Origin of the sequence: Bacillus cereus group sp. BfR-BA-01430, from assembly GCF_022663115.1 — a bacterium.
In the GTDB taxonomy this organism is placed as follows: Bacteria; Bacillota; Bacilli; order Bacillales; family Bacillaceae_G; genus Bacillus_A; species Bacillus_A cereus_BD.
Window position 1 is genome coordinate 1 of the sequence record NZ_JAKUEW010000010.1, and the last position, 115,343, is coordinate 115,343.

Here is a 115,343-nt window from a genome sequence, read left to right on the forward strand (position 1 = left end):
CGCCAGCGTTCATCCTGAGCCAGGATCAAACTCTCCAATAAAGTTTGTCTAGCATCATAAATAAAAATTGACGTTTCACGTTGTTTGTTTCGTTCAGTTTTCAAAGAACTCATCAGCCGCCGAAGCGACTCTCTTATGTTAACAGCTTCATTTTTCGATGTCAACATGTTTTTAAATTTCTTTCTGCGCTTTCTGCTGTTTCGCATCAGCGACGTTTATTAATATACCAGACTGTTTTTTAAATAGCAAGTCCTTTTATAAAAAAATATAAATATTATTTTATCCATAAACCAATACATTTTTTCTTATTCATTAAAACCATCTCTGCTAATGAAATAAAGTAAAACTTTACTTAGCGAGTTTTCCCTTCATTCCAACTGATTACAAGACTTCATCAATCAGGCCGTTACAGATTTCCTTACTTCCAACTCTCTAAATCTTACTGCTCTAAAATGACGGGATAAAAATGAATCAGTTAAATTCCCTATTTCTTATCCTTCTTTTTTCTGTAGCATTCATGCATACACAATACATACCCTTTCCCCCTCTTACAGTTCCAATCATATAACATCATTTGTCCAAATAAAACATTCTTCAATGTCACAAGCTAACCGCTTCTTCTCAAACTAAAAGATACTCTTACACGAAAGAAAAACTTTAGAATATTTTTACATTTTTTTAATGAAAAATATCCAAATTTTGTTATATGATAAGAAAGTGTCATGTTAAAACAAATGAACGAAAGACGGAGGAATTTAATTATGGATAGGTTAACAAAATTTTCGTTAAAAAATCGAGCCGCCATCATCATCATGATTTTTCTCGTTTCTGTACTCGGCATTTATTCCGGCTCAAAATTACCGATGGAGTTTCTGCCTAGCGCCGACAATCCTGCAGTCACTGTCACTACAATGTCTAAAGGATTAGATGCGGAAACAATGACAAAAGAAGTAACCGAACCACTCGAAAAACAATTTCGAAACTTAGAACATGTTGATACAATTACATCTTCTACTCATGAGGGGTTATCACGCATCGACATTGCATACACGTCTAAAGCAGACATGAAAGATGCGACGCGTGCTGTCGAAAAGATTACAAACAACGTAAATTTCCCAAAAGAAATTACAAAACCTGTCGTCAGCCAACTAAATACTTCTATGATTCCGCTTGCACAAATTACTATTCAAAAACAAAATGGTTTTACACAAGCTGACGAAAAGCAGGTTGAAAAAGAAATTATCCCGCAATTCGAAAATATCGATGGCGTTGCTAACGTCATGTATTACGGTAAATCAACATCCGAACTATCTATTATATTAGACATAAATGAAATGAAAAATAAAAATGTAACATCTCAACAAGTATTAACTGCTTTACAAGGAAAAGAAACTTCTACTCCAGTTGGTCAAGTAACTGTCAACAACGAAGACCACAGCCTTCGCGTCATTGGAAATGTAAAAAATGTAGATGACGTGAAAAACATATCACTTACACCTCAATTGAAATTACAAGATATAGCTCAAATAGAATTAAAACAACATTATGATGCTATTTCACATGTAAATGGCGAGGATGGAACCGCCCTCGTTATTATGAAAGAACCAGGTAAAAATGCCGTTGAAATCGGCAAAGAAATTGATAAAAAACTTAAAAACATTAGTAAAGAATATAAAGATACTTACACAATTAAATTACTATCCTCTACTCACGAACAAATCGAAAATGCTGTTACGAGTATGGGGAAAGAGGTCATTTTAGGAGCGATCGCTGCGACATTCATTATTTTAATCTTCTTGCGTAGCGTGCGAACAACGCTTATCGCTGTTGTTAGTATCCCGTTATCTATTTTGTTAACACTATTTTTACTCGATCAATCTCATGTTACGTTAAACATTTTAACTCTTGGAGGATTAGCAGTCGCTGTTGGACGTCTCGTCGACGATAGTATCGTTGTTATTGAGAATATTTTCCGCCGCTTACAAAAAGAGCATTTTTCAAAAGACATTATTGTAGATGCGACAAAAGAGGTTGCTATTGCAATTACTGCTTCAACATTAACTACAGTGGCTGTCTTTTTACCTATCGGCCTTGTATCAGGCGCAATCGGCAAATTGATGCTTCCTATGGTATTAGCAGTTGTATATTCTATTCTTTCGTCTCTCGTTGTTGCACTTACAGTTGTTCCACTTATGGCGTTTTTATTACTTAGAAAAACAAGACAGCGCACATCGAGACCTTCAAGAAAGTATACGGCTACTTTAAAATGGGCACTTTCACATAAATTTATTATTTTATTCTCGTCTTTCTTATTATTTGTAGCTTCCATTGCTGCTTATATCATACTGCCAAAAGCAAATATAAAATCAGAAGACGATACGATGCTCTCAATTAACATGACATTTCCAACGAGTTATGATGAGGAATCTAAAAAACAAAAAGCTTTTGACTTCGAAAAAAAATTACTTTCTAATCGCGATGTACAAGATACTTTTTTACGAATAGGGTCAAGTGCTGAAGATGCACAGTGGGGGCAAACTACTAAAAATAATCTTGCATCTATATTTATAACCTTTAAAAAAGGAACAGATATTGACCAATATATTAAACAACTAAAAAAAGAACAGACAGATTTCAAACCAGCTGAATTCGATTATACAAAAACAAGTTATTCTAATTTTGGCGGTGGAAATAACTTGCAATTCAACGTAACTGCAAACAATGAAACAAGTTTAAAGCAAGCTGCTGATATCGTTGAAACAAAATTAAAAAGTTTAAATGGACTTTCTAAAGTGAAAACAAACTTAGAAGAATCAAAGAAAGAATGGCAAATTAAAATCGATCAAAACAAAGTAGAACAAGTTGGATTAACACCAGAAATAGTTGGAGAACAAGTTTCACTCCTTATGAAAAAATCACCGATCGGACAGCTCACGATCGATGATGAAAAAACAACTATTACGTTAGAACATAAAAATGAAAAGATAAATAATAAAGAAGATATCCTTAATACAAACATCTTATCACCGATAACAGGAGCAATTCCTTTAAAAGATATTGCAACAATATCAGAAAAACAATTACAAACTGAAATTTTCCATAAAGACGGAAAAGAAACAATCCAAATTAATGCCGTTGCTGCTAACGATGATTTAAGTAAAGTAAGCGCTGAAGTAAATGCAGCAATCGCTAAATTAGATTTACCAACCGGTGCAAAAGTTGCCGTTGCTGGAGCAACTGAATCCATGCAAGAAAACTTTACAGATTTATTTCAAATCATGGGCATTGCCATCGGAGTTGTCTATTTAATTATGGTTATTACATTTGGGCAAGCACGCGCTCCATTTGCAATCCTTTTCTCTTTACCACTCGCTGCTATTGGCGGTATTTTAGGATTAATCATTTCCGGAACGCCGGTTGATCTCAATTCACTTATCGGTGCATTAATGTTAATCGGGATCGTCGTCACAAATGCTATCGTATTAATCGAACGTGTTCAACAAAATAAAGAGCATGGCATGACAACTCGTGACGCTTTACTAGAAGCAGGTTCTACAAGATTACGTCCAATTATTATGACAGCCATTACAACAATCGTCGCAATGTTACCTTTATTATTTGGCCAATCGCAAGCAGGAAGTATGGTCTCTAAAAGTTTAGCCGTTGTTGTAATTGGGGGGTTAGCTGTTTCCACTGTACTTACACTCGTTGTTGTACCTGTTATGTATGAGCTATTAGATAAATTCGGTAAAAAGCGTCGCTCACGCAGAAAATCAAATACGACTATCGATACTCCAAACGCCTAACAAAAAAACGTTATCTCACAAACTAGAGATAACGTTTTTTCTTTCGTAAACATACACATATTAAGCAGCTTTTACTTTCGATGTTTTACGAGACTTTTTCGTTCCCGTAAAATGTTTATGAAGTACAGTTGCAGTAAAACGAGCAATAATATTAAACAGTAATACCATAACAATGAGTACTGCTGCTGATTTTGTTGCAATCAGCTTCGCGTCTGGGATAATCCCTTCAGAATTTAATTTCCAAATATGAACTGCCAATGTTTCAGCTGGTCGAAATGGATTTAGCGGATGTGCAGGACTAGAAAAATCAACTGCAGAATTTAAAATTGGTGATGTTAATCCCGCTGTATAAATTAATGCCGCTGCTTCACCAAATATACGACCTGCCGCTAAAATAATCCCTGTAATAATTTGCGGTAATGACGATGGAAGAATAATTCGCACAATCGTTTGCCACTTTGTTGCACCAAGTCCAAGACTTGCTTCTTTTACATTTGCAGGGACTTCTGTAATTGCATTTTCACAAACTCGCGTTAATCCTGGTAAGTTTAGAATGGTTAAAGCAAGTGCACCACCTATTACTGTATAGCCCCAACCTGTCATTGTAACAAGCACTAATAAACCAAATAAGCCAACAACAATAGAAGGCAATGATGCCATCGTTTCAATGCATAGACGAACAAAACTTAAAAAGCGTCCTTGCTTTGCATATTCTGCAAGATAAATCCCAGCTCCCAATCCAAGTGGAATAGAGATAACAAGCGTAATAATAAGCATATAGAAAGAGTTGAATAATTGTGGACCAATCCCTCCCCCAGCCCTCGTATTACTCGGTTCTCCAAACAAGAAACCTGGATCCCAAAATCCCCAGCCCTTTTGTAAAATCTCATATACTAAGAAAACCAATAAAACTACCACAAATGCTGCAACTGTATATAAAATACCCGTCCAAATATTATTTACCTTTCTTGCATTCATCGTTATCGTTCACCTCTTTGGCCAATTGCTCGAATAACTAAAATAAATAGGAATGAAATAGCAAGCAATATCATCGCTAAGGTCCATAAAGCATTATTCCAAGCCGTTCCGTTTAACGTATTTGTCATGTCCATTGTGAGAATACCAGTCAACGTTGCCGTTGGGCTATATATTCCTTCTGGCAACTTCACCGTATTCCCAATTACCATTTGAACTGCCAGCGCTTCACCAAAAGCACGTGCTAATCCTAAAACAATCCCTGTTAAAATACCTTTCTTAGCAGCAGGAACAATGACACGGCTAATCGCTTGCCATTTTGTCGATCCTAAACCATACGAGGCTTCTAAATAATCAAATGGAACCGCACGTATTGCATCAGAAGCAATACTAGCAATAGTAGGTAAAATCATGATACTAAGTACAACAATACCTGCAATTAAACTAAAGCCAACACCACCAAAAGAATCTCTTAACAATGGAATTAAAATCGTAACCCCTAATAAACCGTATACAACGGACGGGATACCAACTAATAATTCCAAAACTGGTTTCAACACTTTGTTCCCAAACTTAGGCGATATTAAATTCATAAATATTGCAAGAGCAATCGCGATTGGTGTACTAATCATAACCGCACCAATTGAAACAAGCGTGGAACCGACAATAAAAATAACTGCACCAAAAGAACCTGGCTCAACATTCGGATTCCATTTTGTTGAAGTTAACATTTCAGAAAAGGAAATACCACTTTGTGTAAAAGATTGAATTCCCTTTCCACAAATAAATGCAATAATCGATAATGTAATAAGAACAATAAATAGACCACAAAACGTAACGAGTGTTCTTCCAATGTACTCGCTTTTCACATAATTAATCTGCTTTTTTCCCTTCATCACAAGACATAACCCCACTTCATAGTTTGAAATGAACAAGACTGGCCTCGCAGCCAGCCTCCTTGTATGTGTTACTTATCTAGCTTAGACATCGGGATGTATCCCATATCTTCAACTTGTTTTTCAAAATCTTTACCTTTTACATAATCAATGTAAGCCTTTGTTGCTTCTTTCGCTTCTCCTTTAGTCACCATGTATTCATAAGACCAGAATGGATATTTACCAGCAGAAATCTCTTCAACCTTTGGTTCTGCACCATCAATTTTTACAGTTTGTAATGCCCCTTTTTTATCGCCTACCATGTAGGACATCGCAAGGTAACTAATAGAACCTGGCGTAGAGTTAATTGCTTGTTCTACCGCACCGTTAGAATCTTGCGTTGTTCCTGTCCCGTCATTAATCTTTACATCTTTCATAATCGTTTTCTCAAATGTAGCACGTGTACCAGAAGATGCCGGACGATTGATTACATTGATTTTCTCATCTTTACCGCCTAGCTCTTTCCAGTTTGTAACCTTTCCACTAAAGATATCTTGTACTTGTTGTACAGTTAAGTTATCAACTTTCACATCTTTATTAACAACAAGTGCAAATGCGATACCTGCAACTTTATTATCAACTAATTCTTTTGCTTTTTCTGGATCTTTTATTTTATCTGCCGCCGGGACATCAGAGTTACCAATTTGTACCGCACCAGAGGCTACTTGGTTAATCCCCGTTCCACTACCGCCACCTTGAACTTGAACAGAAACTTTAGGATTCTTTTCCATAAACTTTTTACCCGCTTCTTCTGCAAGCGGTTGAAGAGCTGTAGATCCAGCTGCTGCAATCGTACCAGATATCTCTTCTTGTTTTGCATCATTGCTACCTTTAGCAGTCTCATTCGTATTTGTGCTTTCTGACTTTCCGCAACCAACTAATGCACCTGCAACAACTAATGCTGCTAATGAAAATGTAATTCCCTTTTTCATGACCATATCTTGTACCCCCATTTGAATTATCACTTTTCTTATTCATCGACTTCTTTCGAACACAAATTCATTGTAGGACAATATTATTGTGTTAGTGTTAAGCAATTTTTAATTTTAAGTAAATAGAGATAAAGGTATTAAAAACTTATATTTCTCAACTATTCCCATCAAGAAAAGCCAAAAGAATCCACAAAAAATTACATTCATTGTAAATTTAACTTTAATAATGTAAATATGAAGTAAATAAAACTCTCCTTTTAACCAACTTTATTAAAATTAAATTTACAAACTATTCTTGTCTGAACATATTTGTTTGAACTATGCATATATCCAACATAAATTCTAGTCATATTTTTTATCACAAAAAATAAATTGGAACAATTCTAAAAATTTTTGAATATTTTTAAAGTATTAATTGACAGCATTACCGAATGTAGTCTAGTATATTAATAACAAAAAGTTTACCTTAAGAAACTTTTTAAACTATAACTAAAAATATAGAGAAGAGGGAACTTTTATGGTGTCGGCTAATACCAAACCCCTTTCTTCATTTAGAACAGGGGAGTTTGTACAAATCGAGAGAATACAATTAGAAGGAACTATGAAGAGACGTTTATTAGATTTAGGATTTATTCCCGGGGCTACCATTAAAGTATTGCAAAAAAGTCCACTCGGAGATCCCGTTGCATATCAAGTGAGCAACACAACAATTGCATTGCGTAGCGAAGAAAGCTCCCTTATTTTTGGAATATTAATAGGAGATGATTCAAAATGAACAACCATCGCATTGCGTTAGCAGGAAACCCGAATACTGGGAAAAGTACATTATTCAACACATTAACAGGATTAAAACAACATACCGGAAACTGGACGGGAAAAACTGTATTAAAGGCAGAAGGAGAATATGAGCATAACGGAAAGGTATATACGGTAATCGATTTACCTGGAACATATTCACTTTATTCAAACTCTGCAGATGAGGAAGTAGCACGAGATTATATTATTTTTGAAAAACCAGAGGTAACTGTAGTTGTTGTAGATGCAACTGCAATGGAAAGAAATTTAAATTTAGCATTACAAGTGATGGAAATGACAAACGATGTAATCGTCTGCATTAACTTAATAGATGAAGCAGAAAAAAAAGGAATCGTCATTGATGAACAGAAATTAGCAAAGTCACTTGGCGTTCCTGTAGTCAAAATCTCAGCTCGCAACCGTACTGGAATTGGACATTTACTAAATGTAATTTCTAAAGTGGCTAGTAAAAAAACAATCCCTACACCAGTTCAAATTACTTATAATGAGCATATTGAAAAGATGATTCAAGAATTAGAGCCGCAAATTTACAAAGTATTCGGTGATACATACCCAGCTCGTTGGGTTGCACTGCGAATACTAGATGGGGATAAAAATTTCTTAACTACACTTCAAAAACATCATAAAGAACCGCTTGTAAGGGAGGTCGTAATCAATGGAATCTCACTCAGCCAGTAAGGCTCTTCCATTAGATTATATTATTCAGCATGCACAAACGCTTACTAAAGAAGATATACGCGATGACATTGTTGGTGATATTTATCGTACATCAAAAAGTATTTGTAAAGATGCAGTACAATACACAAATACCGATAGATTGTATCGTTCAGAAAAACTAGATAAGATTTTCACTTCTCCAATCTGGGGATTTCCAATTATGCTTGGTATTTTATCTATTATTTTTTACCTTACCATTGCAGGAGCGAATGTACCGTCAGATATGATTGCTGAATTTTTCGGTTGGGCAGAGGGACATTTAACTGCTTTGTTCCAAGCAATGCATGCACCTGAATGGTTACATGGTATTTTAATACTTGGCTTATTCCGGGGTACAGGGGCTGTTATTAGCGTTATGTTACCACCTATGGCTATCTTCTTCCCAATGTTTGCTTTATTAGAAAACTATGGGTACTTACCTCGTGTAGCATTTAACATGGATCGTTTATTTAAACGTACTGGTGCACACGGAAAGCAATCTTTAACGATGGCAATGGGCTTCGGTTGTAATGCTGCCGCTATTATGTCAACACGCATTATCGAATCACCACGTGAGCGTATGTTAGCAATTTTAACAAACAACTTCGTTCCATGTAATGGACGATGGCCTACTTTAATTTTAATGGCATCATTATTTATGGCTGCCGGTTATACAAGTAGCATGCAAACACTTGTTACAGCAGGCGTTGTAGTCGGCATGGTAGTCATCGGAATTATCGTTACTTTAACAGTTTCTTGGGCTCTATCAAAAACTGCATTAAAAGGTGTTCCAACTCATTATACATTGGAATTACCACCGTATCGTAAACCAAAAATTTGGAATACAATTGTACGTGCAACACTTGATAAATCAATTTATGTTTTAAAACGTGCCGTAGTTGTAGCTGCACCTGCCGCTATCTTAACTTGGGTTTTAGCAAATATTTATATCGGCGACACAAGCCTACTTATGTATTTCGTTAATTTCTTAGACCCATTCGCTAAATTGCTCGGGCTTGATGGATTTATTCTCGCTGCATTTATTCTCGGCTTACCAGCTAATGAGATTGTTATTCCAATTTTATTAATGTCTTATTTATCAACTGGTGCCTTAACAGAAATAGAAGATTTTAATCAAATTAAAAACTTATTCTTAGAGCACGGCTGGACTTGGTTAACTGCGTTAAACACAATGTTGTTTTCTCTTCTGCATTTCCCATGTGGAACAACATTGGTTAACATATATAAAGAAACAAAAAGTCCAAAATGGACATTCTTATCGTTTGCAATCCCTACCGTAATCGCCATTGTTGTTACATTCCTCTCTACGCAATTGGTACATTGGCTAGGGCTTGTATAAAACCTTCCATCAGTAGTGAGACTTCTCTTCTCTACTGATGGTTCATTTTCACGCCTTATACTTCTATATAAATGATTATAATCCCTTACTTCCGTTGCTAGATTTTAAATTTTACGATCCCAAAAACAAAAGGAAATCTAATCTACTGGTTTCCTATTTTCCTCTTCATTTACATCTTCCCATGGTTGCACAGTGTATTTTTTTATTTTCTTATTTAAAAAATACACTGTGTATGGAATAATAGCCATCAAAATCATACTAATAATTGCTAAAGTAGAAAGCATTTTCATATTACTGACCACCTTTTGGTACTAATGAACCGGAATGCTCTACTACCGGATGAACACGAACTGCTATATCAGTCTTCATAAAGTAGTTCTCCCCATAATCCCAATTCTTCTCTACTTTTTTCCACTTTTTATAATTATGCCGTTTATAATAATCCCCTAATCCAAGTACATCCGTTTTATACTCTTTTTGTACTTTTTTTATTGTTCTCCCCACTATACGTTCCATCTCTTTTGTAATGTATGAATTTATTCGCTTCTCACTCCATGCTTTTGCATCCTCTCCTAAATATACTTCTCCAAGCACACCTTTAGGATACATATCAATTATAAACTTTGGATGACGAGGATCTGTAAAGGAAGCACGGATTTTCCGTCTTATTTTATGAATTTCATACGTAAATACCTTTTCTTTTTTTCGAATGGTTAAAAATCCACCCACTTTCTTTCCTATTATATAATTTAATCCTTGTGTATCTTTTCCACTTAAAAGACCGACCAGTTTATTATTCTCCCCCTTAAAAATAGCAGCTCCTTCCATCTTTACACCTTGCTTTGTTAACTCTAAAACTGGAAGTACAAAGCTTCTTTTAGAAGTTAACATTTCTTGAACCTCTCCGATACGAACTGCCTCTAACATAAATGAATTCACATCTGCATGATCCGCTAGTAAATCAATATATTTTGCCGGAAAATTTTCTGGTTTCGCATTTTGTTCAAAAATTTTTCCAGCTTGATTTTTCGAAACAAAAATTTTAATATTCCGCCTCATTTCATGGGCACGAAAAAAGATATCTAATGTTTGTTCTAAAAAGTTTTGTCGCTTTAATAAATCTTTAGAAAAAATAACAACTTTAATATGAGGAAAAAACAAAGAACGACTTATTTTCTTGGATGCTTCCCGAATTTGTGTAAAAAGACTATCCGCAGTTACATTGATATTCATATACTGAGCCCCATCTGCACCTTGTTTCCCCTGTTGTGCTAACGCACTTGGTAAAACTAATTGATACGTTCCTTTCATACGAGGTGGTTTCTTCTCTTCACTTTCTTCTTTCACAACATCAAATGCTGCCCCTACAACAAATCCTCTCTCTTCAATTTCTTTTCGCTCTGAGCACCCACTCATACAGATCACTAACATAACGCAACACATGTATTTATGAAGACGGCTCACTCTTTCCGCCCCCCTTTATTTTATAAATGCTAAAAACAAGTATAGGAACAATGATAATACATGCCATATCAATCCAAGCTAAATATGTACTATATTGCGTTAACTTCGTCACATTTTCAGGAAGCATATTCAAAAGATATATAATCGGCGCACTTATAAAAATAAATGTTTTCTTTTTAATAGCAGGAAACATCGAACAAAACCCTATTACTGCGATATCATAATACATGGCTGTTGTATTAAAAATGGTAATAATCCACGTCGTAAAAAAAATGGCATCGAATCGTTCTAAAAATCCCCCACCAATTTCAATCTCCTTTCCTAACTCAATGACAGGATACGCAAGACTTTTCGTGGTAGAATAGGAAAACACCATAATACAAGTAAGATAAATAAGAATATATAATAAATTGGTAATCATCACTCCTTTTGCAGCAGCAAGAGGCGCTTTATCTTTTTGTTTCACAATTGAAGAATAAAATAAGACAATTTCAAATCCAATGAATGTAAAGATCGATTCCTTCATACCAACAATATATTGGTTCCATTTTGTTTGAAAAAGCGGCAATACATTATCCGGCTCCATTAAATTAATATTTAATAACGACAGAGAAAATATAGCGCATACAACGATTGGTAAAAATAGCATATTTAAACGAAGTAACGCTACTCTAGAACCACTTACTCCATAAACAACAACAAGTAAGTAAAAAAATGATAAAAGTTCAATCGGTGTTTTACTAAATAAATACGTTTGTGAAATAACGGAAATGGCTCTTGCTTGATATGCAGTAATACTAGCAAATGTTAGCACCATAACACTTGTAACAAGGTAAGCTATCGGCTTTGATAAGTATATGCTAGTATATTGAAAAAACGTTTGTTCCGTAAATGTATTTGCTATTTTCGCAATACACCAGGCAAAAAATGCACAAATCACTCCGCCAATAAGTAATATAATCCAACCATCTGAAAACAGTGTCTGCTCTGCAATTACGCGGGGCATCGAAAGTGCCCCTGTCCCTATAATGACCGAAGATACAGCAAATGTTAGTTCTCGAGATCCGATCTCCTCATCTCCGTACTCGAACGGTTTCAATTTATTTTCTCTCCTTTGAGCGTATTTGATCTTTTGTTTGCAAATAGTCTGGTCTCGTCTGTAACATCGCTTTTGGTAATCTTGCTACTTCTGCTTTCCAATCTTTATAAAAAGTAGGTGCTAATGGTGTAGAATACGGAATTCCAACACTTTTTAAATTCGTAATATGAATTGCTAATGCAATTAACGCTAAAATAATCCCGTATAGTCCAAATATAGTCGCAGCTAAAATAAACGCAAATAACAAAAAGCGAAATGTAATTGTGATACTGTAAACAGGCAATGAAAAAGTAGCAATCGCCGTAATCGCGGTTACAATAACCATAAAGGGATTTACAATTCCAGCGTTTACTGCCGCTTCTCCAATAACAAGTCCTCCTACAATTCCAACAGTTTGTCCAATTTGTTTAGGCAACCGAAGCCCAGCTTCTCTAATTAATTCCATTGTTAATGTCATAATAATCGTTTCAATATAAGCGGGAAACGGGACACCTTCCCTTGCTCCAGCAATTGAATACGCCAAATTAGATGGAATGAGACCTTGATGATAAGAAACAAGCGCAATATATACTGCTGGAAATAATACAGCCATAAGTCCAGCTAGCATTCGCAATCCTCTTAATAAAGTTGCCATAATCCAGCGTTCATAATAATCTTCAGGTGATTGAAAAATATCCACAATAACCATAGGTGCAAGAATTGCAAACGGTGAACCATCTACTAAAATAATTGCTTTTCCTTTTGCTAAAGCAGCAATCGCCCGATCTGGTCTCTCTGTATTTAAAAATTGCGGAAAAGGAGACAAGGTGTTCTCTTCTAGTAATTGTTCGATTTTTCCAGAATCTAAAATCATATCTGTTTTAATGGACTGTAAACGCCGATTCAACTCTTTTACAATATAAGGATTGATAATATCTTCAATATAAATTAATGTAACTTCTTTTTGAGAACGTTGCCCCATAATATAAGATTGAAATCGAAGCTTCGGATCACGCAACTCGCGTCTAATTAACATTTTATTAGTAGCAATATCTTCAACAAACCCTACTTTAGGACCTCGAATAACATCCTCTGTAATCGGCGGTTCTAAACCTCGCTTTTCCCATGCTCGACAATTAATGACTAACGCATGCGGAATTCCATCAATTAAAACAACCGTATCCCCCACCAAAACAGAATTCACAAGATCCGGAAATGTTTTAACTGTATTTATTTCACCTATAGAAATAAATCGATCGACTAAAGTTTGCATGATTGGACCTTTAGGCGGAATCTCTTCATGTTGTAATGGATGAATCACAAATCGATAAATTAAATCTTTATCCGTAATCCCACAAAGAAACACCACAGCGCACCGAGTAGATGAACCAGAAAGCGCAAACTCTCGTACCGTTAAATCATTAGGTGACTGCAGTGTTTCTCGAATAGAATTTGTAATTGCTGATAAGCTTGCTTCTAAATTCATCATCTTTCCTCCTAAGCGTTACAGTTATATTTCTCCGTATAGGGTAAATATATACAATAAAAAAATGCTATCTCCCTAAGGAAAGATAACATTTTTTTATCCCGCTATTTTAGAGGTGTAATAGCCCGATTGGTGGCGGCTCATAATTTGTAGAAAATGATTTAAGTTTCACTTTATCGATCTAACATAGTAGAAGTATGCTGTACTTCAATTTTTCTAGTCATGATACTCACTGCTAACATAACAATGATGTTGATTCCTAATGCAACAATCCCTACATTTAAATCTTTCATATATTGCGGAAAAATTGGAAATATAGTAGAGAGAGTCGATCCAGATAATGTAATATAAGCCACCATGAATAATCCAACTATCATTCCAGAGATAGCACCTTGTTTTGTTACAAATTGACGCGGAAATAAACTGCATACAAGCGCCGGAAAAAGTTGCGTCACAATGCTGTATCCCATTAAAAGCAGAGCTCCAATTGTTTCTCCTCCTTTGAAGGTAAAGAAAACAGATACAATCGTCACAATAGGCACAAATAGCTTGGCTACTCGTGCCACTTGCTGATCTGATACGGATGGCGCGAGCACTTGATAAATATTTTTTGCTAACAAAGTAGATGCAGCCATAAGAAGCATAGATCCCGGAACTAATGCAGTTAGTACTCCAGCACTTCCAATGATCCCAATAAACCACGGATCAAATGTTTGAATAGCAAGGCGGAATAAAGACAAGTCTGCATCTGCCCCCTGTAATCTAGGTACTTGTAAGATAGCCGCAAATCCTGCAAAAAATACAAAGAGTAATACGAAAGAGTATAATGGCATAATAGTGGCGTTTTTTCGAAATACCTTTTCACTCTTTGCTGAAAAAGCGGCAGCAAATGTATGGGGCCACATATAAAACCCTAGCGCTGTTAATATAATAGTAGAAACAAACCATGAGACACTCATTCCTTGTTCAGGTAAAGATAAAAATCCTGGTTTTGCAGCTTCTACCGCTTCAAACATCGGCTGAAACCCTCCGTAATAATGATAGGGTAAATAAATACCTAAAACCATAACGATAAATAGGATCATCATATCTTTTAATGCAGCTGTCCAAGCGGAACCATGTATACCAGAAATCATCACATATATTGTAATTGTTATTCCGCCAATCCAAACAGCAAGAACTGGTGATACTTTTCCATAAGAAGCTTCAGAAACAATAATCCCCAACCCTTTTAACTGCAGTACAAGATATGGAATAATTGAAATGACACCGATGATCGATACAATAATCCCTAACGCTTTACTATTATATTTTTTGGTAAAGAAATCTGGTTGCGAAATCAATCTATGCTCTTTGGCATACTTCCAAACTGGAGGTAAGAGAAAGTAAGATAAAATATATGCTAATGCACTGTATCCTAAAATATAAAATGTAGGTGCACCTTTGCTATATGCCCATCCACTTCCTCCCAGAAAAGTAAACGTCGTATATATTTCTCCTGCCATAAGAAGAAAGACAAAGACTGTTCCAAATCCCCTTCCCCCAACCGACCATTGTTCCAAATTCATGTCTTTTCCACTTCTTGCACGAACTCCTAAAAATAATGCCAAACATAGAAATACAACAATGATAATAAGTGCTATCATTTCATCTCCTCCTTGTTAGCAGGATCTAGCCAATATACAATCCACATACAAAAGGAGGTAATGAACACAGATAATAAAATCCAAAATAATAAAAATGGCATACCTAGTACATATGGAGTAACTGAATTTGTAAATATCGGTCCAATAATTAAACAAAGAACTGGAATCATTGCCAGCATACGAATTTTCTTCATTTTATTCTCCTTTGCGCATCAAATTCAAAACAGTTCTAACAAAAACCTCAACTCCAATTGGTAATGCATCCTCATCAATTGTAAAGCGCGGATGATGATGTGGATATACAATTCCTTTTTCTTTATTCCCTGCACCAATAAAGAAAAACGTACCTGGGGCCTTTTGCAGAAAAGCTGAAAAATCTTCACCTGCCATCGTCGGCTTCAAACGTACAACTCGCTCTCTTCCATAAAGCTGTAGCGCTGCTTCTTCAACATACGCTGTTACTTTCTCATCATTCACAACAGGGCGATATCCATATTCATATGAGAATGTATAATTTGCCTTATACATTTCTGTCACATGCTTAACAATTCTTTCAATCTTTTGGGCTGTCTCTTCTCGTAGCTCATGTCTTAAACTTCTAACAGTTCCCTCAATCTCTGCTTGCTTCGGAAGAACATTGTGTGTTGTACCCGCATGAAATTGCGTAACAGATATAACGAGAGAATCTAACGGGTCTGTAAGACGTGATACAATCTGTTGAATTTGTGCTACAACTTGTGTACCAATCGCAATGCTATCAACTGTTTCATGCGGAATTCCAGCATGCCCTCCTTTTCCTTCAATTGAAATTTTAAATACATCAGGGGCTGCCATCGCAGGACCATAAGTGATACCAACTTTCCCAACTTCTAGCGATGCCCACAAATGTGCACCAATAATATAATCAACGCTTTCCATTACACCAGCTGCTACCATCTCCTCAGCGCCACCTGGGAAATTTTCTTCAGCATGTTGGAATAAAAAACGAATTTCCCCTCGAATTTGTTCACGTTTTTCAACAAGGGTATATACTGTACCAAGTAAGATAGCGATATGACCATCATGCCCACAAGCATGCATAACGCCAGGGTTCTTGGAGATAAATTCAAATTCATTTTCTTCTTGAATAGGCAGAGCATCCATATCAGCACGAATCGCAATCGTTTTGCCAGGTTTCTTCCCAATTAACTTTGCCATGACGCTATACTTTGTCGGTCTAGATACTTCTAAATGTGGATTTTTTTGAAGCAATTCAAATACAAATTGTGATGTTTTCTCTTCTTGGAAAGACAATTCCGGATATTTATGAAAATATCTTCTCCATTCAATCAATTGATTTTTTAATAGAAGCTGTTCATTTACAATATCCATTTCACTCTCCCTTTCTTCACCAAGTTAAATGTTATTATAGCTCCAATCGCAAGTTAAATAAATAATATTCAGAATAATTAACTAATTGTTCACATTCTCAACTCTATCCACATCTTGCTATCCAAAAATAGCAAGATAAAAATAAGCAGTCATCTTTTTTAGATGACTGCTTATTTTTATAAAATAGTAATTGCTTGTTTCCCCATTTGTTCCCATGCTTTTTCAAATTGAGCGCGCGGCACTCCTTTACGCGGATTGTTTGCAAGCGGATCATTTACATATACAAAATGTTGGTCATATCCAACAACTACTACACTATGTTCATAATACGTGATCTTTATTTTTCCTGCACTTGTATTCCATGTTTCAAAAAGTCCATCATCTAACGGTTGAAATCTTGTATTCGCAATGACCCATACAGGTGAACCTGAACTAATTGCCTTATATACATCTCCTATATCTCTTCCAGTTAAATTAATTACTTTTTCAGGAACATATTTTTCTGCGAGTTTAAAAATCGGTTGGTGATATACACCATATCCCGGCTCAGATTTTGTATAAATATTTCCTACAAAGCCTTCATACGGGTTACCATGCAAACCGTTTTCTTCAAACGGGACGCGATAAATTTCACTCGCAAGCTTCATTTTATCCACTTCAACTCCTTTATATTGAAGTAGCATTGCTAAACTTGTTACTTCACACCCTCTTGGTAATTCAGGAAGTTGCTGTATAAATGGAACATTTTCAATTATAGCGTTTTCTTTCATTTCAGTTAAATAATTCAATCGTAATTCTTGAGCTTTTTGCACAATCTTATCTTTTCCAAATAGACCTACAACAACCACGATTATACCTAATATGAATAAATATTTCAGTTTTTTCATTATCAATCAAGCCCCATTACCACATTAATTATTTTCACATCACTCTCACCATTGTACCTTTCTTCTTACTAGTTTACTAGAAAGAAAATGTAAATCATTATTCGATTTTATCTTTCAAAAATTCTAATTCTTTGCAATAAAAAGAAAAAATAAATATACATTTTCAGAATATTTTGTTAGAATTAGAAATGCTCCTGCGGTAAATAGTGATTTTATATCCGCATAGGACAGAAGGTAATTAGTCATTGTTTCTCATCCCCCATCAATGATTAATCTAGCAATTAAATCCTAATAGGTAAACAAAACAAACAATGCAAATACGGGGTGAAAAAGTATGAATCAAACAACTACAAACCAAAGCGGTTTAAAGCGGACAATGAAGAGCAGACATTTATTTATGATTGCTCTAGGTGGTGTTATTGGTACTGGACTATTTATGGGGTCTGGACAAATTGTGCACAATGCTGGACCTGGTGGAGCAATTCTTGCCTTCTTAGTTGGGGGCTTCGTTATGTATTTAACAATGCTCTGTCTTGGTGAACTATCTGTTGCGATGCCAGAAGCCGGTTCCTTTCAAAGTTATGCTAGCAAATTTATTTCACCAGGATTTGGATTTGTTGTCGGTTGGATGTATTGGCTAAACTGGGCTGTCACAGTTGGTGTAGAACTTACAACTGTTAGTATTTTAATGAAACGGTGGTTTCCGGACGTTTCTTCATGGATTTGGTGCATTACATTTGCTGCATTACTATTTATTGTAAACGCTTTATCAGCGAAGGCATATGCAGAAGCAGAATTTTGGTTTGCTAGCGTCAAAGTTGCTACAATCGTCATCTTCATTGTACTTGGAGGTGCTGTGATATTTGGATTTCTAGATTTCAATGGGAAGCCCGCACCAATGCTACATAATTTTACTGAAAACGGCGGTTTGTTCCCCAATGGTGTCTTAGCTGTTTTATTTACAATGATTACTGTTAACTTCTCATTCCAAGGAACAGAGTTAATCGGTATCGCTTCTGGTGAAAGTGAACAACCTGAAAAAACAATTCCAAAAGCGATAAAAAACACCATTTGGCGTACTTTATTTTTCTTTGTATTGGCCATTGCTGTTGTAGTAGGCTTACTTCCATGGCAAGAAGCTAATCTCGTTGAAAGTCCATTCGTACTTGTTTTTGACACAGTCGGAATTCCATATGCAGCTGACATAATGAATTTTGTTATTATCACTGCTGTCTTATCTGTAGCAAATTCAGGACTATATGCAAATTCACGTATGCTCTGGGCAATGGCACAGCAAGGTATGGCAAACCCAGTATTTACAAAATTAACGAAAAAAGGGGTACCTCTTAATGCTTTAATTTTCAGTCTTATTTTTGCAAGTCTTTCTTTATTAACGAGCGTATTTGCCGCAGATACAGTCTTCTTAGTTCTCACATCAATTGCCGCAATGGCAGCGGTCGTCGTTTGGATGTCAATTGCCGCTTCACAATTTTTCTTTCGAAGAGAATTTCTAAAGAACGGTGGAAATATAAACGATTTAAAATACCGTACACCTCTTTATCCACTCGTTCCAATTGTTGCTTTCTCGTTAAATTTTATTACATTTATTAGCTTAGCTTTTATACCAGATCAACGCATTGCTCTTTACTGCGGAATCCCGTTTATGATCATTTGTTACATTTTATATCAAATAAAATATAAAAAATTTGTCACATTTCATCAGCAACCAAATATTACACAGGAAATAAACTAAATATATAAAACATTCAACTATCTTTCTTTATGATAAGATAGTTTTTTTCTATTTACTGGATATCTTGGTATAACTTTATTTATCTTAAAATTTCTACAATCACCTTTTTGTTAAAAAAATAGTTTACAATGTTATCAAGTTACAAATGATATTCACCTTAAAAAGTGTGTATTTGTGTCTATTTTTTAACAATATGATGAAAACTATTGCCTTCTATAAATTAATAGGTTTATATTGTTTTATTGGCATAGTTTCAATCCAAGGAGAAAGGAGATTTTCAATCGTGCAACTAAAGAAAGCGTTTTGGAAGTTGGCTTCACTTCTTCCGCTATCATTACTCTTGTTCCTCGGTGGCTGCGATAAGAAACTCGCAGTATTAAACCCGCAAGGACCTGTTGCAAAAGCACAGTATGATTTAATTGTTTGGTCATTCGTGCTTATGTTGTTAATTATTGCAATTGTATTCATCTTGTTTACAGTCATCTTGATTCGTTATCGTGAAAAACCAGAAAATATGGACTATGAGCCACCTGATCAACACGGTAACACAATGTTAGAAATTATTTGGACGCTTTTCCCAGTTATTATCGTTATTGCTTTAGCAATTCCAACGGTAAAAGCTACTTATGCATCGGAAAAAGCACCAGAGCAATCTAAACATATGAAACCAGTTGAAATTTATGTTACATCAGCAAACTGGAAATGGTTATTCAGTTATCCAGAGGAAAAAATTGAAACCGTTAACTACTTAAACATTCCAGCTGGTGTACCAATTCAATTCAAATTAACATCCGTTGGTCCAATGAACGCCTTCTGGATTCCAGAACTTGGTGGTATGAAATACACAATGGATGGCATGATTATGGATTTATATTTACAAGCAGATAAACCAGGTTCTTACACTGGTCGTAGTGCAAACTTCTCAGGTGAAGGATTCACTCACATGGAGTTTGAACTTGAATCAAAAACAAAAGAAAAGTATGACAAATGGGTTAAAGAAGTACAACAAACTGCTCCTAAATTAACAGAAGAAAAATATAACGAAATTGTTAAACCTGGTGTAGTAGGTCGTATGACTTTCTCTAGTCATCACTTAGACTATGTAGATCCAAAATCACTTGAGTATTGTGATTACAACTACTACAAAAATAAAAAGTAATAGCTACTATTCCAACAGATTGGAGTGAACACAGTGAAGCTTGATGAATTTTTTGTCACAGGTGATCCGATTATTTACGGAGCTGACGCATCTATTGTTCTTGTGACATTAGCAATCCTTTTCGTACTGACAAAGTACAAAAAATGGAGATGGCTTTGGGACGAATGGTTAACAACTGTTGACCATAAGAAAATTGGTATAATGTATATTATCTCAGCAATTTTAATGTTATTCCGCGGTGGTATGGATGGTCTAATGATCCGTGCACAATTAACATTCCCTGATACAACATATTTAAACGCTGAACACTATAACGGTATCTTTACAACGCATGGTACAGTTATGATTATCTTTATGGCAATGCCATTCGTTATGGGATTAATGAACGTTGTTGTACCATTACAAATTGGTGCTCGTGACGTTGCATTTCCATTCTTGAATGCATTAAGTTTTTGGTTATTCTTTATCGGTGCTATGTTATTCAACATCGCCTTTGTTATCGGAGGTTCTCCAGATGCTGGATGGACAATGTACTTCCCAATGGCGGGTACAGAATTCTCTCCTGGCGTAGGAAATAACTACTACGCAATTGCATTACAGATTTCAGGTCTCGGTACGCTGATGACAGCAGTTAACTTCCTTGTTACAATCTTAAAAATGCGTGCACCTGGCATGAAGTTAATGCAAATGCCAATGTTCACATGGTCTATTTTAGTTACAACTGTTATTATTCTATTTGCTTTCCCAGTATTAACAGTTGCTCTTGCATTAATGACATTTGACCGTCTATTCGATGCTCACTTCTTTACGATGGCGAGCGGCGGTATGCCAATGCTTTGGGCTAACCTTTTCTGGGTATGGGGTCACCCTGAAGTATATATCGTTATTTTACCAGCATTTGGTATTTTCTCTGAGATTGTAAGTACATTCGCTCGTAAACGTTTATTCGGTTACAGTGCAATGGTATATTCAATGGTTGCAATTGCAATCTTAAGTGGTCTTGTATGGCTTCACCACTTCTTTACAATGGGTGCTGGTCCAGCAGTTAACTCATTCTTCTCGATTTCGACTATGGCGATTTCGATTCCAACCGGTGTTAAAATCTTTAACTGGTTGTTTACACTGTATAAAGGTCGTATTCGTTTTACAGTTCCAATGCTTTGGTCATTGGCATTTATTCCAAACTTCGTAATCGGTGGAGTTACAGGGGTTATGCTTGCGATGGCAGCAGCTGACTATCAATACCATAACAGCTACTTCCTAATCGCTCACTTCCATTACGTATTAATTGCAGGTACAGTATTTGCAATGCTTGCCGGATTTACATTCTGGTATCCAAAAATGACTGGTCACATGCTAAATGAGCGCATTGGTAAATGGACATTCTGGATCTTTATGATCGGATTTAATATCTGTTTCTTCCCAATGTACTTCCTAGGTTTAGATGGTATGACTCGTCGTATGTACACGTACTCAGCTGATCTTGGCTGGGGATGGCTAAACCAAATCGCATCTGTCGGTGCAGTAATGATGGGTATTGGCTTCATCCTATTAGCTTACAACGTAATTTACAGCATTCGCCATGGCGAACGCGATGTAACTGGAGACCCTTGGGATGGTCGTACGCTTGAGTGGGCAACACAATCTCCAGTACAACCTTACAACTTTGCAAAATTACCAGAAATTAAGCATAGCGATGTATTTTGGGAAATGAAGAAAAATGGTGAGTCTATTACACCGAAGGCTGAAGAATTGAAACCAATTCACATGCCAAGCAATTCAGGTGTTCCAATCATTATGTCTTCTTTTATCGGTCTTGCAGGTTTTGCTTTAGTATTTAGCTGGTTCTGGTTAGCAATTGTCGGTGGTATTGGTATGGTGGCTTGTATGATCTGGCGCTCATTCGATTATGACGAAGGATATTACATTAGCGTAGATGAAATTAAAAAGACAGAACATGTTGCATGAGAGGTGAAACGAAATGGCGGCTTTAGATAAAAGCTTACCTTTAGAATATCAATTGGAACAAAGTAGATTGAACATTCTAGGGTTCTGGATTTTCCTAGGGGCTGAGATCGTGCTGTTCGCAACACTTTTCGCCTCTTATCTAGTACTTGCTGGTCGTACGGCAGATGGCCCTACACCGGCTCAGCTGTTTGAACTAAAAACCCTTTTAATTCAAACACTCTTACTTTTAACAAGTAGTTTTACTTGTGGTATCGCAATTCATGAGATGCGTAGGCACAACAAAAATGCAATGTTAGGATGGTTTATCTTTACATTACTTTTAGGTGCAGGCTTCCTTTTCTTTGAAATTGAAGAGTTTATGACTTACGCTGCAGAAGGCGCAACAATCCAAACAAGTGGATTCCTATCTGGATTCTTCGTCCTTCTTGGAACGCATGGTGCTCACGTAACAGCTGGTATCATCTGGGCAATCTGTGTTATTATCCAAATTTTAAAACGAGGATTAACACCAATTACAGCTCGTAAAGTATTTATTATCAGCTTATACTGGCATTTCCTTGATGTTGTTTGGATCTTCATTTACACACTAGTTTACTTGAACGGGATGGTGGCGTAATAATGGGACAAAACAATCAAGCTCATAGCGGGTTTCCGTGGTCACACGTTTTCGGATTTATTTTATCACTTGCATTAACGTTCCTTGCTTTATACGTAGCGTTATATACTAGTTTGCCACTTTCAACAGTCTTAACAAGCATCATTGCAATGGCAGTGGCACAAGCAGCATTACAATTAGTTATGTTTATGCACATGAAAGAAGGAGAAGGTATCGCACAAACAATCGCAATGTTATTCAGCTTTTTCATCGCTGTAGTAACGGTTGCTGGTACAGTTTGGATTTTCTTCTCTATGTAATTTTCAAAAGTCTGCTGGACAATATCCTAGCAGACTTTTTTATTCCGCTATTTCCCCTCACTAATCCGGCTGTTAATTAGCAAAGAACGCATCCCTCTTAGTTAAAGTTTCACTCCCCCTTTTCATCCATATTACGGAAATTACAACATAATCATCTAAAGTATACTTATTATGACAAATGTTAAGAAAACTCTTTCTTTATGAAATCGAGTTCATACGCATTGCTTTTCTTCTTATAATATGGCTAAATAAGTACTATATTATTTGAAGGGAGAGAACGCAATGGAACAACATTCTTCAGTCCTATCACTCATGATTGTCGTCGCAATCGCGTTTTTCATTCCCCTTTTGCTGCAACGCTTTAAATTAAAAGCAATTCCTGTTGTCGTTGCAGAAATTATTGCAGGGATTTTTGTAGGAAAAAGTGGATTTAACGTTATCGAGCCAGATATGTGGCTAGAGGTCTTATCAACACTAGGATTTATTTTCTTAATGTTTTTAAGCGGTTTAGAAATTGACTTTTCAATTTTTAAACAAAAAGAAAAAAAGAATAAAACAAACGAACCAAATACGTTCCAAGTAGCAAGTACTATCTTCTTGTTCATCTTCATTTTGTCCTATGGCTTATCGCTCATGTTCGTATGGCTTGGATTTGTAGATAGCGCACTCTTTATGACGTTAATTATTTCAACGATTTCCTTAGGTGTCGTTGTGCCAACTTTAAAAGAAAACAATTTAGGTAAAACAGCAATTGGCCAAATTATTTTATTAGTCGCTGTTATCGCTGACTTAGTCACAATGATTTTGCTTGCTGTATTCGTTGGATTAAACTCTGAAAGCGGCCAAAGTATGTGGCTCCTTCTCGTTTTATTTGGAGCGGGCATTGTCATTTATTTCGTTGCAATACGCTTTAAAAATATTCCATACTTAGAAAGCTTAAAGGCGGGTAGTGTACAAATTGACACACGTGCTGTTTTTGCACTCATCTTAATATTAGTTGGATTATCTGAATCTGTCGGTGCAGAAAATATTTTAGGAGCGTTTTTAGCTGGGGTTCTCGTATCCTTACTATCGCCAAATGAAGAAATGGTCGAAAAACTGGATTCTATCGGATATGGATTCTTCATCCCTATTTTCTTCGTTATGGTTGGTGTTAATCTAGAAGTATGGTCTATTTTTAAAGAACCTTCTAGTATGTTAATGATTCCAATTTTAATTGTTGGTCTCTTTATTTCAAAAATGTTACCATCGCTTCTCTTGCGAAAATGGTATCCACGCAACATTGTATTAGGAAGTGCGATTTTATTAACATCTACGCTGTCATTAGTTATCGCAGCAGCGCAAATTGGTGAAAAATTGAAGATTATTAGTCCAAGCCTGTCTGCTGCGCTTATTTTAAGTGCAGTCATTACATGTATTTTTGCACCTGTATTATTTAAAAAGATGTTCCCAAAAGTGGAAACGCCAAAACCTAAAGTTTCTATTATTGGTGCAAGTCGAATTACATTGCCACTATCGCTTGATTTGAAGCGTGAAGGCTATGATGTAACCCTTTATATGATGCGTCAAAATAAACTAAACACAGAGGAATCTCAGTCACATGACTTCCCAATTGTAAAGTTAGATACAATCTCTATAGAATCATTAGAAGAAAAGAAAGCATTTGATGCTGATCGCGTTGTTGTTGCAACAAGTGATGACGAACAAAACTTATTGCTGGCAGAACATGCAAAAGAATTAGGCGTTGAACATGTCATTGCAAGTGTAGAAGACCCGCTCCTCCAAGAAAAAGCGACACAAGAACATATTGCCGTATTCTCAACGATTAACTCGACACGAATTTTACTACGAGCACTTATTGATAAACCAAGTCTCGTTCATTTAATTACAACATCAAATGAAACAGTTCGTGAAGTTGAATTACGCAGTAATAAATATAACGGTTTACCACTTCGTCGTTTACCATTCTTAGGAGATGTGCTGATTATTCAAATTTATCGTGGAAAGAAAGCATTAATACCACATGGTGATACGAAACTACAGCATGGTGATACACTACTTGTTACTGGTTCTAAAGAGCATATTGATACACTAAAAAGTATACTCGAATAGGCAAAAGTCCCCTTCTCTCTTTTAAGGGGACTTTTTTATTCCAAGTTCTTTTTACTCTTCTTACACAATTTTTATTTTTTCTTACAGTTCTTATTTTTTAATGGTAAAATATTACTACCAACAATAATACGGAGATGAATTACACGATGTCTATTTCAACTTTAGCTCTTTTATTATTAGCAGAAGTACTTGTTGCCATTATTCTCATTGGCATTAGTATTGAGATTTGTAGTTACGGATGGAAAAAATCAACTGGAATAAAATATACTTGTCTCACATGTTCACTTCTTCTTGGTGCAAGCAGTATAATAGGGCTTTGTATTGCCCCAGCCTATTTCTTTTTACAACTTATTGAAAAAGGACTATAAGAAAGGAGAATCCTATGATAATTGTGAAACATATTGATGCATCCGAGACTTATGAATTACGGCAAAAAATTTTACGTCCAAAGCAAACGATAGAAGATTGTAAATATCCTTCTGATTACGAATCATCCTCCTTTCATCTAGGCGCATTTCTACACGATAAATTGATTAGCATTGCCTCTTTTTCTAAAGAATCCTCTCCCTATCTATCTGGAAGACTTCATTATCGTTTAAGAGGCATGGCTACACTCACCAACTTCCGAAAGCAACATGCTGGTAGCTCATTAATCCAACAAGCCAAAGTGATCTTACAAGAGCGCCAAGCACATATGCTTTGGTGTAATGCACGAATCACAGTTACAAATTACTATAAACATTTAGGATTCTATGAATATGGTGAAATCTTTCATATCCATCCGATTGGCCCTCATATACTTATGTATACAATTTTATAAGCTGAAACTTGAATCAGTATCATCGACTACTGATTTAAAGCTCTATTCCTCTCCTTTCTATAAACAGCGAAATACATGGACGTATAAGTTGCTTTCTTATGATGTCTATTGATGACAACCATTCACCACCGTAACTTACATGTTAGAGAATAAATCAATATATAGTACAGATATAATTAACCATTCTTGTAGCACAACAGAATAAAATGTTTTATAATTTAAAATAGTCAAACATATAAAATGTATTTTTCATCCTACAAGGAGGCTTCTTATGCAACACTCAAACAAATCGAGTCATTTAAATCGCGGTTTAAAACAGCGGCACATTACTTTAATGTCACTCGGATCTGCGATTGGAGTTGGATTATTTTTAGGATCGGCTTCTGCTATTAAACTAGCTGGCCCTTCTATTTTACTAGCCTATATGATTGCTGGGCTCGTAATCTTTTTCATTATGCGTGCCCTTGGAGAAATGGCAATTGAACAACCTGTCGCTGGTTCTTTTAGTAAATATGCATATGATTATTTAGGACCACTTGCTGGCTATATAACGGGTTGGAATTACTGGTTTTTATGGGTCGTTACATGTATGGCCGAAATTACAGCAGCCGGAATATATATGCAGTATTGGTTCCCAGATATCCCGCGCTGGATTTGGGCGCTACTTGCTCTCTTATTAATGAGCGCTTTCAACTTTCTATCTGTAAAAGTATTTGGAGAACTTGAATTTTGGTTTGCTTTAATCAAAATTGTCACAATAATCTGTATGATTGTTGTCGGGGTTGGTATTATTCTATTTGGCTTTGGAAATGATGGGATTGCTACTGGTATTTCAAATCTTTGGTCACATGGCGGATGGTTTCCAAATGGTTTCTCTGGCTTACTCCTTTCCTTACAAATGGTTTTATTCGCTTATTTAGGGGTAGAACTAATTGGTGTTACAGCAGGTGAAGCACAGAATCCGAAGAAAACACTTGCTAAAGCAATTGATAATGTATTTTGGCGGATATTGCTCTTTTACGTCGGTGCTTTGTTTGTTATGATGGCAATTTATCCATGGAATGAATTAGGAGACAAAGGAAGTCCATTTGTATTAACATTCCAACAAATTGGAATAGCAAAAGCAGCTGGGATTATTAATTTTGTTGTTTTAACAGCTGCACTTTCTTCTTGTAATGGCGGATTATTTAGTACAGGCCGTATGTTATTTACGTTAGCAGAGCAGAAAAAAGCTCCGAAAAGATTTGGACACCTAAATAAAAATGGGATTCCAAGGAACGGTATTTTAGCAACTGCTTTCGTTCTTCTCGTTGGTGTTATTTTAAATTACCTTGTTCCTGCTAAAGTATTTACATGGCTTACAAGTATCTCAACATTTGGAGCAATTTGGACATGGGGGATTATACTTATTGCACAAATTCGTTTCCGTAAAGGATTAACCGTGCAAACAAAACAAAAATTAACATACAAAATGCCTTTATATCCACTCAGTTCTTATTTTTCACTCGCTTTTCTTATCCTTGTATTAGGCATCATGGCATATTCAGAAGATACAAGGGTCGCATTAATTGTTGGTCCCATTTGGTTAATTGCACTCGCAATTGTGTATTATATAAAAGGATTCCATAAAATAGACGATGTACCAAGCTCAAAAATTAGTTAAGTATTGATCCCCTCTTCATTAGAGGGGATATTTTTATCCCGCTATTTTAGGGTAGTAAGACTCCCACCTCAAGACTCAGAGAGAAGCAAGGAAGATAGGTGGGAGTAGGGCTGCCCGTAACAGCCCGATTGGTGAGGGCTCATAATCAGTAGGGGATGAAGAAAACCCCCGCTGATTAAAGTTTCACGTTATACTTTTTCAACAAAATTTGTGCTATTTTTACGTCTTTTTCATATATTTTTTATTTTTCATCTTTCTTTTTGCAAAAAAATCTATTACATTATTAAAGCAATTTATTTTTTTATTAGGGGGATTCTTCTATGAAGAACAAAAAACGGCTTATATTATCACTAGCAGCAACGATTACACTCACTACTGGAAGCGCTTATCTTCCATCTGCTTTTGCTGAAAGCTCCACAGATCCTGCACCTGAAATTACAGCAAAGGTTATCAATCAAAATAACGGAAAAAAAGTATTATTTGATAACACTCACGGTCAAACGGCCGGAACAGCTGATTGGGTTATCGATGGTGGTTTTTCTGATTTTGGAAATGGTATTGCTAATAATGGATATTTTGTAAAAGAACTTCGCCAATCGAACCCGATTACATATGAAACTCTAAAAGATTACAATGTATTTATCGTTCCTGAAGCAAATATTCCTTACAAAAAGTCAGAGCAAGACGCTATGCTACAATATGTTAAAAATGGTGGAAGTATTTTCTTTATAGCGGATCATTATAATGCAGACCGCAATAAAAATCGTTGGGATTCTTCGGAAGTTTTTAATGGGTATAGACGAGGTGCATGGGAAAATGCTGCAAAAGGAATGTCCACTGAAGAAGAAACTTCCTTAGCAATGCAAGGAGTAGAAAGTTCTGATTGGTTATCACAAAACTTTGGTATTCGCTTTCGCTACAATGCATTAGGAGATATTACTGCTACAAATATCGTATCCCCTAATCAATCATTTGGTATTACAGCAGGTGTTTCATCTGTAGCTATGCATGCGGGCTCTACACTTGCTATTACAAATCCTAAATTAGCAAAAGGAATTGTATATCTTCCAGAGAATCCACCAAAATGGAATCATGCAGTGGATAGTGGTGTTTATAATGGCGGTGGTATTGCGGAAGGTCCATATGTTGCAATCGCTAAAGTAGGGCTCGGGAAAGCAGCCTTTATCGGTGACTCATCCCCAGTCGAAGATGCAACGCCAAAATATGTTCGTGAAGATACGGGACAACCGAAGAAAACGTATGATGGCTATAAAGAACAAAACGATGCAATTTTGTTAGAAAATATCGTAAATTGGTTATCCCATCAAGAGACATACACAAGCTTAGACCAAATAAGTGGATTACAATTAGATGAACCAACATCTTTACAAACATTCGAGCAACCAAGCTTATCAACTGAACCACAACCAGAACCTTGGAGCGCTCCAACTCAAGGTTATCAATGGTTCAATACGGATACTTTTAAACCTGGTTCATACGGATATAAAGGTTCAATAGCGACACCCGTTCATAATTATGTAGTTACTCATCCTAGCGTTCTACCAAATAATGAAGTGTTTCAAATAAAAATTCAAGTCAATAATTTATTACCTAACACAACGTACAACAATTATTCGCTAGGAATTTTCATAGCTGACGGTACACAAGTTGCAAAAGTACAAAACTCAAACGGAACATGGCCATCTACTTATGGATATAGTAATGCCTTTTCCTTCACGACAAATAGCCAAGGTTCAGCTGAGAAAGTAGTAAATGTACAAATTTCACCGAATACAATTGGTCAAGCAACATTGCGCCTACGTCAAAATTCTATAGCTAAATATAGCGAGCCTGTTACAATTCATGCAAACTAAATAAAAAGGTGTTTTCCGTTATGGAAAGCACCTTTTTAATCCTTTTTGTTAACTAAAACACTTATAACAATTCCAAGACACGCACTTACAGTAGCCGGAACTAGCCAACCGACTCCTTCTGTATAAAAAGGAATATGTTTAAGTAGCGGTGTCCATCTATCCATGAATACATTTCGATTTACAATATCTATTGCGCTAAATAGCGCTACGCTCCCGATTGTTATAGGATATATATATGCATATCGGCTAATCTTTTTATGAAACAGTCCTAATATGATTAGCATTAAAGCAACTGGATATATGAATCCAAGGATTGGAACCGATACCTTTAAAATCTCTGTCAATCCCAAATTAGCCAGAAACATGCTTATAAAGCTTAGTATAAATCCCCAAACTTTATAAGGTATTTTTGGGAATACACTTGTAAAAAATTGACTACACGATGTCACAAGACCTACGGAAACACAGAGGCATGCAATCGTAAAGATAATTCCTAGCAGAACAACACCACTTTGTCCAAATAACAGAGTCATCACTCCTGCTAGTACTTTCGCACCATTATCAAACTGTCCTAATGAACCACTAATTGAACCGACATATCCAAGGATGATATAAATAATAGACAATAAAAGCCCGGCACCAACGCCCGCTATACTCATATATTTCGCTAAGCTTTTATCGGATTTTATCCCCTTTTCCTGTACAGCATTCGCAACTACAATACCAAAGATTAAGGCAGCCAATGCATCCATTGTTAAATAGCCATCTAAAAATCCTTGAAACATAGGTGCTTGTCCATAATTTCCAAGCGGCGCTTCCAAAGCTCCTACAGGCGTAATCATGCTTTTTATAAAAATAAGAGCAATCATACATAATAATAAAGGCGTCAACACTTTCCCAAATAGGTCCATTAGTCTTGATGGCGATAAGCTAAGCCAATACACAATACTAAAGAAAACGACCGTGTAAACTAACAAGACTAATTTTCCAGGCTCCGGAAAGAATGATCCGAATCCCATTTCAAACGCTAAACTCCCTGCTCGTGGTATTCCAAGTCCTGGACCGATAAATACATACACTAAACAAGGAAAAACAATAGCAAATGAACGATGCACCCGTTCTCCTAATGCTTGAAAACTTCCTGCCTTCGCAACTGCCACAACACCTAATATCGGAAGTCCTGTCGCTGATATGATAAAACCTATCAATGAAATCCACACATACTCTCCTGCCTCATATCCTAAAAAGGGAGGGAATATAAGATTTCCAGCACCAAAGAACATGGAGAATAGCATTAAGCTAATAAGTAAAATCTCTTTTTTCTGTAACACTCTCATTTTCTCCTTCTAAATTCCATATAAAGCAAACATAGTCCATAGTCTATCACAAAAGAATTTCTCATTCTACACTTGTTATGTTTTCCGATTTCTTCAAAAAAATCAAACTTTATCGACTTTTAATACTTAATAAAGAAAAATATTTAATTTTGGTTTGTTTCAGAGGAACCTTATATGGAATCAGCGATACAACTTGAGAAAAAACAACATATAGCGGTAATCATTATTTTAACTTGCTTCGTTGTCTTGTTCTGGGCAGGATTTGAACAAGCAGGAAGCTCCTTGACACTATATACAAATAAAATGGAACTTTAATCAGTGGGGGTTTTCTTCATCCCCCACTGATTATGAGCCCTCACCAACCGGGCTGTTACGGGCAGCCCTCCTCCCACCTATCTTCCTTGCTTCTTTCTGAATCTTGAGGTGGGAGTCTTACTGCCCTAAAATAGCGGGATAAATTTATTGATTGCTCCGTATTTGGATGGGAAATTCCAACATCTTGGTTTCAATCGGTCAATCCTTTATTTATTATTTTACTTGCTCCAGCTATTTCCGCACTATGGGCAAAGGTTGCAACTACAAAACACGGTGATTTAAAAATCTCAACAAAAATGGGTGTTAGTATGATTTTGCTTGGAATCGGTTATATGGTTCTTGTAATCTTGACATTAAAAACAAGTAGCGATGAATCTAATGTGGCGGAAAAAGCACACTTACTCTTTATTGTTTTTACGTATCTTTTCCATACATTAGGTGAACTATTCTTATCACCTGTTGGATTATCAATGGTAAGCACCTTAGCTCCAATCAAACTTGCTTCTTTACTGATAGGTGTGTTGGCTTGCCAGTTCAGGGATTGCTAATATTGTAAGTGGACAGCTTGCAAGCTTCACAACTTCTAGTATTTATCATGATAGGAGCTGTCGCAATTGTGCTAGGTTGTGTTTTATGGTTACTATCTAAAAAATTAGTAAAATGGATGGAATAAAAAAGATGAGGGACTTTCCCTCACCTTTTTATGCACTCTCACCTTTTTCAATTGCTTGCTTATATAACTCTTTATGCTCTTTGTATTCACTTGGAACAAATCTTTTATAGAAAAATGAAAGCCAGCTATCTCCTTTTTTATATCCTTCTTCACGAATTTTTTTGGCTTTTTTATTCGAATGGAATCCTTCTGTAAACCATTTCTTCTGCAAATCATTTTGTTTATACTTCGAAGGGACTTTTAAATCATAGTTTTCAAATGCATATGTATATCCCTCTTTCTCTATTCGTTTTTTCGTATTTTTATATGATTTTTCATAAGCTGCTTCATATGCTTTTACATACTCTTCTTTTTCATTATTTCTAGGATTCTTTTCAGCTAATGTTTCCCCATCTTTTTTACCTATCTCTTCCTGTTCCTTTTTAATCTTTTCTGTTCGCTCTTTATTTCCTATTTGAAATCCTTCTGCAAAGTTTGCTTTAAATTCTGGAGCTACTTGGCTATTATCCATTGTCTCTTGCGCTAATCCTTGTTCTTTTCCTTTTTCAAAATACCCTTTTCTCTGCTCTGCTAATAACCACGCTGAAGAATACGCATGTGTAAAAGCTTGCTTATAAGCTTCTGATTTTCCAGCTATATGTACTTCTACATTGTTCTTTCCTGCTTGAAAATCTGTTTCTCCATTCTTCTGACCATCTGCTTGACCCTTTTCTATCTCGGCTTGTCGTTGTGCTTCCTCTTTACGTTGTCTCTCTTCCTCCGCTTGTCGTTGCGCTTCCTCTTTACGCTGTCTCTCTTCCTCCGCTTTTCTTTGTTCCTCAGCTTTTTGTTGTGCTTTAGCTTCTGCTGCACCATTATTTTGACTAGATGTCGTAGAATTTGTAGTATTATTCGAAGCCGGTTTGTTATGATAATGATATTCTCCGTATTGCAATCCCCATTTCTCACAATTTGTCCGGCACGTATGTCCACCGTTAGCATCCGTTCTTCCTGGATGTGCATAAACAGATGCGGGTGCTACTAATAATGCTACACTCGCTGTTAAAAATAATTTTCGCACTTGTTTCTTCATTCTTGTTCCTCCAAAACTCAAAATACACCTTTATTATACAAAAATACTAATATATTGTAATCATAATATGTTTATTCTATTATTTTCTAATATTGGCAAAAATAAAGAAGGTTCACTCTCAAGCGAGTAAACCTTCTTTATTTCTTTTGCTTCATTTGCACAAAATCACCTGAAACAACATAACGTTTCGAATTATCTGCAATAGATACACAAGTAATAAGTGTTATTTCTTCTTTCCCATGATCCTCCACAACTTCCCACTTATCAGGAGTTACTTCTGATACACCTGTTACAGCATACTCATACTCATTATCATTATCATATAAATAAATTTTATCGCCTTTTTTCAAAGTTGCTACATCGCTAAACAAAACACCCTTTTTAGACATATTATGCCCAGCTAATGCATAATTTCCTTTTCCCATTTCTTGCTTATCCTTCACGGTTGTTGCACCTGATAACAAATTTTTCTCAGTTGAACTATTTAAGACGGGAAGTTCCAATGAAATACTCGGAATCTTAATTCGCCCAATTACTTGTTTTTTATCTAACGACGCATTCGCTACCTCTGCTAAATCGGGCTGCTTAATTTGAGAAGCATCTACAAATTTTGTTTCTTGTTTTTGATATTCCATTTTCTGAACAACTTGAGCATTCGTTTCTTGTTTTTTCCCTGCCATATATTCATCATAAAATGGCTTACCTATTAATACTCCACCTACAACAAACAACAGAATTGCTAATATACTATATACTTTCCCCTTATTCATATATAATTCCTTTCCACTACAAAGTCTTACTTCTATATAAGATGATAAGATAAGATGACTATATGTACAAGTATGAGGTGAAAAGGAATAAGAATTTATTTATGAATATGATAAAGTGAAACTTTAATCAGTGGGAGTTTCCTCATCCCCCACTGATTATGAGCCCTCACCATCTGTTCCACTTTCCCGCGATATGCCGGGTTTGATATACTTCCTTTCGGCAACTCCTCTATTTCATTTACAAATATTTCCTTTTCTACCGACTCTGCATTCACATAATTCCCTGCACATAATACACTTGCAATGCCAATGATTCCGCTATACAACAATGCTTTTTTCATTTTCTCACTTCCCCATGTTCAATCTAATTTCTATCATAAGAAACATTTGTAAACCCTTACCTCTTTATAAATTAATTTTTTGTAAAAAATAAAAGACGTGCTATACACACGCCTTTAAGCAAAATTATTTCGATAAAGTGAAATGTGAAACACTGTCATTTGAATGAAATAGATAAAATACACAATATACAATGGATATGCAGGAACATATAGGCTCACTAAAGGAGTGAATACTAGTAATGCAAGTGCAAAAGGTAATACACACCATAAAGAAAGAAATGTAGTACGGCATGCTTTCGCTGTCATTCCCTCTTCCCGTTCATCTTCCTGTGGAAATAATAACGGATACACCCAGACGGAAAGAGACTTCACTTTTTTCTTTTTCCTCTTATAGAAAACAAACGCTATAAGAGCTCCAGTTAATAATAGTACAAATGGCATGACGTTCATTGATATTTCAAATGAAAATTTGTCATATTTTATAATATTCGAAAACTCTGCAAAAAAATAATAAAACTCAACCAACGCCCAACACGATACTATGCTATACAATAGATTCACAATATACGAAACAGCGATTTTATTCATCTACTTCTCCCTCCTTATTTAAAACAAAAACATCCTCCATCTTTAGATGAAACACATCACAAATCATTAACGCTAATAATAATGAAGGAACATAATCTCCTTTTTCAATTGCTGCAATTGTTTGTCTTGTCACACCGACTTTTTCAGCCAATGTACTTTGTGTAAAGTTAAAACGAGCTCTTAGCTCCTTTACTCTATTATAAATGGTCAACTTTACCACCCCTTACCATTATTGTATGCTATACTTTACAAAATGTAAACTCAACTTAACATTTATTTACAAAAAAATCCAACTTCACATAATGTAAAGTTGGATTTGATTTTAATTTAAAATTGTAACTTTAACAGTTCTTCTGCCCCAAGCACTAGATGCTGCTTTATTTGGCATTAGTACATCAATTCGATGTCCTTTAATAGCTCCACCAGTATCTCCAGCAATTGCAATTCCATACCCCTCAACCTTCACAGTAGATCCTAATGGAATGACTCTTGGGTCTACTGCAATTAGTTTTAAGTTTGGATTTCCAGTTAAATCATGTCCCATTGCTGACTTAACATGCTCTCCTGCCTTATAACCATTTTCTAAAGGATCTGCTGTATAAGCTGTAGCTTCTACATAAATCTCTCTCCCATTTGAAGCAGGTTTTGGAGTTGGTTTCAGTTCTGGTTTTGAAGTATTGTTGTTTACTACAGGTGCAACTTGTTCCTGTTTTTGTTTAGCAGCTATTTCTGCTTTCGCCTTCTCTAAAGCTTCTCGTTCAGCCTTGGCAGCTTCCTCTGCTTTCGCTCGCTCTTCTGCTGCTAATCGAGCTGCTTCTTGTTCACGAGCAATCGTTTCTTGCACAGTTTTCATATTTGCTTCAATTTTCGCTTTTTCTTGTTCAGCTAAATTGATTTGATTTGCGATTTGATTATATTTTTCTTGTACACTTTGTAAATTTTCTTGACGCTTTTTCAAGTTTTCTTGTAGTTCGGCTTGCGCTTGCGCTAGCTTTTGTTTATCTACAGTTAAAGACGCTTCTTTTTCATCAATTGTCTTTTTATCTTCTTCAATTTGACGAAGATCTTGTTCTTGTAATCGTAAAATTTCTTTATCTGCATCTAAAATTGTAGACACAGCAGTCATACGTTGTAAGAAATCAGCAAAGTTTTTTGATTCTACAACAACTTCCACTACTAAACTTGTATTAGAACTGTTTTGTACAGAAATCATACGCTTTTTCATAATATCTTTGCGAGCAAGCACCTTATCTTCTAAAACGATAATTTCTTTCTTTTTTTGTTCAATCTGCTTATGCGTTTCATCAATTTTACGCTGAATAGCAGCTTGATCCTCTTTGTTTTTTGTAATTGTATTATTTAAAGTATGTAGTTCATTCTCAATGCTTTGAATTTCTTTCGTAACAGCTTGCTTCTCTTGTTCTTTTTTCTGAATATCATCATTATTCTGCTGCAATTGCTGTTGCATGTTGTTTAATTTCTCGTCGTTTGACTCAGCTTTTACAGCGACTGTACTAGAAAGGCCAATAATTCCTGCTAATACAAGGCTACTGATTCGCTTAAAATAGTTCATAATCCGACTCCCTTCTCATACAGTTATACATGATTTATTTTACAGTTTGTTTACAAACTCATTAAATGCATTTTATTTTTCATGACAAAAGAGCGCGGATTACAAAATAATGTAATACATTCTTAAATTTTTAACAATTAACTATACTTATAACGCGTTAAAAATGCTAAAATCCAAATATAGAGAAAATAAAAATCAAAGGCGGTTGGAGCGAATACTATGTTTACTCAAACAAAATCATTGCAAACGAAAATTAGCCAATTAGAGAATCGCATACATGAATTAGAAACTCAATTACAACAAAAGGAAATCGAACAACAAGAAATCATTTCTTCTATTCATAAGCGTTTACAAAATGTTGTTAAAGAACATGAGCATGTGAATAGCCAACATCATACACTCCAAGGCTTAATTCAACAATTAAATGCAAGTTTCAAGAACGTTTCTACAAGTACAACAAATTCAAATGAATTAAACAGTGAAATGTTACAAAAAGAACAAGACCTCATTCAATCTATTGAAAAGATTGTCGTATGTTCTAACGAAGGAAAAGAATCTGTTCATCGTTTGTTAATTGTAATTAACAAATTAGGTGAACAATCGCAACGAACTTCTGATAGTATGAATCATTTAAGTGAGCGCTCTAAAGAAATTGAACAAATTGTTGAAGTGATTCAAAATATCGCTGCTCAAACAAATTTATTAGCATTAAACGCAAGCATTGAAGCTGCTCGTGCTGGTGAACATGGAAAAGGGTTTGCAGTCGTTGCAAATGAAGTACGTAAATTAGCGGAAAGTACAGCTGAAAGCACAAAAAACATAGGGAACTTAACGAAAAAAATTCAAGAAGAAATTGAGAAAGCATATGAAAATACGAAAGATAATCTTCATTTAGTCGATGAAGGCGTCGAAATGAGCGCAGATACAAACGCTAGAATTGAAACTATTTTAACAATGATCCAAACATTGCAAACAGGTGCTACAAATGTTATTCAAGCTATTGAAAATCAAAAGCTTTGCAATGACGAGGTTTTACATGAATTCGCTACTACAAAACAAATGTTTGAAAAATTAAATACGACGATTATGAAGCATATCGATGATGCCCAAAAAGTTGATACACAATTATCAAAAAGCATACAAGAAATTGCAACAACAAAATAATAATACAAAGCTCCTACCAAAAGGTAGGAGCTTTGTATTATTATTCAAGAATGAATTTTATTTTTCTTTCAATCTACTGGCACTATTTTGCTATAATAAGAAAAGCTGTCTATATCAACTATTCGTTATAAGGAGGATGTTATGGAACAATTGTATTATATTTTAAAGTATTTATTCCTTGGTTTATTTCAAGGGTTAACGGAACCGATCCCAATCTCTTCAAGTGGGCATCTTGTACTAGCCCAGCACTTATTGGGTTTAAAAATAGAAGGGTTTAGTTTTGAGCTGCTTGTTAATGCTGCTTCATTATTAGCAGTATTACTCATTTATAGAAATGATCTAATCAGACTAACGAAAAATGGTTTCTCTTATTTATTCACAAAACAAGCAGAGGCAAAATCAGATTTTTTCTTTATTATTTACCTCATCATTGCCACAATTCCTGCAGGCGTAATTGGTGTGTTATTTAAAGATCATATTGAATATTACCTAAAAGGGGTCAAAATGGTTGGAATTTCACTCATTATTACAGCCATTGGTCTTTGGATTATTCGCAATTTACGTGGACGTAAAAATGATGGAGACCTTGCAATGAAAGATGCGATTATTGTTGGGCTGGCTCAAGCTTGTGCGTTAGTTCCTGGTATTAGCCGCTCGGGTGCTACAATTGTTGCAGCAATGTTACTTGGCATGAAACAAGAAACAGCTTTACGTTTTTCATTCTTACTATATATTCCGGTTAGTTTAGGCGGATTATTACTAAGTATTACAGATATTGCAAAAGATCCTAATTTAAATACATTATTTATTCCTTATCTTGTAGCATTCATTGCAACATTTATCATGACATATATTTCTTTAAAATGGTTTATGAACATTATGGCTAAAGGAAACTTAAAATATTTCTCATTTTACTGTGTAATCGTCGGTGTCCTTACTATTCTCTTTTTATAGATAGAAGAATTTTTTCACCATGATTATCCCTTATTTAAAAGGCTGTTCTATTTAATAGAATAGCCTTGTTCTATTCTAAATTAAATCCCTTCTATCCCCTTATATGCTTTTTCCTTTTGTTTACTTTTAATTTTCAGAATAGTATAATATTTATATCGTTATTCATTTATATAATTTTTTATCATGTATATAAAGAGGTGTGCCTATGTTTATTATTACGAAACTGATTCATATTAAATTTGGCTATGAAACCGAAGTGATTCAATCACTTCAAAACTATTATCCACTCTCTAGTACTCATGGATTTATTAACATCGAGTTCAATCATATACAACGTACAGATTATGGAAATGAGTATATGATTCGTATATTGTGGAAAACACAAGAAGATTATCACGAATGGATTTCTCATAAAAAGAAAACAGGCTTAGCAACATGGAAACAACAGTTTCAACACTGTATTCTTTCTTCAAAGTCTAATGTTATACACATGAAGTAAACTCCCCCACCTACAGCTCGCTTAGAAGTGGGGGGCTTCTATTTGCTTATCACCTGAAATTGATAGGAGTGTTCTAACTTCCTCATATTCACAGTAAGAGCGAGTGATGATTCCTAATAGGATTAAGCCTGAAATGATAAAAACATGTATCACCTTGTTTTCTTAATAGAGAATATTTTTTCTATATATGGATTTAAAAAAAGCCCTGTTTCATCTAATAACTGTCTCACCTGTAAAAATGAATGCAGCTTCGGATACATAGCTCGTAATTGTTCATATGTCATTGTATGCATTTTCCCCCAATGTGGACGCCCTTCATACTTTTGAAAGATTTGTTCTACTGCACCAAAGTAATCTGCATATTTCATACCTTTATACATATGAACAGCAATATAAGCTGAGTCCCTCTCATAAGCTGGACTTAACCATATATCATCTCCTTTTACATAGCGACATTCGATAGGAAAATGTACTTGATACTCTTTTTCTTGAATAAGCTCATAAATCTCCTTTACTACATTTCGCATATATTGAGCAGGAATACTATACTCCATTTCATAAAAAGGGACATTTCGAGATGTTGCAAAAACTCGGAAACTCTGTCCAATTATTTTCATGTTTGGTACTGCTTTTGCTGACAGTTGACTTACTCTTTTACTTATAGAAGGAAATCGTCTGCATCCATTAGATAATAACGAAAACACTTTATTCTCTAGCAATTCAATTTTTAACTTATGCCATTTTAAATCTCCTGCTTCTCTTTCTGTTTCATTCGCAAACTTTACTTGAACATGATTGGAATACGGAAAAACAAAAAATTCAAAATGACGATTTTGTTTATATTCTTCTAACTTTTCCATAACGAGAGAAAAAGGCTCTTTTCTACTTTCATAGACGAGTGAATATGCAGGAATAACTTTCAATTTTATTTTCACAATAATACCGAGCAATCCAAGTGATAGTTGAAAGGCTTTCCAATAATCAGAATTCTCCTTTTCAGAACAAACAATAATCTCTCCCGAATGAAGAACAGCTGTAATTTCGAGCACCTGGGTTGATAGACTCCCAAATGTAATACCCGTTCCATGTGTTCCCGTACTAATAGCCCCAGCAATAGATTGCGAATCTATATCCCCTAAATTCTCTTGTGCATAACCTGTCTGTTGAAGTAACTGTCCTAAATCATATAGTTTTGTTCCTGCCCAGACTTCTACCGCCATCGCTTGCGTGTCTACGTCTACAATTCCTTTTAGTTCATCTAAAGAAACTAAAATGTCTTCTGTTTGTACAAGAGGTGTAAATGAGTGACCAGAGCCAACGATACGAATCTTTTTCTCTTTCTTTTTGGCAATATGAATTACTTCAACAACATCTTGGACACTCTTTGGATACATCGTATATTGTGGAATTCCTTCCACATTACCAGTCCAATTTCTCCATTTCTGCTCTTTTATAGAAAGCATTGGCTATCCCCCCGATATGTTGTATATTCCCCTATAATCTCTCCTTCTTTAATCCGATACAAGGAACGAAAACGCTCACATAATTCTCCTGCTTTACTATGTCGAAACAATATAACATCCCCAACCTCTATTTGCTCATTTCCTTTATAGAAAACAGGCGTTTGCACCTCACCTGCTCCTTCTAGGGACAGTAGTTTAGCTCCTTTCGGCCTCCAAACTTCTGGCTGTTTATCTCTTCCCATCGATCCTGAAGCAATGTATCCTCCTCCTAAGCAAGTATAAATATGAGGAAGTGCTTTCCTAACAATAGGTAACGCAAAACCAACAGCTGGTTCAAAACTTATCTCCTTATAATAGTCAAACAGCTTTGGAGCATAAAATGCCGAACCTACTGTAATTTCCGTAACAGATCGATCTTGTCTCGTTGTTTTTATACTTCCTGTACCTCCACCATTTACAAACCGCAATTGAATTCCTTGTGCTTGTATCCCGTTTATAATACTTTGTCTTCTTTTTGTTACCTCTACTGCCGACTTTCTTTTTAAATAAGAAATCACTTTATTCTTAAACCACTGCTTTGGTACACGATCTCCAACACCAGCAATCTGTGCCTCATATCCCATTACTCCATCCATTTGTAAATAAGGAGATTGCATAACTTGCTTCACAATTCGTAACGCTTCTGATACACTTCTCACCGGAGACCTTCTTACTCCAAAATGAAACTGATAAAAATGACTACTCATATCAATATCAATACAAACTCGAAAACAACCACCTGATTTTTCCGCGATTTTCTCTAAATAAACAACATGTTCCTTGCAATCTACCATACATGTAATGACCAATCCTTGTTTTGTTATTACACTAATCTCCGTTAAAGAAGGCTCATCATACACCGGGTATCCTAACAATAAATCATCGAATCCTTGCTGAACTAAGTACAATACTTCCCTAGGTGAAAAACACATAATCCCTTGAAAACAATGATCTGAAGCTAATATTCGTTTCATGACAGAAACAGAACGTAATGATTTACTTGCAATACGAATCTTCTTTCCACCACTCAATTGAATAACTGATTCAATATTTCTCTCTAACGCACTTTCATCAAGAAACGCACATGGTAAGGCAACCTTCTGGAATATCTCTCTTTCCACATCGTTCGCTCCCCTTCTCTATTTGTCTTATACATATTGGAGAGAAACTTCTATTTTCCTGTCACCAAACCAAATAAAAAAGTTTCTTCCACAAAGAAGAAACTTTTTTCACTTATTTCATAATGATTGTTGCCTCTACTGGATAATGATCTGAATAATCATTATATGTATATGTTTTAAACCATGAAGTGACAGACCATTCAGGAGATTTTGGCTGTAATACTTTATTCTCTAAATATGTTGGAGTCGCATGATCTTTACTTGTAACGATGTAGTCTAAATATTCCGCTGGTGCCTCTGGGAAGTTGTATTTTGCAATACTATTTGTTGTTGCATCCCAAGTTGCAGTATGTCCTGTATACGATGGTACACTTGCATGTAATGTTTTAAACATAGATTCATATTCTGACGTATGATTACTGTTTATTTTATTTACATTCATATCTCCACCAATGACTACATACTCGTCACTTGGAATATTTTTCTTTTGAATAAACTCTTGAATTTCTTTTAATTGGTTTGTGCGCACCGATGATGGTGAAATGTTTCCACACTGATTATCCTCTGCTTGTAGGTGCGTTCCAATTACGTGAATAAAACGATCATCTTTCTTAATTTTTGTGTAGACAAATCCTTTATTAGATAGATTGTCTGGCCCGCATCCTTTCTGAAATACATATTGTACCTTTTCCACAATTGGCCACTTACTTACGATTGCAACTCCTCCATCTTCAGGGGCTACAGAAGAATAATTACCTAACGTTTGATCCCACATATCTCCATTAACGCGACCTAATACCGCTGTTTGGTTTGGATACTCTTTCTTTAGATTTTGCAATAGACTGTCTGAAGCTTTATTATCAAATACTTCATTTAATATAACAACATCTTGATTTTTTATATAATTCGCTTCTCCAATTAAGTCTGCTCGCTCCTTTTGTCCCCAATTTGGATACAAATTTGTTGATAGCATATATACATTATGTGTCATTATTTTGAATGTATCGCTATCACTAGATGTTTCAGCCTGTGCAGAAGAACTATATAAGGCTGTCAAACCAATTCCAAAGCTAAGAATACCTTTTAACAACTTACTTTTCATCATTCACTACCTCCATTTATTATATTCGAAAAGACCAAATACAACATATTTGGCCTTCTCAAATTACTCTTAACGGTTTACATATGTGTCAAACCAAAGTTGAATATATCCAGCTGTAACACGTTGTGCATCCATTAAACGCTTCCCTGTCATCGGTGTAACCTCAGCACGCCATTTGTCTGCATACTCCTGTGATATAGTTGCTTTCACAAACCACTCTTTTGTATTATCATTTACAATGCCAGGGAAATCTTGTTTTGCTACTACTGCCGCTGCATGAATCCAATCTTCTGGATTGCTTCCTTTCCAGTTCCAATATCCATTTCCATCTGTTACCTTATAGTTATCTTTTATTGTATCTACAAAATTTTCATATTTAGAATGAAAGCCTTGTGGATAAGAAAGATTCGTAAAATTTGCTGCATGCATTGGTTGATTCACATCTCCTAAATAATGAAGAGATAAACCTAAATAGAAGAATGCTTGTTTCATATCTTTATTTTGATAAGATTCGCCAGCAAGTTTGAAATATTTTGCACCAGTTTCTTTTGCTTGCTTAGCAAATGAGATATACGTTTTCCCGCTATCTGGATCATAGAAATGAGAAGTAAATGTACTATTATCATAATAAGGATTTTCATAATCAGCAGAATAAATACCATTCTCTAAATCTGTACGCCATTCATTTAATAATGCCAATTGCTCTTGTTTTACAATTGTTGTGTTGCGAGACATGATATCTATTGCACGATTGACAATCCATAAATGAGAATTTACTCCCTCTTGATGTCGAGCTTCAGCAGACCAGCCCTGAAGTTTTCCAACTCTATATGCCCCGTCATTTTCATGCGCAAATGCTACCGTTTGCATCGGTGCTACTAATGTAATTGCCGCTGCTAAAGCAAGTACTTTCTTTTTCATATAACAAATCCTCCATTTATCATTAAGTAATAAAAAAACATATCGTTGGGATCCTATGATTTTATCCGGTTAACCTATGACTAGAATATCTCACCTTTTATGGAAATACTATCATTAAATTAAAATATGTAAATTTTCATAATCAATTTTATTGAAAATTAAAATAATTAACTGTACAATTAACTTTTAAGTAAAATTCATGTATGACATTAGATAAAAATAATTACCAAAAGCTCTATAAAGAGACCGTAGAGTGTCATGTTTTGTTCCAGTCAATATTTTTTACCATTCTAGTTTTAGCAAATTTTCACTTCACATTAGCATTACATGAAGAATTAAAAAGAGAACAAAAAAACATTTCATTCCATCTCTTCTTTCGCTTTCCAATATCTCTAGACACAACTTAAATACCCTTACATTGTAATCGGAAATTATGAATCTACTGCAAAGAAATGAATAAAAGATTGTAAAAAAAGGGGCCCCGAACCTCAAAAAGTAGCCTCCCTCTACTGCTAGAAAAAGCTACCTTTCTTGTTGAACTTATATATTATATTAGGTGAAACAAGAATTTTCACTGTTCCTGTTCGTACAGTTGGTTCTGGAACTTCTTCTACTCATACATCACGCTGATTGTGCCAAAGTAAAGTTTTCATTTTCTGCATCCTTCTCTATGTATACTTAATGTGGTGAAGTTTACGAATTGATTATAGTATCGATATCCATATGTCCCTAAAAACAATGTACATTTCACAAATTTTTAACAACTACTGTACATTATTTTGTCACTTTATACTTTTTTCCACATTTCATTGCAGTTAAAATTCGCATTATGCCATAATAGCATAGGAGAGGTGAACATCGCTTGAAATATTTTATCTATTTTATTGTTATCATCGCGTTTTTAGATACATTTTCACAATTACCGATTATGAGTACTTACGCACAAAGTCTTGGAGGAACTCCGCTTATAATTGGGCTTGTCATAGGTATGTATTCATTTGCTAATATGATTGGTAACATTATTGCTGGCATATCTGTTGATAAATTTGGTGCAAAGAAAGTACTTTATACGAGCATGGGGATTACAAGTTTCATAGTTTTACTATATACCATTGTTCAAAATGGTGAACAATTGCTTGTCGTTCGTTTCCTGCATGGATTTAGTGATGGCTTCTTAATCCCTGCTGCCTTTACTTTCCTGTCCAAACAAACAAAATCTACAAAACAAGGAAAAGCAATGGCATTATCTGGGGCGGCTGTCGGAACAGCAGCGATCGTTGGACCTGCCTTTAGCGGTATTATGAAAGCAACTGCAGGGATTCAATGGGTCTTTATCACTATTTCTATCCTCATGATGATCGGGACAATTGTATCCTTATTTTTATTGCCAAGTCATATAACAAGAACAGATACATCACGCACTCAAATGATGACAAAAGAAGATATGATGGCTTTAGTAAAGTCCGAACCATTACTACAAGCATATATCGGAGCATTTACACTGATGTTCTCGCAAGGAATTGTCACATATATGCTGCCAATGAAAGTGGAAGCACTCGCACTCAAATCATCTACAACAGGCATGATGATGAGTATATTCGGGATTACTGCCATCCTCTTCTTCTTATTGCCGACCAATCGCATATTTGATCGCTTTAATCGTTCAAAAATGATGTTAATCGGTATCACCGTCATGGCATTATCATTGTCACTGCTCGGCTTATTTACAACAAAAGGAATGATTTTCATCGTCATGATGATTTATGGAGTCGGATTCGCAATCCTTTTCCCATCGATTAATGCTCTGCTTGTTGAAAATACAACCGAAAACAACCGAGGAAAAGCATTTGGATTATTTTACGCTTTCTTTTCGTTAGGAGTAGTCGCTGGTTCTTTTACCATCGGAGCAATCGGGGCATCACCGAGTGTCAGCTTTATAATTGGAACTGCATTTTTATTAACATTTGCCGGAATGATTTATGTAAGAGGAAAAGTCAAAAAGACAATGCTAGGCTAAATGCCAGCATTGTCTTTTTATTTCCCCTCTACTTTCACTACCTGTGTTCCAGCAATGAAATCATGAATCATTCTTTCTATATTTCCAGTAAAAGTCTGCTAACTTCTAACTATATCTCGACAATTTCCTTGGAAATATTTCTTTTCCTTGCATCATTTGATAAAAGTAAACATTAATTTACCATATGTTCAATACTATAAAATAATCATATAATATATGATTTCTAAAATTCTTTCTCATTCTATTTCAAATACAATAAAAATCCCCGTAAAGTATTAAAAAGCACTTTACGAGGACTTTTTATAATATTTATTTCTCTTGTGTTTTCTCCCAATCTGCTAAGAACTTCTCAATCCCTTGATCTGTTAATGGATGTTTCACTAATGCACCGATTACATTTGCTGGAATTGTGGCGATATGTGCGCCATTTAAAGCAGCTTCTGTTACATGTACACTATGACGTACAGATGCTGCAATAATTTCTGTTTCAATGTCGTGAATTGCAAAAATCTCAGCTACTTGACGAATTAAATCCATACCGTTATGACCAATATCATCTAGACGACCTAAAAATGGAGATACATATGTTGCACCAGCGCGTGCTGCAAGTAATGCTTGTACGGCAGAGAACACTAGCGTAACGTTTGTACGAATTCCTAAGTCTGAGAATGCTTTTACTGCTTTTAATCCTTCTTTTGTCATCGGAACTTTTACAACAACGTTTGGTGCGATTTTTGCTAATTCTTTTCCTTCTTCAATCATTTTATCGGCTTCTAAGCTAATTACTTCCGCGCTAACAGGTCCTTCAACAACACCGCAAATTTCACGAATACGTTCATGGAAATCTACGCCTTCTTTTGCTACAAGTGATGGATTTGTCGTTACACCTGCTAATATACCTAATTCATTTGCTTCTTTAATTTCATTAATATTTGCTGTATCAATAAAGAATTTCATTTGTAATTCTTCCTTCCTTATTTTTCATATTTTATTTTTTCTTAATAAGATCCAATCCAATCGGAATGAATTTCTCCACTTTTTTACCTTGATTTACTTGTTTTGCTGTTTCCATCGCCTTTTCTCCGATTAATTCTGGCTTTTGTGCGACGGTTGCTGCCATACGTCCTTCTTTAACCGCTTTCACGGCATCATCTGTTGCATCAAATCCAACGACAGCTACATCCATTTTGCCTGCAGATTTTAACGCTTCTAGCGCACCTAATGCCATCTCATCATTATGAGCGAATACTGCTTTCACATCACTATTGGCCTGCAAAATATTTTCCATAACAGATAATCCTTTCGCACGGTCAAAATCAGCAGTTTGCTTAGCTGCTACTTTCAATCCAGTGTCTGCCACTTCATGAAATCCTTTCCCTCTCTCGCGTGCGGCAGATGATCCCGGAATTCCTTCTAATTCAGCCACAGCAGCTCCCTCACCAACGAGTTCACGAATATAATCTCCAGCTAATTTCCCTCCTGCCACATTATCAGAAGCAATATGAGAGACAACTTTTCCTGAATTTGCAACGCGGTCCACTGTAATTACAGGAATATTTGCTGCATTGGCTGCACTTACCGCTGAAGCAACAGCATCTGAATCCGTTGGGTTAATAACAACTATATCAACACCTTTTTGAACCAAGTCTTCGACATCGTTCGTTTGCTTAGCTGCATCATTTTGTGCATCAACTGAAATTAATTCTATGCCAATATCCTTCGCTTTCTTTTCTGCTCCTTTTTTCAATGTAACAAAAAATGGATTATTTAAGGTAGAAACAGAGAATCCAACTTTAATAGTCTTATTTCGCCCTTTATCGCTAGAATCCTTTGCCCATTCTGGTGGTTCCATCGAGCAACCAGTAGTAACGACCATAATGAGTGCAACAAGTACAAGTAACCATTTTTTCATGAATTATCCCTCCATTAAGCTTCTTTTCGACGATCAATTAATACAGCAAGTAGGATAACAAGCCCTTTTACAACTTGTTGGAAGAAAGATGACACGCCTAATAAATTTAGCCCGTTATTTAGCACTCCAATGATTAGTGCCCCAATAAACGTACCAACAATCCAACCTTTTCCTCCAGAAAGGCTTGTTCCACCTAATACAACTGCAGCAATTGCATCTAATTCATAAGAAGAACCAGCAGTTGGCTGTGCAGAATCTAAACGAGATGTTAATACAATACCTGCAAGCGCTGCCAAAACACCAGATAGACCATAAATCATGACTTTGATTCTTGTAACATGAATGCCTGATAATATCGCTGCCTCTTCATTTCCACCGATAGCAAGTGTACGGCGGCCAAATGTTGTTTTCTTTAAAATAAAATATAGAACTGCAAAAGCAATCATCATCGTTACAGCTGGTACTGGGATACCAAGGAAATAACCACGACCAAACATTTGGAACATGACATGATCACCAAGACCAGTGATTGGACGTCCGTCCATATAAACAAGTGTCAATCCACGAAAAATTGTCATTGTTGCTAATGTCGCAATAAAAGGTGCCACTTTTCCTTTCGCAATAATGATACCGTTTACAATCCCCATCGCAAGACCGGCTAATAATCCAACTACTATTGCCAAAAACGGATCCATATCACTTGCTAGCATTCCAGCAACAAGTGCACTTGATAATGCTAAAATAGAACCCACTGATAAGTCAATACCCCCTGTTAAAATAACAAAGGTCATTCCAAATGCAATGAGTGCATTAATCGATACTTGACGTAAAATATTAAATAAATTCGGAATTTCAATAAATGCTGGATTTAATGCCGTAATCACTACAATAATGAGTACTAAGCCGATTAAAGATCCAAGTTGTTGCAGAACATTCCCCTTTTTTGCCATCGTTTACTCTCCTCCTGTAGCTAATGCCATAATGGATTCTTGCGTTGCTTTCTCTTTCTCAAGAATACCGCCTACTTTTCCTTCATGAATGACTAGAACGCGATCACTCATCCCTAATACTTCAGGTAATTCAGATGAAACCATAATCACTGCATCACCTTGGTTTGTAAACTTATTCATAATAGAATAAATCTCTTTTTTCGCACCAACATCTACACCCCTTGTTGGTTCATCTAAAATGAACAGCTGCGGATGGATTCCAAGCCATTTTGCAATGACAACTTTTTGCTGATTTCCACCAGATAGCGATTTCACAGCTTGTTCTCCATTTGTTGCTTTCACATTCAAAAGTTTCATCATATCCTCTGTAAACTGCGCTTCCAATCCTTTGTCCATGACACCGCTTTTTGAAAGAGTTTCTAAATTAGGTAATGCAAGATTTTCTCGAATGGAAAAATCTAATACAAGTCCTTCTGATTTTCTATCCTCTGTAATAAAAGCAATTCTTTGTCTAATCGCATCTATTGGACTAGCAATCTTTACTTCCTGTCCATTGATAAAGATTTGTCCTGAGTCAAGTGGCTCATATCCAAATATGGCTTTCATAATATCTGTACGTCCAGCCCCCATTAGTCCAGCGACACCAAGAATTTCACCTTTCCTAACTTGAAAAGAAATGTTTTCAAACTTACCTTTTTTCGTTCCATTCCGCATTTCAAAAATGACTTCACCAATCTTTGCATGACGCTCTGGATAACGTTCACCAATACTACGCCCTACCATCATGCTAACTACTTCATCAAATGATGTTTCAGGAATTTGTCTTGTGCCCACATATTCTCCATCACGCAAAATCGTAATTGCATCACAAATAGAAAATATTTCTTCCATGCGATGCGAAATATAAACAAATGATACACCTTCTTTTCGCAGTTTATGAATCACTGTAAAGAGCGTTTCAATCTCACGATCTGTCAAAGCTGCTGTAGGTTCATCCATAATAATGACACTCGCATTTGTTATTAATGCTTTACCGATTTCAATAATTTGCTGTTGTCCAACCGATAATTCTCCTGCCATTGTAGTTCCTTTTACATAAAGCCCTAAATCAGCCAATTGTTGCTGAGCTATAGCATTCATTTGGCGCGAGCGCAAAACACCTGTTTTCCCATACATTAGCTCTTTGCCAAGAAACATATTTTCAGCAACTGTTAAATTAGGCAAGATGTTTAATTCTTGATGAATAAAAGCAATTCCATACTCCTCGGCTTCTTTTGCATTTTTAAATATTCTCTCTTGTCCATCGATTTTGATTTGACCACTATCTTTCTTATATACACCTGTTAAAATTTTCATGAGCGTTGACTTACCCGCTCCATTTTCCCCCATCAGTGCATGAACTTCGCCTGTTTCGATACGAAATTGGGCATTCTTCAAAACAGGGTTCCCATTGAACGCTTTTGAAATATTTTTCATTTCAATACGCATTCTCATCACATCCCTTTATTAAAAAATCACACCTGCATGTAAAATAATGTTCGCATAAGGTGTTGCTTCCCCTGTACGAATAATCGCCTTTGCCTGCTTTGTTTTCTCTTTAAACTCTTCATGCAAGACATATTCAAAATTCGCTTCTTTTAAGCGTGTTTCAATTTCTTTATAGATTTCTCTATTATTTGTAGTAATCTCTTCCGCTACTGTTACTTTTTCAATAGCCATATCCTCTATTACAACTTGTAATACATCCAGAAAAGAAGGCTTTCCAAGCTCTACAGCTAAATCTATTCGCTTCACGCTATCAGGAATTGGTAATCCGCAGTCCGCAATTACAATCGTATCTGTATGACCAAGTGCCGCTAATATAGCAGCAATTTCACTATTTAATACGCCATGCTTTTTCATTTAACAATCCCCTGTACTTCCCGCACCTGTTCTCTTGTTGGCATACCACCTTGTGCACCGAGCTTTGTTACAGAAAGGCCACCGGCTATATTTGCAAAACGAATTGCTTTTTCAAGCACTTCTCCTTCTGCAAGCGAAACTGCTAATGCCCCGTTAAATGTATCACCAGCCCCTGTCGTGTCAACTACTTTTACAGAAATACTTGGCACTTGTACAATTTCTGTACCATTATGGAATCGAACTCCTTTACTTCCTTCTGTCATTAATAATTTATTTGGATATTTAGCAAGTAAGTCTTCAATCGGTGATTCAAAATCATCTAGTACAATGCGACACTCGTGTTCATTCGGTGTAATATATGTTGCCTTTTCCAAAATCCTTGTCGATAATGCTTGTGCTGGAGCTGGATTTAACATGACTGGGATCTTATGCTCCTCACAAATAGTAAGCACATATTCTACTGTCTCAAGCGGAATTTCTAACTGAAGAACGACCATATCTGCCTTTACAAGTAAATCTTTTGCACGGTCAACAATTTGCTGATTCACAAGGCGATTGGCACCTTGCACAACAACAATGCTATTATCTTCTTCTGCTAAAACGATATGAGCAATGCCTGTTGTTTCATCTGTAACCGGTACCACATAATCGATAAAAACACGCTCGTTCTCTAAATTTTTTCGTACACTCATGCCGTAATCATCATTCCCTACAGCACCTACCATAGCTACATTGGCTCCTAAGCGAGCTGCGGCAACAGCCTGATTTGCTCCTTTTCCTCCAGGTACTGTATGAAACGCCTCTCCGATTACTGTTTCTCCAGCTTTCGGTCTTTTCTGTGAAACGGCTACTAAATCCATTGAAATACTCCCTACTACAGCTATATTTGGCAACGACTTCATCTCCTTATTTCGTTGTATTTCGTTCGATAATTTCAATCGGCAAACGGTAATGTTCTGTTTCTAACCGTTTTCCTTCCATTTGTTCTAATAACAATTCGGTCGCAATGCGTCCCATCTCATAAATAGGTTGTGCAACAGTCGTAATAGATGGACACATCATTTCCGCTAAAGAAATGCCATCAAACCCAATAATTTGTAAATCGTTAGGAATAGCAATCCCCTTTTGTAAAGCAGCCTTTACGACACCAATTGCAATCAAATCATTTCCTGCTACAATACCATCAATATGCGGATATTCGTCTAGTAATTTCCTCGCAACACGCTCACTATTTGCTGGGTCAAACGTACTTTCCGCAATCATATAAGAAAGACCGTATTCCGTAATCATATCAACAAAACCTTCAAAGCGCTCATTTGCAGTACTTACATCACGCGGCCCACGTATATGAGCAATATGGTTACACCCTTTCTCTAACAGTAACTTTGTTGCTTTTTGAATCCCCGCATAATTATCTGCATATACTGTGGGAATACGCTCATTAAATAGGCGATCAATTGCCACAACTGGTACAGATATATTCATGTAATTCACGCTATTTTCAGGATTTGTTGCGACAATAAATCCATCTACGTTATTTTGTCTGAGTACATCAATATATTGTTTCTCTTTTTCTAAACTTTCATCAGAATTACAAAGTACAACGGTGTATCCTTGCTTATGCGCTACATCTTCTACAGCACGCGCAATTTCTGGAAAGAATGGATTCACAATGTTTGGAACGACTAAGCCAATTAAACGAGATTTCTTATTATACAAAGAACGCGCCACTGTACTAGGTTTATAATCCAACAGTTCAATCGCTCGTTCCACCTTTTTTAATGTATCTTCGTGAACGTATCCATTTTTATTTAGTACTCTAGAAACGGTCGCAACAGATACTCCCGCTAATTTTGCAACGTCTTTAATCGTACTCATTCTTTTCCTCCCCACCTTGTGTAACCGTTTACACGAAGTAATATAACCTATTCGCAAAAATACGTCAATCATTTCTACTCAAAAAGAGTATATGTTATACATATAAGAAAAAACATCACCATAAGGCGATGCTTTTATTATGAATAGGATCCATTTATATGTTTCTTTTCTCCTTCTACTACCTCTTCTGCACCTTTCTTTCGATCAGAAAGCTTAATCTTCTCTAAGAAAATCGTAAAGATAGCACCAACAACAATAAATACTAATCCCGCTAAAAATACACTATGCAATGAGTCCAATAACGAATTCTTCAAAATAGGAACGATACTTGTAGAAAATGCTTCTGGTATTTTTTTTAACACCTCTGGACTAAACAGCATAGAATATAACCCTTGTGGATCTGTATGAATCATATCTTTAAATTTTGTTACAATCTGTCCAGCTTGCGGTGGAAACTTCTCTAATACGGGTACTAATTTTTCAGTTAAAATGGTGCCTGAAGTATTATTCATAATAGATCCTAAAATTGTAATTCCAAATGTTCCTCCAATTTGACGGAAAAATTGGCTGGATGAAGTTACAACACCAAGATCCTTTTTCGGGAAACTTTCTTGTAATGCCAATGTCAATGTTGGCATTACAAGCCCCATACCTAAACCGATAATGATCATATAAGAAGTCGCTACAAGCTTACTTGTATGCATATCCATTGTTGTTAATAACCAGAAGCCACCAGCCATAATCAACATACCAACAATAATCTGCGGCTTCACGCCAACTTTTAAGACAAGTTGACCACCAATAATACTCGTCACAATCATTGTAATCATCATCGGTGTCATAATCGTCCCAGATTCAGCTGCACTTACTCCTACAATTCCTTGCATAAAGAATGGAACGAACATAATTGCACCAAACATTCCAATACTCATAAAGAAACCAATCGCATTCAATAGTGTAAATGTACGATTTTTAAAGAAATGCATTGGTAAGATTGGTTCCTCAGCTTTTGTTTCCACAAATACAAAGCTTACAATACCAATCAAAGCTAAACTAAACAATCCGATAATTTGCCAAGAATCCCATGCGTAATCTTTTCCACCGAATGTTAATGCAAGTAATAAACTTACAACTCCAACAATCATCGTAAAAATTCCAGCAATGTCAATTTTAATAGGTCCTGTTTGCTTATGTGATTGTAATCCCGTCGCAATAAAGATTGTTGCGACAATACCAACTGGTAAGTTAATGTAGAATACCCATCTCCAGTTAACTGCATCTACAATCCAACCACCAACTTGCGGACCAACGACTGAAGCAAGACCATATAAAGCGCCAAAAATACCTTGCCATTTCGCACGCTCTTTCCCCGTGAACATATCTCCAATAATAATCATAGCCATCGGCATCATAATACCTCCGCCAAGACCTTGAATACCGCGGAAAATAATCAATTCTGTCATACCATTTGCCATACCACATAATGCTGAACCAATCATAAAGATAATTAATCCTGTCATATATACGTTACGGCGTCCTAATAAATCAGCTAATTTACCTGCAATCGGTACAATTGTCGTAGATGTTAGCATGTAAGCTGTTGTTAGCCATGTCATTAAGCTTAATCCACCTAGTTCGCCGACAATACGCGGCATCGCTGTACCGACGATTGTTCCATCTAACGCTGCAAATAACATCGCAATCACTAAACCAATCAATAATAATTTCCTTTTTTTATCACCTTGTTGTTTCATATAATCTCCTCAACTTCTCTTAATTTAGCTCTTTTTTCTCACTTGTCCCGCAAACAATTGTTTCTAATTTTTCAAACAGGCGTAATAAGTCTTTTCTTTCTTGTAATTCTAATTGCGAGAAATATTTTGCAATGTGCTCATTACGAGCGTTCTTCGCCTCTTCTACTTTCGCTTTCCCCTTTTTCGTTAATTCAATGATAACAACACGACGATCATCTTTATCGTGATAGCGCTCAACTAGTTCTTGATCAATTAAACGATCAATCATTACTGTAATTGCACTTGGTTTTACATACATTTTTTTCGCTAATTTTGTCGCTCGTGAAGCACCATAGTTCTCTAAAATTTTTAAAATATAAAATTGCGGTGGTGTAAGTCCTGATGCTTGCATTTGTTCCAATAACTCCATTTGCATTTTCTTTCCTATAGAGAATGCTAGAGCTTGAATTTTATCAATATGAGTAATATCATTTGGCATATTATCTACCTCTTATTTAAACAATAAAATATTTAATCTATTTAAATATTAATATCAAGAATAAAAATCGTCAATCATTTTATGATTAAAACCGTTTACATTCCTGTCACAAAGTTGTATAATTTTTCTCGAAGTTAATATTGACAGTCATGGAGAATGAGAGTATAAGACTATGGAACATAGAAAGGAACCTTTCTATTTTTCATGGTTTTTTTATTTTTCATGACATAAAATGGTTTCAACCATTAAGGAGGATTTGTAGGCTATGTTTTTAACTCAGTTGTTTAAACCTGCGCCACATAAAGAGCGCTTGCCTGCTGATCGCATCGACAGTGAATACCGCAAATTGCGCTTACAAGTGTTTTTAGGTATTTTTATCGGTTATGCAGGTTATTACTTTGTTCGAAAGAATTTTTCATTAGCAATGCCCTATCTAGTCGAACAAGGATTTAGTAAAGGAGAACTTGGGATTATCCTTTCGGCCGTATCTATTGCGTACGGAATAAGCAAGTTTATTATGGGAATTGTATCCGACCGCTGTAATCCCCGTTACTTTTTAGCAGCAGGTCTCTTTTTATCTGGTATCATTAACATTATTTTCGGTTCATTTTCTTTCATTACAACAAGCATTATCCTTATGTTTGTACTTCAATTTTTAAATGGTTGGGTACAAGGAATGGGTTGGCCTCCTTGTGGACGTACAATGGTGCACTGGTTCTCTATTAGTGAACGCGGTACGAAAATGTCCATTTGGAACGTTGCTCATAATGTCGGTGGTGCTCTTATGCCATCACTCGTTACATTAGGACTATATTTATTCGCTAATGATTGGAAAAGTATATTCTACTTCCCAGGTATTCTTTCTATTTTAGTTGGAATTTATGTATTAATTACAATGCGTGATACACCTCAATCTTGTGGTTTACCATCAATTGAAGAACATACAGGAGAATATCCAGCTGATGAGAAAGTAAAAGATCGTGAACGCGAACTTTCAGTAAAGGAAATTTTATTCAAATATGTACTGAACAATAAATTTCTATGGTACATCGCAATTGCAAATGTATTTGTATACTTTGTGCGTTACGGTGTTGTAGACTGGGCTCCTACTTATTTAGTAGAAGAAAAAAGCTTTACACATAATAGTTCTCGTACTGCTTATGCTCTATATGAATGGGCTGGGATTCCAGGTACACTTCTTTGCGGCTGGATGAGTGATAAACTCTTTAAAGGACGCCGTGCACCTGCTGGTATTTTATTTATGGTGGGGGTATTTATTTCCGTTCTTGTATACTGGTTAAATCCAGCTGGTCATCCAATCATTGATAGTATCGCTCTAGTAGCAATTGGATTCTTAATTTATGGACCAGTTATGCTAATTGGATTACATGCACTTGACTTGGCACCAAAAAAAGCAGCTGGAACTGCTGCTGGTTTAACTGGATTCTTTGGTTACCTGGGCGGAGCATCATTTGCTAGCGCTGCGATGGGCTTTATTGTAGATGCTTTCGGCTGGAATGGTGGATTTATTTTACTACTTACATCTTGCTTACTTGCAATCATCTTCTTAGCCCTTACTTTAAACACAGGTTCAGCAAAATCAAAACAAGCTTAAAATAGAACTTTATTAAAGAGCATTATTATATTTCACAAAAAACGAGAGACAATTCTTACTAGAATATCTCTCGTTTTTTCTACATATCTCCCTTTTTTTCTACAAAGTATTTGCCTTATTCTCCTCCCGATATTTACGCTTTCAAAGTATCTTTTTTACTGTTATATCAACAAATTCAATCTTTGTATAAAAAGATTTTTGAATATTTTCTCAACTAGTTCTTGTCAAACAATGTCAATCTATATTAAAATAACAACAATATATAAAACATTTAGTCTTTTTAGAAAGATGGAGGGATAGCCATGAAGAATTCGCTTCTTCGCATTGAAAACTTACAGACATCCTTTCGTATACGAGATCAGTATCATGCAGCGGTTGATAATGTCTCTTTAACTGTACATGAAAATGAAATTGTTGCTATTGTCGGTGAGTCTGGATGTGGTAAGAGTGCACTTGCCCTTTCCATTATGCGATTGCACAATGAAGCTAATACAAAATTGCAAGGTCATCTTTATTATAAAGATAAAGATTTATTGACCATGTCAGCCGCAGAAATGAATAAAATACGCGGTTCAAATATCGGAATGATTTTCCAAGAACCTCTTACAGCATTAGATCCTCTTATGACAGTTGGAAAACAAATTGAAGAAAACTTAGACTATCATACAAATCTCTCAAAAGCAGAAAAGAAAGAACGCACCTTAGAACTCCTTCATCAAGTTGGGATTCCAAAACCAGAACTTACTTATAAACAATACCCACACGAACTCTCTGGCGGAATGAGACAAAGAATTGTTATCGCAATTGCAATCGCATGTAAACCAGCGCTTGTCATTGCGGATGAACCCACAACTGCTCTTGATGTAACAATTCAAGCACAAATTGTAGACCTACTAAAATCTATTCAAGAACAAACGAAAATGGGCATTATTTTAATTACACATGATTTAAGCATTGTTGCTGAGACTGCTGATCGCGTTGTTGTTATGTATGCAGGACAAATTGTAGAGACAGGTAAAGTGGAAGAGATTTTTAATCATCCTCTTCACCCATATACACGCTCTTTACTACATTCTATTCCATCTGCATATACCGAAAAAGAAAAATTACACGTAATCCAAGGGGTTGTTCCTACTTTAGCGAAACTCCCTCGCACAGGTTGCCGCTTCAAAGATAGAATTCCGTGGATTACATCTGACAAACATGAAGAAAATCCTGTTTTACATGAAGCAAAACCAGGTCATTGGGTACGCTGCACTTGTTATAAACATTTCGACTTCCAAGATAAGAAAGGAGATGACGTTACTCATGGCACTGCTTAAAGTAAATGATTTAAAAGTACACTTTCCAATTAAAGGCGGCTTCTTTGGACGCACGCTAGACTACGTGCACGCTGTTGATGGAGTGAGCTTTGAACTACAACCTGGTGAAACATACGGGATTGTTGGTGAATCAGGAAGTGGAAAATCAACTACAGGTAAAGCGATTATGCATTTAACAAAAGCAACGGGCGGTAGCATTGTTTTTAACAATAAAGATTTAACAAAATTAAGCCGTTCTGAACTGCGTGAACAAAGAAAAAATATTCAAATGATTTTCCAAGATCCATACTCATCGTTAAATCCAAAGAAACGTGTTCTCGATATTATCGCAGAGCCATTACGAAACTTTGAAAAGCTCTCACCTGATGAAGAAAGAAGAATCGTCCAAAAATATCTTGAAAAAGTTGGACTAAATCCAGAATCTATTTATAAATATCCACATGAATTTTCTGGTGGACAAAGACAGCGGATTGGCATCGCGCGCGCATTAACACTAAAACCAAAATTAATTATTGCTGATGAACCAGTATCTGCGCTCGACGTTTCTGTACAAGCACAAGTGCTAAACTTCTTACAAGATCTACAAGCTGAGCTCGGATTAACATACTTATTTATTAGTCATGATTTAGGTGTAATTCGGCATATGTGTAACCGCATCGGGGTTATGTATCGTGGTCGCCTTGTGGAAGAAGCAACAAGTGCTGAAATTTATAATAATCCACAGCACATTTATACGAAACGATTGATCGCAGCAATTCCTGATATCCGACCTGAAAATAGAAAACAAAAAAGTACGTTACGGCGGCAAGTACAAGAAGAATACGAGCAATCACATAAAAATTATTTTAATGAAAACGGCCGTGCTTATGATTTAAAACCAATCTCGCCAACACACCGGGTGGCATTACCATAAGGGAGTGATAAAACATGTGGAAGTTTATACTGCGAAGATTCTTAATTATGATTCCGCAGCTATTTATATTAAGTATCCTCGTCTTCATGCTTGCGAAAGCAATGCCAGGAGATGCATTAACTGGTAGAGCTGCAAATAATCCAAAAGCAGACCCAAAAATTATTGAAGAACAACGCGAAAAATTAGGATTAAATGACCCTGTTACAACCCAATATGTACGCTGGATTAAAAATGCCTTACAAGGTGATTTTGGTATTTCTTACGCACATAAATTAAAAGTAACCGACTTAATTGGGGAACGCCTGGGGAATACAGTATTACTCGCTCTTGTCATTCTTATTCTGACTTACTTAATTGCGATTCCACTTGGCATTATTAGCGGACGTTGGAATGATACATTAGGCGACCGACTCATTACACTATACAACTACTTAGGATTTGCAACACCTTTATTTATATTTGCATTAATTATGCTATTTCTTTTCGGATTTAAATTCCCGATATTTCCAACAGGAGGTAGTGTCGATCCGCAAATTACGACCGGTACATTTGCTTACTATATGAGTAAGTTGAATCACTTACTATTGCCCGCTCTATCTGGAGCATTAATTGCTACAGTTGGTACTGTACAATATTTGAGAAGTGAAATTATTGATACAAAACATAAAGACTTTGTACGCACAGTACGAGCAAAAGGGGTTCCGGAATCAAAAGTGTATTCTAGACATATTTTACGAAACTCATTCTTACCAATTGCAGCATTTCTAGGTTATGAAATTACCGGATTAGTTGGTGGAGCGATATTTTTAGAAAATATCTTTAGCTATCCAGGTATCGGACAATTATTTATGCAATCCATTTCCCAACGTGACTTTAGTGTCATAACAGCCCTCGTTTTATTTACTGGATTCGCAACGTTACTTGGAACTCTCCTTTCAGATATCATTCTAAGCATCGTTGACCCACGTATTCGTATTGATTAAAGGAAAGGAGGAATTTTTTCATGTTAGCAAACCCTGAAAAACAAACTGAGGTCATTCATTACGAAAAAAGCCCATCTGGTTTTTCCATCATGTGGCGCGAACTTCGTAAAGATAAACTTGCATTGTTCTCATTATTCTTTTTAGCTATTATCTTAATAGCCGTTTACACAACATCCTTTATTATGAAGCAAGAAGATATTGTACGAGTAGATTTATTTTCCATTTACTCACCTCCTTCTGCTGAACATTGGCTAGGAACAGATTACGGCGGACGCGATATTTTTGGACAGCTCATTATCGGTACGCGCAACTCCTTTACAATCGGTTTAGCAATTACTGTTATTTCGTGCTTAATCGGTCTTACAATCGGTTTAATTGCTGGCTATTTTGGAGGAGTCGTTGACAATATTATTATGCGCATTATCGACTTTGTCATGGTTCTACCATTTTTAATGCTCGTTATCGTATTTATTACACTTGTTCCTAAGTTCAATATCCTTACATTTATTTTAATTATGAGCATTTTCTTATGGACAGGAAAAGCACGGTTAATTCGCTCCAAAGTATTAACCGAAAAAGAGCTCGATTATGTATCAGCGTCAAAAACATTAGGAACGCCAAACTGGAAAATTATCCTTTTCCAAGTACTACCTAACTTAAGTTCTATTATTATCGTCAGCGTTACTTTGAATCTTGCTGGAAACATCGGAATTGAATCTGGTTTAACATTCCTAGGATTTGGTTTACCAGAAAGTACACCAAGTCTAGGTACACTTGTTAGCTATGCTAGAAACCCGGATGTACTACAAGATAAATGGTGGATTTGGTTACCTGCATCAATCATGATTTTAGTGTTGATGCTGTGTATAAATTTTATTGGTCAAGCGCTCCGTCGTTCGGCTGATGCAAGACAAAGAAAAGGTTAAGAGGGGTGGAAAAAACGATGAAAAAACCAAAATTTTTTAAAGTATTAAGTACACTTGCTGTTTCAACGTTACTACTTTCGGCATGCGGAGGTAGTGGTGGTAATGAAAAATCAAGTAATAGTTCTAAAACAACTGATACAAAGAAGTTCAGTACCGCAGTCAAAAATGATAAAAAAGAAGTTAAAGATGGTTCACTGACAATTGGCTTAGTATCTGATACACCATTTGAGGGGCTGTTAGACTTTTCCGTATATGAAAGTAATCCAGATTGGAGAATATTAACCATTTTTAATGAATCTTTACTAACAAACAATGATGACTGGGAATATACAAATGATGGACCAGCTACATATGAATTGTCAGAAGATAAAAAAACGGTTACATTAAAAATTAAAGATAATGTGAAATGGCATGATGGAAATCCTGTTACAGCTGAAGATTTAGAGTACGCTTATCTCGTAATTGGAAGCAATAAATATACAGGTGCTCGATTTGATTCTCAGATGCAATTAATTGAAGGTATGGATGAATATCATTCAGGAAAAGCGGAAAAGATTTCTGGTGTGAAAGTCATTGATGACAAAACGATTTCGATTACTTTTAAAGAGCCAAATCCTTCTGTTAAAACAGGCCTTTGGACATCTCCCATTAACAAAAAATATTTAGGTGATGTTCCAATTGATAAATTAGCAGAATCTGATAAAGTACGGAAAAATCCAATCGGTTTTGGGCCATTTAAAATTAAGAAAATTACACCTGGAGAATCTGTTGAATTCGAACGTTTTGATGATTATTATGGCGGAAAACCAAAACTTAAAAATATTGTATTAAAAGTTGTAAATCCTTCTATTGTAAATGCATCTTTGAAAAAAGGTGATATTGATATTGCAGAAGTAAGTGCAGATCAATATCCTAACGTAAGCAAGCTTAAAAACATACAATTAATTGGTACAACGGATTTGTATTATAGCTATATCGGCTTTAAACTTGGACACTACGATAAAGAAAAGAAAGAAAGCGTAATGGATAACGACAAATTTAAAGATGTACGATTACGCCAAGCAATGGCTTACGCAATTGACCGTAAAGAAATTGGCGAAAAATTATATCACGGTCTACGTTATCCAGCCAATTCAGTAATTCCTCCGTCTCTACCAAAATACCACAACAATAAAGTCGGTTCTTATGATAAAGATGTAGACAAAGCGAAAAAATTATTAGATGAGGCTGGTTATAAAGATAAAAATGGAGATGGCTTCCGTGAAGACCCAAATGGAAAAGAATTTAAAATTAATTTCCTATCCATGAGTGGTGGTGATACAAGTGAACCACTTGCTAAATTCTTTATTCAATCTTGGAAAGATATCGGTTTAAAAGTAGAACTTCTTGATGGTCGTCTACATGAATTCAACTCATTCTACGACATGCTGAAAACAGATGATCCGAAAGTTGATGTATTCGCAGGTGCTTGGGGCGTTGGTTCCGATCCAGATCCTTCTGGTATCTGGGCAAAAGAGGCACCTTTCAACTACACACGCTGGGTCAATGATAAAAATACTGAATTATTACAAGAAGGAATTTCTCCAAAAGCTGCTGATGAAAAATATCGTAAAGATGTATACGACAAATGGCAAAAACTTGTTCACGATGAAGTACCATTAATTCCTCTTCATTATAAGTTTGAGCTAATCGGGGTAAACAACCGCGTAAAAGACTATAAATATAATCCAGAAGATCGATACAAATGGGGAAATGTTACTGTAACAAGTGAAAAACCAGAAGTAGAAAAATAAACGAAACTAGCCCTTCGCAGTCATCAATGATTGCGAAGGGTTAGTTTTCATTTCTGTATATAACTTGTTTGTCGTTTTTCATCATTTGTTCCTTTCTATACATCAAAATAAATGCTGCAACAATTTCAGTGCAACTGCCAATATAACCGTTACTAGAAATCCGCCTAAACAAATCAAGCTTACTCCCTGACTATATGATAAATGTTGAAATGCTTTCATTCCTCTCATATATGTATCCAATATCTTTATTCTATCCATAAAAATACTTTTATAACATCGATTTCACTAACAACTGTCTTACATTTTTGTAAGATTAACAAAAAAACAGACAGTCTTCTAGCTGCCTGTTACTTTACAATCATCACGGGGCATTTCACTCGTTTTGCAACTTTATGACTTACACTACCAAGAACCATTTCCTGAAGTGTATTTAATCCTCTACTTCCTACGACTACAAGGTCAATATCTCCAGTATTTACATATTGCACAATTGTTTCCCCTGGGTCGCCATGTAGAATCGTAATTTTATAAGAGACTTCTTCTTGTTGTAACATCGTTTCTATTTCTCTTACTCTCTCTTTTCTACTAGCTTCTATTGTTTCTATATCTGTTTGCCCTTGAATAATATCTGATTTTGCTGTTCTATTATCAACTACATATACAACTTCAACATTTGCTTCTACATTGCATTTCGCAATATGTGCTGCATGCTTTGCCGCGCGAAACGCATGTTCCGAACCATCACATGCTAATATAATCTGTCTATACATATGCTGAATCCCCTTTCCGTATCATAATCGTATTATAATACAAAAAACCACCTTTTTGTTTTCAAAAAGGTGGCTTGACTTTAGCTAATGGCTTGTTTATTATGAGTAGCTAATTTTGTTATGAGTTTTAAACTACGCTCATTTAATCCTACTATATTCACCTGTATACCATTTTGCTCATATTTCATCATAACCTTATCAACTGCTGCTACAGCTGAATCATCCCACACATGTGCATGTGTAAAGTCAATCGTTACCTCTTGCACATCCTCTTTAAATTGAAATGCATTTATAAACTCTGTCGTAGATGCAAAGAATAATTGTCCATGAACTTCATAGATTTTCTTATTTTCAATATATAAATGTTTCACGTGAATCTTTGCCATATTTACGGCAAATAATACAGCGCTACTTACCGTTCCGACAATTACACCAAGCCCTAAATTATGTGTAATGAGAACAATAATAACTGTTACAATCATCACAAATGCGTCACCTTTCGGAACCTTATGAAGAGTAAATACAGATTTCCAATCAAATGTTCCAATTGAAACCACAATCATCACAGCTACTAACGCGGCCATTGGAATATGAACAACATAATCTCCTAAAACAAATAATAAGACAATTAAAAATCCGCCTGCTACAAATGTTGATAATCGTCCTCTTCCGCCTGATTTCATATTAATAAGAGATTGTCCAATCATGGCACATCCAGCCATGCCACCAAAGAATCCAGCAACAATATTCGCAATTCCTTGTCCGCGTGCCTCTTTATGCTTATTACTTGACGTATCTGTTATATCGTCTAAAAGAGAGGCTGTAAGCAATGATTCCAATAAACCAATCACGGCTAGCATAATCGAATACGGCAAAATAATTGCGAATGTCTCTAATGTGAATGGTACATCTGGAATATGAAAGAAAGGTAATTCTTTTGGTAAACTCCCCATATCACCAACTGTCCGTAACTGAAATCCACTTATAAGTGCAATACTTGTTACAGCTAGAATTGCAACAAGCGTAGACGGAACTGCTGTTGTCATACGTGGAAATAGATAAATAATGGCAAGACCTAATGCAACAAGTACATACATTTGCCAATTTGCCCGATGGAAATGCGGAAGCTGTGCTGTAAAAATTAAAATGCCAAGTGCATTCACAAATCCGCTCATAACAGGCCGTGGAACAAATTTCATAAGCGAACTTAATTTTAATACTCCAAAAATAATTTGGACAACCCCGGTTAATATCGTCGCAGCAAATAAATATTGTAGCCCATGGTCTTTTACAAGCGTCACCATTAATAGCGCCATCGCGCCTGTTGCTGCAGAAATCATTCCCGTTCTTCCGCCTACAAATGAAATTGTGACTGCAATACAAAAAGCAGCATACAATCCAACCATCGGATCAACACCTGCAATGACAGAGAAGGCGATTGCTTCAGGGATTAAAGCTAACGCAACTACAATTCCTGATAGCACATCTCCTTTCACATTAGAAAACCATTCATGTTTTATCGTTTGAAACAAAATAACACTCCTCAACTCTTTTATTATTTAATTTTCTCCATAAGAAAATCAGGACCGACTGCACGAAGGCTATTATATAACAATTAGGAAATTTTATGCTATACAAAAATTCTCACCTTTTCATGGAAAGATGCTGTCTTACATTTCAAACAGGTAATAAAAATAGCAATTATAGCCGATGTAAAACCACTTCCACAAAAACTAGAAAACTATATCTATACCTTTATGAGCTTGCCTCAATGACTACATTCCTCTTTATAAATAGAAAAAGTGCTACTTTATAGCAGCACTTTTTCTATTTAGTGTTCCCCATGTCCCTTTCCACTCTCTTGCACAATCTCAAGTTTTTCATCTAATATACCTTGCGTTTCAAATGAAATATCGGTAGTGCTTCCTAATAAGAAACCGTGGTTGTATGGACCTAATGTTGGATCATCTTTAAACTTGGGCTGGATAGTTGCCAATAAATCATACACTGGCTGGGTAACCTTTCCTTCCTCTAGCAAAAGAACTGGAGCATGCTTTCCCATATGCGAAAACGATGCACCAGCAATTGCTAAATCTGGTGTTTTTGTTGATAGAAATGAAATACCATGGCCCGGTTTTGTGAGCCCCCATCCAAACTTTGTTTTCCGATCTTTAAATGTAGCAAAGGCGATTGCATTTTCTGTAGGGGTGTCTCCGCTAATACGCGTTACTTTCCCATACTTCGCTAACTGTTTTTCTACTTCTTTTGAAATAATGGCTTCTGGTCCTAACACATATATATTCGCCTTATCTTTTCTCATTTTTAATGCTTCTATTGTTGCCTCTGGTACTTTATCTTTCCCTACATACAAAAGTGGTTCCGGCATATGTGCAATCCAATTTATCGCAGGTGTTGTATAAAGACGCCCTCCCTCTTCAAATGAACCAATAATAACATTGTCTGGATACCTACCTGCTATATCGGCATACTCTTTATCAACTTCTCTAGCAAATTTAGCTGGATCTGTTTCTTTTATTTGTTTTACTTTATATTCTTTTAATTGTTCTAAAGCAGAAGTTCCTACATCCCCCATCACCATAATTTGTGTTCCATCTTTTGTCCCAAGCGGTTGCAATCGTTTTATTTCGTTTAATGTCGCTTCTGGAATTCCATTTTTATCCACGAATAAAATCGGGCCATTGTTTGGATGATGAATGAGATCTGCACTCGCTATCCCAAGTTTCCATTCATTTATTGGTACTAAAATAACCGCTCCCGGCTGATTTTCTCTATGAGTCGCTGGCCAAATCATTTGTGATGTTAATACGGCCATTTGCACGGGATCATTTGTATTGAGCCTTGTACTATTTTTTAAACTCAACGTGTGTAAATTACTAGATGCGTGCGCGTTCATTTCTTTCGGTGCCGCCGATTTATGAGTCATGCTCATTTCTTGTTTCTGCTCATTTTTCTTCTCATTATGTTCTGTATTTGCTTGTCCACACGCTGTAAGATTCACCGCTGTCATAATGGTAATGCCTAAAACGCAGGTTATTTTTTTCACTCGCTTCCCCTCCGTATCTATTATTCTCGAGCTAATATTCTTACCTAAAGTAGAACTTCACCTTATACAATAGCAATCAAATCTAAAAAAATTATGCAGATACATAATAATCTGCACCATTTCTTCACGATTTTGCATTACACTTTAAGAAATGAATAACAAATATGGAGGAAACTCTATGATTGATATATTACTTGTAGATGATGAACCCAAAATGTTAGAATTATTAACTCTTTATCTTACACCTAAGGGGTATAACTGCGTTTGTGCAACTTCAGGACAAGAAGCGATTTCTTATATCGAAAAACAAAATTTCAAATTCGTGCTTCTTGATATTATGATGCCAAACATGGACGGTTGGGAAACATGTAAAAACATCCGTTCATTCAGCCGTATTCCTATCCTCATGGTAACAGCTCGTGATCAAAAAATAGATGTTGTGCATGGATTAAAGATAGGTGCGGATGATTATATAACAAAGCCGTTTCACGAAGAAGAACTGTTAGCGCGAATTGAAGCGGTCCTAAGACGTACAAATGAGCATGAACAAATCCAATATAAAGGGATTTTATGGGATGAAGCGAAGCACTTCGTTTCTGTTTATCCCGCATTAACGGGCAGTAAGACTCCCACCTCAAGATGCAGAGAGAAACAAGGAAGATAGGTGGGAGATCAACTGCCCGTAACAGCCCGATTGGTTCAACTAATAATCAGTGGGGGATGAAGAACCCCCCCACTGATTAAAGTTTCACTTTATGAACAAGAAGTGTTACTCACCCCTATTGAATTTTCTCTGCTTGGGTTATTTTTGCGCCACATACATTATGTACTCAGCCGCGATCAACTTATTGAGCGCATTTGGGGGTTAAATGCAAATACAGAAGATCGTACAATCGATTCTCATATTCGTAATTTACGTGATAAATTACGAAAGGCTCACTTCCCTATTGACATACATTTAAAAACGGTATATGGAGTCGGCTATCACTGGATTGATACTGAATCATAAGGAGTAGTCAGATGAAACGAATCTCTGTTCAACTAGGATTTTATTTTTTAATCGTCACACTTTTAATCGAAAGCGTTCTATTTATTCTTTTGTATTACAGCCTTGTTAACACGAGAGTAAATGAAGAAATGCATGCATTATTAAAGCGTGGCAATAGCCATCGTGATGTATTAGAAAAATATTTTGATTCACAAACAATTTCTCATGTTGCATTAATGGAGTCAGAAGCAGAGACAACTGCCGTTATTACAAATGCAGATAAAAAAGTGTTAGCAAAGTCCAATTATATAGATTCCACTATAAAGATGTATATTACAAAAATGAAAATAAGACCAAGTCATAACGGAACGATTATTGACAGCCACTGGAAAACTTCTAATTACATATGTACTGTTAGCCCTATTGTAATAGGAAAGAAAGTACAAGGGTACGTATATATGTTTCTCGGCACAAACTCAATTAAACAAATGGTCAATGGGCTAACAAAACAATTTATGATTGCAGGTCTCATTACTTTTCTATTAACAGTGATTACAATTTTTCTACTATCACGCTTATTAACAAAGCCTCTGATTCGTATGAAACATGCAACTGAAAAAATGAGTCGTGGTGATTTATCTATTTCTTTACGTACATCTCGAAATGATGAAATCGGTGAACTTGCTAGCGCAATTCAAACACTGGCAAATGATTTACATTATATGAAAAAGGAACGCAGTGAATTTCTAGCAAGCGTAGCACATGAATTAAGAACCCCGCTTACGTATGTAAAGGGCTATGCAGAGATTGCACAAAAACGTACTACACAGCCTACAGAACGAGAGAAATATTTGTCCATTATAAAAGAGGAAGCGGATTACATTACGAATTTAGTACAAGATTTATTTATACTTGCCCAGATGGAGAAACATAATTTTTTAATTGAAGCGAAAAGGATCGATTTAGAAAAGTTTCTAAATCGGATTGTCACAAAAGTGAATGGAATATATGTCCAAAAACATCTTACCGTCTCCTTAACATGTCCTCCATCACTTTTTATCACTTTAGACGAAAGACGGTTTGAACAAGTTATTATGAATATTTTAAATAATGCTTATAGGCATTCAGCAGAGTATTCAGTGATTACAATCACCGTCACAGCATATGTGTCACATATTAAGATTTCGATTCAAGATACAGGAGAAGGAATTCCGCCGGAAGATATTCCGCATATCTTTGAACGTTTTTATCGCGTTGATAAAGCACGATCACGTGCAACGGGAGGAACCGGATTGGGTCTGGCGATTGTGAAAGAAATTGTAGAACTACATGACGGTCATATTACTGTTAGCAGTAAATTAAATAAAGGAACATGTTTTACTATTACTTTGCCACGAGAAAAAGAGAGTACAATGATGTAATTGTACTCTCTTACTTTTTTTCTATTAACTCCACTGTTTCAGTAATCTGAATGCTATCTTTAACAGATTGTGCAATTGTACAATTTTTCACTGCAATTGCTAACGCCTTTTCGAGTTGCATGAGCGTAATTCCCTCTGCCCTTACTTTATAGTGCAGATGTACACTCTCAACAGGTCTTGATAAAGCATCACTGTGCTCAACTGTCGTTTCAATTGTAAATGTGTCATACTGAATACGCTTCTTTTCTAAGATCGTTCGAAAAACAATTGCACTACATCCTGCAATGGAAGAAATGAATAGTTCTAACGGGGAATACCCATTTTCTTTTCCAATTGACAACTGTCCATACGAATACTCAGCTTGAATATGATCATGCTTAATTGTTAGTCTCATACGCTTTATCCATCTCCACTTTCATCACTTTTTGCCGCTTCTTATTTATATAATAATACACATAGCAACAAATGATAAATGGAATACCGCAATATAAAGCCATCCGTTGTTCTGGAATAAACGCTAAACTAATGATAACGATACTATTTGTAACGAGAGCTAGAATTGGAACAATTGGATATAGCGGAGTCTTATATTTCAAGTCTTCTAACTTGCCTCCATCCTTTACATACTGACTTCTAAAACGAAGTTGTGATAGCGCAATAATAACCCAGCTAGCAACAGCAGATAATCCTGCTACAGACAATAGATACATGTATACTGTATCTTCTGCAAAGAAGCTTGTCAGTAAAGATAAACCAGCTACAGCAATCGTAACAATTAACGCTGTAATTGGAATACCACGTTTATTTACTTTTTTGAAAGAAGTCGGTGCCATTCCTTCATTTGCAAGAGACCATAGTATACGCGTCGCTGCGTATAATCCAGAATTTGCTACAGATAATAGCGCTGTAATAATGACAAAGTTCATAATATCGGCTGCATAAGGAATCCCAATTTTATCAAATACAACAACGAACGGGCTTTCAATAACCCCTGCTTCTTTCCATGAAATTAATCCTACTAAAATCGTCATTGTTAAAATAAAGAATAACATGATGCGCCATACTGTGTTACGAATGGCACGAGGAATTGTTTTCTCTGGCTGTTCACTTTCTCCAGCTGCTATCCCGATAAGTTCTGTTCCTTGAAAAGAAAAATTAACTGTAATCATTGTAAGAAGTACAGCAGCAACCCCATTTGGAAACAATCCACCGTCATTTACAAAGTTAGAAAAAAGAGGTGCTGCCGCTTTTCCATCATACGGTAAAAAGCCAAGCAATGCACAGCCTCCTAAAACGACAAATACAACAATTGTAATTACTTTTATACTAGAGAACCAAAACTCTAATTCAGCATAGCTTTTCGCTGAAATTGCATTCGAAATGTATAAAATAAGTCCAAAGATCAAACACCATACCCAAACACCTACAGATGGAAACCATCTTTTCATCATCAAGCCTATTGATGTTAGCTCTAATCCAACTGTAACAGCCCATCCTAGCCAATATAACCATCCAATCATAAACCCTGTTCCCGGCCCAATAAATTTCGTCGCATATTTTTGGAAAGATCCAGAGACCGGCATCGCGACAGTTAGTTCACCGAGACAAAGCATTGTTAAATACATAATAAATCCACCGACTAAATAAGAGAGAATGGCTCCCCCTGGTCCCGCTTGGTTAATCGTATATCCTGATCCAAGAAAAAAACCTGTTCCGATGACACCTCCAAGCGCAATCATAAATAAATGTCTACTCTTCATCGTTCGATGTAATTTCTCGTTCGTTGTTTGCTGCATCGTAATCCTCCCCTATAAACACCTTCTGTTTTGAAAATTTTCTGATAATAAAAATATACACGAAAGCGTTTACAGTTTCTATATAAAATTAAAACTTTTCTGATAAAACTATGCATTTTTTATTATGAATCACAACTTATTTTGTAATTACAGGAAAATAAGGTTTTATTAGTAAAAAACTCTTACATGATCGTAAGAGTTAATGATGCTCTAATTTTCTTGATAAAATTGACAATCCATAATTTACAGCAAAATATATGCAAGCTACACATATAAACGTAGGAATCATGTAATTTACATTTTGTCCATTAATAATTTGAGCATTATGCATAAGCTCCGGTAATGAAATGACAACTGCTAATGATGTATCCTTTAATAAAGATATAAATTGGCTCACTAGCGGTGGTACCATACGTCTCAACGCTTGTGGTAAAATAATGTACCAAAGTGTTTGCATATACGATAACCCTGAAGCTCGCCCTGCTTCTATTTGCCCTTTCTCAATAGATAATAAGCCGCTGCGAACAATCTCTGAAATCATCGCTGCCTCAAAAATTGTTAAAGCAACAATCGCTGCTGTTTTAATCTCTAATTTCAATCCAGCTTCTGGAAGTGCAAAATAAGTAAAGAAAATAATTAAAAGCAATGGTAAGTTACGAATGATTTCAACAATGACAGCCAGTATTTGTGATAGAATTGGTATTTTCGTATATCGAACTGTTCCCACTATACTTCCGATAAGAAAACTAAGGAAAATAGAAATAATAGCTATTTCTAATGTTACAAGTAATCCTTTTAATAGGAAAACAAGATGATCTCCGGTATACGCTCCTTGAAAATCCATCTATACCGCTCCTTTCGCCAAGCGTTTTTCAAAGTAACGCACAAGCATGCTAAGCGGTACAGTTAAGATTAAATAAAACATCCCAACAAATATATACACATCAAATGTAACAAACGTTCTCGTTGAAATTAAATCTCCTTGATACATTAAATCTGCTCCGGCAATCATTCCAAGAATCGAAGAGTTTTTTACTAAATTCAGAAATTGGTTTCCTAGCGGCGGAATGACAATTTTAATAGCTTGTGGTAACACAACATAATACATCGCTTGTACATATGTTAAACCAGAGGAGCGCGCTGCTTCCATCTGCCCTTTTGTAACAGATAAAATTCCGGCTCGAATCGCTTCTGCAATAAAAGACGCTGTATATATAGTAAGCGCTGCTGTTCCTGCAACAAACCCACTTAATGTAACACCGACGACTGGAAAGGCAAAATAAAAGGCGAATGCAATCAACACAATGGGGATATTCCGAACAAATTCTACATACGCTGTACCAATCCAATTTAACGCTCGAATTGGTGTAATTCGCATAACAGCTATCATAACACCGAGAAGAAAGCTACCAATCAAGGCAATGACACTGGACAATAGCGTATATTTAAATCCCTCCAAATACAAATCCATGTTATTTGTCAAAATTGAAAAATCAGGCAAACTTCCACCCTCTTTCTTTATAAGAAGAGGATGAGCTAACCTCATCCCTCTCCTCGCAATCTACTATTTTTCTGGCTTTTCTCCAATCCATTTCTCGTATACCTTGTCATATTCTCCACTTTCTTTCATTTCTTTTAACAAATCATTGATCTCTTTCGTTAAATCCGTTGCTCCTTTTTGAACAGCAATACCGTATGGCTCATTCGTAAAGATCTTACCAACTACTTCATAATTCGCATCTTGTTTGGCCATTCCATATAAAATTGCATTGTCAGTCGTTAAAACATCTCCCTGTCCCGCCTTTAATGCTGTAAATGCTTCACTATAATTTTCAAACTCTAATACCGTTGCTTCCGGCGCCTTTTGACGAATATTTTGTGTTGATGTGGAACCTTTTACCGCCAATACTTTTACCCCTTTTTTCACATCATCAATACTTTTCATATCGCTTCCTTTTTTCACAAGCAATGATTGGCCTGCTTTAAAATATACATCTGAGAAGTCAACTTCTTTTTTCCGTTCTTCTGTAATTGTCATTGTCGCGATAATTGCATCAATATCTCCATTTTTCAGCATTGGAATACGCGTTTTCGAAGTTACTTCTTTTAATTCTAATTTCTTCTCGTCACCTAGAATCTTTTTTGCAAGTGCTTTTGCCATATCAACATCAAACCCTTCTACTTGCCCTGTTGAAGGATTTTTTAATCCAAATAAATTAGTATCATTCTTTACACCAACTACTAACTTTCCGCGTTTCTTAATTTGTTCGACCACTCCGCCATTTGTATTTGTTTCTTTCGCATCTTCTTGTTTATTTCCACATCCTGCAACAATCAAAGTAAATAAACACGCGAAAACAATAAGAGTGAACCATTTTTTCATCCTTTTCATCCTGTTCCTCCTCTAGTGATTTAATACTCTTCTTAAAAACAGTCTCGCCCTCTCCTGCTCTGGGTTCACAAAAAACGCTGTTGGTATTGTATCCTCGATAATCTGTCCCTCATCCATAAATAAAATTCGGTCTGCTACCTCACGTGCAAATCCCATCTCGTGTGTGACAACAACCATTGTCATTCCTTCTTTCGCTAACGCTTTCATAACATCTAGCACTTCCCCAATCATTTCCGGGTCGAGAGCAGACGTCGGCTCATCAAACAACATAATTTCTGGTTGCATGGCTAATCCTCTAGCAATTGCAACTCTTTGTTGTTGTCCACCGGATAATTGATGTGGATATGCCCTTGCTTTTTCAGGTATCCCCACTTTTTCTAAATAAAACATAGCTGTTTTTTCAGCTTCTTCTTTAGAAATTTTATTCACCTTCATTGGTGCTAATGTAATATTTTGAAGCACCGTTTTATGTGGATATAAATAAAAATGCTGAAAAACCATTCCAATATTTCGGCGCAATTCATTCATATCCGTCTTGGCATTGTGCACTTCTGTATTTTGGACAATTAATTCTCCATCCGTAATTGCCTCTAACTGATTGATACACCTAAGTAGTGTGCTTTTTCCTGATCCAGAAGGCCCTACAATAACAACTACTTCTCCTTTTTGAATTTGAATATTAATATTTTTTAAGACTTGAAAGTTACCATAGTATTTATTTACATTACGAAACTCAATCAACATACTCCCCCTTCCCCTAACAAAGCATGTACATTCTTTTTATATTCAAAAAAAGCCTAAAAAATAACTTTGCTCCATAAAAAAGTGCTACAAATAGAAATAAGAATGCACTTCTAGTAGCGAAATGATTTTAGTAATTCAACAAAAATCAAGATTTTCTACATTTGAGTTTCAACAACAAAAAAGCAAAGGGATCTCCCTTTGCTTTCTCATTGCTATTCTTTTATGATACTTCTTCTTTCTTATCTTTTCCGTATTCATTCTCCCAGAAATCAGCATTTTTAATTCCGAGTTCTCGAGGATTAAATACGGGGTCTTTTCCTTCTTTCTTCTGCTTCTCATAATCTTTTAATGCTAAAAGGGCTGGCTTTTGCAAAAATAAAATCGCAATAATGTTAACCCATGCCATAATCCCTACACCAATATCCCCTAAAGCCCAAGCTGTCTCTGCCGTTTTGACGCAACCATAAAATACAACCCCTAAGAAAATAAATTTTAGTAACAGCAACATCCAAGGGCGATCTTTCTCACGATTTAAGTAGGCAATATTCGTTTCAGCGATATAATAATATGCCATTATTGTTGTAAATGCGAAGAATAGTAAGGAAATAGCAACGAAACCGTTTCCAAATCCAGGGAAGACAGATTCAACTGCAGCCTGCGTATAACCAGGGCCCGGCTGTGCCCCATTTAATTTATTGACAATAAAATTTTTTCCACTTGCATCAAATACGTTATACATGCCTGTAATAATCATCATAAATGCAGTTGCAGAACAAACAAATAATGTATCAATATAAACAGCAAATGCTTGCACTAATCCTTGCTTAGCTGGATGTGAAACTTCCGCAGCTGCTGCTGCATGTGGCCCCGTTCCTTGCCCTGCTTCATTGGAATAAATTCCACGTTTTACCCCCCAAGAAATAGCTAAACCGATAATTCCACCAAACGCAGATTCTAAAGCAAATGCACTTTTTATAATTAACATAAATGCTTCTGGTAACTTTTCAATATTCATTACAATAATCGCACAAGCTACGAGAATATAACCGACCGCCATAAAAGGCACGACAACTTGCGCTACATTTACAATACGCTTTACTCCACCAAAGATAATAAGAGCGACTATCACGACTAATATTACTCCAGATACAGATGTATTCACTCCAAATGCTGTTTCTAAACTTAGAGCAATACTATTTGCTTGCACACCAGGAAGAAGTAGCCCCGTTGCAAGAATGGTTGCTGCAACAAATACGAATGCGTACCATTTCACTCCTAGACCCTTCTCAATGTAATAAGCGGGTCCGCCGCGGAATTGCCCCTTATGCTTCATTTTATATATTTGTGCAAGTGTCGATTCTATATAAGAAGATCCCGCACCTAAAAAGGCCACTGCCCACATCCAAAATACGGCTCCTGGGCCTCCAAATGCAATCGCTGTTGCGACCCCAGCAATATTTCCCGTTCCCACGCGCCCTGATAAAGACAGCGCTAATGCCTGAAATGAAGAAACACCTGCTTCCGACTTTTCCCCTTTAAATGTAAGTTTCAACATTTCTCCAAAATGCCTGAGTTGTAAGAATCTCGTTCGAATAGAAAAATATAAACCTGCACCCAAACATAAATAAACAAGTGCAGAACTCCAAACAATATTATTTAACCATCCTACGAATGCCTCCACAATTCCCCCTCCTTTTTATCAAGAATATTCAGAATATATAAAAATTATAAACTCATCCACAAATCATGACAATATTATTTTAATAAAACAAACATATTTTTGTATAAAAAAACAAAGTATATCGTTTTTTCATATACTTTGTCTCTTAAAATTTGTATTATATATTCACAATTGGCTGCTCTTTCATAATTCTCTTATATAATGAATCAGATAATATATGAAAATACTCTGGCATCTCTTTTCCTTTAAATTTCTTTTGAATTGTACCATATAAACCGACATCACGAAGCCTTAAAAATAACGGTAAAGATTCATACCATTGTTCCTCTAATTGATGTTCCAGCTCATATCCTGATCGTAATACTTTTAATTGCTGCCGAACAAATGCTGTTTTTTCTTCTGTTGTCCCGTTTATTACCATCGCTGAATAATAGAGAACCATCGCTACATCATGTATAAAATAGTTATACGTAGCATCATCAAAATCAAAAATTGTTAATTTTGTTCCATCATAATGAAAATTCCCTTGATGAATATCGCCGTGTATAAGTCCAAAACTTTTCTTTTCTATCGGCAGTTTTTTTATACGATCCATTAATGTATTCGCAATCTGATTCAACTGTTCATCCTCTAAACCCTCTACAATCGCTCTTTCATCTACCTCCCATGTCGTACGATGCTTTGTTTCAGGGTAATTCATTGTGAGGCGATGAATTTGTCCAATTGCTTTTCCCCATGCTTGAAACAAATCATCTCCCCAATGTATAGAGGTCTCATCTTTTATCCTTTCTCCTTGTGCATATGAAAAAAGTGAAGCATAAAAGGTCGTTCCATCTGTTGCCTGTATTCCTTCTACTAGTTTTCTAGTTTTTGAATTATGTGGCCCGGCAATATTCGCTCCATGTTCTTTTAGATATTGCAAAAACTCTAATTCAGCTTGTACTTGCTCTTCAGACCGGTGAGAAGAATGAGTCAATCTCAACACATAGGATACTTTCTTTTCATCCTCGGCACGAAAAATATAATTTTCGAAATCTCCAAGGGGTTTTTTTTCTACTTTCACACGAAATAAACTTGCCGCTTCTTCTAAAATATTATCATTAAAAACTTGTTCTACAGTTATTTCCATATGTACAATCCCTCCTTTATATGTACTATATTGAATTCGGCATAAATGTAAGAAATACTCCTACAAAGTGAAACTTTAATGAGCCCTCACCAATCGGGCTGCCCTAAAATGGCGAGATGAATTTTTTCATATTTTTCTTTTCATTCTAAAAAACATGTAGTATACTAACTTCAAAATCAGAGGAGAAAGGGAGCAAAGAACTATGTTTACTTATAAAGCTGTAGTTACATTTGCACAAAAACATCATCATCATACGTAAACCCTTGAAACCTAGCGGAAAAAATGACGCGTAGGTACAAGGGTTATTCCCATTGTACCTACACTTTGGCAAAGAGCCATGTAGGTATTTTTTATCTACATGGCTCTTTTTTGTTTATAAAAAGCTAGTAACAGATGATGAATAAGCAAAAAAAACTACTACAAAGGAGATAACAAATATGGAAACGAGAAAATGGGGTTTATGGATATTAACAGCATTCGTAGTTGGGAATATGGTCGGCGGCGGCGTATTTATGCTACCGGCAAATTTAGCACAAGTATCAGGCCCCTTAGGTTCTACACTCGCCTGGAGTATTACAGGGCTTGGTGTATTTACGATTGCACTTGTATTTGGAAATCTTTCCGTACGTAAACCAGAATTAAAGGCAGGTCCACAAAGTTATGCACAAGCCATGTTCCCTTCACCAAAGATAGGAAAAGTAGCTGGTTATAGCATGGCATGGGGATATTGGGCAGCAAACTGGGCAGCGACTGCTTCCGTCATCATTTCGTTTGCAGGATATTTATCTACGTTTTTCCCAGTTTTACAAAGTAAACAAATTCTCTTTTCCATAAGCGGCTCCTCATTAGAGCTTGGAAAAGGATTAACATTCGCTGTATGTAGCATTATGCTATGGGGTATTCAAAATATTCTATCTCAAAATATTGATCGAGCGGGCAATATGAATCTTTTAGCAACAATTGCTAAGATGATTGGATTTACAATGTTTATCGTGATTACATTATTTATTTTTAACGCCTCTAATTTTGGTGATGGACAAACTTTTATGAATGAAGCTGGAAAATCCATTCCATTAGGTGGACAAGTCAATTCTGCCGCTATCGCTACACTTTGGGCCTTTATTGGAATCGAGTCAGCTGTTATGCTATCGAACCGAGCAAAATCACAGCGTGACGTAAAAAGAGCGACTATTTTAGGATTAATCATTGCTCTTCTTATTTATATGGCAATCACATTACTAACAATGGGCGCCCTCCCGCAAGAAATATTGAAAGAGTCGCAAAAGCCGTTAGTAGATGCCCTAAACTTAGCCATTGGTAATAAAGGCGCTTATATTATGGCACTGCTTGCACTTATATCTCTATTCGGCTCTACTGTTGGCTGGATTGTTGTTAGTTCTGAAGTACCTTATCAAGCAGCAAAGAATGGACTTTTCCCAAAATTCTTTGGAAGAACAAATAAAAAAGGAAGCCCCTCAAAAGCGCTTCTCATTACAAATATTATGACACAAATTTTCTTATTTTCCACAATTTCTGGTACTGTTTCAGAGGCTTATCATTTCGCCATTGTCGTTGCAACGTTAGCCTATTTAATCCCATATCTTGTTTCTACACTGTATCAACTAAAACTCGTTATAACGGGCGAAACATATGGTATAAAATGTGGTTCTCGTATAAAAGATGGAATCATTACCTTACTAGCATTCTTTTATTCCACTTGGGTTATTAAAACAGGAACAGCAGACTTAACAACATTTTTCTTAGGAATTGGATTATTTGTATTAGGCCTTATTCTTTATCCAATTTTAATGAAGAATGCGCCGCATCTTATTTCTGAACAGCGAAATAATAAAGCAAGCTAACAAAAAGAAGCGGGAAATAGCCATTTTGGTTTACTCACCGCTTCTTTTCTCTTTATAACTTTTATAGTGTTCTACATAAAACGAGAGAGAATCCTCCATTCGTAACATACCAAGAATGAAATAACGCTGTTCCAATCGAACTGCCCTAAATAGCGGGGAAAAACATTTTATCCGGAAGCGATTAAGAGCTTCTTGCACTTATCCGTTTTATATGTAAGAAAGAATAGGCAAAAGGTATATGTTCAACTATTATGTATATTTACTACTAAAAAAAGAATTCATTCAAATTCGATGACTTTTTTGGGTTATAATGTCCGCCCGTTTCCTCCCTTCTCTTTCCTTTGCATACCATATAAAAACACGTTATCATAAGGTATATTGTTTTATTTTATGAAAATAATGTTAGGTGGGAAACACATGTTAGAACAATTGCATATACATGCTGATTTAAAGCAGCAACTAGCGACAATTCATGAAAAAAATACACAAGCAGCTGGTGAAAATAAACATTTAATTGGAACAAAAATGTATAAAGCAGCTGATAACAGTATTCTTGAAGATGCTATTACAGCTCTTTTACTTGGAAAAAATATTCTATTAAAAGGACCAACTGGTAGTGGGAAAACTGTACTAGCAGAGACGCTTTCTTCCTTATTTCAAAAGCCAATGCATAGCATTAACTGCTCTGTTGATTTAGATGTAGAAGGAATTCTAGGATATAACACATTACAGACAAAAGATGGTGCTTCTGAAGTTACCTTTATTGATGGGCCCCTTATGAAAGCAATGAAGAATGGTCATTTCCTATACATTGATGAAATTAATATGGCGAAACCTGAAACACTTCCCCTTCTTCATGGTGCATTAGATTATCGTAAAATGATTACAAATCCATTTACACAGCAAGTTGTATATGGAGATGAAGAATATCGTGTAATCGCAGCCATTAATGAAGGATATGTTGGAACAAGCGAACTAAATGAAGCTTTAAAAAACCGCTTCGTTATCATTGAAGTTCCTTACATTCAAGGTGAGACATTAAAAGAATTATTATTATCTGATTCAAAGTTAAAAAATATAGCAACCATTGAAAAGTTTGTTGCATTTGCAAGTGACCTTATGCCTCTTGCTCGTGACGGTCGTGTAAGTGAAGAAGCAGCAAGTATTCGCGGTATTCTTGATGCATGTGATTTAAGTGTATATATTCCTGTTATGCGTGCAATCGAACGAAGCATCATTGCAAAACTAAGTGACGAAACAGAACAAATGACTGTCCGTGAATTAGCGGAGAGCTACTTCTTTGAGGAATAATTCATGAGACAAATTTTTAGTGACAAAAAAATTGACGCGTCGCTGTTTCTTCAAATGGAAAACTTAATGTATGCTCTTCTAAAAGAAGATGATGCTTACTTAGAATATGGCTATAAAGCATACTATGATGAAGTTGAAAAAAAAGTTGTTATCAGTCATTTTTGGGATGATCGTAAAGAAGACGATATGGTAGTCGGTTTAAAAAGCGAAGTATTTTTAAAGGCACTTGGCAATAAACATTATTCTGATATGAGATTAATTCGATCTTACGCCATCGAATTACAAGAGTCTTCTCTTACAAAATTTCTAACACAATTATTTATTCTACTGGAAGACTTACGCATTGAAGAGATTGTAAAAGATTTACGCCCTGGTACGAAGTATATTTTCAAAAGACGTAAAGAAATGTACCGTAATTATTTCAGTTCACAAAATGAAATAAACCGCGTTCGTAACTACCATGCTGATCGTCTTTTCTGCTTATGTTATCTCTCACTCACAAGCGATAAATACGAAATGTTTCACAATGAGTACTTTGAACAAATTGAAACGTTGTTACACGACGTCTTCCAAGCTCGTAATACAGAAGATATTATGTATATTGTGGAAAAAATTCGTTATCGTTTAGAAGGATTTCTTGAAAGTGATATGATCAATACCTACTTTGGGCATGCCCCTCTCTATCTATCTGTTATTGCTGATGAAAAAGATGGACGTCCTGAAGATTTAGCAAATGATGATGTCCAAATTGTCGATGACAATGAAAATAAAAGTAAAATAAATGAAAGCTTTTCTACATGGCATCGAGAAAATAAAAATAATGAAAATGAAAATTTCTTACGCTTTGAATTAGAAAGTGGAACAAAAACGAATATGATGGGTGATACAGCTCGTGAATCTGAAGATGGCGATCAAGCGCTCGGTTCCGTACAAGGAACTTCACAAAAGAGCACACAGTCCAACTTTGATGGAGCTGATGCTGAAGATACGAGAGCGTCGCATGCTTCTAGCCAGCATGAAGGCACATATGGTAAATATAACGTCGGTGCTTCTCATACGTTTAAAGAAGCTCGCAAGCCAAGCCATGATGAAAAGAAAGACTATCAAGCCATCAAGTCGGTTATCAATAAAGATGTGAAAGAATTAAAGAAAATTATCGAGAAAACGATTGAAAATAAAACAAATGCAAATAGTGATAAATATTATGGAAGACTTCATAAAAAGTTTTTACGCATTTATACAGAAAAACAGCCGCGAATGTTTTATAAAAAAGGACAGGAATCTCAAGAACTTGATGTAGCCTTTCAACTGCTCGTTGATTGCTCTGGTTCTATGTATAATAAAATGCAAGAAACAAAAAAAAGTGTTGTATTATTCCATGAAGCATTAAAATCATTAAAAATCCCACATGCCATCAGCGGCTTTTGGGAAGATGCTTCAAGCGCTACCCCAGAAAACAAACCGAATGTCATTCATGAAGTTGTAACATACAAAAATTCAACACTTCCAAATGTCGGACCTGAAATTATGCAACTACGTGAAGAAGAAGATAACCGTGATGGTTATATCATTCGCATCGTTTCTGAAAAGCTCGCGAAAAGAACAGAAAAACATAAATTCTTACTCGTTTTTACAGACGGTGAACCTTCTGCACTAGATTATCAACAAGACGGTATTTTAGACACACATGAAGCTGTCAAACTTGCTCGCAAAAATGGAATGGAAGTCATCGGAATTTTCATTGAAGAAGGCGAAGCAAAAGAAGCAACTTATCAATTGATGAAAAACATCTATAATCAGCATTTCTTAATCGCCAATGATGCTGAAGATTTACGATTAAAGATTAAACCTCTATTGAAAAAATTACTACTGAAGACGATTGAATAGCAAACAGGAGCCCGCTTTGGCTCCTGTTTTTTAGTCGTTATTCTATGTCAAATCGCCGATAAAATTTCATTTATTATTTTGTTTTCTAAAAATTAATATAAAAAGAGCTCGTTTTCTGTTTTCATTCCCCCCTGCAAAAGAATAAGAACCGATCCAATCGAATCGGTTCTCTTCATTAACTCATCACTAAATCAGCTGTGAGCTTTTTTTTTAATTTTGCTAACATATCTGCTGTCATTTTATCTAAATCATACTCTACTTTAAAGCCCCACTCTTCTTTTGCAGCTGTTGCATCAATTGAGTTTGGCCAACTATTAGCAATTGCTTGGCGAGCCGGATCTACTGCATAATCCATTGTAAATGTTGGAATGTGTTTACGAATTGCTGCAGCAATCTGCTCTGGCTCAAAGCTCATTGCTGTAATATTGAAAGCATTGCGATGTACGAGTTTACTTGGGTCAGCTTCCATTAATGAAATAATTGCTTGCAAAGCATCAGGCATATACATCATATCCATGTATGTTCCTTCTGCGATGTAGGAAGTGTATGCACCTTTTTTAATTGCATCATAATAAATTTCCACCGCATAATCAGTTGTACCTCCTCCTGGAGGAGCTACATAAGAGATTAAACCCGGGAAACGTACCCCGCGCGTATCAACACCAAATTTATGATAATAGTAATCGCACAGTAATTCTCCTGCTACTTTGTTTACTCCATACATTGTAGTCGGACGTTGGATGGTGTCTTGCGGCGTATCATCTTTTGGTGTTGTTGGACCAAATGCACCAATAGAACTTGGCGTAAAAAACTGACAATCTAGTTCACGAGCTGCTTCTAGTGCATTGACAAGTCCGCCCATATTTAAATTCCAAGCAAACAGCGGATTCTTTTCTGCAGTTGCTGAAAGTAAAGCTGCTAAATGAATAATTGTATCCACTCCATTACGTTTTGCAATATCATGGAGTTTCTGACCATCTGTTACATCTAACATTTCAAATGGACCAGATTTGACTACTTCGCTATCTTTTTCGCGAATATCAGTTGCAATAACGTTTGATGTGCCGTATACATCACGAAGTTTCATGACAAGTTCAGAACCAATTTGCCCTAAAGAACCGGTTACTAAAATTTTTTTCATTTTCCCCACTCCTCATTTGCAAGCTTTCAAAAGATGTAAAAGTATTAAATAATCCCCATTTCTTTTCCTACTTTTTCATACGTACGAATTGCTTCATCAAGCATTTCTTTCGTATGAGCTGCTGTTGGCATATTACGAACACGTCCTGTTCCTCTTGGTACAGTTGGGAACACGATAGATTTTGCATATACACCTTCTTCATTTAAACGTTTACTGAACTCTTGCGTTAACACTTCATCACCAATCATACATGGTGTAATTGGCGTTTCACTGTCCCCAATATGAAAGCCAAGATCTTTTAATCCTTGTTTTAAATAGCGGCCATTTTCCCATAAACGGTCATGCAGCTCCGTACTTTCCATTAAAATCTCGATAGATTTCTTACAAGCCGCCGCATCGGCTGGTGTTAAAGCTGTAGAAAATAAGAATGGGCGTGAACGCACTTTTAACCAATCGATTAAGTTTTGTTTTCCTGCTACATATCCACCAATTACCCCAATTGCTTTCGATAATGTACCAATTTGGAAATCTACTTTATCAGAAAGACCGAAATGCTTAACAGTACCTGCACCTTTTCCAAGTACCCCTGAACCATGTGCATCATCTACATATGTCATTAAATCTAATTCTTCAGCAATTTTAACAATTTCTGGTAATTTCGCAATATCACCATCCATTGAGAAAACACCATCTGTAATAACCATTAATTTGTTGTAAAGCCCTGATTCTTTGGCTTCGATTGCTTTTTTTCGTAAATCTTCCATATCAGAATGTTTGTAAACGATAATTTTTGCTTTTGATAAACGAGATCCATCAATAATAGATGCATGGTTTAACTCATCAGAAAGAATAGCATCATTTTTATCCATTACAGCTGAAATTGCTGCCATGTTACAGTTAAATCCTGATTGATATGCAATCGCTGCTTCTGTATGTTTAAACTTTGCAATTGTTTCTTCTAATTTGACATGCAAGTCAAGTGTACCGTTAATCGTACGAACTGCCCCCGCGCCAACGCCATACTTATGGATTGCATCAATTGCCGCTTCTTGCAGACGATTATCTGTTGCTAAGCCAAGATAGTTATTTGAAGATAAGTTAATATATTCTTTCCCGCCAATTGTAATCATTGGTCCATTTGGACTTTCTAGCGGATCAATTACGTTATAAAGCCCCTTTGCTTTCAAATCTTCCAAATTTTCTTCTAAAAATTTTGCAAGTGTTTTACTAGACATTGTGAAGCCTCCCATCATTCATGTAAGCGGATTATTATCTCAATAATGCCAATACTCTCTCTACTAGCTTAACACGTTTTCGAATTTTATTATAGAAAAATAACATAAGGAAAACGCTTACAATAAGTAATTATATATGATGGAACAAAAGAAATCTATCACTTGCTTTTAAAATTTGATAGAATAAACAAAATATGTAAAGGGAATGAGAACATGGCATTCATAGAATCTGAAGCGTATAATGAAGAGTCTTTTTTTAAACAATATATGAAGCGGAGATATCGATAAGATCATTCAAATGATATGATTGAAAAACCTGCCTTGTTACAACTTATCTGTGATGTAAAAGAAAAAATAATTTTTGAATTAGAATGTGGTGATGCTCAGTTTCGTAAAGAGTTATTACAAAAAGGATGCGCGTCCTATATAGAAGTTCAAAATAAAAACAACTTTCTCCTCGGAAGTTGTTTTTATTTTGAATTCACGGAAATGTCACATTATTTTTTGTATTTTTATTCCTTATATGTTATATTATAAAAGTAAACAGAATATAATTTCTTTATATCAGAAAAATTAACTACTCTAAATTTTCTGATTTATCATTATTTTATTTTCTTTAAGAATTTAAATACTGCTTTTGAAAACGCTTATTAAGCAAATTTAAGGAGAAAATATGCTACTGGATGAATTTAAATGAATTATTTTAAAAATTTTCTTTCTATTCCCATATAATTCTATTGACTTCTAAATATTTTGTAAATTAAAATGATTACATAAATATCCGTTATGTAAGATTAGGGGGGGCAACAAAATGGATACAGCTTTAAAATTAGAAAAAGCTAAAGAACAACAAACGCCAAAGAAACACCCACCAGGATTATACTTATTGTTCTTTACAGAAGCTTGGGAAAGATTTAGTTATTATGGAATGCGCGGACTTTTAGTTCTTTACTTAACAACAGCTGCCATTAGCGGTGGTTTAGGGCTTGATAAAGGTTTCGCAGTGCAATTATACGGAATTTTTACCGCATTAGTATATTTTACACCAATTGCTGGTGGATGGTTAACAGACCACTTTATTACAAGACGTCATGCCATTACCGTTGGTGGTATTATTATGGCAATTGGTAACTTTGTATTATTTTCCATGAATACAAAAACCGGACTCTTTTTAGGACTAGTATTATTAGTTATTGGTAACGGATTTTTCAAACCAAATATTTCTACATTATTAGGTGAACTATACGGCGAAAACGATACACGTCGTGACAGCGCCTTTACGATCTTCTACATGGGCATTAACGTAGGTGCTTTTTTCGCACCGCTTATTTGCGGATACTTAGCTGAAGATTTCTTTAAAACAAATGTTGATGGCGTTATGGTAATGGGTTACAAATATGGGTTCCTTGCAGCTTGTATCGGTATGGTTATTGGCCAAATTGTCTTTAACTTACTAGCTCCACGTTACCTTGGTAACGCTGGAACAACTGTCGTTGGAAAAAAAGCAAAAAATAAAGATGCGAAAGTAATTGAGAAAAAACCTTTAACTCAACAAGAGAAAAAACGCACTTGGGCAATTGTTATTTTAACTTGCTTCGTTGTATTTTTCTGGGCAGGTTTTGAACAAGCTGGTAGTTCTTTTACTCTTTATACAAATAAATTTGTTGATCGTACTATTTTTGGTTGGGAAGTTCCAACATCTTGGTTCCAATCTGTTAACCCAGCATTTATCGTACTATTAGCACCATTTGTATCAGCTTTATGGGTTAAGTTATCTAAATCTAAACGTGGTGATTTAAAAGTCCCAACAAAAATGGCTCTTGGAATGATTTTATTAGGAATTGGCTATCTTGCATTAACATTGGCAGTTTTAAAAACAGGCAGTGATGAAGCTCATATTACTGTAAAGGCTAATTTACTATTTATTGTTATTACTTATATGTTCCATACACTAGGCGAACTATTCTTATCACCTATTGGATTATCAATGGTAAGTGCGATTGCACCTGTGAAATTAGCTTCTTTATTAATGGGTGTATGGTTAGCTGGTACTGGTATCGCAAACTATATTGCTGGTGCATTAGCAGCATTCACGCAATCTCTAGGATACTTAGAAGTATTCGCAAGTATCGGTATTATCGTAATTGTACTTGGCTTAATACTTCTCATGTTCTCGAAAAAAATTGCACATATGATGGAATAGTAAAAAAGGCTCTCAAATTTGAGAGTCTTTTTTTAATCAAAAAACGGATCTTTCTCTACCTATAATATTATGAATTCTTACATCTTTTCTAAGCTCTAAAAAAGATGTTTGTTTGCAACATAATGCTTTTTTTATTTTTCTTCTAACGCTGTAATGTCAACCTCTACTGTTTCATGTGGTGCCTTTCTATCATGAACTTGTGCAATTCCACGTCCTTCATCACAACTCTCAATCCAAACCGGTACACCTTGATATGTAACATCTATTTGGCTCGAGGACGATAAAATTTGTTTTACTCGTTTTATATCCATTATGTATTCCTCCTTTTACAAATTACACTCCTCTCTATCTTTCCATATTTTTTTGAATGTATTCCATAAAAAAAGACGTATATTTCTATACGCCTTTCCTAAATATTGAAATTTTACAAAAATAATGTCTTTACTACTTTACTTACTTTGTCATTGTGCACTTGGTAATATACTTCTAAGCCTCGTCTTTCAAAACGAACAACCTTGTTTTGTTTTAGTTTCGTTAAATGTTGTGAAACAGTCGATTGCGGAATTTCTAATACTTCCTGCAATTGTGTTACATTGCACGTTCCGCGTTGCATAAGTTCCATTACTAAGCGCAAACGTAACGGATGAGCTAACGCTCGTAACATTTGAACATCTTCTTCTAAAATACGACAATCAAATTGGTTTTGATTCATAAAGTTCCCCTCATTTTTTCATTTTATTTTCTCTTTATTTATTTATATACTTGTTTTTATATTTCCTGTTACGACACAACTTTATCAACCTAAACGGTAAAATTATTTTCCTCCTTTTTTATCAACACAAAATACAAAAAACCTCGCTGATTTTGAATATTATACTATACGATATAGAAAAAATGCAAAATATATAAAGCTGAATACATTGCTTCTAAACGTTGATTTATCAACGTTTTTGTTATATTTATCTCTCTCTACTTCCTTCTGTAACGGTATTGTAAAATACTGTTCTCAAATGATATATCCTTGTAAAGTTATTTGACCCTTAGTAATCAGTTTGTTACGATAGAAAGAGTGAATTTTTGGTAAAGGAGTTGATTTCCAATAAAAAAATGTCTGATTGTCGCTATACTTAGTATTGCACTCGTTTGGACGATTATCCATCATCTTATACAAAAAAAGAGCAAGGAACAAAATGAAGGATCTGATGTCCGAATCGGAACAGAGATTGGAAACATAGCACCTAATTCTCTTTTACAAACAATAGACGGGGAAGAAATATACTTGTCCGACTATAAAGGAAAAAAAGTGATTTTGAATTTTTGGGCAAGTTGGTGTGGGCCATGTAAAGTTGAAATGCCTGATATAGAAAAATTCTACCAAGACTCAAAAACAGATGAAATTGAAATTGTTGCCGTAAACGCAACTCCTAGTGAAAAAGATCCTAACTATGTAAAACAATTTCTTCAAGAAAATCATTATACTTTTCCTGTTTTACTTGATATAAAAGGACAAGCGAATACAGCTTATCAAATTGTGAGCCTTCCAACCTCCTTCATTCTAGACAAAAAAGGTATCATTCATTTTAAACATGTTGGACCTATGACATACGAAAAGATGAAGGAATATATGAAAAGTTTATAATTTTAAACTTTCTACTTCTCTTTTCTATTATTTATGAATAAAATATTGATAGAGTGCTCAAAATATATGAGCACTCATTTTGTCAAGTTTATAAACAAAATGTAAGGTTTTGTTTACAAATAACACTATTGTGGAATAATTATACTTTTTCACGTTGACAATAGTGTTGAACAGGACTATACTTAGCAATGTAAGTTGATTGTGAATTATTTCACAAATAATGTGAATAACTTCACATAATATAGATAGGAGTTGTTATTCTCATGAATACTTGGACACAAATTTATGATCCATTGAACAACATTTGGCTTTCTGCACTACTAGCAGCTTTACCAATTTTTTGTTTCATCATTTGTTTAATGGGATTCAAAATGAAAGGTTATATCTCTGGTCTTTACAGTGTAATTGTTGCTGTTATCATTGCCATCTTTGTGTATAAAATGCCTACAACTGTAGCTGTTGCATCAGCAGGATTCGGTATTTTATCTGGATTTTATCCAATTTGTACAATTGTTATCGCAGCAATTTTCCTTTACAAAATAACTGTAAAAACGGAACAATTTAATGTTATTCGTGATAGTATTTCAAGTATCACAAGTGATCAACGCTTACAGGTATTATTAATCGCTTATTCTTTCGGTGCTTTCTTAGAAGGGGCAGCTGGCCTAGGGGTTCCAGTTGCTATTACAGCTGCATTACTTGTTGGTATGGGCTTCAATCCATTAAAAGCAGCAGGTATTTGTTTAGTAGCTAATATCGCTGGTGGTGCAATGGGAGCAATGGGTATTCCAGTTACAGTACCAGCACAATTAACTCAACTTGATGCATTAACTGTCGGTCGTCAAACTGTTACGATTCTACCATTTATTAGCATCATCTTACCGTTCTTACTTGTTGCAATGGTTGATGGTTTTAAAGGAATTAAAGAAACATGGCAAGGTATTCTTGTTAGCGGTGTTTCATTTGCCATTACTCAATTTACTGTAACATATTTCTTAGGCGCGGAACTTACTGATATTTTCGCAGCAGTTGTAAGTATGGTTGCCCTTGCATTATTTTTACGAGTTTGGCAGCCGAAATCTTCTGCTAAAGAAGAAAAACAAGAAGAGAAACAATCTCATACATTTAATCAAATTTTATATGCTTGGTCTCCATTCGTATTCTTAACTGCATTTGTAACAATCTTTAATTTAAAACCAATTAAAGCTTTATTCGCTCCAAAAGGTGCACTTGAGAACTTAGTATTTAATATTCAATTCCCTGGTCTTCATAATCAAGTTATGAAAACTGCACCAATCACAAAAGCAGATACACCTTTTGCAGCTATTTTTAAACTAGATGTATTCTCATCTACAACTACTGCCATTGTATTAGCAATTATTGTTTCACTTATCGTATATCGTGTAAATGGCAAAATGATAAAAGAACTTATAATTGAAACACTTAAAGAACTAAAAGCTCCAGTTTACACAATTTGTAGTGTTATCGCTTTAGCTTATGTTGAGAATTACTCTGGGATGTCATCTACACTTGGACTAGCATTCTCTTCTACTGGAAATGCATTCCCAATTCTTTCTCCAATTTTAGGATGGATTGGCGTGTTCATTACAGGTTCAGTTGTATCAAGTGGTTCATTATTCGCACCACTTCAAGCAGTAACTGCAGCTCAGTTGGATATCGTACCATCTACACTTGTTGCATTAAACGTAGTCGGTGGAACAATGGCAAAAATGGTTTCACCACAATCTGTAGCAGTTGCTTGTGCAGCAGTTGGATTAGTTGGTAAAGAGTCTGCATTATTTAAAGTAGCAATGAAATATAGCTTAATCTTCTTAGCTGTCATTAGCTTACTTCAACTTAACTCTATATTTCATATTTTTTAATATAAAAGGCTGATGACTCGTTCATCAGCCTTTTATATTTCGTTGTTATATTATCTTTTGCTAAATAAAAAATCTTGATACAAACGTATCAAGATTTTTTATTTTTAAGTAATGATGCTCCTGCTATTTCAGGATGTGTCATTTCATATGGATCCAAAATAATATCCAGTTCTTCTTCTGTTAAAACACCATGTTCTAGGCAAAGTTCTCGAACTGATTTTCCTGTTGTGATTGCTTCACGAGCAATACGAGAAGCAGCTTCATATCCAATATGAGGATTGACTGCTGTAATAATTCCAACACTTCGCTCCACATATTGTTTCAATAATTCTTCATTCGCTGTAATACCTTCAATACAATATTCACGGAAGACACGAAATGCATTATTCATAATGCTAATAGATTGGATTAAATTAAACACGAGCACTGGTTCCATTACATTTAATTCTAATTGCCCTGCTTCAGATGCTAAACAAATCGTATGGTCGTTCCCAATCACTTGGAAGGCAACTTGATTGATCACTTCAGCCATAACCGGATTGACTTTCCCAGGCATAATAGATGAACCTGGCTGACGAGCTGGCAATTGAATCTCTGCTAATCCAACTCTTGGACCAGAAGCCATAATACGTAAGTCATTTGCAATTTTAGACATATTCATCATACATACTTTAAGCGCTGCGGATACTTCTGTATATGCATCCGTATTTTGCGTTGCATCTACTAAATGCTCCGCTCCTATAAGTGGAAAACCACTTAACTCTCGTAAATGCTTTACAACTTGTTCAATATACATTGGATTTGCATTTAACCCTGTTCCAACAGCCGTTGCGCCCATGTTGACTTCATATAAATGCTGACGAGATTGTTTAATTCTCTTTATATCACGTTCTAATACACGACTATATGCGTTAAATTCTTGTCCAAGGCGGATAGGAACAGCATCTTGTAAATGCGTACGTCCCATTTTAATGACATGATCAAATTCTTTCGCTTTCTTTATAAATGCACGATGAAGCTCTTCCATCGTAATAAGAAGCTCCTCTAACATCATTAAAGTTGCAATATGAATTCCTGTTGGAAATGCATCATTTGTGGATTGTGCCATATTGACATGTGTATTCGGACTAATTTTGGCATAATCCCCTTTTTCATATCCCATCCGTTCTAATGCACGGTTTGCAATTACTTCATTCGTATTCATGTTAATGGAAGTTCCAGCCCCACCTTGAATCGGATCGACAATAAATTGATCATGAAGTTTTCCATCCATAATTTCCTGAGCTGCTGCTGCAATTTCTTTACCAATGTTCTCTGGTAAATAACCCGTTTCCACATTAGCAAGCGCTGCTGCTTTCTTTACAATCGCCATTGCAGTGATGAGTGACTCATGTATACGATATCCTGTAATTGGAAAGTTCTCTACAGCGCGTAAAGTTTGAACTCCATAATAAGCTTCATTTGGTACTTCTTTCTCACCTAAGAAATCTTTTTCTATCCGTATGTCTTTTGTCGCTATCATTTTTATCACCTATACTTTTCGTTGTATATCTTTAAAGTTTTAGCATTGTTTCTATGAAAATATCATTTTCATAGAAACATTTCCATCTCCATCCACTATATAGCACCTTTTTTGAAAGCGCAAACATTACGTTTTCTATCTAATCCTTCCTCTCCTTAAACGCCCCTTTTTTCTTCCTTTTTCATAATTTCTACTCGTTTTATTTGATGCATGTCTTTCTCAAGGACTTTAAATACCAAGCCATTGGTCTCAATAAAATCCCCTTCAGTAATCGTTTGTTTTTGCATCATAATCCAGCCACCGATTGTATCGATATCATTTGCTAATAACTGTAGTCCAAATAAATCATTTACTTCGCTAATACGTACTTTTCCATCTACAATTTTCCACGTTTCACTTATATGCTCTATTGGTGGATGTTCATCCTCATCATACTCATCTCGAATTTCCCCAACAATTTCCTCTAGAATGTCTTCAAGAGTTACAATGCCAGCCGTTCCACCATACTCATCATATAAAACAGCCATTGGAATTCTTCGTTTTTGCATCTGTAACAACAAATCGTGAATCGGAATGTTTTCTAACACTTCAATGACAGGTCTTGTATACGGCGTAATAGAACATTCTTCCTCTCGTCCTCCATCCATATAGCGAATGAATAAATCTTTTACATTCACCATCCCAATAATTTCATCTTTATCTTCTCCAAATACGGGATATCTTGTATATTTTTCCTGTCTAATAATTTTAATATGCGTCTCAAATGGTTCATCTTCATATAACCCTACAATTTCCGTACGGGGAACCATAATCTCTTTCGCCAATCGATTGTCAAATTCAAAAATATTATTTACATACTTAAATTCTGCTTGATTAATCTCTCCTCGCTCATAACTTTCCGATAAAATGAGACGCAATTCTTCCTCTGAATGTGCCACTTCATGTTCAGAAGCAGGTTGAAGTCCAAAGATTCCTGTCACGAAGCGTGAAGACCCATTTAAAGCCCAAATAAAGGGATACATAATCCGATAGAAATAAATAAGAGGCTGTGACAGTAACAAGCTAACTTGTTCTGCTTTTTGAATCGCAAACGTTTTTGGAGCTAGCTCTCCAGCAACGACGTGCAAAAATGTGATGACTGCAAATGCAATAATAAATGATACTGTACTTGCAGCTACTGATGAAATATTCATTCTCAAAAATAATGGCTCTAACATATGTTTAATTGTCGGTTCACCTAACCATCCTAATCCTAAAGCTGTAATTGTAATTCCAAGCTGACAAGCTGATAAGTATTCATCTAAATTCGAAGTGACTTTCTTCGCTGCTAATGCCCCTCGTCTTTTTTCGATTACAAGTTGATCAATACGACTACTTCTCACCTTTATAATGGCAAATTCAACGGCAACAAAAAAGGCTGTTAAGGCAATCAAAATAGCAACCATGATTAGTTTTAAAATTCCCACCAAAATCCTTTAGCTTTCTCGCTAAAGTTACACCTCCTTTTTAAAAGAAGTTTTCCTTTAGTTTCTTCATTTATTGAAAAGCAAATCTAGATAAAATTCCCCAATTTTCATTCCTCATATCATTCTAATGGAAGGAAATCCTGATCTTGGAAAAACAAATTTTTTCCCTGTTATTTCATCGACACGTATCGGCTCTGTCTCTATGTGCAACCGCTGCTTGTATATCCTTAACAGCAAATACTAAATGTCTAAGACCTGTTGCCTCTGGGAAGCTTGGACACTTTGGTGGATTTCGAAAAGAAAATCATTCAATTTGATAAATCTAATTGATAAGAATTCCTATCTTCTCTGTATACTCCATTTATTACTTTAAATCCTAAAATTTGATATAAAACTCCTTAGCTATTTCGTAATTAGAACAAATAATTGCAACGTAGTAAAATTTTTCACACTTTCTCCTTGAAATCCAGTGTAGAGACTTAATCCACTATTTATGATTACAGTTTTCTTCTTGTCGCAATCATGTATTTATCACTTTCTGCACACAATAATACAAACATGAATAGATACCTCATAAATAATCGAGATATCTATTTTTTATACATGTACAATCTCCTCTATTTAGCGTACAATATTTTTTATGTGTCTTATCTATATACGCTACTGAAGAATATATATTGATTAATTTAAAGGAGAGCAACAAATGAAATCTGATTTAGAGAAAAATAGTAGAACCTCAAAGCGACACTCTAAAAAAAGACGTCTACTTTGGTTCATTTTGATTCCATTACTCATCGTTACGCTTGGAAGCGGAAGCTACTTCTTCCATCTATATAGTAAAGCAAAATCTATTGTAAATAATGCTTACTCAGAATTAAACCGAGGCGATAAATCAAATAAACGAGAAAAAGCTGTAAAACCCATGACAGATAATATCTCTGTCCTTATTATGGGAGTAGATGAGAGCAATATTCGAAAGAAAAATTACGGTAAAGCAACACGTACAGATGCGCTACTACTTGCTACAATTAATAAAAACGACAAGTCAGTCAAGCTTGTTAGTATCCCTCGGGATTCCCGTGTATATATTAAATCACGCCATAAAGAAGATAAAATTACACACGCCCATGTATTTGGTGGTGTTGATAGTACCATTGATACTGTCGAACGTTTTTTAAATGTTCCGGTTGATTACTACGTTAAATTTAACTTTACATCTTTTATCAAAATTGTCGATTCACTTGGTGGTATTACTGTGAACGTCCCAGTGGAATTTACAGAACAAAACAGTAAAGATGAAGCAGAAGCAATCCATCTAAAAAAAGGGCGTCAACATTTAAATGGTGAGGAAGCACTTGCTTTAGCAAGAACTCGACATATTGATAGTGACTATATGCGCGGGCAGCGACAACAGCTTGTTTTGGAGGCAATTGCTCAAAAAGCACTATCTATCAATTCTATTAATAAACTTGGCAGTCTATTAGATGCCGTTGATCGCGATTTAAAAACGAATTTAACTTTCGATGACATGATGACAATTACAAAACATTCAATGGGCTCAGATTTAAAAATGGACAAGCTTCAAGTAAAAGGATCAGATAAATATATCGGTGGTATTTATTACTATGTCCCTGATGAAAAGAGCGTTCAGAATATATCTGTTACTTTACAAAAACATCTAGAGGTTACGAATAAAAGTGAACATAAAAAATTATAATAAAAAGGCTGCTAGAACTTTCTATGCAGCCTTTTTATTATAATGACACTTCCTTATTCTTATTAGTCAATAATTCCAAAAATAGATGTTTATTACATAATTGTAACATTCTTTATATAAATATTACACTTTCATAAGAATGATAGTATACTAGTACATACATAATGCTATTTACATCATTCTTATGTAAAAAACAGAATACATATTATGTTATCCATTTATTACTAAGGGGGAAAACAAATGAAACTGCGCCAATTCCTTATTGGTTCTGCTATTGCTGGTGGTATCTTACTTTGTGCAGGTGGAATCAGCGGCTACCAGTACATATCAAAACTAAATAAAGAACTAGATACCACTGCATTACCACATACTACATTTGAAGGCATTCCTCTTGATGGAAAGAATAAACAAGATATTCAAAAAATTGTTCAACAGAAAGTAGATGAATTAAATAAAAAATCACTCAACTATGTATTTGAAAACAATACAAAAACATACACATGGAAAGATCTCGGTGTAGAATATAAAGAAAAAGATATCGTCGCGAATATTTTTAAAGAACAACAAGGAAACATTATAGATCGTTATAACATGAGAAAAAAGGCTATACACGGTGAATTAAAACGCGAGTATAAGCTAAAGCCACAATTAAATTCCACTGCTTATGAAGCCTTTATGAAGGATAAATACAATGAAACTTTAAAAAATCCTGTTAATGCCGAATTAAACATTTCAGGAACTACTGTAAATATTAGCGAAAGCCAAAATGGTGAAAAAATTGATAAAGAGCAATTAGCAAACTTAACAAAACAAGCCATTACTGCAAATACACAAAACATCACACTCCCTATTGCTTCTATAAAACCTGAACGTTCTACAGAAGATATACAAAATATGGGGATCAAACAAGTGATTGCAGAATATTCTACGCCTATGACTGGACGAAACGGAAGCCAGTCCTTTAATGTAAATAAATCTGCAAATACATTAAGCGGAGCAATTGTAGCACCAGATGAAACATTTAGTTTCAATGGACATGTCGGAGTTACAGATGCTGCACACGGCTATAAATCAGCTGCTGTCTATTTACAAGGAAAGGTTGTTCAAAGTGCTGGGGGCGGTGTTTGTCAAGTAAGTAGTACATTATATGGAGCTGTATTACGTGCAGATTTAGGAATTGTTGCTCGTAGTAATCATTCTATGCCTGTCCACTATTTACCACTCGGACAAGATGCGGCTGTAGCTGATTACGGCCCTGATTTAAAATTTAAAAATAATACTGGGCATTATATTTATATTCAAGCATTCTCTGATGGTAACCGGATTACGACTCGTATTTTCGGTACGCCAACTGGTAAGGATGTAGAAGTTTCCTCCAAAGTCATCAGCAATACTGGAAATAAAATTACTGCCGTCACATACAAAAAAGTAACAAAAGATGGGCAAATCATTTCAAATGGGCAAATTTCAAAAAGTGTATATAAAAAGGCGTGATGAATCACGCCTTTTTCGTTTGCAATAATTGCATGAAGGTCTCCAAATGATGTTTCGTTTCTTCTAAAGACCATATACGATTTCCATACTTCGCAGCTAATACACACCCTTCTTCCCACGCTTCATCCTCACATATATGTAATAGCTCCGCTTGTAAATTTTGAATACTTTCTTGTTCTTCTTGCTCCAAAAACTCTGTCATTACCTCTGCTATTTCTTCTTCATGCACACTCAATGTGCAATATGCTTTAAAAAAATATTGAAGTGTTGAATACATGTTGTCCCTCCTTTTCTTATTTATCTGATGGGTAGGAAGTAACAATTTTAAAACCTAATGATCCTGATTTATCCCTTGCTAAAACTGTAACTGTATTCATAAGTTTATCCTTTACACTCATATTCTTTTTTAATACAGTTTTTCCAACAGGGAATGAATGTTTCGTATGTAATACAAGACGATTTTCTTTAGAGTTCTTTAACCAATTATCAATTTCCTGCTCATGTTGCTTTACACTATCTTTTACAGCTTTTGTAGCCGTTTCTTTATCATAATATGTACTTGCTGCAGATACTTTATCGGTACGCAAACGTTCCTTTAATTGTTCTTCTGTTTTACCGACATGTCTTTCTATCGTATGGCCATTTTTCGGTGGTCCTTCCATTTCGTCTAAAATATTGTCACTCATTTTTCCGATGGATGCTGAGTGGTTCTCTTTTGGTTCTACTTTCTTTTGTTCTTTCCCAGCACATCCACTTAATATAAGAATCATTGCCAGTAAACTACTTAACAATATGTTGCCAAATCGTTTCATTTTATCACCTCTTCCATGATTATTATTGTAACTGCATGAAAAGTCAATTCATAAAAAAACGTGTAGAATGATAAAATCTACACGTTTTTTTATGAATATTTATACAATATCATAACCTTGTTCTTCAATTGCATCTTTTAACTGCTGAACATTTACCTTCGTTTCATCATATGCAATTTCTACTGTACCTGCCTGTAACTCAACTGCTACACGACTTACACCATTTAACTCTTGAAGGGCATTCGTTACAGCTGCTTTACAGTGATTGCATGTCATTCCTTGTACGTTTAATGTTACAGTCATTTTTATTTCCTCCTTATATATCCTCTTTTATTTATAAGGATGAGAACCTTAGTTCCCATTCTATTTATATTTTAACACGTTTTAAGCGAAGGGCATTTGTTACAACAGAAACAGAACTAAATGCCATCGCCGCACCAGCTACCCAAGGTTCTAACAAGCCGCTTGCCGCAATTGGTATACCAATTGCATTATAAAACAGAGCCCAGAATAAATTTTGGCGAATATTTTTCATTGTTTTTTTACTTAGATCAATCGCTTGCGGGATATGTTTTAAGTTTCCACCAACAAGAGTAATATCTGCCGCTTCAATTGCTACATCTGCTCCTGTTCCAATCGCCATTCCGATATCGGCTTTTGCTAAAGCTGGAGCATCATTAATTCCATCACCAACCATCGCCACTCGTTTCCCGTTAAGTTGTAATTCCTCCACAATACGTGCTTTTTTCTCTGGTAACACTTCCGCATATACATGTTCAATTCCTACTTGTTTTGCAATTGCTTCTGCTGTTCGCTGATTGTCACCTGTTACCATATATACATCGATTCCACTAGATTTCAGCGCATGAATTGCTTCTTTCGAACTTTCTTTAATTATATCTGCTACAGAAATCATCCCTGCGAATTGATTTTCAATCGCTACAAGCATAACAGTCTTACCATCAGCTTCTTGAGCAATCATGCGCTCTTCAAACTGACCTATATTCACACCGTGCTCATTCATTAATTTTCGCGTTCCAATCACAATGGACTGTTCTTCAATCATAGCTTCAATACCGTGTCCAGGTATCGCTCGAAAATCCTCTATAGGTAAGAGTGTAATCCCTTGTTGTTTCCCATACTCAACAATAGCAGTCGCTAATGGGTGTTCTGAGACATTTTCTGCGGAAGCAGCAAAGGCGAGCATATTGTCTTGTAAGCTGAATACATCTGTAACTTCTGGTTTTCCCTTTGTAACAGTACCAGTTTTATCTAGTAGCACAGCATTAATTCTATGTGTCGCCTCTAAATATTCTCCGCCTTTAAAAAGAATACCTGCCTCTGCTCCTTTTCCAGTTCCCACCATAATCGATGTTGGCGTAGCAAGACCAAGTGCACAAGGACAAGCAATTACTAATACAGCTATGGCGACTTCTAATGATTGTGGTAAATCATAAGGAGCAATAGCAAAATACCAAACAAGAAAAGCAACGGTCGCAATCGCAACTACGATTGGAACGAAAATACCAGAAATAGTATCTGCCATGCGCTGAATTGGTGCTTTTGACCCTTGAGCTTCTTCAACAATTTTAATAATACTTGCAAGGGCGGTATCCTTCCCTATTTTTTCAGCACGCATTGTGAACGTACCATTTTTATTCATTGTCGCTCCTATTACAGCATCACCAACTTGTTTTTCAACTGGGATAGATTCACCTGTAATCATCGCTTCATCAACTGAGGATGTACCTAATAATACAATACCATCCACAGGTATTTTCTCACCTGGTTTTACTACAATTGTATCGCCAATCACAACACTTTCTATAGGAATTAATATTTCATTTCCATCACGAATAACCAAGGCATCTTTCGCTTGTAAACTTAGTAATTTTGAAATAGCCTCTGTTGTTCTTCCTTTTGCGAGCGCCTCGAAATACTTACCAACAAGTATTAATGTAATTAGCACCGCACTTGTTTCAAAGTAAAGCTGAGGTAAATATGATGGTTCCTGTAGTGTTTTAATCCCTTCGTATAAGCTATAAAAATACGCAGATGATGTACCAAGTACAACAAGTACATCCATATTTGCACTTTTATTTCGCAATGCGCGATATGCACCGATATAAAATTGTGCACCAATATAAAATTGCACCGGTGTTGCAAATAATAATTGTACCCATGGATTCATTAAAAAATGTGGCATTGGTATTCCTGTTTCAAACGGCAAATGTGCCACCATCGTATAAAGAAGGGGTAATGACAATAAAATAGAAAGAAATAGTTGTTTTCTTTTCTTTTTTAGTTGCTCTTCTTTTTTCGTCGATTCAGCATCTTCTTGCAGTTTACCTTTATATCCTAATTTCGTTATTTTGTCGAGAATTGCTTCTATTGTAAGAAGACCATCTTTATAGACAATCGTTGCAGTGTTCATAGCTAAATTAACATTAATCGTTTCAATTCCTTCCATTTTACCGATTACTTTTTCAATTCGATTTGAACATGCAGCACATGTCATACCTTCAATATTAAAATTTATTTTTTTCGTTCGAACTTCATATCCTAATTTCTTAATACGATTTGTAATTGCTTCTACATTTTGTTCCTCTTCATCATATTGAACGGTCGCTTGTTCCATTGCTAAATTCACATTTGCTTCTACGCCATCTAGTTTATTTAATACTTTCTCAATCCGTGCGGAACAAGCTGAACATGTCATTCCATCAATACCAATTGTTATTTGTTTTGTTTTCCCCATACAGTTCATCTCCTTTCTATTTTGAGAACTGTTTGATGACTCTCATTAACTCTTGTATAGACGCATCACCATTTCCTTCTTGAATAGCTTTTTTTACACAATGATTTGTATGACGTTCTAACAATGAAAAACGAACTTTATTTAACGCTGCTTGCACTGCAGAAATTTGAATGAATACATCAATACAATAGCGATTATCCTCAATCATCTTTTGAATGCCCCTCACTTGGCCTTCAATTCTTTTTAAACGATTTATAACTTTTTCAATTTCTTCATCTGTTCTAGGTACCATCTTTTCTTGATTCACACAATGGCCCATCGATATACCCCCTCCCTTGTATACATTATACCCGTAAGGGGTATAAAATTACAAGTTTTTGAAATAAAAAGTATGTATTTTATAACAAATCCACTCTTGCCTATCTTCGTGAAATATGGTGTAATGCTAAAAAAGATAAAGGACCTATCACTATGGACGAACTTATTTACAATGCATTGAAAGAGCATAGTGCAATCGCCATTCCACTTAGTATTCTATTTAATATCGTTATCAGCTTACTTGGAGTCATTCCTAGCATATTTTTAACAGCTATTAATGTACAATTATTCGGAGTACTAGATGGGACAATGATTTCGATCACAGGAGAAGCTTTAGGTGCAATTGTTTCATTTTATCTTTATCGTTTAGGATTGCAAAAATTCACACGTGATAAAATAAATGATTATCCAAAGATACAGCGGCTCCTTTATGTAAAAGGGAAAGAAGCATTCTTGCTTGTCTTATCATTTCGACTCGTTCCATTTATTCCATCAAGCATCATCACATTATTTGCTGCATTAGGAAAAATATCATTATTATCCTTCAGCATTGCAAGTACAATCGGAAAAATACCAGCATTGCTCATTGAAGTATATTCTGCATATCATGTTATAAATGGAACGAATGAGGCAAAATGGATGATAACAATCGCTAGTTGCATCGGAATCATATATATATGGAGGAAATGGAAGCAAAAATAAAAAGGAGCATATCGCTCCTTTTTATTTTTGTTTATTTTACTCCAACTGCATCGTATGATTGTTTTACCGCTGTTACTTCTGCAGAATTCGCACCGTATAAATCAGCCGCTGCTTGTACTAGGCCAGCACGAGCTTGACTAAATGTAGTCGATTGCGTGAAATATTGCGTATTTGCACGATAGTAAATTGCTCCTACTTTATCTTTGCCAATACTATTCACTGTCACTCCATAATGTGTACCACCATTTGCTAATAAATAAGCCGCTTTGTTAATAATTCCGCTGTTTGTATGAACACCACCATTATCGCCAGAACCAGTGTAGCGCTTAGAATAATGATCTGGATCACCATACTTTGTCGGATCACTCATAGAGCGAAGTGCATCTCCCGCTCTTCCAGGTGTATAAATATCTTCTCCAATTTCCCAATCTGGATTACGATTATCATAGTATTCTACCAATGTGCCAAAAACATCAGAAATCGCTTCGTTTAATGCGCCTGACTCATATTGATAGATTAAATTTGAACTATATTCTGTCACAGCATGTGTCAATTCATGCCCAATTACATCAATTCCACCAGATAACGAAGTAAATGTTACTCCATCACCATCTCCATATACCATCTGCGAGCCATTCCAGAAAGCATTATTATAATTACTTCCATAATGAACCGTTGATTTTAGCGGAGCTCCTGCATTGTTAATAGAATTTCGATTAAACGTATTTTTATAGTAATCATATGTGACGCCCGCATAATAATGAGCATCTACTGCTGCTGCATCATACTTTGCATGGAACGCATTATCAACATCTGCCCATAACGTTCCTGGTAAGGAAGAACGATTTTTCGCATCATATGTGAAAATTTGCGCACCTCTCGTATTATCTTGTAAATAATACGTCGATCCAGATAATGTCGTATGAATTGATTTTTTATCTCCTAATACACCTGTCCCTGTTCCAACTGCATTCGTTCCCGTTACAGGTTTGACAGCTCCTTTTTCTTGTTTTGCAATCTCTTGATTAACTGGTACTTTACTTTCTGCAGTTACATGATCTAATGTATTATATTTATTTAATACTTTACCGCTTTCTGCTTCAATAAAATAATAATAGTTTCCTGGCTGTGGATCTAAGAAATTTAATTTCACAACATATGTGTATGTTGCCTCCTCACCATTTTGATACACATATAAGTCAGCTGTTGGTTCTACTTCATATTTTGGTTTTAAACCTAAATCTTGTTCAGCAATTGCAATTGCTTTTTTCCCCTCAATCTTATTCGTATTTTTTAATTTCTCTTTTTTATCCAAATCTGGTACAACCGTTCCAGATAACACCTTCAATGAACCATCTTTACTCACATGAGCTAGTTGAGTAGATCCCCATACAGGTGTTCCTTCAAACACTTGTTGCATACGTACAACTGTCGAATCTGTTACAGAATCCTTTTTCACTTCTTTAATTTTAAAAGAATCTTCAGCACTCTTATTTCCTAACTTATAGTCCTCTTTTGCTGCATTTAAGTAATCAAACACAACAGATTCTGCTTTCTTTCCAGTCGCTCCAGTCAAATCACCTGCTACAAACTCTGGTGATTTAACGGCTTCATTGTACTTTTTCGTAGAGAGCACATTCTTTGAATCTGCAAATGCAGAGCTCGTCCCTCCAAATGTCGTTACAGCCATCCCTGCCGCTAATACAAAAGCTAAACTCTTCTTTTTCATTCAACCTTCCCCCTAATAAAATTTTTTTGAAAAAGAGTAGTTTTATATTATCATTAAGTTTCTATTGTGAATATACAAAAAAGTTAAATAATTTTTTTCTCAAGTTTTGTAGAATTTTGGAGAACAAATGTTGAGAAAACAAAAAAAGATCCTTTTCAACTAGAAAGGATCTTTTTTGTTACTACACTTACGCTTCCACTATTTCTACAGTATTTACTTCTCCAGCAGACATATCTGGTCTCCAACCATATTGAGGTTCTAGTACCGCAATCAACAATGCTACCAATACAATCCCACCAAAAATCACCTTTTTCATACTATTTTCCTCCTTCTTCCTCTAATAATTTTACAGCTAATTTATAATAACTACTACTTTCTCGGAATTCTGATAATTCTTCGAAGCATTCAGCTAGTTCTAAGTAGACTTTTTTTAAATCTTTCGTATTTTCTTCTGCTTTAAAAAAAGGAATGGCTTCCACTTCTAAAAATCTTTTATACACTTCTTTTTTTTCAAAGTATTTATATTGAAGTATTAATAATAAATACAGCATTCCCTTGTATCTTTCATCTTTTTTCGCAACAATTATCCCTTTATTAATCCATTCTCTTGCCTCTTCAAACTCTTGTAATTGAATACATTGTAAGGAAATTTCATATACAGCATCAATATAATTAAGGTCTTCTTCTTTTTTCTCTTTTTTATACTGTAAGCACTGCAAATAATATTCTTTTGCTTTTTTATACTCTTTTTTATGATAGTATAGGTAACCCAGATTATTTAATACTATTGACGTAATAACTTCTTTATCCGCAAAAGAAATTGCTTCTCGTAAAATATTATTATACATTTTTAAAGCTTCACCATATTGTTTTTTTCGAATGTAACTAAAAGCAATAATCAATTGACAATTAATCACGTTTCGAAATTTGTATTCACTTCGAAACCCTTCTAATGCAATATCAGCAAAATATATAGCCATATAATCAAGTTCTAAATAACTATATACAAGCGCTAAGTTATAATAAATTCCAGTCTCATAATATCCTTGCTCTTTTGCCATTACCTCTGTCTGAACTAAACACTCAAGTGAATCCTTATATTTATGCTTCATGAAATACATTAAAGCCCTACTATACGTATATAACAACTTCTGAAACGGAGAATATTTCTTATATACCTTCTTCAATTTCTCCAGCTCTTCTTCCAATGCTGGAAGATCTCGTTTCATGATTAAATAGCGTGTATAAAGCAAATTATAATAGTTAATAATTTCAAAATCTAAAACTTGATTCACTTCTTCTTGCAATTCTTTATAAATACGTTCAACCTGTGGTTTATCTAAATGAACTAATGCATTTAACCACTCATCCAATTTGTCTTTCACTTCTTCTTCTACATCTCGTAAATCTGATACGGCAATCTCTAACCTTGTGCAGAGAAGCTGCAGGATTTCTTCCGATGCTTCTATCTTTCCATTTTCAATCTTGCTTAAATATGAGACGGAACAAATGCCCTGACATAATTCTTCTTGTGTCATTTTTTGCTGTAGTCGTTTATAAAAAACTTGTTTGCCAATTTTCTCTAATGTTTGTTGCATGGCCCTCCTCCATTCTCATTTACCCTCACTACTTTAATAATACATAAAATTACGAAAAATATAAATTGATAAATGTAAATTTTCGAAAAACATTACATATTTTTTCTTTTTACCTCCTATTTCACATGTGAATAGAAGATGCAGAGCTTTTTTTGGTGTATAGATGTAAAAATTGGTATACTATAACCAAATTACGGAGGTGTTTTCGCAATGAATCATTATAAAGACGATAGTTACGCCTTACATACTGATCTATATCAAATCAATATGGTTTATACATATTGGAAAGACGGGATTCACAATCGCCGTTCTGTTTTTGATTTATATTTTCGAAAGCTTCCATTTGAAAATGGCTATGCAGTTTTCGCTGGTCTCGAAAAAATTATAGAGTATATAGAAAGTTTCCGATTTACCGAAAGCGATATTGCATATTTAACTGAATTACAATTTGAAGAGGAATTTCTTCGTTATTTACAAAACATGGAGTTTACAGGAACAATTCGCAGCATGCGAGAAGGTGAAATTGTTTTTAATAACGAACCTTTATTGCGCGTTGATGCGCCACTTGGCGAAGCACAAATTATCGAAACAGCCTTATTAAATATCGTAAATTATCAAACATTAATCGCAACAAAAGCAGCTCGTATGAAACATGCTGCTAGCAATGATGAACTATTAGAATTCGGAACACGCCGCGCTCACGAATTTGACGCCGCTCTTTGGGGAACACGCGCAGCTTTTATTGGCGGGTTTTCTTCCACAAGTAATGTTCGTGCTGGCAAACGATTCGGAATCCCTGTAGCTGGTACACATGCCCACTCCTTTGTTCAAGCCTATCGGGATGAATATGTTGCCTTTAAAAAATACGCGGAAACACATAAAAAATGCGTCTTTTTAGTTGATACATACGATACATTAAAGTCTGGTGTACCAAATGCAATTCGGGTTGCCAAAGAGTTTGGAGATCGCATTGATTTCTATGGCATTCGTCTTGACAGCGGAGATATGGCATACTTATCTAAAGAAGCTCGTAAACTGCTTGATGAAGCTGGATTTACTAACACAAAAATTATTGCTTCTAGCGACTTAGATGAATATACAATTATGCATTTAAAATCTCAGGGAGCCAAAATCGACGTCTGGGGTGTTGGAACAAAGCTTATTACTTCATTTGAACAACCTGCATTAGGAGCCGTCTATAAACTTGTCGCGATTGAAGATGAAAAAGGGCTATTAAACGATACCATTAAAATTTCTTCCAATCCGGAAAAAATTACAACACCAGGACTCAAAAGAGTTTATCGAATTATCAATCGCATGAACAATCACGCTGAAGGAGACTATATCGCATTAGAATCTGAAGAACCAGGGCAAGAAAAACGTTTGAAAATGTTCCATCCTGTTCATACGTATATTAGTAAATTTGTAACAAATTTTGAAGCACGCGAACTCCATCATGATATTTTCACAGATGGAAACAGGATCTATGAATTGCCTGACATACTGGATATCCAAAAACATACTGAGAGCAGCTTAACATTATTTTGGGAAGAATATATGCGAACACTCAATCCTGAAGAATATCCTGTCGATTTAAGTCAAGAATGTTGGAATCATAAAATGAATTATATTCAAACTGTACGGGAACAAATTACAAAAAATATACAAAAATAAAAAGAGGAGCTTTCTTCACTCCTCTTTTTATTTTATAAATTTTTCACTCTAAGCACACGCATTGCATTTAATACAGCAATTAGTGTAACACCGACATCAGAGAAGACAGCTTCCCACATGGTTGCAATTCCAAATGCGCCAAGTAGTAATACAAGACCTTTTACACCAAGTGCAAAGATAATATTTTGCCACACAATACTACGCGTACGTTTGGCAATTTTTATAGCTGTTGCGATTTTAGAAGGTTCATCTGTCATAATGACAATGTCTGCTGCTTCAATCGCTGCATCAGATCCTAAACCACCCATCGCAATCCCAACATCCGCTCTTGCCAATACCGGTGTATCATTAATACCATCACCAACGAAAACAACTTTTTCTTTCGGTTGTTTTGCCGCAGCAATTTTTTCAATTTCTTCTACTTTTTGCTCTGGTAATAATTCCGCATGTACTTCATCTAATCCAAGTTCTTTTCCAACAGCTTCTCCAACTCGTTTGGCATCACCTGTTAGCATAACTGTTTTCTTCATACCGAGCTCTTTTAATTTCCGAATCGCTTGTTTTGAATCTTCTTTTACTTCATCTGAAATTACAATATAACCAGCATACCTTCCGTCAACAGCAACATAAACAAGTGTACCTACCGTTTCTGGCTGCTGGAATTCAATATTTTCTTTTTTCATTAATTTTGCATTACCAGCAAAAATTTCTTTCCCATTTACTTTTACTACTGTACCATGACCAGAAATTTCTTTATAATCCTCAATATTCTTTTCATCAATTGATTTTCTATACGCATTGCGAATGGATTGTGCAATTGGGTGGTTTGAATATACTTCTGCGAATGCTGCATATTCAAGAAGTTCCTCTTTCGTAGTCGCCCCAGCTGGCTCCATTTTTGTTACTTTAAAAACACCTTTTGTCAATGTTCCTGTTTTATCAAAAACAATATGTTTTACATCATTTAATGCTTCTAAATAGTTACTTCCTTTCACTAAAATACCACTTTTAGATGCGCCGCCAATGCCACCGAAGAATCCGAGCGGAATGGATACGACTAACGCACATGGACAAGAAATAACAAGGAATACTAACGCACGGTAAATCCAATCTGAGAATGTAGCTCCCTCTAAAATAAGGGGTGGAATAAATGCCAATATAGCTGCTGTAATCACGACAACAGGCGTGTAGTAGCGAGCAAATTTTGTAATAAAATTTTCTGTTGGTGCTTTACGGCTACTTGCATTTTGTACTAAATCTAAAATTTTGGATACTGTTGATTCTCCAAATTCTTTCGTTACCTCAATGGTTAATACACCATTTTGATTTACGAAACCACTTAATACTTCATTCCCAACTTCTACTTCTCGCGGTACAGATTCACCAGTTAACGCTGAAGTATCTACCATTGCTGTTCCTTCAATCACTTTCCCATCTAACGGTACTTTCTCACCTGGTTTCACAACAATATAATCGCCAATTTGTACGTCTTCTGGTGAGACTTGTTTTGTTTCATTTCCAACTTTAACGTTTGCATAATCAGGACGAATATCCATTAATGAAGTAATCGATTTACGGGAACGATTTACCGCAATACTTTGGAATAATTCACCTACTTGGTAGAAAAGCATAACTGCAACTGCTTCAGGATATTCACCAATCGCAAATGCACCTAACGTTGCTACAGCCATTAAAAAGTTTTCATCAAATACTTGGCCGCGAGCCATATTTCTTACCGCGCGCCAAACGATTTCTCCACCAATTAGTAAATATGCGATGATGAAAAGAGAAATGCTCATTGCTTGTGGTAGTACTGCAAGCGCTGCTGCTGCTGTTAAAACCCCACCTATCGCTAAGCGCCCAATCATTTTCTTTACATTTCCTTCTCCATGATCGTGACTATGACCATGACTATGATCATGATGATGTTCTTTTTTCTCTTCACGAACAACTTTTACATCCGGCTCTAACTTACGAACGACCTGTTCTACATTCGCTACTACTGTTTCTAGTTCTTTTTTATTCGTAACTTCTATTTTTAATTTTTTCGATACAAAATCAACTGTAGCTGTTGAAATACCAGGCATTTCTTTTACCTTCGTTTCAATTTTTAACGCACAATTTGCACAATCTAATCCATCTAACAACAATACTTCTTTTGCATTTTTTTTATTTTGTTCTTCCTGTACTTTAATGTGCGGTTCTAATTTCGTAACGAGTTGTTTTGCTTCCGTAACAACATGACCTTCTTTATTTTTCTCTGTCTCTAAAACCATTGTCTTCGTTGCAAAATTGACAGAACAAGACGATACACCTTCTAAATTCCCAATGCCTTTTTCAATTTTCATAGCGCAATTCGCACAATCCAATCCTTCCAACACAAGTTTTCGCTTCACAAGTGCTTCAGCCATTTTTCTCCCTCCTTGTGCTTTTCTATTTAGTCTTCCTCGTTTACGTGTTCGAATGCTTGTTCAAAAATACCGATTACATGGTGGTCAGCTAATGAATAGTAGACAACCTTTCCTTCTTTACGGTTTTTCACAAGTTTTGCTTGTTTCAATACACGAAGTTGATGAGAAATAGAGGATTGTGTCATGCCGAGTAAATAAGCTAAATCACATACACACATCTCCGCTTCAAATAACGCATGCAAAATTCGCGTACGTGTACGATCACCTAACACTTTAAATAATTCTGCTACTTTGCTTAAACTTTCATCATTTGGAATTGTTTGTTTTACTTGATCTACAACTTCTTCATGGATAATTGTTTGAGAACATGTATCCTGACATGTTTCTACTTTATTTTCAGCCATTATAGCTCACCTCTTTATTTGAACATATGAACAACTATTCATATATTTGATACTTTTATTATATGAGCAGTTGTTCATATATGTCAATAAAATCCATAACAATTTTTCGAACATTTTGTTCATATTTAAAAAATATCTCTTATTTTCCACATTCGTTATATCCCTCATACAAAAAAGATGTACGATTTCATACATCCCATCCTCTTCATTCATTTTACTTTCACAGCATCTCCAATTCATGGAGCAAATCTTAAAATCCGAATCGCTGAGATTAAAAGAAAAAGCCTTGAGCGCTCCCTAGACGCTCAAGGCTTACATGTTTTATATCCCTTTAGTTAGCTTTTTCTAAACTATCTTGCGAACTTCCATCTTCTTTTAAATGACTATGTTTTTTCGAATATACAAAGTATACAACAATTCCAATTGCTAACCATACTCCGAAATACATCCATGTTGTTAACGGCAAGTTAACCATTAAGAATAAACAACATACAACTGAAATGATCGGTAAAATCGGTACAAGCGGTACCTTAAATCCACGCTCTAATTTCGGATGTGTTTTACGAAGGATGATAACTGATACACCTACCATCGCAAATGTCAATAATGCTCCAATATTCGCTAAGTTTGACAATTCTTTCAAATCGATAAATCCAGCGATTAAAGCACTACCAATTCCTGTTAACCAAGTCGAAAATGTTGGTGCCTCTGTCTTTTTGTTGATTTTCGCAAAAGATTCTGGCAATAAACCGTCACGGCTCATTGCAAAGAATACGCGTGTTGTCGCATAAATGTAAGCGAAAATTACAGCCATAATCCCAATTACAGCTCCAACTGCGATTACACCTGCCACTTTGTCTTGTCCTACAACTTCTAATACATAAGCCATCGCTTCTGGTACATCTAATTCCTTATAAGAAACCATACCCGTCATAACGAGACAAACTGCAACATAAATGATTGTACAAATGATTAGTGAGGCAATAATACCAATTGGAAGGTCACGTTGTGGATTTTTCACTTCTTCTGCTGAAGTTGCTAATGCATCAAATCCTAAGAAAGCAAAGAATACTGCTGCTCCCCCGGCAAAGATTCCACTTAAACCATATGGTGCAAACGGTACCCAATTTTCTGGTTTTACGTAAAATACACCAACAGCAATAAATAGAACAACAATACCAATTTTAATTAACACCATTGCGTTATTTACACGTTTACTTTCCTTTGTACCACGCGATAATAACCAAGTCAGTATTAAAGTGATAACCACCGCTGGCAAATTCACGATACCGCCTTGCGCTGGAATCGTTAACAGTTCCTTTGGAATTTCTAATCCAAATCCACTTATTAAGTTATGGAAGTAACCTGTCCAGCCACCAGCTACCGCAGCAGTTGTTACTACATATACTGATAGCAATGTCCAGCCCATTAAGTGGGCAATAAATTCACCAATCGTCGCATACGAATATGTGTATACACTACCTGAAACAGGAAGGGACGAAGCAACTTCTGCATAACATAATGCTGCGAATCCACAAACAACGGCCGCAATCATAAATGAAAAAATAACGGCTGGACCAGCATCTCTTGCTGCTACTAATCCAGTTAATACAAGTACTCCTGTACCAATTATCGCACCAATCCCCAGCATCGTTAGGTCAAATGCCCCTAGTGTTTTCGTTAAAGTTTTACTTTTACTTTCCCCTAACAATTGCGTAACGGATTTCTTTTTAAATAGGTTGGCCACGATGTATGCCCCCTTTTGCTAATAAGAGCTAAGAGGTCTTCACTCTTAGCTCTTATCATGTTGTATGAAATATTGTTCGATTATTATTTTGTATAATGCTTTTGTTAACAAGATACTGCTTCTGCTTCTAATAACTCTTTTGCACCTTTGTATTCTACACCGTGAGCTTCTGCAACTGCTTCGAATGTTACATAGCCGTCTAATGTGTTAATACCTTTTAATAATGCAGTGTTACCTAAGCAAGCTTCTTTATAACCTTTGTTCGCAATTTGTACCGCATATGGTACTGTTACGTTTGTTAATGCAAGAGTTGATGTACGTGGAACCGCACCTGGCATGTTTGCAACTGCATAATGAACAACGCCATGTTTTTCGTAAGTTGGGTTATCATGAGTTGTAATGCGATCCGTTGTTTCGAAAATACCACCTTGGTCAATCGCGATATCAACAACAACAGAACCAGGTTCCATTGATTGAATCATTTCTTCTGTTACAAGTTTTGGCGCTTTTGCACCTGGAATTAATACTGCACCGATTACAAGATCAGATTCTTTTACAGCTTGTGCAATATTGTAAGGATTAGACATTAAAGTTTTTACTTGATTTCCGAAAATGTCATCTAACTGACGAAGACGTTCTGCACTTAAGTCGATGATTGTTACATCCGCACCTAGTCCAACTGCAATTTTAGCAGCATTTGTACCAGCTTGTCCACCACCGATAATTGTTACTTTACCACGTTTTACTCCTGGAACGCCTGCAAGTAAAATACCTTTGCCGCCTTTTGTTTTCTCAAGGAACTGTGCACCGATTTGTGCAGACATACGACCTGCTACTTCACTCATAGGTGCAAGTAATGGTAAAGAGCGGTTTTCTAATTGTACTGTTTCATAAGCAATAGAAACCACTTTATTTTCGATTAAAGCTTTTGTTAATTCTGGTTCTGGAGCTAAATGTAAATATGTGAATAAAATTAAACCTTCTCTAAAATATTTATATTCACTTTCAATCGGTTCTTTAACTTTCATAACCATATCTTGGTTCCAAGCTTCTTCAGCTGTTTCAACCATTTTCGCTCCTGCTTCAACATATTCAGCATCTGTAAAACCAGATCCTAAACCAGCACCCTTTTGAATGAATACTTCGTGATTGTTACGAACTAAGTGTACAACACCAGCTGGTGTCATTGCTACACGGTTTTCGTTGTTTTTAATTTCTGTTGGTACCCCAATACGCATAATGAAATGCCCCCTTATAATTAACAGAAAAAAGAAATTCTTTTTTCTTTTTTTAATAATTAATAACTTATGTCCTTATTCTAGCATAATTTCAAATTGATGAAAACGCTAACATACAGAAAATGAAAAAGTTTATATATTTGAAATAGTGTAAATATATAGAACTTTATGTCATAAGAAATAAAGGGGTTTTTCCGCTATCTATCATTCTACTTTGATTATACAGAGATTCACCTCTTATTATTTGACAATAATATAACAATGTGAAAAATTAATGAAAATTGCATACGTATACATTTTCTAAACACTGTAATATTTTAGAGATCTATTCTTTTCAACCAAAAACCATTATGATTTCTCACCAACAGTTTTTGAGTTGTGCCACTTATTCTTCTTTTGTTTTAAATTGTGAAATTTGTTTTTGTAATTGATTCATTATTTTAATCGTTTGTAATGATTTCCCTTCTACTTCTGACGCCGAGTTAGCCTGATTATTTGTCACTTCAAATACTTTTATATTTTCTTGTGTAATTGTTTGGGAAGTAGACGAAATATCTGAGAAAGAAACGCTTACTTCCTCAATACCAGCAGACATTTCTTCTGTTGAAGAGGATACTTCTTGTATTTGAGTTGCGACTCCATTAATATGCGTTACAATATTATCGAACGTCTGACTCGTTGTTTCGATTGCACTCATACCTTTTACTGTTTCTTGCTGTCCTATTTGCATTTCTTTCGCAAAATTCTTTACATCCATTTCAATTTCTTTCAGTAAGCGATTAATCTCTATTGTTGAATCTTTAGATTGCTCAGCAAGTTTGCGTACTTCATCGGCTACAATTGCAAAGCCTCTACCATGTTCTCCCGCTCTTGCTGCTTCAATACTTGCATTTAAAGCTAATAAATTCGTCTGTTCAGCAATATAAGCAATGGCTTCTATTGCTTTGTCAATATTTTGAGTACGCACTTCCAACCCTTGAACAGTATGCAAACTTCGTTTTACAACATCATGAATTTCTCCCATTTGTACAATAGATTGGTTTACAATCTCTTTACCTGCGTTTGCATCCTCATTCATTTTTATCGCTAGTTCGCTAACTGCTGCTGCTGATTCCGATACTTGCTGCACACCTATTGCCATATCATTCATGGCAGCTGCATTTTCTTGGATTCCATTATCCTGTAATTCCAGATGTCTATTAATCTTTTCCATAGTATTTCTTACTTCAGTCGCTGTCTCTGAAACGTTTTTTATATCTAATAACATAGAATCAGTGGAATTACCTGCACGATATACCGTTTGTTTCACCACTCCTAATATCTCACTTAAACTCCGCATTGTTTCATTAAATGACTCAGATATATGACCAATCTCATCTTTAGATTTATATTTTGCTCTAGCTGTTAGATCTCCTTTTGCAGCCTTTCCTATTTCAATCTCCAAGCTTTGAATAGGTCTTGTAATCATTTGAGCAACAATATAACCTAAGATCACTAACGCAATAATCGTTAACAAGATTACTAAAACAAATGTTGTAAGCGTATGTTTTGCAGATTGTTGCGTTACTTCATATGCTTGTTGTGCCATCTTCTCATTAATTTGTCCCACACGCTTTAAATTTTCTGTAACGCTTTTTTTTAGAGGAAGAAGCTCCTCTGCATGTTTTACGTGTGCATCTTCATTTCTATTTTCTAAGCCTAATGTAACGATTTCATCAACTTTTTTAGCATATACAGTTAAATCTGACTTAAACGCTTCATAAGCCTTTTGTTCATCAGATGTCTTCTTCGTCTGTTCATAAAGTTTCATCATCTTTTCATTATCTTGAATATTCTTCTGTAATTTCTCGTTTAGTTTATTATGTTTTTCCTCATCATTTGTCATTACAAACTCTAACAAGTAAGCATCTTGCACATGAAAATTCGATTCAATATTATCCATTGTTTGTACAGATAACATACTATTATTGTAAATTTCATCTATATGTTTATTCATTTTATCCATTTGTGAATATCCAATGATTCCAATAATAAACATTGAAATAGTAGAAATGACAATAATAAGTGATAATTTGGATGAAACTTTTAAATTTTTAATTTTACCCATCTCTTTTCCCTCTCCTAACATTTATTTATATTAATTAATGGATATAATTAGTATGACCTCCATTTCCTTCTTATATAGCAAGATTCAAAAAAACAGTCTCCACACACTATATAAAGACTTTTGCAAATCATTATAATACTATATAATGATTCATGTAAATGTTTTTTAAATATGGATGATAAATCTTCATTATTGCTTTCCAAACAAAAATGGTAATTTCTTTTTGAATTACCATTTTTGTTTGGAAGCTTGTATAGATTAAAACAACTTAGAAAATAAATCTTCCGTTGTTTCAATAACTTTATCGATCATATCATTTTCATTTTCTTCTTGCTCTTTCAACATCTTAATCGTTTCTTGTACATCTATGGGATAATCTGTAATAATTCCATCTACATTCAACTTATAATATTTCTTTAAATTCTCCATATCATTTACAGTCCAAACGTAGATTGGTTTATTTAATTTCCTTGCTGATTTTACGATCTGTTTATTTACCATATATTCTTCCGCGACATAAAAATCAGCTTGTACATATTTTAAATTCGCTCTACTTGCATATAAAATATACCCTACTTTTATATCTGGATTTTCACGCTTAAACTCTTGAATAAGAGGATAATGTAACGTTTGAATGACACATTGTTTTTCAAACTCATTATCTTTGATTGTTTGTAGTACTTTTTTCACAAAGTCTTTTTCATTTCCATGTAACTTTACTTCTATATTGAGCTTTATCTTATTTTTTGCAAGCTTTATAATCTCATCTAACGTACTAATTTCCCCTGTAAACCCATCTTGCCTTAAGGTTAGCTTACGAAGTTCATCCATTGTTAAATCAGCAACTTGTACATTCTCATTCGCAAGACGTTTTAATTTCAAATCGTGTATGACCGCTAATTGACCATCCTTCGTTTGCAACACATCAATTTCAGCATAATCTGCCTTTGCATCAATCGCACCTTGTATAGCTTCTCTTGTGTTTTCTACACCCTTTGAAATATAACCACGATGTGCCATAATAATTGGTTCTCTATAAGTATTAGAAATAAAAGTGACAATGAAAGCAACGACCATTCCTAATGTAAGCACACCAGCAATATATACACCAATGAATTTGAAGCGATGTTTTTTAAAAAAGCATTTTTCAGCTTTTGCTTTTGAATAATCTAATCCTTCTTCTAGCAGAACATCTTCTACTGGAACTTTCTGCAAATAAAATTTAGTCAATGCCATAATATAAAATGGCGTCATAATAAAACTAAATAAATATAACGCACTCGTTAAAAATACTGACAAAGTTGATTCAGCTAATAAAGCAAATGTCCCTTTTGGATTTGTGAATTCATATATTCCCCATATCGATAAAAAATATATTCCCGCAAATAGCAAAAATACAATTCCTATCGATCCTAAAAAGCCTATTAAAAAGAACAATACTTTCAAGAAATTTACTCTTACTAAATTTGCACTTTTACGTGCAGCAATTCGAAACGACTTCTTTTCTAATACCATAATAGGCAACACAAATATCCAGCGAAGATTCATATAAGCGACGATAACAAAGAAAGCGTAGTACCCAACTTGTCCCATCGTCGTTTTAAATAGTTCCCCTGTTATAAAGTTTGGAATTTGAATGTCTGGGATAAGTGCAGACTGATACCCGAGCCCGAATAGAGGTAACAATACAACAGCATACAAAATAAATCCTGGTAAGCAATACGTGAAAAGAGAAGGTAAATACGTTACCGTCTTATATAAAACCGGGCGCAATTTCACTTTCTGACGTTTATGTGCAAAATATGAAAGAATAATAAGTACGGCAAACTCTGTAAAGATAAGAAACAGCGCCAATATTGATAAAATAACAACAGCTAATATTCCATATGGTGTTTTCAAAAATGCTAATAATTCATCATTTGTAGCATTTGCATAACCACCCCAGTATAATAATTTATTAAAAACCATACCAAATAGCGGTATAAAAACAATCGCAGCTAATAATTTATAAATGAGTTGAAAAGCCAACACATTCCAAAAAGCAAATTGTACCGTTTGAAAGGAATGTTTCATGACCCCTGGTATAGATAGCCTTTTTCGGTGTAACATAAAGTCCTCCAAATTCTAAAAATGATGTTTGAAATGGATTCCATATCTCTTAGCAGAAGTCCATCTTTTCTATACTAATCATATATTCTAACGAACGCAAACGTACTTATTCGTTTTAAAAAGGAGTGATGGCTTTTTCCATCACTCCTTTTCTTCTTTATTTCTTATCTAATCCTTGTCCAAATGCCTTCAGAAAGCTAAATCCAAATGTAATCGCTCTATTAATGTCTGGATCCTTGAGCACTTTAAAAAAGTCCATTACTTTTGTTTTCTTTCCTTTTTTTAATTCATCTGTTGCAA

Annotated in this window: 98 protein-coding genes and 8 pseudogenes (1 of these 106 running past the window's edge); 40 read left to right on the plus strand and 66 right to left on the minus strand. The window is 35.4% G+C overall.

Annotated features, from left to right (window positions below; translation table 11 throughout):
* The first annotated feature begins 761 nt into the window (after positions 1-761).
* Positions 762-3,806 (plus strand): efflux RND transporter permease subunit, encoded by a 3,045-nt coding sequence (locus MR058_RS16055; RefSeq protein ID WP_242144967.1) that lies wholly within the window; start codon positions 762-764, stop codon positions 3,804-3,806.
* A gap of 60 nt (positions 3,807-3,866) precedes the next feature.
* On the opposite strand, the gene pstA is transcribed toward MR058_RS16055, so the two are convergent.
* From pstA to MR058_RS16070, 3 genes are all read right to left on the minus strand, one after another.
* Positions 3,867-4,784: a phosphate ABC transporter permease PstA gene (gene pstA, locus MR058_RS16060; RefSeq protein ID WP_011983709.1), complete on the minus strand. Its 918-nt coding sequence runs from the start codon at positions 4,782-4,784 to the stop codon at positions 3,867-3,869.
* A gap of 2 nt (positions 4,785-4,786) precedes the next feature.
* Positions 4,787-5,677, minus strand: a complete 891-nt coding sequence (pstC, locus tag MR058_RS16065) for a phosphate ABC transporter permease subunit PstC (RefSeq protein ID WP_011983708.1) — start codon at positions 5,675-5,677, stop codon at positions 4,787-4,789.
* A 71-nt stretch (positions 5,678-5,748) separates the two neighbouring features.
* On the minus strand, positions 5,749-6,654 hold the full coding sequence (locus MR058_RS16070) for a phosphate ABC transporter substrate-binding protein PstS family protein (RefSeq protein ID WP_041809450.1): 906 nt from the start codon (positions 6,652-6,654) through the stop codon (positions 5,749-5,751).
* Positions 6,655-7,165: 511 nt separating this feature from the next.
* On the opposite strand from MR058_RS16070, the gene MR058_RS16075 reads away from it, so the two are divergent.
* From MR058_RS16075 to MR058_RS16085, 3 genes are read left to right on the plus strand one after another with little or no spacing between them, the layout of a single operon-like run.
* On the plus strand, positions 7,166-7,423 hold the full coding sequence (locus MR058_RS16075; RefSeq protein WP_011983706.1) for a FeoA family protein: 258 nt from the start codon (positions 7,166-7,168) through the stop codon (positions 7,421-7,423).
* Positions 7,420-8,142 (plus strand): FeoB small GTPase domain-containing protein, encoded by a 723-nt coding sequence (locus MR058_RS16080; RefSeq protein WP_011983705.1) that lies wholly within the window; start codon positions 7,420-7,422, stop codon positions 8,140-8,142. The genes MR058_RS16075 and MR058_RS16080 overlap by 4 nt, the downstream gene beginning before the upstream one ends.
* On the plus strand, positions 8,120-9,520 hold the full coding sequence (locus MR058_RS16085; RefSeq protein WP_048723216.1) for a nucleoside recognition domain-containing protein: 1,401 nt from the start codon (positions 8,120-8,122) through the stop codon (positions 9,518-9,520). The genes MR058_RS16080 and MR058_RS16085 overlap by 23 nt, the downstream gene beginning before the upstream one ends.
* Before the next feature lie 137 nt (positions 9,521-9,657).
* Here MR058_RS16085 and MR058_RS16090 read toward each other — a convergent pair whose 3' ends face one another.
* From MR058_RS16090 to MR058_RS16125, 8 genes are all read right to left on the minus strand, one after another.
* Positions 9,658-9,810, minus strand: coding sequence for a hypothetical protein (locus tag MR058_RS16090; protein WP_095206561.1), 153 nt, complete (start codon positions 9,808-9,810; stop codon positions 9,658-9,660).
* 1 nt (position 9,811) lies between these two features.
* The gene (locus tag MR058_RS16095) at positions 9,812-10,984 is read right to left on the minus strand and encodes a Ger(x)C family spore germination protein (protein ID WP_373367232.1); all 1,173 of its coding nucleotides are present in this window, start codon (positions 10,982-10,984) and stop codon (positions 9,812-9,814) included.
* A complete protein-coding gene (locus tag MR058_RS16100; protein WP_048723218.1) occupies positions 10,968-12,083 on the minus strand; it encodes a GerAB/ArcD/ProY family transporter in 1,116 nt (371 codons plus the stop codon). The genes MR058_RS16095 and MR058_RS16100 overlap by 17 nt, the downstream gene beginning before the upstream one ends.
* A gap of 1 nt (position 12,084) precedes the next feature.
* Positions 12,085-13,551: a spore germination protein gene (locus tag MR058_RS16105; RefSeq protein ID WP_011983701.1), complete on the minus strand. Its 1,467-nt coding sequence runs from the start codon at positions 13,549-13,551 to the stop codon at positions 12,085-12,087.
* 170 nt (positions 13,552-13,721) lie between these two features.
* Entirely contained in the window at positions 13,722-15,194 is a 1,473-nt protein-coding gene (locus MR058_RS16110; protein WP_011983700.1) for a sodium:solute symporter family protein, read from the minus strand.
* Positions 15,191-15,388 (minus strand): DUF3311 domain-containing protein, encoded by a 198-nt coding sequence (locus MR058_RS16115; RefSeq protein WP_011983699.1) that lies wholly within the window; start codon positions 15,386-15,388, stop codon positions 15,191-15,193. Before MR058_RS16115 ends, MR058_RS16110 begins: the two co-directional genes overlap by 4 nt.
* A 1-nt stretch (position 15,389) precedes the next feature.
* Positions 15,390-16,565, minus strand: coding sequence for a M20 family metallopeptidase (locus tag MR058_RS16120; protein ID WP_011983698.1), 1,176 nt, complete (start codon positions 16,563-16,565; stop codon positions 15,390-15,392).
* 176 nt (positions 16,566-16,741) lie between these two features.
* Entirely contained in the window at positions 16,742-17,452 is a 711-nt protein-coding gene (locus tag MR058_RS16125) for a C39 family peptidase (protein WP_011983697.1), read from the minus strand.
* 334 nt (positions 17,453-17,786) lie between these two features.
* On the opposite strand from MR058_RS16125, the gene MR058_RS16130 reads away from it, so the two are divergent.
* From MR058_RS16130 to MR058_RS16175, 10 genes are all read left to right on the plus strand, one after another.
* On the plus strand, positions 17,787-19,205 hold the full coding sequence (locus MR058_RS16130) for an amino acid permease (RefSeq protein ID WP_011983696.1): 1,419 nt from the start codon (positions 17,787-17,789) through the stop codon (positions 19,203-19,205).
* Positions 19,206-19,488: 283 nt separating this feature from the next.
* Positions 19,489-20,364: a cytochrome aa3 quinol oxidase subunit II gene (gene qoxA / locus MR058_RS16135; protein WP_011983695.1), complete on the plus strand. Its 876-nt coding sequence runs from the start codon at positions 19,489-19,491 to the stop codon at positions 20,362-20,364.
* Between the two features lie 33 nt (positions 20,365-20,397).
* A complete protein-coding gene (gene qoxB, locus MR058_RS16140) occupies positions 20,398-22,332 on the plus strand; it encodes a cytochrome aa3 quinol oxidase subunit I (RefSeq protein ID WP_011983694.1) in 1,935 nt (644 codons plus the stop codon).
* Between the two features lie 13 nt (positions 22,333-22,345).
* On the plus strand, positions 22,346-22,948 hold the full coding sequence (qoxC, locus tag MR058_RS16145) for a cytochrome aa3 quinol oxidase subunit III (RefSeq protein ID WP_011983693.1): 603 nt from the start codon (positions 22,346-22,348) through the stop codon (positions 22,946-22,948).
* A gap of 2 nt (positions 22,949-22,950) precedes the next feature.
* Positions 22,951-23,247 carry a cytochrome aa3 quinol oxidase subunit IV gene (qoxD, locus tag MR058_RS16150; protein ID WP_011983692.1) on the plus strand — a complete coding sequence of 99 codons (297 nt, stop codon included), beginning with the start codon at positions 22,951-22,953 and terminating at the stop codon, positions 23,245-23,247.
* 282 nt (positions 23,248-23,529) lie between these two features.
* Entirely contained in the window at positions 23,530-25,359 is a 1,830-nt protein-coding gene (locus MR058_RS16155; protein ID WP_242144969.1) for a monovalent cation:proton antiporter family protein, read from the plus strand.
* Positions 25,360-25,505: 146 nt separating this feature from the next.
* The gene (locus MR058_RS16160; protein ID WP_011983690.1) at positions 25,506-25,727 is read left to right on the plus strand and encodes a DUF4022 family protein; all 222 of its coding nucleotides are present in this window, start codon (positions 25,506-25,508) and stop codon (positions 25,725-25,727) included.
* A gap of 14 nt (positions 25,728-25,741) precedes the next feature.
* The gene (locus MR058_RS16165) at positions 25,742-26,179 is read left to right on the plus strand and encodes a GNAT family N-acetyltransferase (RefSeq protein ID WP_011983689.1); all 438 of its coding nucleotides are present in this window, start codon (positions 25,742-25,744) and stop codon (positions 26,177-26,179) included.
* 271 nt (positions 26,180-26,450) lie between these two features.
* Entirely contained in the window at positions 26,451-27,842 is a 1,392-nt protein-coding gene (locus tag MR058_RS16170) for an amino acid permease (protein WP_011983688.1), read from the plus strand.
* Between the two features lie 320 nt (positions 27,843-28,162).
* On the plus strand, positions 28,163-29,716 hold the full coding sequence (locus MR058_RS16175) for a DNA-binding protein (RefSeq protein ID WP_048723222.1): 1,554 nt from the start codon (positions 28,163-28,165) through the stop codon (positions 29,714-29,716).
* Positions 29,717-29,751: 35 nt separating this feature from the next.
* Here MR058_RS16175 and brnQ1 read toward each other — a convergent pair whose 3' ends face one another.
* The gene (brnQ1, locus tag MR058_RS16180) at positions 29,752-31,053 is read right to left on the minus strand and encodes a branched-chain amino acid transport system II carrier protein BrnQ1 (RefSeq protein WP_048723223.1); all 1,302 of its coding nucleotides are present in this window, start codon (positions 31,051-31,053) and stop codon (positions 29,752-29,754) included.
* 174 nt (positions 31,054-31,227) lie between these two features.
* On the opposite strand from brnQ1, the gene MR058_RS16185 reads away from it, so the two are divergent.
* Together MR058_RS16185 and MR058_RS16190 are read left to right on the plus strand one after the other, a co-directional pair.
* Positions 31,228-31,368, plus strand: coding sequence for a peptide symporter family protein (locus MR058_RS16185; protein WP_011983685.1), 141 nt, complete (start codon positions 31,228-31,230; stop codon positions 31,366-31,368).
* Positions 31,369-31,508: 140 nt separating this feature from the next.
* Positions 31,509-32,041, plus strand: a pseudogene (locus tag MR058_RS16190) (POT-type proton-dependent oligopeptide transporter); the annotation flags it as partial.
* 28 nt (positions 32,042-32,069) lie between these two features.
* Here the strand turns inward: MR058_RS16190 and MR058_RS16195 are convergent.
* From MR058_RS16195 to MR058_RS16220, 6 genes are all read right to left on the minus strand, one after another.
* The gene (locus tag MR058_RS16195) at positions 32,070-33,113 is read right to left on the minus strand and encodes a YHYH domain-containing protein (protein ID WP_048723225.1); all 1,044 of its coding nucleotides are present in this window, start codon (positions 33,111-33,113) and stop codon (positions 32,070-32,072) included.
* A 137-nt stretch (positions 33,114-33,250) separates the two neighbouring features.
* Positions 33,251-33,883: a class A sortase gene (locus tag MR058_RS16200; protein WP_011983683.1), complete on the minus strand. Its 633-nt coding sequence runs from the start codon at positions 33,881-33,883 to the stop codon at positions 33,251-33,253.
* Positions 33,884-33,978: 95 nt separating this feature from the next.
* On the minus strand, positions 33,979-34,224 hold the full coding sequence (locus tag MR058_RS16205) for a hypothetical protein (protein ID WP_048723227.1): 246 nt from the start codon (positions 34,222-34,224) through the stop codon (positions 33,979-33,981).
* Between the two features lie 114 nt (positions 34,225-34,338).
* Positions 34,339-34,812, minus strand: a complete 474-nt coding sequence (locus tag MR058_RS16210) for a hypothetical protein (protein ID WP_048723229.1) — start codon at positions 34,810-34,812, stop codon at positions 34,339-34,341.
* On the minus strand, positions 34,805-35,023 hold the full coding sequence (locus tag MR058_RS16215) for a helix-turn-helix transcriptional regulator (RefSeq protein ID WP_011983680.1): 219 nt from the start codon (positions 35,021-35,023) through the stop codon (positions 34,805-34,807). Before MR058_RS16215 ends, MR058_RS16210 begins: the two co-directional genes overlap by 8 nt.
* Before the next feature lie 111 nt (positions 35,024-35,134).
* Positions 35,135-36,385: a 3D domain-containing protein gene (locus MR058_RS16220; protein ID WP_048723231.1), complete on the minus strand. Its 1,251-nt coding sequence runs from the start codon at positions 36,383-36,385 to the stop codon at positions 35,135-35,137.
* A gap of 660 nt (positions 36,386-37,045) precedes the next feature.
* On the opposite strand from MR058_RS16220, the pseudogene MR058_RS23710 reads away from it, so the two are divergent.
* The 3 genes and pseudogenes from MR058_RS23710 to MR058_RS16235 all read left to right on the plus strand — a co-directional run.
* A pseudogene (locus tag MR058_RS23710) lies at positions 37,046-37,549 on the plus strand (methyl-accepting chemotaxis protein); the annotation flags it as partial.
* A 141-nt stretch (positions 37,550-37,690) separates the two neighbouring features.
* Positions 37,691-38,503, plus strand: coding sequence for an undecaprenyl-diphosphate phosphatase (locus MR058_RS16230; RefSeq protein WP_011983677.1), 813 nt, complete (start codon positions 37,691-37,693; stop codon positions 38,501-38,503).
* Between the two features lie 205 nt (positions 38,504-38,708).
* Complete coding sequence (locus tag MR058_RS16235) at positions 38,709-39,002, plus strand: antibiotic biosynthesis monooxygenase family protein (RefSeq protein WP_011983676.1); 294 nt, start codon at positions 38,709-38,711, stop codon at positions 39,000-39,002.
* 149 nt (positions 39,003-39,151) lie between these two features.
* Here MR058_RS16235 and MR058_RS16240 read toward each other — a convergent pair whose 3' ends face one another.
* From MR058_RS16240 to cerA, 4 genes are all read right to left on the minus strand, one after another.
* Entirely contained in the window at positions 39,152-40,465 is a 1,314-nt protein-coding gene (locus MR058_RS16240; RefSeq protein ID WP_011983675.1) for a D-arabinono-1,4-lactone oxidase, read from the minus strand.
* The gene (locus tag MR058_RS16245; protein ID WP_048723234.1) at positions 40,453-41,625 is read right to left on the minus strand and encodes an amino acid deaminase/aldolase; all 1,173 of its coding nucleotides are present in this window, start codon (positions 41,623-41,625) and stop codon (positions 40,453-40,455) included. Before MR058_RS16245 ends, MR058_RS16240 begins: the two co-directional genes overlap by 13 nt.
* 112 nt (positions 41,626-41,737) lie before the next feature.
* On the minus strand, positions 41,738-42,727 hold the full coding sequence (sph, locus tag MR058_RS16250; protein ID WP_041810223.1) for a sphingomyelin phosphodiesterase: 990 nt from the start codon (positions 42,725-42,727) through the stop codon (positions 41,738-41,740).
* A gap of 69 nt (positions 42,728-42,796) precedes the next feature.
* Positions 42,797-43,648, minus strand: coding sequence for a phospholipase CerA (gene cerA, locus MR058_RS16255; RefSeq protein WP_011983672.1), 852 nt, complete (start codon positions 43,646-43,648; stop codon positions 42,797-42,799).
* Between the two features lie 862 nt (positions 43,649-44,510).
* On the opposite strand from cerA, the gene MR058_RS16260 reads away from it, so the two are divergent.
* On the plus strand, positions 44,511-45,665 hold the full coding sequence (locus tag MR058_RS16260) for an MFS transporter (RefSeq protein WP_048723236.1): 1,155 nt from the start codon (positions 44,511-44,513) through the stop codon (positions 45,663-45,665).
* Positions 45,666-45,974: 309 nt separating this feature from the next.
* Here MR058_RS16260 and fsa read toward each other — a convergent pair whose 3' ends face one another.
* The 9 genes from fsa to MR058_RS16305 all read right to left on the minus strand — a co-directional run bounded on the left by fsa (position 45,975) and on the right by MR058_RS16305 (position 54,539).
* On the minus strand, positions 45,975-46,622 hold the full coding sequence (fsa, locus tag MR058_RS16265; protein ID WP_011983670.1) for a fructose-6-phosphate aldolase: 648 nt from the start codon (positions 46,620-46,622) through the stop codon (positions 45,975-45,977).
* Between the two features lie 31 nt (positions 46,623-46,653).
* Positions 46,654-47,577: a ribose ABC transporter substrate-binding protein RbsB gene (gene rbsB, locus MR058_RS16270; protein ID WP_011983669.1), complete on the minus strand. Its 924-nt coding sequence runs from the start codon at positions 47,575-47,577 to the stop codon at positions 46,654-46,656.
* Positions 47,578-47,591: 14 nt separating this feature from the next.
* A complete protein-coding gene (locus tag MR058_RS16275) occupies positions 47,592-48,527 on the minus strand; it encodes an ABC transporter permease subunit (protein ID WP_011983668.1) in 936 nt (311 codons plus the stop codon).
* Between the two features lie 3 nt (positions 48,528-48,530).
* Positions 48,531-50,015 (minus strand): sugar ABC transporter ATP-binding protein, encoded by a 1,485-nt coding sequence (locus MR058_RS16280; protein WP_041809444.1) that lies wholly within the window; start codon positions 50,013-50,015, stop codon positions 48,531-48,533.
* 18 nt (positions 50,016-50,033) lie between these two features.
* Positions 50,034-50,429, minus strand: a complete 396-nt coding sequence (rbsD, locus tag MR058_RS16285) for a D-ribose pyranase (RefSeq protein WP_011983666.1) — start codon at positions 50,427-50,429, stop codon at positions 50,034-50,036.
* The gene (gene rbsK / locus MR058_RS16290; protein WP_048723239.1) at positions 50,426-51,322 is read right to left on the minus strand and encodes a ribokinase; all 897 of its coding nucleotides are present in this window, start codon (positions 51,320-51,322) and stop codon (positions 50,426-50,428) included. Before rbsK ends, rbsD begins: the two co-directional genes overlap by 4 nt.
* Before the next feature lie 13 nt (positions 51,323-51,335).
* The gene (locus tag MR058_RS16295; RefSeq protein WP_011983664.1) at positions 51,336-52,307 is read right to left on the minus strand and encodes a LacI family DNA-binding transcriptional regulator; all 972 of its coding nucleotides are present in this window, start codon (positions 52,305-52,307) and stop codon (positions 51,336-51,338) included.
* Between the two features lie 137 nt (positions 52,308-52,444).
* The gene (locus tag MR058_RS16300; protein WP_048723241.1) at positions 52,445-54,061 is read right to left on the minus strand and encodes an MDR family MFS transporter; all 1,617 of its coding nucleotides are present in this window, start codon (positions 54,059-54,061) and stop codon (positions 52,445-52,447) included.
* Between the two features lie 19 nt (positions 54,062-54,080).
* Positions 54,081-54,539, minus strand: a complete 459-nt coding sequence (locus MR058_RS16305) for a MarR family winged helix-turn-helix transcriptional regulator (RefSeq protein WP_048723242.1) — start codon at positions 54,537-54,539, stop codon at positions 54,081-54,083.
* A 265-nt stretch (positions 54,540-54,804) separates the two neighbouring features.
* Between MR058_RS16305 and glpT the strand changes: the two genes are divergently transcribed.
* The 6 genes from glpT (at position 54,805) to opp4A (ending at position 62,091) form a co-directional block, all read left to right on the plus strand.
* Entirely contained in the window at positions 54,805-56,154 is a 1,350-nt protein-coding gene (glpT, locus tag MR058_RS16310; RefSeq protein ID WP_011983661.1) for a glycerol-3-phosphate transporter, read from the plus strand.
* A gap of 302 nt (positions 56,155-56,456) precedes the next feature.
* On the plus strand, positions 56,457-57,476 hold the full coding sequence (locus MR058_RS16315) for an ABC transporter ATP-binding protein (protein ID WP_011983660.1): 1,020 nt from the start codon (positions 56,457-56,459) through the stop codon (positions 57,474-57,476).
* The gene (locus MR058_RS16320; RefSeq protein ID WP_011983659.1) at positions 57,463-58,389 is read left to right on the plus strand and encodes an ABC transporter ATP-binding protein; all 927 of its coding nucleotides are present in this window, start codon (positions 57,463-57,465) and stop codon (positions 58,387-58,389) included. Before MR058_RS16315 ends, MR058_RS16320 begins: the two co-directional genes overlap by 14 nt.
* Before the next feature lie 14 nt (positions 58,390-58,403).
* Positions 58,404-59,372, plus strand: coding sequence for an oligopeptide ABC transporter permease (gene opp4B, locus MR058_RS16325; protein WP_011983658.1), 969 nt, complete (start codon positions 58,404-58,406; stop codon positions 59,370-59,372).
* A gap of 20 nt (positions 59,373-59,392) precedes the next feature.
* Positions 59,393-60,298: an ABC transporter permease gene (locus MR058_RS16330; RefSeq protein ID WP_011983657.1), complete on the plus strand. Its 906-nt coding sequence runs from the start codon at positions 59,393-59,395 to the stop codon at positions 60,296-60,298.
* Positions 60,299-60,315: 17 nt separating this feature from the next.
* Entirely contained in the window at positions 60,316-62,091 is a 1,776-nt protein-coding gene (gene opp4A, locus MR058_RS16335; protein WP_011983656.1) for an oligopeptide ABC transporter substrate-binding protein, read from the plus strand.
* A gap of 102 nt (positions 62,092-62,193) precedes the next feature.
* Here the strand turns inward: opp4A and MR058_RS16340 are convergent, their stop codons facing one another.
* The 4 genes from MR058_RS16340 to MR058_RS16355 all read right to left on the minus strand — a co-directional run bounded on the left by MR058_RS16340 (position 62,194) and on the right by MR058_RS16355 (position 65,925).
* Positions 62,194-62,319 carry a DUF4027 family protein gene (locus MR058_RS16340; protein WP_176371913.1) on the minus strand — a complete coding sequence of 42 codons (126 nt, stop codon included), beginning with the start codon at positions 62,317-62,319 and terminating at the stop codon, positions 62,194-62,196.
* Positions 62,320-62,438: 119 nt separating this feature from the next.
* Positions 62,439-62,861: a universal stress protein gene (locus tag MR058_RS16345; RefSeq protein WP_011983655.1), complete on the minus strand. Its 423-nt coding sequence runs from the start codon at positions 62,859-62,861 to the stop codon at positions 62,439-62,441.
* 80 nt (positions 62,862-62,941) lie between these two features.
* Positions 62,942-64,393, minus strand: a complete 1,452-nt coding sequence (locus MR058_RS16350) for a SulP family inorganic anion transporter (protein ID WP_242144976.1) — start codon at positions 64,391-64,393, stop codon at positions 62,942-62,944.
* 299 nt (positions 64,394-64,692) lie between these two features.
* Positions 64,693-65,925, minus strand: coding sequence for a cell wall-binding repeat-containing protein (locus tag MR058_RS16355; RefSeq protein WP_041809441.1), 1,233 nt, complete (start codon positions 65,923-65,925; stop codon positions 64,693-64,695).
* 178 nt (positions 65,926-66,103) lie between these two features.
* Here MR058_RS16355 and MR058_RS16360 point away from each other — a divergent pair.
* From MR058_RS16360 to MR058_RS16370, 3 genes and pseudogenes are all read left to right on the plus strand, one after another.
* A pseudogene (locus MR058_RS16360) lies at positions 66,104-66,526 on the plus strand (response regulator transcription factor); the annotation flags it as partial.
* A 153-nt stretch (positions 66,527-66,679) separates the two neighbouring features.
* A pseudogene (locus tag MR058_RS16365) lies at positions 66,680-66,934 on the plus strand (winged helix-turn-helix domain-containing protein); the annotation flags it as partial.
* An 11-nt stretch (positions 66,935-66,945) separates the two neighbouring features.
* Positions 66,946-68,334 (plus strand): sensor histidine kinase, encoded by a 1,389-nt coding sequence (locus tag MR058_RS16370; protein ID WP_242144977.1) that lies wholly within the window; start codon positions 66,946-66,948, stop codon positions 68,332-68,334.
* 10 nt (positions 68,335-68,344) lie between these two features.
* On the opposite strand, the gene MR058_RS16375 is transcribed toward MR058_RS16370, so the two are convergent.
* The 8 genes from MR058_RS16375 to MR058_RS16410 all read right to left on the minus strand — a co-directional run bounded on the left by MR058_RS16375 (position 68,345) and on the right by MR058_RS16410 (position 76,076).
* On the minus strand, positions 68,345-68,728 hold the full coding sequence (locus MR058_RS16375) for an OsmC family protein (RefSeq protein WP_048723248.1): 384 nt from the start codon (positions 68,726-68,728) through the stop codon (positions 68,345-68,347).
* Entirely contained in the window at positions 68,712-70,130 is a 1,419-nt protein-coding gene (locus MR058_RS16380; protein WP_011983649.1) for an amino acid permease, read from the minus strand. Before MR058_RS16380 ends, MR058_RS16375 begins: the two co-directional genes overlap by 17 nt.
* Positions 70,131-70,329: 199 nt before the next feature.
* The gene (locus MR058_RS16385; RefSeq protein ID WP_048723250.1) at positions 70,330-70,974 is read right to left on the minus strand and encodes an amino acid ABC transporter permease; all 645 of its coding nucleotides are present in this window, start codon (positions 70,972-70,974) and stop codon (positions 70,330-70,332) included.
* A complete protein-coding gene (locus MR058_RS16390) occupies positions 70,975-71,631 on the minus strand; it encodes an amino acid ABC transporter permease (protein WP_048723299.1) in 657 nt (218 codons plus the stop codon).
* Positions 71,632-71,694: 63 nt separating this feature from the next.
* Complete coding sequence (locus MR058_RS16395; RefSeq protein ID WP_242144978.1) at positions 71,695-72,522, minus strand: transporter substrate-binding domain-containing protein; 828 nt, start codon at positions 72,520-72,522, stop codon at positions 71,695-71,697.
* A gap of 12 nt (positions 72,523-72,534) precedes the next feature.
* Entirely contained in the window at positions 72,535-73,263 is a 729-nt protein-coding gene (locus MR058_RS16400) for an amino acid ABC transporter ATP-binding protein (protein ID WP_242144979.1), read from the minus strand.
* A 223-nt stretch (positions 73,264-73,486) separates the two neighbouring features.
* Entirely contained in the window at positions 73,487-74,947 is a 1,461-nt protein-coding gene (locus MR058_RS16405; RefSeq protein WP_242144980.1) for an alanine/glycine:cation symporter family protein, read from the minus strand.
* A 157-nt stretch (positions 74,948-75,104) separates the two neighbouring features.
* The gene (locus MR058_RS16410) at positions 75,105-76,076 is read right to left on the minus strand and encodes a phosphotransferase enzyme family protein (RefSeq protein ID WP_242144981.1); all 972 of its coding nucleotides are present in this window, start codon (positions 76,074-76,076) and stop codon (positions 75,105-75,107) included.
* A 437-nt stretch (positions 76,077-76,513) separates the two neighbouring features.
* Here MR058_RS16410 and MR058_RS16415 point away from each other — a divergent pair, with 437 nt between their 5' ends.
* The 3 genes from MR058_RS16415 to MR058_RS16425 all read left to right on the plus strand — a co-directional run bounded on the left by MR058_RS16415 (position 76,514) and on the right by MR058_RS16425 (position 81,136).
* Positions 76,514-77,938: an amino acid permease gene (locus MR058_RS16415; RefSeq protein ID WP_242144982.1), complete on the plus strand. Its 1,425-nt coding sequence runs from the start codon at positions 76,514-76,516 to the stop codon at positions 77,936-77,938.
* A 417-nt stretch (positions 77,939-78,355) separates the two neighbouring features.
* Positions 78,356-79,249 carry an ATP-binding protein gene (locus MR058_RS16420; RefSeq protein WP_242144983.1) on the plus strand — a complete coding sequence of 298 codons (894 nt, stop codon included), beginning with the start codon at positions 78,356-78,358 and terminating at the stop codon, positions 79,247-79,249.
* 3 nt (positions 79,250-79,252) lie between these two features.
* On the plus strand, positions 79,253-81,136 hold the full coding sequence (locus MR058_RS16425; protein ID WP_242144984.1) for a vWA domain-containing protein: 1,884 nt from the start codon (positions 79,253-79,255) through the stop codon (positions 81,134-81,136).
* A gap of 175 nt (positions 81,137-81,311) precedes the next feature.
* On the opposite strand, the gene MR058_RS16430 is transcribed toward MR058_RS16425, so the two are convergent.
* Together MR058_RS16430 and MR058_RS16435 are read right to left on the minus strand one after the other, a co-directional pair.
* Positions 81,312-82,286 carry an L-threonine 3-dehydrogenase gene (locus tag MR058_RS16430; RefSeq protein ID WP_242144985.1) on the minus strand — a complete coding sequence of 325 codons (975 nt, stop codon included), beginning with the start codon at positions 82,284-82,286 and terminating at the stop codon, positions 81,312-81,314.
* Between the two features lie 35 nt (positions 82,287-82,321).
* Entirely contained in the window at positions 82,322-83,512 is a 1,191-nt protein-coding gene (locus MR058_RS16435; protein WP_242144986.1) for a glycine C-acetyltransferase, read from the minus strand.
* Between the two features lie 213 nt (positions 83,513-83,725).
* On the opposite strand from MR058_RS16435, the pseudogene MR058_RS16440 reads away from it, so the two are divergent.
* A pseudogene (locus tag MR058_RS16440) lies at positions 83,726-83,959 on the plus strand (SAM-dependent methyltransferase); the annotation flags it as partial.
* A gap of 364 nt (positions 83,960-84,323) precedes the next feature.
* On the plus strand, positions 84,324-85,715 hold the full coding sequence (locus MR058_RS16445) for a peptide MFS transporter (RefSeq protein WP_242144987.1): 1,392 nt from the start codon (positions 84,324-84,326) through the stop codon (positions 85,713-85,715).
* Between the two features lie 131 nt (positions 85,716-85,846).
* On the opposite strand, the gene MR058_RS16450 is transcribed toward MR058_RS16445, so the two are convergent.
* Together MR058_RS16450 and MR058_RS16455 are read right to left on the minus strand one after the other, a co-directional pair.
* Positions 85,847-86,026 (minus strand): acid-soluble spore protein H, encoded by a 180-nt coding sequence (locus MR058_RS16450; RefSeq protein WP_242144988.1) that lies wholly within the window; start codon positions 86,024-86,026, stop codon positions 85,847-85,849.
* A gap of 113 nt (positions 86,027-86,139) precedes the next feature.
* Positions 86,140-86,427, minus strand: coding sequence for an ArsR/SmtB family transcription factor (locus tag MR058_RS16455; protein WP_242144989.1), 288 nt, complete (start codon positions 86,425-86,427; stop codon positions 86,140-86,142).
* Positions 86,428-86,946: 519 nt separating this feature from the next.
* Between MR058_RS16455 and MR058_RS16460 the strand changes: the two genes are divergently transcribed.
* Together MR058_RS16460 and MR058_RS16465 are read left to right on the plus strand one after the other, a co-directional pair.
* On the plus strand, positions 86,947-87,354 hold the full coding sequence (locus MR058_RS16460) for a TlpA disulfide reductase family protein (protein WP_396021850.1): 408 nt from the start codon (positions 86,947-86,949) through the stop codon (positions 87,352-87,354).
* Positions 87,355-87,617: 263 nt separating this feature from the next.
* Positions 87,618-89,237 (plus strand): L-lactate permease, encoded by a 1,620-nt coding sequence (locus tag MR058_RS16465; protein ID WP_242144991.1) that lies wholly within the window; start codon positions 87,618-87,620, stop codon positions 89,235-89,237.
* Between the two features lie 88 nt (positions 89,238-89,325).
* Here the strand turns inward: MR058_RS16465 and aspA are convergent, their stop codons facing one another.
* From aspA to MR058_RS16480, 3 genes and pseudogenes are all read right to left on the minus strand, one after another.
* The gene (aspA, locus tag MR058_RS16470) at positions 89,326-90,759 is read right to left on the minus strand and encodes an aspartate ammonia-lyase (protein WP_242144992.1); all 1,434 of its coding nucleotides are present in this window, start codon (positions 90,757-90,759) and stop codon (positions 89,326-89,328) included.
* A 155-nt stretch (positions 90,760-90,914) separates the two neighbouring features.
* On the minus strand, positions 90,915-92,225 hold the full coding sequence (locus MR058_RS16475) for a hemolysin family protein (protein WP_242144993.1): 1,311 nt from the start codon (positions 92,223-92,225) through the stop codon (positions 90,915-90,917).
* Between the two features lie 119 nt (positions 92,226-92,344).
* Positions 92,345-92,691: pseudogene (locus MR058_RS16480) on the minus strand (VOC family protein).
* Between the two features lie 237 nt (positions 92,692-92,928).
* Here MR058_RS16480 and MR058_RS16485 point away from each other — a divergent pair.
* A complete protein-coding gene (locus tag MR058_RS16485) occupies positions 92,929-93,942 on the plus strand; it encodes an LCP family glycopolymer transferase (protein WP_242144994.1) in 1,014 nt (337 codons plus the stop codon).
* 240 nt (positions 93,943-94,182) lie between these two features.
* Entirely contained in the window at positions 94,183-95,436 is a 1,254-nt protein-coding gene (locus tag MR058_RS16490; protein WP_242144995.1) for a VanW family protein, read from the plus strand.
* A gap of 4 nt (positions 95,437-95,440) precedes the next feature.
* Here the strand turns inward: MR058_RS16490 and MR058_RS16495 are convergent, their stop codons facing one another.
* From MR058_RS16495 to MR058_RS16515, 5 genes are all read right to left on the minus strand, one after another.
* Positions 95,441-95,713: a hypothetical protein gene (locus MR058_RS16495; protein WP_242144996.1), complete on the minus strand. Its 273-nt coding sequence runs from the start codon at positions 95,711-95,713 to the stop codon at positions 95,441-95,443.
* 16 nt (positions 95,714-95,729) lie between these two features.
* Entirely contained in the window at positions 95,730-96,248 is a 519-nt protein-coding gene (locus MR058_RS16500; RefSeq protein ID WP_242144997.1) for an RNase A-like domain-containing lipoprotein, read from the minus strand.
* A 99-nt stretch (positions 96,249-96,347) separates the two neighbouring features.
* Complete coding sequence (gene copZ, locus MR058_RS16505) at positions 96,348-96,551, minus strand: copper chaperone CopZ (RefSeq protein WP_242144998.1); 204 nt, start codon at positions 96,549-96,551, stop codon at positions 96,348-96,350.
* A gap of 64 nt (positions 96,552-96,615) precedes the next feature.
* The gene (locus MR058_RS16510; protein ID WP_242144999.1) at positions 96,616-99,006 is read right to left on the minus strand and encodes a heavy metal translocating P-type ATPase; all 2,391 of its coding nucleotides are present in this window, start codon (positions 99,004-99,006) and stop codon (positions 96,616-96,618) included.
* Positions 99,007-99,022: 16 nt separating this feature from the next.
* Positions 99,023-99,325 (minus strand): metal-sensing transcriptional repressor, encoded by a 303-nt coding sequence (locus MR058_RS16515; protein ID WP_242145000.1) that lies wholly within the window; start codon positions 99,323-99,325, stop codon positions 99,023-99,025.
* A gap of 152 nt (positions 99,326-99,477) precedes the next feature.
* Between MR058_RS16515 and MR058_RS16520 the strand changes: the two genes are divergently transcribed.
* On the plus strand, positions 99,478-100,026 hold the full coding sequence (locus MR058_RS16520) for a TVP38/TMEM64 family protein (protein WP_242145003.1): 549 nt from the start codon (positions 99,478-99,480) through the stop codon (positions 100,024-100,026).
* 31 nt (positions 100,027-100,057) lie between these two features.
* Here the strand turns inward: MR058_RS16520 and MR058_RS16525 are convergent, their stop codons facing one another.
* The 3 genes from MR058_RS16525 to MR058_RS16535 all read right to left on the minus strand — a co-directional run bounded on the left by MR058_RS16525 (position 100,058) and on the right by MR058_RS16535 (position 103,353).
* Positions 100,058-101,755, minus strand: a complete 1,698-nt coding sequence (locus tag MR058_RS16525; protein WP_242145004.1) for a M4 family metallopeptidase — start codon at positions 101,753-101,755, stop codon at positions 100,058-100,060.
* A gap of 187 nt (positions 101,756-101,942) precedes the next feature.
* On the minus strand, positions 101,943-102,071 hold the full coding sequence (locus MR058_RS16530) for an NprX family peptide pheromone (RefSeq protein WP_242145005.1): 129 nt from the start codon (positions 102,069-102,071) through the stop codon (positions 101,943-101,945).
* Position 102,072: 1 nt separating this feature from the next.
* Positions 102,073-103,353, minus strand: a complete 1,281-nt coding sequence (locus MR058_RS16535) for a helix-turn-helix domain-containing protein (protein ID WP_242145007.1) — start codon at positions 103,351-103,353, stop codon at positions 102,073-102,075.
* A 210-nt stretch (positions 103,354-103,563) separates the two neighbouring features.
* On the opposite strand from MR058_RS16535, the gene MR058_RS16540 reads away from it, so the two are divergent.
* On the plus strand, positions 103,564-105,027 hold the full coding sequence (locus MR058_RS16540) for a nicotinate phosphoribosyltransferase (RefSeq protein WP_242145009.1): 1,464 nt from the start codon (positions 103,564-103,566) through the stop codon (positions 105,025-105,027).
* A 32-nt stretch (positions 105,028-105,059) separates the two neighbouring features.
* Here MR058_RS16540 and MR058_RS16545 read toward each other — a convergent pair whose 3' ends face one another.
* From MR058_RS16545 to MR058_RS16575, 8 genes and pseudogenes are all read right to left on the minus strand, one after another.
* Positions 105,060-107,438, minus strand: a complete 2,379-nt coding sequence (locus MR058_RS16545) for a heavy metal translocating P-type ATPase (RefSeq protein ID WP_242145012.1) — start codon at positions 107,436-107,438, stop codon at positions 105,060-105,062.
* A gap of 26 nt (positions 107,439-107,464) precedes the next feature.
* Positions 107,465-107,842, minus strand: a complete 378-nt coding sequence (locus tag MR058_RS16550) for an ArsR/SmtB family transcription factor (protein WP_011983620.1) — start codon at positions 107,840-107,842, stop codon at positions 107,465-107,467.
* Between the two features lie 331 nt (positions 107,843-108,173).
* The gene (locus tag MR058_RS16555; protein ID WP_242145013.1) at positions 108,174-109,589 is read right to left on the minus strand and encodes an amino acid permease; all 1,416 of its coding nucleotides are present in this window, start codon (positions 109,587-109,589) and stop codon (positions 108,174-108,176) included.
* 104 nt (positions 109,590-109,693) lie between these two features.
* A complete protein-coding gene (ald, locus tag MR058_RS16560; RefSeq protein ID WP_242145014.1) occupies positions 109,694-110,827 on the minus strand; it encodes an alanine dehydrogenase in 1,134 nt (377 codons plus the stop codon).
* A gap of 537 nt (positions 110,828-111,364) precedes the next feature.
* Positions 111,365-112,166: pseudogene (locus MR058_RS23875) on the minus strand (methyl-accepting chemotaxis protein); the annotation flags it as partial.
* A pseudogene (locus MR058_RS23880) lies at positions 112,164-112,955 on the minus strand (MCP four helix bundle domain-containing protein); the annotation flags it as partial. The pseudogenes MR058_RS23880 and MR058_RS23875, both read right to left, overlap by 3 nt.
* Before the next feature lie 237 nt (positions 112,956-113,192).
* On the minus strand, positions 113,193-115,043 hold the full coding sequence (locus MR058_RS16570) for a glycerophosphoryl diester phosphodiesterase membrane domain-containing protein (RefSeq protein ID WP_242145016.1): 1,851 nt from the start codon (positions 115,041-115,043) through the stop codon (positions 113,193-113,195).
* Between the two features lie 157 nt (positions 115,044-115,200).
* Positions 115,201-115,343: the 3' portion of a helical membrane plugin domain-containing protein gene (locus MR058_RS16575; RefSeq protein WP_242145017.1), read on the minus strand. Its footprint extends 340 nt past the window's final position; 143 of the gene's 483 nt are visible here — the last part of the coding sequence; its start codon lies beyond the right edge, outside the window; it ends in the stop codon at positions 115,201-115,203.

Excerpts from the sequence above, each read along its gene's own strand:
- MR058_RS16055 (WP_242144967.1), top strand. The coding sequence starts at position 762 with ATGGATAGGTTAACAAAATTTTCGTTAAAAAATCGAGCCGCCATCATC.
- pstA (WP_011983709.1), bottom strand. The coding sequence starts at position 4,784 with ATGAATGCAAGAAAGGTAAATAATATTTGGACGGGTATTTTATATACA.
- pstC (WP_011983708.1), bottom strand. The coding sequence starts at position 5,677 with ATGAAGGGAAAAAAGCAGATTAATTATGTGAAAAGCGAGTACATTGGA.
- MR058_RS16070 (WP_041809450.1), bottom strand. The coding sequence starts at position 6,654 with ATGGTCATGAAAAAGGGAATTACATTTTCATTAGCAGCATTAGTTGTT.
- MR058_RS16075 (WP_011983706.1), top strand. The coding sequence starts at position 7,166 with ATGGTGTCGGCTAATACCAAACCCCTTTCTTCATTTAGAACAGGGGAG.
- MR058_RS16080 (WP_011983705.1), top strand. The coding sequence starts at position 7,420 with ATGAACAACCATCGCATTGCGTTAGCAGGAAACCCGAATACTGGGAAA.
- MR058_RS16085 (WP_048723216.1), top strand. The coding sequence starts at position 8,120 with ATGGAATCTCACTCAGCCAGTAAGGCTCTTCCATTAGATTATATTATT.
- MR058_RS16090 (WP_095206561.1), bottom strand. The coding sequence starts at position 9,810 with ATGAAAATGCTTTCTACTTTAGCAATTATTAGTATGATTTTGATGGCT.
- MR058_RS16105 (WP_011983701.1), bottom strand. The coding sequence starts at position 13,551 with ATGATGAATTTAGAAGCAAGCTTATCAGCAATTACAAATTCTATTCGA.
- MR058_RS16110 (WP_011983700.1), bottom strand. The coding sequence starts at position 15,194 with ATGATAGCACTTATTATCATTGTTGTATTTCTATGTTTGGCATTATTT.
- MR058_RS16115 (WP_011983699.1), bottom strand. The coding sequence starts at position 15,388 with ATGAAGAAAATTCGTATGCTGGCAATGATTCCAGTTCTTTGTTTAATT.
- MR058_RS16120 (WP_011983698.1), bottom strand. The coding sequence starts at position 16,565 with ATGGATATTGTAAATGAACAGCTTCTATTAAAAAATCAATTGATTGAA.
- MR058_RS16125 (WP_011983697.1), bottom strand. The coding sequence starts at position 17,452 with ATGAAAAAACTGAAATATTTATTCATATTAGGTATAATCGTGGTTGTT.
- MR058_RS16130 (WP_011983696.1), top strand. The coding sequence starts at position 17,787 with ATGAATCAAACAACTACAAACCAAAGCGGTTTAAAGCGGACAATGAAG.
- qoxC (WP_011983693.1), top strand. The coding sequence starts at position 22,346 with ATGGCGGCTTTAGATAAAAGCTTACCTTTAGAATATCAATTGGAACAA.
- qoxD (WP_011983692.1), top strand. The coding sequence starts at position 22,951 with ATGGGACAAAACAATCAAGCTCATAGCGGGTTTCCGTGGTCACACGTT.
- MR058_RS16155 (WP_242144969.1), top strand. The coding sequence starts at position 23,530 with ATGGAACAACATTCTTCAGTCCTATCACTCATGATTGTCGTCGCAATC.
- MR058_RS16160 (WP_011983690.1), top strand. The coding sequence starts at position 25,506 with ATGTCTATTTCAACTTTAGCTCTTTTATTATTAGCAGAAGTACTTGTT.
- MR058_RS16165 (WP_011983689.1), top strand. The coding sequence starts at position 25,742 with ATGATAATTGTGAAACATATTGATGCATCCGAGACTTATGAATTACGG.
- MR058_RS16170 (WP_011983688.1), top strand. The coding sequence starts at position 26,451 with ATGCAACACTCAAACAAATCGAGTCATTTAAATCGCGGTTTAAAACAG.
- MR058_RS16175 (WP_048723222.1), top strand. The coding sequence starts at position 28,163 with ATGAAGAACAAAAAACGGCTTATATTATCACTAGCAGCAACGATTACA.
- brnQ1 (WP_048723223.1), bottom strand. The coding sequence starts at position 31,053 with ATGAGAGTGTTACAGAAAAAAGAGATTTTACTTATTAGCTTAATGCTA.
- MR058_RS16185 (WP_011983685.1), top strand. The coding sequence starts at position 31,228 with ATGGAATCAGCGATACAACTTGAGAAAAAACAACATATAGCGGTAATC.
- MR058_RS16195 (WP_048723225.1), bottom strand. The coding sequence starts at position 33,113 with ATGAAGAAACAAGTGCGAAAATTATTTTTAACAGCGAGTGTAGCATTA.
- MR058_RS16200 (WP_011983683.1), bottom strand. The coding sequence starts at position 33,883 with ATGAATAAGGGGAAAGTATATAGTATATTAGCAATTCTGTTGTTTGTT.
- MR058_RS16205 (WP_048723227.1), bottom strand. The coding sequence starts at position 34,224 with ATGAAAAAAGCATTGTTGTATAGCGGAATCATTGGCATTGCAAGTGTA.
- MR058_RS16210 (WP_048723229.1), bottom strand. The coding sequence starts at position 34,812 with ATGAATAAAATCGCTGTTTCGTATATTGTGAATCTATTGTATAGCATA.
- MR058_RS16220 (WP_048723231.1), bottom strand. The coding sequence starts at position 36,385 with ATGAACTATTTTAAGCGAATCAGTAGCCTTGTATTAGCAGGAATTATT.
- MR058_RS16230 (WP_011983677.1), top strand. The coding sequence starts at position 37,691 with ATGGAACAATTGTATTATATTTTAAAGTATTTATTCCTTGGTTTATTT.
- MR058_RS16235 (WP_011983676.1), top strand. The coding sequence starts at position 38,709 with ATGTTTATTATTACGAAACTGATTCATATTAAATTTGGCTATGAAACC.
- MR058_RS16240 (WP_011983675.1), bottom strand. The coding sequence starts at position 40,465 with ATGCTTTCTATAAAAGAGCAGAAATGGAGAAATTGGACTGGTAATGTG.
- sph (WP_041810223.1), bottom strand. The coding sequence starts at position 42,727 with ATGAAAAGTAAGTTGTTAAAAGGTATTCTTAGCTTTGGAATTGGTTTG.
- cerA (WP_011983672.1), bottom strand. The coding sequence starts at position 43,648 with ATGAAAAAGAAAGTACTTGCTTTAGCAGCGGCAATTACATTAGTAGCA.
- fsa (WP_011983670.1), bottom strand. The coding sequence starts at position 46,622 with ATGAAATTCTTTATTGATACAGCAAATATTAATGAAATTAAAGAAGCA.
- rbsB (WP_011983669.1), bottom strand. The coding sequence starts at position 47,577 with ATGAAAAAATGGTTACTTGTACTTGTTGCACTCATTATGGTCGTTACT.
- MR058_RS16275 (WP_011983668.1), bottom strand. The coding sequence starts at position 48,527 with ATGGCAAAAAAGGGGAATGTTCTGCAACAACTTGGATCTTTAATCGGC.
- MR058_RS16280 (WP_041809444.1), bottom strand. The coding sequence starts at position 50,015 with ATGCGTATTGAAATGAAAAATATTTCAAAAGCGTTCAATGGGAACCCT.
- rbsD (WP_011983666.1), bottom strand. The coding sequence starts at position 50,429 with ATGAAAAAGCATGGCGTATTAAATAGTGAAATTGCTGCTATATTAGCG.
- MR058_RS16295 (WP_011983664.1), bottom strand. The coding sequence starts at position 52,307 with ATGAGTACGATTAAAGACGTTGCAAAATTAGCGGGAGTATCTGTTGCG.
- MR058_RS16300 (WP_048723241.1), bottom strand. The coding sequence starts at position 54,061 with ATGAAACAACAAGGTGATAAAAAAAGGAAATTATTATTGATTGGTTTA.
- MR058_RS16305 (WP_048723242.1), bottom strand. The coding sequence starts at position 54,539 with ATGCCAAATGATATTACTCATATTGATAAAATTCAAGCTCTAGCATTC.
- glpT (WP_011983661.1), top strand. The coding sequence starts at position 54,805 with ATGTTTTTAACTCAGTTGTTTAAACCTGCGCCACATAAAGAGCGCTTG.
- MR058_RS16315 (WP_011983660.1), top strand. The coding sequence starts at position 56,457 with ATGAAGAATTCGCTTCTTCGCATTGAAAACTTACAGACATCCTTTCGT.
- MR058_RS16320 (WP_011983659.1), top strand. The coding sequence starts at position 57,463 with ATGGCACTGCTTAAAGTAAATGATTTAAAAGTACACTTTCCAATTAAA.
- opp4B (WP_011983658.1), top strand. The coding sequence starts at position 58,404 with ATGTGGAAGTTTATACTGCGAAGATTCTTAATTATGATTCCGCAGCTA.
- MR058_RS16330 (WP_011983657.1), top strand. The coding sequence starts at position 59,393 with ATGTTAGCAAACCCTGAAAAACAAACTGAGGTCATTCATTACGAAAAA.
- opp4A (WP_011983656.1), top strand. The coding sequence starts at position 60,316 with ATGAAAAAACCAAAATTTTTTAAAGTATTAAGTACACTTGCTGTTTCA.
- MR058_RS16340 (WP_176371913.1), bottom strand. The coding sequence starts at position 62,319 with ATGAGAGGAATGAAAGCATTTCAACATTTATCATATAGTCAGGGAGTA.
- MR058_RS16345 (WP_011983655.1), bottom strand. The coding sequence starts at position 62,861 with ATGTATAGACAGATTATATTAGCATGTGATGGTTCGGAACATGCGTTT.
- MR058_RS16370 (WP_242144977.1), top strand. The coding sequence starts at position 66,946 with ATGAAACGAATCTCTGTTCAACTAGGATTTTATTTTTTAATCGTCACA.
- MR058_RS16375 (WP_048723248.1), bottom strand. The coding sequence starts at position 68,728 with ATGAGACTAACAATTAAGCATGATCATATTCAAGCTGAGTATTCGTAT.
- MR058_RS16380 (WP_011983649.1), bottom strand. The coding sequence starts at position 70,130 with ATGCAGCAAACAACGAACGAGAAATTACATCGAACGATGAAGAGTAGA.
- MR058_RS16385 (WP_048723250.1), bottom strand. The coding sequence starts at position 70,974 with ATGGATTTTCAAGGAGCGTATACCGGAGATCATCTTGTTTTCCTATTA.
- MR058_RS16395 (WP_242144978.1), bottom strand. The coding sequence starts at position 72,522 with ATGAAAAGGATGAAAAAATGGTTCACTCTTATTGTTTTCGCGTGTTTA.
- MR058_RS16410 (WP_242144981.1), bottom strand. The coding sequence starts at position 76,076 with ATGGAAATAACTGTAGAACAAGTTTTTAATGATAATATTTTAGAAGAA.
- MR058_RS16415 (WP_242144982.1), top strand. The coding sequence starts at position 76,514 with ATGGAAACGAGAAAATGGGGTTTATGGATATTAACAGCATTCGTAGTT.
- MR058_RS16420 (WP_242144983.1), top strand. The coding sequence starts at position 78,356 with ATGTTAGAACAATTGCATATACATGCTGATTTAAAGCAGCAACTAGCG.
- MR058_RS16425 (WP_242144984.1), top strand. The coding sequence starts at position 79,253 with ATGAGACAAATTTTTAGTGACAAAAAAATTGACGCGTCGCTGTTTCTT.
- MR058_RS16435 (WP_242144986.1), bottom strand. The coding sequence starts at position 83,512 with ATGTCTAGTAAAACACTTGCAAAATTTTTAGAAGAAAATTTGGAAGAT.
- MR058_RS16445 (WP_242144987.1), top strand. The coding sequence starts at position 84,324 with ATGGATACAGCTTTAAAATTAGAAAAAGCTAAAGAACAACAAACGCCA.
- MR058_RS16450 (WP_242144988.1), bottom strand. The coding sequence starts at position 86,026 with ATGGATATAAAACGAGTAAAACAAATTTTATCGTCCTCGAGCCAAATA.
- MR058_RS16455 (WP_242144989.1), bottom strand. The coding sequence starts at position 86,427 with ATGAATCAAAACCAATTTGATTGTCGTATTTTAGAAGAAGATGTTCAA.
- MR058_RS16465 (WP_242144991.1), top strand. The coding sequence starts at position 87,618 with ATGAATACTTGGACACAAATTTATGATCCATTGAACAACATTTGGCTT.
- aspA (WP_242144992.1), bottom strand. The coding sequence starts at position 90,759 with ATGATAGCGACAAAAGACATACGGATAGAAAAAGATTTCTTAGGTGAG.
- MR058_RS16485 (WP_242144994.1), top strand. The coding sequence starts at position 92,929 with ATGAAATCTGATTTAGAGAAAAATAGTAGAACCTCAAAGCGACACTCT.
- MR058_RS16490 (WP_242144995.1), top strand. The coding sequence starts at position 94,183 with ATGAAACTGCGCCAATTCCTTATTGGTTCTGCTATTGCTGGTGGTATC.
- MR058_RS16495 (WP_242144996.1), bottom strand. The coding sequence starts at position 95,713 with ATGTATTCAACACTTCAATATTTTTTTAAAGCATATTGCACATTGAGT.
- MR058_RS16500 (WP_242144997.1), bottom strand. The coding sequence starts at position 96,248 with ATGAAACGATTTGGCAACATATTGTTAAGTAGTTTACTGGCAATGATT.
- copZ (WP_242144998.1), bottom strand. The coding sequence starts at position 96,551 with ATGACTGTAACATTAAACGTACAAGGAATGACATGCAATCACTGTAAA.
- MR058_RS16510 (WP_242144999.1), bottom strand. The coding sequence starts at position 99,006 with ATGGGGAAAACAAAACAAATAACAATTGGTATTGATGGAATGACATGT.
- MR058_RS16515 (WP_242145000.1), bottom strand. The coding sequence starts at position 99,325 with ATGGGCCATTGTGTGAATCAAGAAAAGATGGTACCTAGAACAGATGAA.
- MR058_RS16520 (WP_242145003.1), top strand. The coding sequence starts at position 99,478 with ATGGACGAACTTATTTACAATGCATTGAAAGAGCATAGTGCAATCGCC.
- MR058_RS16525 (WP_242145004.1), bottom strand. The coding sequence starts at position 101,755 with ATGAAAAAGAAGAGTTTAGCTTTTGTATTAGCGGCAGGGATGGCTGTA.
- MR058_RS16530 (WP_242145005.1), bottom strand. The coding sequence starts at position 102,071 with ATGAAAAAGGTGATTTTTGGTGGGATTGTATTGGTAGCATTGTTGATT.
- MR058_RS16535 (WP_242145007.1), bottom strand. The coding sequence starts at position 103,353 with ATGCAACAAACATTAGAGAAAATTGGCAAACAAGTTTTTTATAAACGA.
- MR058_RS16540 (WP_242145009.1), top strand. The coding sequence starts at position 103,564 with ATGAATCATTATAAAGACGATAGTTACGCCTTACATACTGATCTATAT.
- MR058_RS16545 (WP_242145012.1), bottom strand. The coding sequence starts at position 107,438 with ATGGCTGAAGCACTTGTGAAGCGAAAACTTGTGTTGGAAGGATTGGAT.
- MR058_RS16550 (WP_011983620.1), bottom strand. The coding sequence starts at position 107,842 with ATGGCTGAAAATAAAGTAGAAACATGTCAGGATACATGTTCTCAAACA.
- ald (WP_242145014.1), bottom strand. The coding sequence starts at position 110,827 with ATGCGTATTGGGGTACCAACAGAAATTAAAAACAACGAAAACCGTGTA.
- MR058_RS16570 (WP_242145016.1), bottom strand. The coding sequence starts at position 115,043 with ATGTTACACCGAAAAAGGCTATCTATACCAGGGGTCATGAAACATTCC.